Below are 115343 nucleotides of genomic sequence, written 5' to 3'. Positions count from 1 at the left end.
AATATTCCTATTCTCTGATCAAAAATAAGATTCTAACACAAGTGAGGATTTCGTCATGAACGACTTAGCCGTAAGCTATGAAAAAGATTACCACCAATGGATTGAACAACACATTCAGTTGTTAAAAACAGGCCAATGGCACGCATTAGACACCGTGCATTTAATCGAGGAATTGGAAGGCATGGCTAATCGGGATAAACATGAATTAGTCAGCCATTTGGTGATTCTGATGGCTCATTTATTGAGGTGGCAATTTCAATTGAAACACTTAACCGAACGTTGGGGAGAGTTTCAGGGCAACAGTTGGCGTGCTTCAATGATTGAGCAACGTTATCGAGTACAAGCGCAATTAGAACATATTCCCAGTTTAAAAAACGCGCTTAATGATTCCATTATTCGTGCCTATCCCAAAGCGGTATTATTAGCGGCAAAAGAGACGGGATTGGATAAAAACCATTTTCCAATCCATTGTCCTTATACTGTGGAGCAAATTTTAGACGATGATTTTTATCCGCAAGCCAATTGAGAAAGAATAAGCACGGAATTAAAAAATAATTCCATGCTTATTCTTTAAATAACACCCAATAAAAACAATAAAAATAACGCGCCAATTAAAGCCAATCCCCCCACAACAATGGCAGCCAACGGCGCAAGAAAAACTAAAAAACCCGCTAATACATCTTTAGGCGTGGTTTTTGTCTCTAAAGAGGAAGGAGAAGAATCATCAGGTGATTGGGTCATTATTTTATCCTATAAAGTAAGCATTAAACGTTTAATAATAAAAAATTGCGCTCCCATGAACTAATTACCCCTAAAAAAGTTTCATATTCTTTCCATTTAACGGCTTGATAGGCTTTGACAAAACGCTCGCCTAAAATCGCACGTAAAGCAGGCGCATCTTCGTCTTCATCTAAACGACGCAATGAATCTTCTAAATTACGGGGAATTTCATAAGGAAATTTATAACCACTGCCGACCACTGGATTTTGTGGCGTTAATTGTTGTTGAATCCCCAAATAACCACACGCCAACGAAGCCGCTAACGCTAAATAAGGATTGGCATCAGCACCAGCCACGCGATTTTCCACCCGACGAGCCGCTGGCGTGGCGTGTGGCACGCGCAGCCCCACCGTGCGATTGTCGTAACCCCACTGCACATTAATCGGCGCAGAATCATAACGCAAAAATCGCCGATATGAATTCACATTAGGCGCGAAAAAACATAAAGCCACCGGCAAATATTTTTGCAATCCCCCCAAGTAATGTAAAAATAATGGCGTAGGGTCTTGCTGAGTATTGGCGAATAAATTTTGTCCCGTTTTTCTATCGACCAAACTTTGATGAATGTGCATGGCACTACCGGGTTCTCTTTGCATGGGTTTTGCCATAAAAGTCGCATAAATATCCCGTCGCAATGCGGCTTCTCGCACGGTTCGCTTAAATAAAAACACTTGATCCGCGGCTTCTAAAGCATCACCATGTAAAAAATTAATTTCCATTTGTGCCGCGCCCGCTTCGTGAATCAGCGTGTCAATATTAATGCGTTGCGCCTCACAATAATCGTAAATATCTTCAAATAAAGGATCAAATTCATTCACCGCATCAATCCCATAAGATTGCCGTGCAGATTCAGGACGACCAGAGCGGCCAATCGGCGGTTCTAAAGGATAATCGGGATCAATATTTTTTTTCACTAAAAAAAATTCTAATTCAGGCGCAACCACAGGCAACCAGCCTTGCTGTTCGTATAAATTTAAAATGCGTCGCAACACCGTGCGCGGAGCTAAATCCACCGCTTCCCCATCCCGATAATAACAATCATGAATCACTTGGGCAGTGGGTTCATGCGCCCATGGCACAACGCGAATTGTGTTAGAATCTGGGTGCAATTGCATGTCAATTTCAGCGGGATTAATCACCGATTCATCGTCTGGATATTCTCCCGTTACGGTTTGCACAAAAATATTTTCAGGCAAACGCATTCCCTCATCGGCTGAGAATTTATTCGCAGGAATAATTTTACCCCGCGCAATGCCTGACATATCGGGTACTAAACACTCGATTTCAGTAATATTATGTTCTTTAATCCAGTTGAGGAGATAATCCATTTATCAATAACCTTTAACTTTTCTCTTAATTTTAAATCTGATCTATTTAAGGAGTTTAATATGCAAGGCAATAACCCTTATCAACCCCCTGAGTCTAGCTTAGAAACCACAGCAGATTTAAGCAATGTAGAATATGTGGGATTGTGGAAACGATTTGTGGCCAATTTTGTCGATGGTTTTTTAATGGCTATTGTGTTTGTTCCATTGGCCTTATTTATTGCGCCAGATACGGTGGAATTGGGTACAATGAACGAAACCAATTCAGGCTTTGATTATTTGTTTAGTCTTATGCAAATGCTGATTGTGATTATTTTTTGGATTTATAAATCAGCAACCCCCGGCAAAATGCTGATGTCTGCCTACATTGTCGATGCCAAAACTGGCGGCAAACCCAGCGCAGGGCAATTTGTTGTTCGTTACTTAATGTATTTTGTTTCTGCTGTGGTGTTATTTTTGGGTTTTATTTGGATTATTTTCGATTCGCGTAAGCAAGGTTGGCACGATAAAATTGCTGGAACAGTAGTGATACGTAAACAATAATCCGCCAAAATTAAGCCATTGACAACACTTTTCTGTCAGAATCAGAATTTACAGAATTTCAAGATTTTCAGAATTAAAGAATAAAAAATAGACTGAAAATAAATAATTGGCAAGAATAAATTTTGAAAATTCTTAAATTCTGTAAATTCTGATTCTGACAAATAAATCATCAAGGCAATTTTTCAGCCGGAATATGTCCTAAACTCTCTGCCATTTCGGGCAAACTCCACAATAAACTGTGCAATTGCAACACCGTTTCTCGATCTAATAATAACGCTCGCCGTTCGCTGGCTGATAAACTCGACAATCCTTCTTCTAATAACTGATACACTAAACCTTGTAAATAATGCCGATAACGCCGATTTAACGGTTTTTTAGGCATAGGCAATAAAGCGGCATGTAAAGCATTCACGGCGGGGTCTAATAAAGCCTGTATAAAACGATTAGCATGCGGGGCTACGGCTTGATGTTCCACATGTTGCCAATAACGCAAATCTTGCAATAAATGAGGCGGTTTCACTTCGGAAGGAATTAAGAATAATCCCCACCGCCGCGCCCCTTGTCCCAACGTAACATGACTTAACAACATCGACAACGGAATAGCCAACACCAAACCCGCTAATACAGGAGTCAACCACCAAAAAAATGACGGCGTATGATGATAAGCCAGAATGCCTGCCGTCACCCCCAATATCGTATGCCAGCCGTGTACCCATAACGCCTCACCCAGACCTGTCTGATGATCATCTCGATTTTGACTCATCCAATTGATATTGCGCCGTAATAAAATAGCCAACACAAATTGACTCTGAAATAACATCATAATAGGCGCAAGTAACATCGATGAAATCGTTTCTAATAGCACACTGAAAAAAACCGCTAATCCCCCCCCATGTTGCACCAAGCGGACGCGATCTTTTAACAGTAAAAGAAAAGCCAGCACTTTAGGTAAAAATAAAATCAGTAAAGTGACGATAAATACCGTCATCATTTCTATCCGATAATAAGCCGGCCAATCTGGAAATAAAGTTTCTCCGCCAAAATAAACAGGTACCATTCGCTCATAACCATAAGCATAAATCGCAGTCACAATCAGAAATAATAACCATAATGGCGAAGCCAAATAAGACATAATGCCCATGAGTAAATGCAGCCGATTAATGGGATGAAATCCACCCGCGAATAATAATCGACTGTGCTGCAAATTTCCCTGACACCAACGGCGATCTCGGCGCGCATAATCGATTAATGTGGGAGGAATTTCTTCATAACTTTCTCCCAAATCATAAGCCAACCACACCTGCCAACCCGCCCGACGCAATAAAGCCGCTTCGATAAAATCATGGCTAAAAATCTCTCCACCAAATGGCTCATGCCCAGACAATTTTGGCAGCCCACAATGCGCCATAAAAGCGGAGGTGCGAATAATGGCATTATGTCCCCAATAATTGCCTTCGCTTAATTGCCAGAAATTTAAGCCTGCGGTAAAAATCGGATTATACACACTCGCTGCAAACTGCTGTATTCGTGCAAACAGAGAAGCCCGATTGACCGGTTGCGGCGGCACTTGAATCAGGGCAACACTGGGATTGTATTGCATCAAGCGCACCATTTTGACCAGCGTTTGTCCGCTCATCAAGCTGTCCGCATCCAACACAATCATGTAATCGTAGTAACTGCCCCATTGCTGACAAAAGTCCTTTAAATTCCCAACCTTACGCTCAGTATTGTGCAAACGATTGCGATAAAAAACGTTAATTTTTCCCTGACAATACGCATGCAAAGCCTGCCAATGCAACTCTTCTTCGACCCAAGCCTCCGGAGATCGCGTGTCACTTAACACATAAATATCAAAGGCTTGTGCAGCTCCTGTCTGTTGTAACGAAGCCACCATTGCCCGCAATCCTGAAAAAATACGCTCCGGGTCTTCGTTATACACTGGCATAACCAAAGCCGTCCGGGTGGTTAATTCCGAAGGGGCATTTTGCAAACTGGCAGTAATAGCCGTGCGATCTTTACCAAAATAAAGAATTAAAAAACCAAATAAAGCTGTCCAAAATGAAAAGCAAATCCAACCAAATAAAATCGCATATAACAACAGTAATAACAACTCTAATTTACTCAAACCATCCGTTTGAAAAACACTGGTGAGTAAAGACAAAGCCGCTAAGGTGGTTAATAACACCAGACTGAAAAAAAGTAAACGTCGCCACCAGCGCGTTTGCCAGCACAATTGGAAATAAGTCGCTTGTTTACTCATAATTTACTCATAGGATTTTCGTAATCGCCGTGTGCGCCACCGCCGCCAATGGAGAAAATGGGCTATTTTTGTCATTTTAACGCCTATTTTATCCAAAAACTGAGAAAGCGAGAAAAAATCAAAAGAAGCCAAAGGCATGGCTTGCCATTTCGCGGGGGGCGTGGGTTGAGCAATGGCATTGGCTAATTCATCAATTTGCTGCAATAACGGTAAAGTGTGATCCAATGATAGCGTATTTTGCGTTAAACGCTCCAAACGATGCCAACACAATGACGCAATGTGTACAGCCAGTAAGGGGTGCATTTCTGCCATTTTTTCAGAATTAAACCATTGATTTAATTGCATTTGGCATTCTTGAACCGCCAAAGTAAAACTGATTTCTCCCTGTGTTTGCATCAGTCCATGCAACCGCACCAACACTCGTTCGTAAACAATATGCTGATCGTCTTCGGATAATTGGTAAACCTGCAAATAAGCACGAACCCGCTGTTTAATTGCAAAGGGAATGGCTGCATCCAAAGGTTGAGAGATTTCTACTGGATCAGATGCAGGACTTATTTGTTCGGTTGCCATTGATAACTCCATGTTTCTGTAAGTATATCATAGCCCGATTTTAAAAATGCGCGTAATTCTACAGGTTTATTATTTTCAGGTTCTAATTCAAAAAATAATCGCCAACCTTCTGTCACGTTGTTTTTCTGCACGACAATAGAGCTTAATTGACCACTGGAAGCAGAAACAATACCCTGTATGGGCGTGTCTACAGGCAATGTATTAAGTTTTTTGCCCGTAAACTCTAAAACAAACTTACGTTTGCTGGTGTCTAATTTATCTGTGCCACCGCCACCCGTTCGCGTGGCTATTGCGCGTCCACCGGGGTGAATTTCGCTGTCATCAGTAATAAAACGTAAACGATAAGAAAAATTATATTCCTTATTGATTTCTAAAGAATTTTTAGGCACCCAATAAGCGACAATATTGTCATGGCGTTCGGCATCCGTAGGAATTTCTACCAATTCAACCCGACCCGCTCCCCAATCATTTAATGGTTCTACCCAAACACTAGGACGCAGATGGTAAAAGGCCTCTAGGTCTTGATAATTGTTAAAATCACGGTCTCGTTGGAATAAACCAAAACCTTTGGGATTTTCGTCAAGAAAACTGTGGATTTGCAAATTGTGCGGATTGCTCAACGGCCGCCATAACCATTCTCCCTGTCCAGACACCATGAGCAAACCATCTGAATCATGAACTTCCGGCCGAAAATCATCCATGTAACGCTCTGTATTTTCCCCATGAAAAAACATACTGGTTAATGGCGCAATACCTAATTTCTGCACTTTATTACGGAAAAATAAGCTGGCTTTAACTTCAATATCTGTGCTTAAACCCGGCTTTAAAATAAAACGATAAGCACCCGTGACACTGGGGCTATCTAATAAGGCATAAAGCGTTAATTCGGTATCTTCTGCTTTAGGTTTTTTTACCCAAAATTCACGGAAAAAAGGAAATTCTTCCCCTCGCGGTAATCCCGTATCAATCGCTAATCCACGCACAGATAAACCATACCATTGACCACGGCCAACTGCACGAAAATAACTTGCACCCAAAAATACAGCAAATTCAAGATAATGCTTTTCAGAGGACAGAGGATATAACAATTGAAATCCCGCAAATCCTAAATCATCAGATAATTGTTCAGGCATTTGATTATCCCCATAATCAAATAATTCTGCTCGGTAAGGAACAGGAATAATTTCGCCCTCATCAATCACATGAATATTCACTGGCCGTTCAAATAAAAAACCACGATGAAAAAAGCGCATTAAAAACGGTAAATTTTCCCCATACCACAAGGCTTTTTCATGAATAAAGCGAATGTGACGATAACGATCATAATCCAGATTTTTAAAAGCCTCAGGCAATGGAGTAAATTGGTCTGAATAAGATTCACGCGCCAGTTCTTGGGCGCGACGATGAACATCAGGAAAATCAAAACGAGGAGGCGCGGCCACTTCTTCTGTCTGGGCTTCGACAGCACGAGCGTGGATGGGATCGGCCACCCCTCCAAAGACTCCCAAAAGGACTATGGATAAAATAAATAATTTCATGGTGTTATGAATTCATGGTGGTTAAATTTTTATTGTTTACACAATGATGTGAAAGCTAATACGCTAAAGCGATAGGGTCGGTTGATAGTGAGTGCAGTTGTAAGAAATATGAAAAAACAAGAATAGTCACCTTAATTTATTTTTTAAGGCGACCATTCCCAAAAACAAATTAAGATCGTTTATTACGCAATTGTGCTGCAATGCGCATTCTTAATGCGTTGAGTTTAATAAAACCTTCGGCATCTTTTTGATTGTACGCGCCTGCATCGTCTTCAAAAGTGGCAATTTTGGTGTCAAATAAGCTGTCACTGTCAGACTCGCGTCCGGTAATGATCACATTGCCTTTGTATAATTTGACCCGCACGCGACCATTCACGTTGGCTTGGGAAGCGTCGATCATCGTTTGCAACAATTGCCGCTCAGGACTCCACCAATAACCATTGTAAATCAAACTGGCATAACGCGGCATTAATTCGTCTTTCAAATGGGCGACTTCTCGATCCAAAGTCAACGATTCAATTGCCCGATGCGCCCGCAACATGACAGTGCCGCCGGGCGTTTCGTAGCAGCCGCGAGACTTCATGCCCACATAACGATTCTCGACCAAATCCAAACGCCCAATGCCATGCGCGCCTGCCACTTGGTTTAAATACGCTAACACTTCGGCTGGACTCATGTTCTGGCCATTGATCGCCACAATATCGCCTTGTTGATAACGTAATTCTAATTCAACGGGCTTATCCGGTGCGGCTTCGGGAGACACCGTCCAACGCCACATAGACTCTTCAGGAGCTTGCCAAGGGTCTTCTAACACCGCACCTTCGTAGGAAATGTGCAACAAATTGGCATCCATTGAATACGGAGATTGTTGGCCACTGCGTTTATATTCTACGGGAATACCGTGTTTTTCGGCGTAATCGAGCAGTTTTTCCCGTGAAGTCAAATCCCATTCGCGCCACGGTGCAATCACGCGCACTTCAGGTTTTAGCGCATAAGCCCCTAATTCAAAACGCACTTGATCATTGCCTTTACCCGTTGCACCGTGGGAAATGGCATCGGCTGAAGTACGATTGGCAATCTCCACCATGTATTTAGCAATCAACGGTCTGGCAATCGAAGTGCCTAATAAATATTCTCCCTCGTATATCGTATTGGCACGAAACATGGGAAACACAAAATCACGCACAAATTCTTCGCGTAAATCTTCAATATAAATTTCTTTAACGCCCAATGCTTTGGCTTTGGCGCGAGCCGGTTCTAACTCTTCACCTTGACCAATATCGGCCGTGAATGTCACCACCTCACAGTGGTAAACGTCCTGTAACCACTTGAGAATAATCGAAGTATCAAGACCACCAGAATAGGCAAGGACTACTTTTTTGATGTCGTTCATATTGGGTATTTAAGGCGTAATGGGTTGAGAAGAAAGGGTGAAAAAAAGACCATTGTAGAAGAGAGCGGTTGCCATGCGATTAGGCACAATATAGTAGCAATTTTACGCGCATTAGGAAACAAATTACAGAAGTTATACGATACATTTTGCCATGACGTGGCTCTATTTAATACAACCGATTGAGGGGATTTTATGATAGACTAGCCGGCTATTTCAGTTTGATATTCCTAGCATTAAGGACACCTAACACTTATGAAATCTGCCTTTTTCGCCTCATTATTACTGATGTTGAGCGGCGTTGTTTATGCTGATGCGCCTTATATTTGGAATGGGTGGCAGGACAGTAAATTAACTTTAGAACAATGTCTTAATCGCGCTGAATTGGCGATTCGTCAAGCCGAGTTTACCCAAGATGTGGCGATTACCACTTCTTCAGTATTCGGAGTCAATGGACAGTATCGTGCCACCATTCGCTGTGCGCCGGACAAGGAAGTGGTCTTTTTTGTCGTCGCCGGCCCCACCAGCGGCACAGCTAAACATTTTCTGGCGGCTTTACGCGCTCAATTTTAATTCATTATTCAAAATTTACGCTTAGATTGTAAGGATTCATCTGCTATGACACGAATCGCCATCACCGGTGCGGCCGGTCGTATGGGACGTATGCTGGTAGAAGCCGTCCATCAACACCCTGCCACCACGCTCACAGCGGCTTTAGAACATCCAGATAGCCCATCGTTATCGCTGGATGCCGGTCAATTGGCGGGAATTGGTACGGCTGGTGTGGTGATTGGTGCGGATTTAGCGGCGATTACGGATCAATTTGATGTTTTAATTGATTTTACCCGTCCAGCCGCTACGCTGGCCAACCTCGCCCACTGTCAAGCACATGGAAAACGCATGGTGATTGGGACGACGGGATTCACAGCAACAGAAAAACAAACCATTCACCACGCCGCACAAGATACCGCGGTGGTTTTCGCGCCGAACATGAGTGTGGCGGTGAATTTGAGTTTTAAATTGATAGAAATCGCCGCCAAAGTGTTAGAAGACAGTGTGGATGTGGAAATTATCGAAGCTCATCATCGTCATAAAGTCGATGCGCCCTCCGGGACGGCTCTGCGCATGGGTGAGATTGTCGCACAAACACTGGGACGTGATCTGGCCACTTGTGCGGTGTACGGCCGCGAAGGACAAACGGGAGAACGTGATCGTAAAACCATCGGTTTTGCCACCGTCCGTGCGGGCGATATTGTTGGAGAACACACGGTGCTATTTGCCGACAAAGGCGAACGCTTGGAAATTACCCATAAAGCCTCCAGTCGCATGACATTTGCCACCGGTGCCGTGCGCGCCGCACAGTGGTTAATGCAACATGAACGCGGCTTATTTGATATGCAAGACGTATTGGGTTTGCGCTAATTCAATGTTTTTCAATTTTTAATGAGGAGATAAAAGCCTTGCATTTTTCCATTCCAAGAAAAGAGTTATTGACTCCATTAAAAATGGCGGTCAGTGTGGTTGAACAACGTCAAGTCATCCCTATTTTATCCAACGTATTGGTATCCGTAGAGAATGATGTATTGTCGTTGATTGCGACGGATTCAGAAGTGGAAATTTTGTGTCGTGTGCCATTAGAAAGCCGCATTTCTACGGAAGATGATGGGGATATTACTATTCCTGCGAAAAAGTTTTTAGAAATTTGCCGTTCTCTGCCCGAACAAGCGATAGATGTGAATACCGACGGGGATCGGGTGGTGATTCGCGCAGGACGCAGTCGTTTTACATTAGCGACCTTGCCCGCGGAAGATTTTCCCAGCAGTTCGGAAAATCCCGACATGTTGACCATTAGCGTGCCACAACGGCAACTGCGCGAACTGATTGCGCAAACGGCATTTTGTGCGGCGGTGAATGATGTGCGTTATTATCTGAATGGTTTATTGTTTGATTTAATGCCCAATCAATTGGCGGTGGTCGCAACGGATGGACATCGTTTGGCATTGGCCACGACGGATTTTGAATTGGGAGATTCTGATCCTTTACAAGTGATTATTCCACGTAAAGCGATTCAAGAATTAAATCGCAATTTAGAAAATAGCGATGATGAAGTTAAAATTACTTTAGATCAAACGCATGTCCGTTTTGAAATTTCAGAAAATTTGACCATTACCAGTAAATTAATCGATGGTCGTTTCCCTGAATATCAAGGCGTGTTGCCGAGAAATCCCGATAAAGTCGTGGTGGCGTTATGCGATCCATTAAAACAGGCTTTAGCGCGTGTGGCGATTTTGTCTAATGAGAAACATAAAGGCGTGCGTTTAATGGTCAAACCCGGTACTTTATCTTTATCCGCTCGCAATCCAGAGCAGGAAGAGGCAGAGGAAGAACTGGAAATTGATTATGATGGCGAAGCTTTTGAAATTGGTTTTAATGTGACTTATTTAACCGATACGTTAAATGCCATTTCTACGGAAGAAGTGGAATTATGTTTTTCCGATCCCAACAGCAGTTGTTTAGTGAAACCTCGCCACACTGAACAACAACGTTATGTCATTATGCCCATGCGTTTATAGCGCGGTAAATTCGCAGGAAATTAGTGCAGTGTTAAAGCCGCATTAATTTCTTGTGCGGGTTTCACAATACAGGCTGCATTTATGGAATTTCCAGAATCTTTTCCTTCATCCACTATGGATTGGAAATTAATGATCCCGCTGCTGTTTATCTTGAGCGTTATTTGTTCAAGTGCGATCAGTTATTGGTTTTTTTCTACTGCGTTAGAAAATATGCAGCAACAACAGGATCAATTAAAACTGCAATTTGAACCCGTAAAAGTGCTATTAGACGCATTAGAAAATGACACTTTAACGGCGCAACAAGTGCATCAACAATTGGGACGAGTGCAAGAGCGGTTATTAGGAGAAATTCAAATTAGCCGCGTCAATGATACCTTATTAACGCAACAAATCGAAAACTTAAATAAATTAAACGATAAATTAATGGCTGATTTAAAAGCAGTATTGGCGCATAATGATGCCGTTACCGCGCAGTTAAATAACACCCACAGCATTATTAATGATTTAGTCAAATTAATAGATAATAAAAGCCAACTCATTGCCACGATGGCTCCGCCGGGGAGTGTGACAGCTTATGCGGGGATGATGGATGCGGAAACCCGTAAACATTTGGTGCAAGCGGGCTGGCTAGTGTGTGACGGAGCAAATTACAAAACTCAAGATTATCCCGCCCTTTATCAAGCCATTGGTACCGTTTACGGGGGGAATAGTAAAAAGGGTGAATTTAAAGTTCCTGATTTTCGCGGGGTATTTTTACGCGGTTTAGACTTGGGTCGTCAGATGGATGCCAAGCGACAATTGGGTCAATATCAAGGCGATATGAATCGCGGCCATTCGCATACGGCTGATATTCGTGCCGCGGGAGAACATGCTCATCTTGCCCGCACCGATGTGGCTGGGGAACATAATCATCGTTTACAAGCGCAAGGTTTTTGGTACACAATGAAAGACAAATTAGAACGTCGCTCGATGACGGGCGATGTCAATGATTTTCAAGAGTATTGGACAACCGACGCGGGCGCACACGGCCACAAAGTGACCATAGACGTGGCCGGATCACATCGCCATGAGCTTCGTATGGGTGACAGCGGTGGTGAAGAAAGCCGTCCTAAAAATTATCCGGTGACTTATTTAATTCGTTTTTAAGCTGTTTTTTACTGTTTCAATTCACTTTTTTTTGACCATAAAATCACCATGACTGTTAAAACTCGTTTCGCTCCCAGTCCCACAGGATATATGCACTTAGGTAATGCCAGAACGGCTTTATTTAATGCCTTATTTGCATGGCAAGAACAAGGCGTTTTTTTATTGCGCATTGAAGATACTGATCAAGAACGCAGCACGACTGAGTTTGCACAACAGTTAATGCAGGATTTACAGTGGTTAGGTTTATCGTGGCAAGAAGGGCCGAATGTCAATGAAATTAGCCCCCCTTATTATCAAGCGCAACGGGGTGAAATTTACGCCCGTTATTATCAGCAATTAATGGATAATGATCAGGCTTATCCATGTTTTTGTTCGGCGGCGGAATTGTCTTTATCGCGTAAATTGCAACGGGCTGCGGGACAGGCTCCGCGTTATGCGGGAACGTGTGCGCATTTAAGCCCCAGTGAAATTGAAGCGAAATTAGCCCAAGGTGTGCAGCCGACATTGCGGTTTCGCGTGCCGAAAAATGAGAAAATTATTTTTACGGACATGGTGCGCGGAGAACAGCAATTTATGAGTGATGATATTGGCGATTTTATTATTCGCCGCGCTGATGGTACGCCTGCTTTTTTCTTTTGCAACGCCATTGATGACGCATTAATGCAAGTCACTAAAGCCTTACGCGGAGAAGATCATTTGACCAATACGCCGCGTCAATTAATGATTTTATCGGCATTGAATTTACCCGCACCGCAATATGGTCATTTCTCATTAATTTTAGGTCACGATGGCGCGCCATTATCCAAACGCAATGGCAGCATGAGTATTAAAGAATTACGGGAAAAAGGCTGGTTGTCTTTAGCGGTAGTGAATTATTTGGCGCGATTAGGCCATTCTTATACGGAAGATACTTTATTATCTTTAGAAGAATTAGCCCGTCAAATTAATGATCAGCGTTTAGGTCATGCGCCTTCGCGTTTTGATCCGCAGCATTTAAAACATTGGCAACAATTAGCCTTGTCACAATTAGATGATGAACAATGGTGGCAATGGTTGACCCATAATATCACCTTAGAAATTCCTAGTGATTTATGTCATCTGTTTATTCATGCAGTTCGCCCCAATGTGTTATTTCCAGAAGATGCACAACAGTGGGCAGAAATGATTTTAACAGAAAATTTAGTGTGGAATGAAGAAGCCCATCTGGTCATTAAAGAAACGGACTCTGCATTTTTTAATCATGCCTTAATTGCGCTGCATAACAGTCAAGGCGATTATGCCAAATTGGTGGACGAATTAAAACAAACCAGCGGGTTAAAAGGGAAAAAATTATTTATGCCTTTGCGTGCCGCTTTAACGGGAGTGACGCATGGGCCTGAGATGGCTTATTTATTGCCGTTAATTGGCATTCATCGCGCTGAACAACGATTAAGTTCCGCTGCGGATCAAGACAGTCTTTAATTTTTCATCTCGCCTTATTAACAGTCACTCAATCGGGAGAATGAGCGATGGAAAAAATTTGGTTAAAATCTTACCCATCGGGTGTACCCGCAGAAATTAATCCTGACACTTATCATTCTGTTAAGGATTTATTTAATCAAAGTGTTAAAAAATTTCGTTATTTGCCTGCTTATAGTTGTTTAGATAAGACCATTACTTATGCGGAATTGGATGAATTAACGCATCATTTTGCAGCCTTTCTACAAAGTCATTTGCAATTAGAAAAAGGCACACGTATGGCGATTATGATGCCTAATGTGTTGCAATATCCTGTGGCTTTATTTGGGGCATTGCGGGCGGGAATGGTGATTGTCAATGTGAATCCTTTATATACGCCGCGTGAATTAGAACATCAATTAAATGATGCGGGTGTAGAAACCATTGTTATTTTAGCCCATTTTGCCCATACCTTAGAACAAGTCATTGCGCATACGGCTATTAAACATGTGATTGTGACGGAAGTGGGAGATTTATTAGGCTGGTTTAAAGGTAAATTGGTGAATTTCACACTTAAATATCTTAAAAAAGCGATTCCGCCTTATCAATTACCCCAAGCCATTACGTTTAATCGCGCCATTAATTTGGGTGCAAATGCGGATTATTTTCCGCCTTCTGTCACAGGGGATGATCTTGCTTTTTTACAATATACCGGTGGCACCACGGGCGTTTCTAAAGGCGCGATGTTGACACATCGCAATATGTTGGCTAATTTGCAGCAAGCCTCTGCATGGCTCAACGGCGTGGTGGAAGAGGGAAAAGAATTGGTCGTGACGGCATTACCGATGTACCATATTTTTGCTTTAACCGCAAATTGTCTGACTTTCTTAAAATTAGGCGCGCATAATTTATTAATCGTCAATCCACGAGATATGCAGGGTTTTATTAAAGAATTAGAAAAATATTCTTTTACGGCATTAACGGGAGTGAATACCTTATTTAACGGTTTACTTAATCAGCCTAATTTTGCCCAATTAGATTTTAGTTCGCTTAAAGTGACTTTAGGCGGCGGAATGCCCGTACAAAAGAAAGTGGCTGAACGTTGGCGTGAAATCACTAAAGTGCCTTTATTAGAAGCCTATGGCCTCACGGAATGTTCCCCCGCGGTGACCATTAATCCGCTTAATTTAATGAATTATAATGGTTCTATTGGTTTGCCGATTCCTTCGACCTTAATTGAGATTTTAGACGATGACGGTAAACCCGTCCCATTCGGGATGGCCGGGGAATTGGTGATTAAAGGGCCACAAGTGATGCGCGGTTATTGGCAGCGAGAGGAAGAAACGCGCCACGCCTTTACAGCCGATGGCTGGTTGCGCACGGGCGATATTGCTACTGTTGATGAGCAGGGTTTTGTGCGCATTGTGGATCGCAAAAAAGACATGATTTTAGTGTCTGGCTTTAATGTGTTTCCTAATGAAATTGAAGAAGTAGTGGCCGCACTAGAAGGCGTTGTAGAATCGGCGGCCATTGGCGTAGCAGATGAAAAATCGGGCGAAGCCATTAAGTTATTTGTGGTTAAAAAAGACCCGCGTTTAACACCCGAAGACATTATTGCCCATTGTCGTCAGCATTTGACCAGTTATAAAATTCCGCGTCAAATCGAATTTAGAGATGATTTACCTAAAAGTAATGTCGGTAAAATTTTGCGGCGGGCTTTGCGTTAATTGTCATTGTTACCCGATTAATTGCGATCTGAAACGTAAGGATTATAACGCCGTTCTTCACCAAAACTAGACATTTCTCCATGTCCCGGAATAAACTGCACATCGTCGCCTAATGGCCATAATTGTTCTTTGATAGAACGAATTAATGTTGCATAATCACCTTTAGGGAAATCAGTGCGTCCAATGGAGCCATTAAATAACACATCGCCCACTAAGGCTAATTTGTCCGCAGCATGAAAAAACACCACATGGCCGGGCGTGTGGCCGGGACAATGTAAAACTTGTAAAGTTTCTTTTCCAAATTCGATAATGTCCCCATGATTCAGCCATTGATCGGGAATAAAATTAGGGTGGTGAGGAAAACCAAATAATTTACATTGTTCTTCAATCTCGGCTAACCAAAATTTGTCGGCAATGTGTGGCCCTTTAATCGGAATATTCAGTTGTTTTGCTAGGGTAACGCTGGCACCCACATGATCTAAATGACCATGCGTTAATAAAATAGCCGCAGATTTTAATTGGTGGCGTTCGAGAAATTTTATAATTCGATCCGCTTCGCCACCCGGATCGACAATGACCGCTTCTTGCGTATTTTGACACCATAAAACAGTGCAGTTTTGGTAAAATGATGTCACAGGAATAATGGTATATTGCATGGTTGAAATAGCTATCTTAATCAATGTGGAATAAGCACCGGTTATTACTTCAATATTATCGCAAAACTAGGCAATGGTAAAATAAAATACATTTGCATTTCTGACTGTTTTTATCGCCCATTTGTCGAATTCTCAAAAACCCGTTTTTTTCTAAAGATACCCTCATGTCTTCTTTTTCTCCCAAAATCCACCCACAAGTGCAGTTACCGCACTATAAATTAGATCACGCTGGGGTCGAGTATCAGCCGCAATCCATTGATATTATTGTTTGCATTCATAATGCGCTGCCTGATGTGCAGCGGTGTCTGGCGAGTATTCGTGAACAGAGCAGTTTACCTTATCAATTGATTTTAGTTGACGATGGCAGTGGTGATGCGACCCGCGTTTATTTGGATGAATTATTGTCTGCACAGCCTGATATTTTACTGTTACGCAATGCCACTGCCAGAGGTTACACCTGCGCGGCGAATCAAGGTTTAGCGGTGAGTCACGGTGACGTGGTTATTTTGCTCAATAGTGATACAATAGTCACGCCTTTTTGGTTAGAGCGGTTATTGGCGTGTGCGCAATCGGATGCGCGAATTGGTTTGGTGGGACCGTTGAGCAATACCGCTTCTTGGCAGTCTATCCCTAAAATCGAAGAGCGCGGCGATTGGGCGAGTAATCCTCTGCCTTTAGACCTCACGCCCGCACAAATGGCTAACAGATTGGGCGCGACTGCGTTGCATTTGTATCCACGTTTGCCTTTTTTAAATGGCTTTTGTTTGTTGATTAAGCGAGCGGTGTTGTTGTCGGTGGGTTATTTTGATGAAGAACATTTTGCCCGCGGTTATGGTGAGGAGAATGATTACTGTTTGCGGGCGAGACAAGCGGGTTGGGAGTTGGCGGTGGCTGACGATGTTTACATTTATCACGCGCAATCCCGCAGTTATTCTCATGAAGCCCGTAAACAGTTGGCAGAAGCGGCCGGACAAACGCTAGTCGCCAAACATGGGCAGGAAATTATCGATCAAGGGGTGGCTTTTTGTCGAGAAAGTCGAGTTTTAGACAGTTTACGTTATCGCGCTCAACAGCTATTGACCCGTTGGGATTTTATCGCCCAAGCACAGTATCAATGGGCAGGAAAGCGGATGGTGTTTATTTTACCCGTGATGGAAGCGGGCGGCGGTGCGAATGTGGTCATCACGGAAATTCGCGCCTTGCGACGCATGGGAGTCGATGCGCAAATTTTGAATTTTGAACACCATCGCGTTGGTTTTGAGCGCAGTTATCCTGAATTAGACGTTCCCGTGATTTATTCTCCCACTGATTTTGGCATTCCTGATTTGTGTATGAATTTTGACGCGGTGATTGCGACGGCCAATAATTCAGTGTCTTGGATTGCGCCTTTAGCAAAACGCGCCAACGCGCCAATTTTAGGTTATTATATTCAGGACTTCGAGCCTTATTTTCATGTCGATAAAGCGGCACGACATCGTTGGTTTTGGCAGTCGGCATGGTTACGGCGGCGGTGGGCTTCTTACTATTTTCGTCGTCATCCTGATTTTCGTGCGGCTTGGTTGTCGTATTTGCAAATTCCTGATTTGGTTTGCTTTACCAAGACGGAATGGACGCGGCAGGAAGTTTTACGACAAGTAAAGCGAAATTGTCATGTTATTGGTGCGAGTTTTGATTTAGACTTGTTTTGTCCGCGTCGTGAGCGTTCAACGGATTCTCCGTTGGTTATCACGGCGATGGTGCGGCCTTCGAGTGTGCGCCGTGCCGCGTCGCGCACCATGCAGGTGTTGCGGGCGATTCAACACCGTTATGCTGATCACGTGCGTATTGTGATTTTTGGCGTAACGGATGAGGATTTAAAAGCAGTCGGCCTACCCCAAGATTTTGCGTATGAAAATTTGGGTATGTGTTCATCGGCACGGATTGCCGCGTTGTTTGGGGAAGCAGATATTTTTGTCGATTTCTCAACTTTTCAAGCGATGGGATTAACGGCAATGGAAGCCATGGCGTGCGGCATGGCAGTGATTGTGCCTCAGTTCGGTGGAACAGACAGTTTTGCGCGTCATGAAGAAAATGCACTGGTGATTGATACCACTTCGTACCAAAATTGTTATGATGCACTGGTGCAGTTGATCGAGTCGCCCCAACGGCGTGTGTCAATCATGACACAAGCCCACCAGCAAATCGTTCAGCATTCCCCTGAACGGTCGGCTTATGGGATGTTGCGCAGGTTGTTTGAAAAGAGTTGAGAGGTTTGGGAACAGTTATTGCTGGGACTCAGGCAAAGCGGGGTTTGTTGCTAAAATGCAACATTTTGTGTTCATCTGTGGTTTTTAAGAAAAATTGTTGCACTTACGTCCTAACCTTTGTATAGTAGTGGCCGGTCATTGTGTTGGTTTTTGTTTAGCATAGGTTCGCCGCTGGCTTGTGTGGCACAAGATCAACTCTATATTCTCATAAGGTTACTTGGGTTCGTATTTGTGGTCAACTTGTGTAGCAAACGCAAATTTTGTATACTTTTTTTCATGCCCAATAGCGATTAACAGCAAACTATTTTATCCATACTTGTTAAGGAGTGGAAATTTAATGAAGAACTTGAAGAAAAAACTTCTGCCTTCCGTAATGGCAGCAGCATTGGCGACTGGAGTAGGATTCAGCACTGGTGCGCAAGCCATCCATTTGGCTGAGGACGGAATTGGTCAGGTTTTAATGGGACCATTCTACATGGCCAATTATATGAGTACTGGCTATGACACCCACTTGACAGTTGTGAATACTCGCACTGACGTTGCTGTAAAAGCAAAAGTGGTTTTGAGAAGTGCCACGAATTCTACTGAAGTATTAGACTTTATTCTGTACTTAACCCCCGGTGACGTGTGGCGCGGCAGAATCTATCAAGATGGTTTCTACACCGCAACTGATCCCGAAGTAGTAAGAAATTCAGCTTTATTGGGTAAACCCAAAGTTGTTTTATATTCAAACGATGATTCTATCAAGAGTCCAGTAGTTTCTGGCGAAACTTATCCAACGATCTGCTCTTCGGGTTGTACCTATAGTTCACCCGATGGCGCACGTGCAACTTTCGGTTCCATTAAGCCTGTCAAAGTGAATCTGTTTACAGATCGCATCATCAATGGTTTGAATGCAGGCACTGAAACGCTGCAAATGGGTCACATTGAGGTGATCGGTGTGTATGGCGTTAAAGGAGTTGTCCGCGTTAGCACAACTGAAACTGTTGTGGTTGAGCGTACTATGTCTAAGTTTAACTTAGCCAAAATTCTTGACACCTCCCGCGAAAGATTAAACGAGTTAAACGGCCGTGAAGTTATTGCGGTTACCCGTGACGAAGCAGGCAACTTAATTGACGAAAATGGTGCTTTGTATCCTAACGTTAATTCAGGTAACATCCGTACTAGCGATCCAACTTGGGTTCGTTTAACGGGTGATGTGACGCTGCGCATTGGTGATGTGGACAGAATGGGCTATCCTTTCTACGCTCTGGCAGGTGAAGTGTGGGATAACGTTCCCGGTGGTGACACCATTCGCTACACCACAGGGGCTGAAAACAATGGTTTTGGTGCTATACGTCCTGGGTTCTTACGTGAACCGGAAGTGGTATCCCCATTCTTAGGCTTCTACGGTACGGCGACACGTCCTTACTTGTTTGATGGACGCGTGTTATCTAACCCCAATTTTGACGCGGTCGGTGGTTTGAATGCTCCTGAAACTGCTGTTGGCTTCCAATTCGGTTATGATTTAGTACGTGGTACAGAGATCGATAACCTGTTGGAAATTGAACATGCGTTGGCCTTGAGAAACGTTTACGGTTCTTATGAGAACACCGATGTTGAAAAAACATCTGTTGTTGTGACGTTCCCTACTCGTTACCGTCACCGTGTCAACGTGAATGCAGCTAACTTGGCAGTTAATGAGTTCAACAACCCTTGTGCTATTCCGATTGATGGTGAAGGCACGACCGTTGCAACAGAACGTGTTTACAGTCCGCCTTTCCGTTGGTCTGGTTTGATCTCTCCCTCGATTTCTTCTTATGACAATTCTGAGAACTTAGTCGTGACTAATGAGGGAACCGTGTTTTCAGGTGGAGCGTTACCGGAGCGCACTTTCATCAACTTGGTGGAGGTCAACTACGTTTCTGCACCTTGGGAGTTCAACTCTGGCTGGTTTGATATGTCATTCAACCCGATCAGTGGTATGAAGAACGACGGTTATGTTCCTGGCTGTAACTACAATGGGGTTCCTGCGTTAGCGATGTCTCATAAATTCTTCGCATTGACCAGTGGTATTGGTAGCTCGCTGTTGACCCCGCTGGCGCACAATCCAGACGTGGTTAACCGTCCTTGGCCATAACAGAAACCTATTGTTGATCGGTATTAGTTTAATCGGTCTCCTGTAGTTCGTAAAACGCTCCAAATTAAATTTGGGGCGTTTTTTATTTTGTTTATTGCAGACATCTTCAAGGACAGATTTTTTTATTCGCTCGTCCTTACCCATAATTGCATTAATCACATAGCCTTATCAAAACAGAGTACTAAAAATCTTTGTACCGGCCCATCTCATGCTTGTGTTTGATCAAAAATGGTCTAGTCTATAGGCAACTGTTCAGCCAGTTTTCTCGTTGGGACTCTGTGCTGCTTCACGTTTGACGGGCTGTTATTTGCTTTTCAGGTAACAACCATGACTATACTGCTCTTAAAAAAAATCCCTCTAATCTGAAATTGGGATATTTGTTACTGGTATTAAAGGATTTTCCATGATGAAGATTTTTAAATGTCTTATTAGACCTATGCTGGCTTTTTATCTATTGCTGCTGATAGCACCTTATGCGTCAGCACGGCTTCTGAGTTACGTCGAGTATGATTTCTTACCCGCAGAAAATTATACGGTAGCTCCAGAAAACACCACATTACATACACTACGGGTTTCTTATTCCTCCAGAACGCCGGGAAGTGCTGGTGTTCCCGTATCTAGTTTGGGAACAGGAAATGTAATGCGATTACGGATTTTCATGCCACCTGGTACGGATGCTATTACCATTTCAGGTGAATCTGGGGACTGGCAGGGGATTGCGGGCAGCGGTGGAGGCTTTGCGGAAGGAACTTATCCCGTGATGAACGGTTTTGCAGATGATCTGCCGTTTTGTAGCCAAAATCCCACTTCTGCCACACCCACTCCTTGTGGTGCAGGACAATTCATCTATCCCAATCAACTGGAAGCAGCGACAGGTGGACTCAATAAAAAGATATTTGGTGGCGTTGTACCTAATCCCATCACAACTCCTCGCTATTTTTACTTTATTGTTTATCAACAACCAAACGCATTAGGCTCATTTCGCTTTACCAGTCTTTCTATTTCCATGTCGATTGCGAATATCTCTCTTTACAATCAATGGTGGCAAAATAAAAATGGCGGAGGCTCAACACCTACAAATCCCACAGAACCTGTTCCTCCCACGGACAATTCCGTTACACTCAGTGTCACAGAACCTGCCAACGGTACATTAAGAACGGTTGATTCTAAGATTGATTGCAGTGCGGCATCAAAAGTTTGTGCCTCTCAGTACGTCGCTGGAACAACAGTAACGTTGAATGCGCTGGCAAATTCAGGGTATCAATTTGCTGGATGGACAGGTGGTTGTAGCAACTACGGCAGTGCTAATTACATCTTGACAATACTACTTCAAACGTCGCTGACCTGTGGTGCAAACTTTACCCAAATCACCACATCTGAACCTACCACTCCAACGGAGCCAACAGTTCCAACAACTCCCCAGCCCCCTGTCGTAACGGATACTTATCAAAGTATGCTATCGGTTTCTCCTATTGAATTGAAATTGGGCGATCAGACAGCGACTCCGGTGACTTCGGCTGAACTTTCCTTTTACGGTAACGTGGTGCGGAATGTATCCACAGAGACATTGGCATTAAAACGCATCAATTTATTGGAGAGTAATGATATTGTTAATCTTAGCGTTAAGATTAAACCCAATCCGCTACACAGTTTGATTGATCTTGTTGTTGTCTCCAGTTGGGGAGATTCTGGCGATCCGATGCGTAAAGTGTTTGAAAAAGTAGATTCGCAAGACTTTTTTGGTTTTTCGCAAACGGGCTGGTCGCAATGGGAAAGTATTTCTTCAGATCGGCTCAAAGGGTTAAAAGCCTATAAGAGTGCATTGGCTATTGATAATGGCCGTAGCTTTTTGGTTGATTTAGGAAATGGACTTATGCAGGCTCCTCTTGGTTTGGCGGCTAAAGGGCGCACTGTCGCTTTTTATGCGGGTTATCGCTATCTTGACCGTTTGACAGGGGCGATACACTTGGTTGTTAATGAATATCCTCTGATATTCCAACTGCCAGATGCTCCTGTTCCGACTTTGTTACAAGTAGGCGTTAATACCTGCGCTTATAGCGCAAAAGAAGGATCGTGTGATTATGTCCGTGCTTGTCGGGTGGAACCAGAGGAGTTTATGACTGTCAATCGGGTAGAGTTCGGTCCCGATATGGTAACGTGTCAACTCTACGCCAATCAGGCCGGGGACGCGACTCTTTATATTACTGATAATAAGGGTAATGAATCCAGTTATAAAATACGTGCTGAAGGCGAATTGGCACCTGAATAGCCGAGTTTACCTGCTGCATTAATAATAGTATAATACATAAGGCAATATCACTCTAAACTATTAGGGAGGTATTGCCCTCTTTCTTTTTATTCTCACTAAAGCTCATTTATTTCTTTATTTAGTAAGGGAACACCATGCTAGACAAAACCCTAAACGCACTAAAAGCCTACACTCCGCCTGAAGGTTGGGGGGGGCATATTTTTCTATTGCCTGAGCAGGCGATGCGGGATATTTACCACTTTATTTTAGATAATAAACTAACAAGTTGTATTGAATTAGGAACGGGATTTGGTGCGACGAGCTGTGTGATTCTTTCCGCGCTGGAAAAACAACAGGCAGGAAAATTACTGACGTTAGACAAAGCCATTCATCAACCAGTTAATGTTAATGTATTGCGTGAGCATGCGGGTTTGCCCGGCGAACGCTTGCACGCGGTGGGAGATGTGTTGGGATACAATTGGTATCTTGCTGAATTACTGCAACAACAGCGCACCGCACAAGGCTATGAACCGTTGTTTGATTTTTGCCTGTTGGATGGCGCGCACGAATGGGAGCCAGATGCGCTGGCTTTTCACCTGATCGCGCCGTTGATGAAGCCAAATAGTTGGATTTTAATTGATGATTTAAACTTCAATTTGCGCATGATCCCTAATTGGCGCGAAAGCCACGGCAGTCATACTGATAAAGAACTTGACGCATTCCAGATGAAAATGGTTTACGACCTTGTCGTGACACAACACCCTGATTTTACTGATTTTAAAATCACACACGACGATCGAATTGGCTGGGCGAGAAAGAAACCTGCCCCTTCTTTCTGGAAAAAATGGATGGGCTGCTCTTAAAGATTTTTTATTTAACCCTCATTTGTCCAATAAATAAAGTAATTACTAAAAATTAATTTTATTCATTTTGGAAATTGGGGGTTAAACATTCCCCACCCGCCGCCATTCCTGAAAAGAATAAGGATAAGGGTTTAATTCATCTGCTTGATGCGCTTTGGACTCAACCAATTGCCATTCTTTTTTATCCCAATAAGGAAAATAAGCATCGCCTGTCAATTCGGCTTGAATTTCGGTCACATATAAAGTGTGCAAATAAGGCAACGTGGCTTGATAAAGTTGCGCACCACCAATGATCATCATTTCGGGATAATTGGCGGCAAAAGTAGAAAGATGCGCTAATTCCCGTATTAAAGTCACCCGCGAATCCAGAGATTCTGAGCGTAAAGTACGACTTAATACAATGTGAATGCGTTCTGGTAAAACTCGCCCAATCGATTGCCACGTGTTTTTCCCCATCACAATGGGTTTCTGCCACGTTAATTCCCGAAAATGCTTTAAATCGGCAGGCAAACGCCATGGCAAGCCATTCTCTTTACCAATTAGCTGATTTTTATCGTAAGCAACAATCGCACTTAATCGTTCAATTCCAGCCCACATTCCCTTCCCCCTTCTTTTACGTTTTGACCGAAAATAAATTTAAACTATACCAGCGTTTCTCATCCGTCCATTGTCCTTTCCAATCTAAATTGGCTGAAGCGGCTAATTGCACAATGGCGGGTTCATCATATTTATAACTGGTGTGAATTAAAATGCGTTCATTTTTCGCAAAAGTAACGGATAAATTCAGCGCGTGAATAGCCACCATTTGATCCACTGTACTTTTCAAAAACAACTCCACACAACCCTTTTCTACTGAATAAGCTGCGTCATAAACAAATTGTGCTAAATTAAAATCGGCCTGTAATTGCGCATTAATACGACGCAAGGCGTTTTTAGCCAATTCCCCACTGTAATAATAAATGGGTTTAGTGTTATCTGTACCATAAGCCGCGTTAATAATATCGGGCGATTTTTTCAAATCAAGCCCTAATAAAAAATGGTCATTCGCACCTAATAATGGCACAATTTGTTCGCGTAAAAATGTCGCCGCTTCAACATAATCAAAATGCCCTAAATCAGAACCTAACCAAATCACCAATTTAGATGATTTAACTTCATGCTGCAAAAATTCTAAACCATCGTGATAATCCGCCGCCACACTGAATAATTGCAAATTCGGATATTTTTGTTTTAAACGCCCTGCTTGTTCTTATAAAAAATCCCCTGCAATATCAATAGGCGCGAATAACACCGAAGGATAATGTGCCAATAAAGCCTCAATTAAAATCTCAGTTTTTACCGCACTGCCACTGCCCAATTCTACTAATGCCGTATCTGAAAAACAATAACGATCAATATGTTGAGCAAAATCTCTTAATAACTCCGTCTCAATACGGGTTAAATAATACTCAGATTTTTGCGTGATTTGGGTGAATAACTCTGAACCAGTCACATCATAAACATACTTTACAGGAATAGATTTATGAATAGCCATTAATCCCGCTTTAATATCGGCGGCAAAACTATCGTCAATCTTCTCATGAAGAAGATTAATAAAGCTCAATTCGGCCACTCCTTTCTTATCCGAGAAATTTCCTTGATAAGAGGGATAATCAGACAAATATTGATACGCCACATTTTTAAAATAATTTTTCTTAAATAACGGTTGAGCCGCTTCGACAAAAGCACTTAATCGCTGCACAATCGCCACCACATAACAGCCATTGCTTGTTTTTACGCGATAACGCGGATGAGTGGTGTCAGGATGGTCGAAATTAGTCATTAAATCATGCGGCTTTAATGTCTCATTTAATGCTTTTGTGCCTGCCATTAAAGCCTCTGGCGTAATGCTGTCTTTATTGCACACCATCATCACCATTTCAAATTGATCATTCCATGTGTGCGCAATATCGGCTAAAGTCTCCAGTAAAAACTCACCTTCTCCACAGCGAATATCCACTTTATTTCTCAATAAAGCCGCTTTGCTATAAGGACAGGGGGGAAGATCATTAAAATGTACTGAAGGCACACTTAAATGATTTTCCACCCATTGATAAATATGCGTTGTTACTTCATTTAAATCAGGTTTCATTTACTTTTCTTTCTCCTTTCTTTGCTGATTTTGAATGGCAGAAAAAATATCTGCCATTCTCGATAAATTCAACAATCTATTTAAGCCGTAAATGTGGGAACAATAACACATCTCGAATAGAGGCTTGATTGGTCAATAACATCACTAAACGATCAATGCCAATGCCTTCGCCTGCGGTCGGTGGCAATCCATATTCTAAAGCACAAACATAATCCGCATCATAGTGCATGGCTTCATCATTTCCTGCTTTTTTAGCAAGGACTTGTTGGCGGAAACGTTCGGCTTGATCTTCGGCATCGTTTAATTCAGAAAAACCATTGGCAATTTCTCGGCCACCAATAAATAATTCAAACCGATCCGTAATTTCTGGATTAGCATCGTTACAACGCGCCAATGGCGAGGCTTCTTTAGGATAAGCGGTAATAAAAGTGGGATTTTTTAAATGATGTTCCACCGTTTCTTCAAACACCAATAATTGCAACATTCCTAAGCCTTCTTGTCCTGTTAATTTGCAATTTAATTGCTTGGCTTTTTGCCGCATGAATTCCATATTTTCTACGGCGGCTTGATCCAGATCAGCATTATATTGCAATAAGGCTTCTTTAACGGTTAAACGCGCAAATGGTTTTTCAAAATCATAACAATCTTCTTGATAAGGCACTTGCAAACTGCCCACAATGGACAAGGCTAATTCCCGCAATAACACTTCCGTTAAATCCATTAAATCGTGATAATCTGCATAAGCCTGATAAAATTCCAACATGGTAAATTCTGGATTATGTCGGGTTGAAATGCCTTCATTGCGAAAATTGCGATTCAGTTCAAATACTTTTTCAAAACCACCCACCACCAATCGCTTTAAATAAAGCTCTGGAGAAATGCGTAAAAACAAAGACATATCCAAGGCATTATGATGCGTCACGAATGGACGAGCCGACGCGCCACCGGGAATGGTTTGCATCATCGGCGTTTCGACTTCTAAAAAATCTCGTGCCACCAAAAATTGCCGAATTTCAGCAATAATTTTTGACCGCTTCATAAAAATATCGCGGCTACTTTCATTAGCAATTAAGTCTAAATAACGCTGGCGATAACGAATTTCTTGATCCGTTAAACCATGAAATTTCTCAGGCAAAGGCCGCAATGATTTGGTTAATAAATACAATTTTTCGGCATGAAGCGATAACTCTCCCGTTTGGGTTTTAAATACATAGCCTTCCACGCCCAAAATATCGCCCAAATCCCAATGTTTAAATTCGGCATAAATCCCTTCTGGTAAATCATCTCGCTTAATATAAACTTGCAAACGGCCTGACATGTCTTGTAAATGGGCAAAAGCGGCTTTTCCCATAATGCGACGGGTCATCATTCGCCCCGCAACTTTCACACGAATAGGGTTAGACATTAAGTCTTCATTACTGCGTCCATCATAAAGATCAATTAACTCTTTTGCGAGCGCATTTCTACGAAAATCATTAGGAAATGCCACACCTTTTTCACGTAAAACTTGTAATTTACTGCGACGTTGTGCAATAAATTCGTTTTCTTCTGATTCATTGATCATGGGTTAATTCAATCCATTGGGTTTAAAATTAAGGGATAATAAGACCGCTTCATATCGCTCTAAAGCTGTCCTAATAACAATTTTATTAAGGTATCGGGAAAACGTTGATCCGCCATTTCTTCAATTAACGGCTCAACCGCGTAAGGCAAGCAATAATAGCGAATCACTTGTTCTTGGCGATCATAAATGGCAAATTGCGCTCCCGGCTGACGATTGCGTGGTTGTCCCACAGAACCCGGACAAATAAGACCGTGTTCAAAATCGGCGAGTGACAGCAAAGGCTCAATATAGCGGTATTCTTTCCTTTTGCTTCTGAGATAAGCCCCCGGTTGATGGCTATGTCCATGAAAACAATGGGTAACTTTTTTCTCCGCCAACCAATTTAAATTATCGTGATAAGTCATTTCATAAACGTAAGCATTAAAAAAAGTCGGATCAATCGGCGCACCGTGTACGCCCATCCAGCCCTCGCCATGCCAAACCGACGGCAAATCATTCAGCCATTGTTTTTGCGCGTCGTCCACTCGCGTCATACTCCATTCCAACACCCAAGCGGCTGAACTTGAAAACCCTTTTTTAAAATGTCCCGTGGCTAAAGCATGATCATGATTGCCTTTGAGAATGATAAAAGGACTATTTTGCAAGCGAGATACACACGCCGCCGGATGTGGCCCATAGCCCACAACATCGCCTAATACAATGCCTTCTTCTACTTGTTGCTCGGCTAAAAAATTTAAAACGGTGTCCAAAGCGGGCAAATTCGCATGAATATCCGCTAATAAAGCAAAATAACGCCCGTTATTTTCTTTATTATTTTTATTGGCTGGAGAAGTGGGCGCGGTTTGTTCAGTCAAAGTTACCGCGGGAAAATGAATGGTTTTTGGTTTTAACGTATGAATAAAATCGCTTAATGCGGCTTGCGCTTCGGGTGCAGTTAAATAAATATTCCGCAATTGTTCTGCCAATACCATGAGATATTGGGGATCGTTAAAATGTTTAATCATCAAATCATGTAAAATATGTCCTAAATTAACCGCAATTTTTCCCCTTAACCACGGCAAAGCACGGAAATAAATCCCCAACATTTGCCCACACGTCACAAACCGATCCCACGCATAAATATCATCATCCACATAATAAAGTTGATCATTCGCCGTTAAAGCAAAATTAGACAAACCTTCATCTAAGCGAATATTCATTTCACTGGCAACACGAAAATAGAGATCAAATAATCTCTCTAAATGACGCAAACAATAGTCAAGGGGTTCAGTGGGATTAGCCACTTTAATTAAGGTATGTAATGGGCGCAAATGCGGGCAAATACTGCCAATTAAGGCCACGGATTGTTCCGTATCGGTTTGGACAAACCAGGTTTTATGGGGATGATGAATTTGGTAGCCTTGTTCTTTCGCCAACATTTGCACCGCCCATCGTTGGGCGGAATAGGCATCCAACTTGATTTCTTGACGAATTTTTACTAAATCAGTCTCATTCGTGTAAATTTGAGTGCAAACCCGACCTGTGAACACCTGACCATGCGCTAAGGCTTTGTTTTCTGAGGCTAATAATGGCTCAATATCTGCAATTTGATAAGGAGAATCCCCCCCAACAGCACCAATTAATTCAATTTTTTTAGACATAACACCACTTAATGAGTTAGGCAAAATAAGAACGCGGTTATCATTGGGGGGTAGTTATTAATAAGCAACTTTTAGATAACCGATCAATTTTATTTAAAATAATTCTGGATTGGCATAATAACGTAACCACGTAAATAAATCAGTAGCCAATAAACCCCGTTCCCCACTTTCTGCGGCTTTATCGGCAGCACGGGCGTGTAAACAAACACCTAAACGCGCCGCTTCGTTGATGGTATAGCCTTGTCCCAATAAGCTGACAATCACTCCCGTCAACACATCTCCCATTCCGCCCGTCGCCATGCCCGGATTGCCATTGGTACAGACACTAATTTTACCGTCTTCATCCGCGATCAATGTCCCCGCCCCCTTCAATACACATACACCGCCAAAGCGCAATTGTAACGATTTCACTGCATGAAAGCGATCCGATTGAATATATACCGTTGACATTTCTAATAAACGCGCTGCTTCGCCCGGATGCGGCGTTAGCACACTTTCAGGAAAACGGAATGGCGTTTGTGCCATTAAATTTAATGCGTCCGCATCGGCAACAACGGGTTTTTGCAAATCTTTGACCGCGTCTAATAACGCTCTAGCCCAAATTGACTGCCCCAAACCAGGGCCAATCGCCACCACATCAGCTTGATCCACCAGTGGCATTAATGCTTCCGTCGTTTCCACGCCATAACTCATAATCTCCGGACGATGCAAAGACACCAAAGCCGCATGAGAAGGATGTGTGGCGACAGTGACTTTTCCCGCACCCACCCGCGCCGCAGCTTCAGCCGCCATACACACCGCACCCAACATACCGGGCGCACCCCCAATCACCAACACATGCCCATAACTGCCTTTATGTGCAATACGAGAACGACGCACGAACATGGTTTTCACCACATCGTATTCAATACGTCCCACAATACTTTTCACATGTTTATAAGCTACGGCTGGAATTTGCAAGTCATTAAAATACACTTGTCCAGTAAACGCAGGGCCTTCTCCCGTAAATAAGCCTTGTTTTAAGCCCACAAAACTCATGGTGGCTGTGGCTTGAATGGCTACACCCAACACTGTTCCCGTGTCGGCATGTAATCCAGAGGGAATATCCAGCGATAAAATAGGGCGTTTTGAGCGATTAATGGCTTCAATGACTTGTCGCCATTGTCCGCTGACTTCTCGATCCAAGCCCGTCCCCAATAACGCATCAACAATTAAATCGACAATACTTAATTTTTTTTCCGCAAAAACTTGCGTGAATAAACCCACATCGGTCATGGCTTCATAAGCGGCAAGAGCTTCGCCTTTTAACTGAGTGGTATCGCCTAATTGTAAAACAGTGACATCGTAACCCGCCAAGTAGGCCAATCGCGCCACCACGTAACCATCGCCCCCATTATTTCCCACTCCACAGACAACAATAATACGTCTGGCTTTTAACCAACGTTGTTGTAACAGATTGAATGCAGCCGCGCCAGCGCGTTCCATGAGGCAAATGCCCGGAATGCCCATCTCTTCAATAGCCACGCGATCCAATTCGCGCACCTGACCAGAACGGTACAAAGCCAACGGTAAAGCGTTTGATAAGGTCATGCACCATCGTCCCTATTCGCATGAATAATTGGTTTATTTAAAAGTCTAGTTTAAGAAAACGTTCACGATAATATTTAAGTTCAGCAATGGATTCGTGAATATCTTTCATAGCCAAATGTTGAGAATCTTTGGAGAAATCAGGCAAACTCGGCCGCCAACGGCGTGCCAATTCCTTAATAGAACTGACATCAATTTGTCGATAATGAAAGTATTTTTCCAATTGCGGCATGTAACGATTTAAAAACAGCCGATCTTGACACACACTATTACCACACATGGGCGAGGTTTGTGGGGGAATGTGTTGTTGTAAGAACGCAATCGTATTTTTCTCGGCCGTGGCGACATCAATACGGCTGTCGCGGACACGCCGGATTAAACCCGATTGCCCGTGTTGTTTAGTATTCCATTCATCCATGCCGCTCAACACCGTATCGGGTTGATGAACCGCAATAACAGGGCCTTCAGCAATCAAATTCAAATGAACGTCAGTGACGACGGTAGCAATTTCAATAATGGTATCTCGCTGGGGATCGAGTCCCGTCATTTCGAGATCAATCCAAATGAGACGGGTGGCATCTTGCGACATGCGAATTCCTAAGTTGTTTATAACGGAGCTATTGTAACGCGATTGGGCGGTATTAAGGGTCTTTCACCGCAAAACTGTCCTAAAGACAGCAACAAGTTAGCATATTTTCGGAGAAAAAGGGTTGTTTCGGCAAGACGACACCCCCCAACGGCCGTATCATCTCGTTTCCAAGTGGCACTTGGCAACGAGATAAACAAGTAACTAATGGAAAGATGAACTATAAAAATAATCCATCCATCGGAGAAGAAGCATTTGCATAACGACGGCGGGGCATTCGACCCGCTAAAAAGGCTTCGCGTCCTGCCTCAATGGCTTTTTTCATCGCCGAAGCCATTAAAACAGGCTGTTTAGCGGCTGCAATCGCCGTATTCATCAACACCCCATCACAACCCAACTCCATCGCAATCGCCGCATCAGAAGCCGTGCCTACCCCCGCATCCACCAAAATGGGGACGTGAGCATTTTCAATAATCGTTAAAATATTCAAAGGGTTGCGAATCCCCAAACCCGAACCAATCGGCGCGGCCAACGGCATAACCGCCACACATCCCAATTCTTCAAAACGCTTTGCCACAATCGGATCATCATTGGTATAAACCATCACTTTAAAATTTTCTTTTACCAAAATTTTAGCGGCAATTAAAGTCTCCATAATATCGGGAAATAAAGTTTTCTCATCTCCCAATACTTCCAATTTAACCAAATCATGTCCGTCCAGTAATTCTCGCGCCAGCCGACACGTGCGCACCGCATCATCTGCGGTATAACAGCCCGCAGTATTCGGTAAAATGGTATACTGATCGGGCGGCAAGACATCTAACAAGTTAGGTTGTTTTGGGTCTTGCCCAATATTTGTACGACGAATGGCAACTGTCACGATGTCCGCCCCACTGGCAAGAATGGCTTGTTGGGTTTCTTCCAAATCCCGATATTTGCCCGTCCCCACCAGTAAACGAGAGCGGTAATCACGATTGGCAATGCGTAAAGGGGTATCTTGAATCATTGAACATCCTCATTTTAAAGAAAAAATATAAATCACAGGATAGGATTAAACCCTGATTTCCCACCCCGCTGAAGTTATCTTTTCATTAACGCAAAGGAAATTCAACCAATAAACGCAATCCCCATTTTAAAACCCATACTTAACCCAAATCATAGACAAAGAGGGAAAATTCTTTTAAGAATAGAATTGTATTCTTTTTCTATACTGGGTTAAATAACCAAATCATTCAAAATCTAAGGCAACTTTAATGATTGAAATTATGCCTGACATGAATCCTGAGATTTTTTCAGAGAAACCAGTTGCAATTTTAACATTGCACGTGGAGACGTTAGTTATTATTGACTGTAATGAAGCTGCATTAGCATTATGGAAATGTTACAAAAAAGAACAGCTATTGCATAAAAACTTAGCCGAACTTATGGAAATTCATGATCCGTTTTCATTGCATCAATTAAAGCAAGCCATTCAACAAGCCCAATTACATGGCGCATGGCGTTATTATGGACAATTAACGACTTTTTTTAATTATCCCATAGAACTGCTTATTTTAACGCATCAACATGAGCAAGCAAGGATTTATTGTCTCCCTAATCCTCATTTACCCATTGAGTCTCGTTATCGTATTTTACAACATCGTTACGAAAAATTAGCCAAAGCCACCCAATCGGGAATTTTAGATTGGCATTTGGAGGAAGATAGCTTTTATATTGACCCTCATTTAAAAAAACATTTGGGATATGATGAAAAAACATTACCTCATTCTCACTCAGCATGGTTAAAGCTCATTTATCATGAAGATTTATGGATATTTGAAGAACTCAGTTTTACTGATTTAACCGAATGGGTGCCTGCTTATAACGAGTTTCAATTTCGCATTTATCATGGTGATAATTCTCTGCGTTGGATGCTATTGCGCGGTTATAACGTGCGTAACGAATGCCACGAATTGGTGCGTATTATTGGCGTGGTGATTGACATTACGGTACAAAAACAAGCCGAGGAAGCTCTGCGTGAAAGTGAATCGCGTTTTCGGGATTTATTTCATTTTGCGCCTATTGGTATGGCTGAGGTTTCTATAGAAGGTAATTTTTTGGATGTAAATGCGTCTTTATGCAAATTTTTAGGCTATACCCGCAATGAATTAATGCACCTTAATTTTAAAAACATTACTTGGAATGATGACGCAGAATTAAATCGTTTACATTGGGAACATTTAATCAGTGGTAAAATTAAACGCCATCAAGAAGAAATTCGTTATATTCATAAATTAGGCTATGTGGTTTATGGTATTTTAAATTCTTACTTACGCCAAGATTCGCTAGGCAATCCGATTTCTATTATCAGCCAAATACAAGATATTAGTAATCGTAAAAAGACTGAATTAGAGCTGCAAAAAGCCAAAGAATTAGCCGAAAGTGCTAACCGTGCTAAAAGTCGTTTTTTAGCCAGTATGAGCCATGAATTGCGCACACCATTAAATGGAATTTTAGGCTATACCCAAATTTTAAAACGGGACTCTACTTTAAATAAGAATCAACAAGAAGGCATTGAAGTGATTCATCGCAGCGGAGAATATTTATTAACACTGATTAGTGATATTTTAGATTTATCCAAAATTGAAGCGGAAAGAATGGAATTATATCCCAGCGATTTTCATTTTGGTCGTTTTTTAACGGGGGTTGTGGATTTATTTAAAATGCGCGCCGAGCAAAAACAAATTAAATTTGAATTTAAACAATCAAATACTCTGCCCATTGCCATTCATGCCGATGAAAAACGTTTACGGCAAATTTTAATGAATTTGTTAAGCAATGCGATAAAGTTTACAGAACGCGGGGGGGTGGTTTTTTCTATTCGCAGCGACATGTCAGAAAATACAATAAACGACGCTGAAAACTCGCTTTATCTCTCTTTAGAAAATAAAATAAATACAACCCATTATAGGCAATTGTATTTTACCGTAGAAGACACGGGTATTGGTATTCCATCAGAGTTGCAAAAAGAAATTTTTCTTCCTTTTCAACAAATTAGCACCAGACAGCACCATGCCGAAGGCACAGGCTTGGGGTTAGCCATTACTAAGAAATTAGTGGAAATGATGGGTGGAAAACTGCACTTAGAAAGTCAATTGAATCTGGGCAGTCGCTTTAGTTTTTCGGTTAAATTTCCCATTATCCAACAATTTATTGAGAGTGATAATCATCAGCCTAAAATTATTGGTTATAATGGCAATAAAAAAACTATTTTAGTGGTGGATGATCAGCATTTTAATCAATTGGTGTGTAAACATTTATTAGAACCGTTACATTTTAATATTCTGGCCGCTTATACGGGGGCGGAAGCATTGACCATTGCACAAGCAAAATTACCCGATTTAATTATTATGGATTTAATTATGCCTGATATGGATGGCTTTATGACCACACAACAATTGCGCAGTAATCAACAACTCCAATTCATTAAAATTATTGCTGCCTCAGCCAGTGCTTTTGATTATCACCGTGAACGCAGTTTAAAAGCGGGCTGTGATGAATTTATTCCTAAACCCATTAATGCCGATCAATTGCTGGCTTGTTTACAAAGACAATTGGATTTAACTTGGCATTATGAAACGCCCACCAGCCCAGAAAAATTGACTCCCGATTCCGTCGCATTAACTTCAGAAATAACTCATGATTCCTCTTCTTTTTTACTCCCCAAATCTGCAGCTAAATTACACGAATTGGCCATGATGGGAGATATTGACAGTTTATTATTTTACTTAACTCAAATGGAAACAGAACAAAGTGCATCAGCCCATTTAATTCAACACATTCGCTACCATATTGAACATTATGATACGGATGCAATTTGTCGTTTAGTGACTCCTTTTTTATAAAAAAATTACGGCATTTGTCCGCAAGAAACCCGCTCATGTTGCGCATAATCTTTATGGGTTTGTACCTGTTGAAAACCCGCTTTAATTAATTCGTGACGTACCGCTTGTCCTTGTTGATAACCATGTTCTAATAATAGCCACCCTTGCGCATTTAAAAAAAAGGGCGCATGATGAATAATCGTGATTAAATCAGCTAATCCATTTTGTGGCGCAATTAAAGCAGATGGCGGTTCATAACGCAAATCACCTTGTTGTAAATGCGGATCATCAGGGGCTAAATAAGGTGGATTACTCACGATTAAATCAGCCTTTTTACCCATAAGCGCATCAAACCAATTTCCTTGTTGAAACTGGATATTCAATAATCGTAAAATAACCGCATTTTGTTGTGCAATGGTAAGGGCTTCTAGCGACAAATCAGTGGCAATAATTTGACAATTGGCGCGCTCATAAGCAATGGCTAAAGCAATCGCACCACTGCCTGTCCCTAAATCAAATAAACTGGTAGGTTTATCTTTCGGTAAATAACACAGTGCTAATTCAACCAATAATTCTGTATCAGAACGCGGAATTAAAGTGTTATTGGTGATGATTAAGGGCAATGACCAAAATTCACGTTGCCCTGTTAAATAAGCAATCGGAACACCCTCTGCACGAGCATGAATTAAATTGATAAATTGTTCATATTGGGCTGGGGTTAATGTTCGCTCTGGATAAGCTCTTAATTGACTGCGACTGCATTCTAAAATAAAACCTAATAGAATCTCACTTTCTAATGTCGCTGTTTCATAAGAATTCAGCAGAGAATAAGCTGTTTTCAATGCTTGTTGAATGTTAGAATGACGCATATTGATTGGTTGATTGTGTTATATTTAAAATGTTTCATGAATTGATTATTCAACAAATTCCCCTATCAACTAGGAGGATGTTTCACCTTGACTTCAAATATGTCGCACCCCCCGCAAGAAAATCCACAAGAAAATCATACTGTTGCCTCGCCTGCATTGCATCGTCATGCGTTGCCGCATGGTTTTTGGTTAAATGAATACCAAATTGAGTCTGTTTTGGGCAATCCCGGTGGTTTTGGTATCACGTATTTAGCCACAGACACCCATTTACAACAACGGGTGGCAATTAAGGAGTATTTGCCCAGTGAATTTGCGGTGCGCGAAGGAATTAGCACGGTGCAAATGCGTTCGGATTCTGATGCGCCTTCGTTTCGTTGGGGATTGGAGCGATTCGTGGCGGAAGCGCGGGCATTGGCGCGGTTTCATCATCCCAATGTGGTTCGTGTATTGCGTTATTTTGAGGCCAATGGCACAGCCTACATGGTTATGGAATACCAAAATGGGGAAAATTTAAGCCATTATATCAAACGCAAAGGCACGCTGACTGAGGAAGAATTTTTAGCCATTTTATTACCTTTATTAGATGGTTTAGAAAAAGTCCATGAGGCAGGTTTATTACACCGCGATATTAAGCCTAATAATATTTATATTCGCAGTGATAATTCTCCTGTGCTATTAGATTTTGGTTCGGCGCGTTATTCCATGAATCAAGAACGCAGTATTGTCACCAGTATTGTTACGCCGGGATATGCGCCATTAGAACAATATGATAATGAGCGAGAAGCACAAGGGCCTTGGACGGATATTTATGCGTTGGGGGCGGTTTCTTATTTTATGGTGAATGGTGAACCGCCAATGCCAGCTACGCGGCGTGTGATTAAAGACCCTTTAATTCCCGCTAAAGAAATCGGAGAAGGACGTTATTCAACGCAAATTCTAGCGGCTATTGATTGGGCATTGCAACCCACCGAAGAAAAACGTCCGCAATCGATTGCCGAATGGCGAGCGGCATTATTGGCTGATCGTCCGTCTTATCGGCTGTCTTCGCTGGCTCATGCGGCCTCGCCTGCTAAAAATGGCAATAGAAATAAAGCCTTCGGAAAATCAGAACATCCCCTTGTGCAACGCTGGCTGACTTCTTCGTTGGTTTTATTCATATTGGCATTGATGATGTCTGGCATTACGCTGTTTTTATATTTGGATGAAAAATGGAAAACTGAGCATCAATTACGCTTATCTTATGAGAATGAATTAGCCACTTTGCGCACTCAATTTGCCCAATTAGATGCAGAAAAGAAAAGAGTAGATGAAATGTTAAATTTACTCATGCGATTTTCGGATCAAGCTCTCGCTTTGGATAAAGAAAAATTTAAGAAAGAACAAGGAGAAGCGCATTTTATTAAATATTATAAAGTGGATAATGTGGCACCGGGAGATGTGTTAAATATTCGTCATTATCCCGGTGATTTAGGAAGTTTTGCTGGTAAAATTCCACGCGATGCTGATTGTATTCGTTATTTAGATCGTTCGCATTTTGTGTTTAATGCGCGTGGGCCTCAATTGTGGGTGATGATTAATTATGAAGGCACGGTGGGATGGGTACATTCTCGTTTTCTAATGCAGAATTTTGATTGTCAATCTCCATCCAATGAGGCGCAAATACAACCATGATGATGTTTTTTCTTCGCCTGTTATTATTAGGGGCTATTTTTTCATTTTCTTCAGGATTTGCGGCTGAAATTACGGCAGTTACTTTTGAACAATCGCGCATTGTTATTCGGCACACGGGCTGTCAAGCGCAATCGCTTGTGCGCGAAGAACAGCGTTTAATCTTATCTTTTACGGCGTGTCAGGCGACGGAAGGACGTTTGCTTTTGTTAGACAAAGCGATTACGAATTTACACTGGCTGTCTGACGATTCGCAACGGGCGCAAGTCATCATTCAATTTGCTTTGGCACAGGATTATGCTTTTGAAATTGATGAACAGGAAAATTTATATCAGATTTGTTTTCCTCGTTGCCACAATTTATTAAAGCAACAAAGCGAATTAAATTTAAACGCTTTAAATCAATTAGAAAAAATGACTTTGCCTACTTTATTTACTTTACAAAATAAAACTTTTTTAATGCCATTACCGAATATGCGCATTGAGGATTTTTTAGATCGTTCAATTGGTTATGTGCCGCAAGATGTGGTGCGCGATGGTTTGCCGCATTTTGGCTCTAAACGGGATGATTGGTTGGGTAAATCGCGGCCACATTTGGGTTACGATATTTATGTGGATAATGTGCCTGTTTTTGTGATGGCTGATGGCGTGGTGATTCGCGCCACGCATAGCCGTTTATCTGGTGCTTATGTTAAGGTACATCACGGCAATCAACTTTATACGGTTTATGTGCATTTAAAAGACATTGCGGTGCAAGAAGGACAAACTTTACAACAAGGGGATATTGTTGGTTATATTCGCGGCCCCGCGGGAAATGCAGTAGAAGCACAATTGCATTTAGAAGTTAAAATTAATGATATGAGTACTGATCCTTTACCTTTAATTAAAGATTATTATCAAAATCAAGCACAAATTCTGCAAAAAATCACCCATTATGAAAGCCTATTGCCACAGTTAATTCGAGGGCGAGAACAGAAAGTACGTGAGTTTTTAGAGCAGAATGGGGCGCGGTGAAATTAAATGTTGTAATATATGCTGACCGCTTAGTTTTAAATTTGAAATATTTTATTATTTTTCTAATTATTACAGAGATAAAAACACAATGAACTTTATTACGGCTGGAAATGCTGTGGGTTGTACGATTAATTCACATCGGCAAGGTTGGGATGGTAGCATTTGTCGCAATGCCGAAACATGGAATTGTTCAGCAAAACAACAATTTCGTATTGATTATTGTCAACAAGGAGACCCACGTTGTTATCACATTCATGTGTATGAAGAAGGAACGCCATATTGTTTAATTGATGACTTAGGAATTGGTTGGTTATTAGAACGTTATCCTGAAGCTTTAAATAATCAAATTATGTTATTTTGGGGTAAACAGTTTCAAGAACCGCGTGGCATCAGTAAAATTAATACCCATAGCAAAGATTATGTGTTTGGGGCGTATCGAGTACAATATGTGGAGTGCATTCACATTAATGATTTTAAAACGGTATGGAAAATTGTCCCTTACAGCGATGGTTGGGTGCGTTTTCAACAACCCCACGCATTAACAGTTTATTACCGTACCATTCAAGAAGGACGTTATCTCAAAGAAGTTGAGCGGGTCACGGTAGAAAATTTGTTTAAAGCCGCAGCACAGTTCATTGGCCCCAGTTCAACGTGGTTTGAACCCGAAGATGAAGCCCGTTTTGCCCATTTTCATCAGCACTTAGCAGATTGGTTTGAACAGGCACGAGTAGATATGCAAAGAGTCAAACAATCGAAACAAGATATTGAATTAGAAGAAATACTCAGTGGCGATCCATTCAATCCTGATGATATTTCTATTAAATCAAAAGTTATTGCAATGGAAACTATTTTGCGTCGATTGGTGCAAAACACAATCAATTTAAACCCTGATTTTCAGCGTAGAGAAGTCTGGGAAGAAGACAAAAAATCACAGTTAATAGAATCATTAATGCTTAAAATCCCACTACCTATGTTCTATGTTTCTGAAGATGAGAAAGGTTATTTAACAGTTATTGATGGACTACAACGATTAAGTACCTTGAGAGATTTTATTTTGGGTGGGCGTTTTTTAAAGGATAGAAAAGAGATAGACAAGGGAAATGGCTTTCCATTGTTTCGATTAGAGTTTTGGAAGGATTTTAATGGAAAAACATTTAATGAGCTACCTATTAATTTACAAAATCGAATTTTAGAAACCGAGTTTAACTTCACCATTATTGAACCCAATACTCCAGAAGAAGTTAAGCGTAATATTTTTAAGCGAATCAATACAGGCGGCGAGCCACTGAGCGCGCAAGAAATACGTAATGCTTTATATATCGGCTATTCTACAAAATTATTAAACGAACTGGCTGCATACTCTGAATTTGAGCAAGCCACTGGCTTTTCTGTGAAAACGGAAAGAATGGAGGATAAAGAACTTATTCTGCGTTTTTTGGCTTTTTGGGTGAGAGATTATACTGATTTTAAGAAAGCCATTTCTGTTGATACATTTCTAAGTAACACCATGATTATTATTAATGCCTATCCTGATTTTAATAATCGGGATTTTAAAAAACTGCTCAGAGAAAATAATCTTCCTTATTTAGAAAAAGTAGATAATTTAAAAAATCTAAATATTCAAATAGAAAATGTAGAAAACATCCGCTCTGCTTTTAAAAGTGCGATGGTTCGGGCTTATCGTTTATTTGACAAGCATACTTTCAGACGCAGCTACGGCGAAAATCCCAGAAAACCCATTAATAAAGCCTTATTTGAAATGTGGAGTGTGTCCTTATCAAAACTGACAGAACAACAGTTTTATCAACTGCTTGACCACAAGCAACAATTGCACAACGAATATAATTTACTTCTTGAAGATATAGACTTTCAATTTTATATCTCAAGAGATGCGCTGAAAGTGCCAGCAGTAAAAGAGCGATTTTCAAAAATTATTAATTTGATAGAGAAATTTATTCAATGATCAATCACCTTGAATTAGATGGTTTTAAATCTTTTGTGCTAGATAACATTGAATTTGGGACATTGACTTTGCTGACAGGTTTAAATAGCTGTGGCAAAAGCAGTGTTATTCAAGCCTTATTGATGTTAGAAAAAATGGCAAAACAACAGGAGTATTTATTAGATGGTCATGGTGATATACAGGAACTTAAAAACCCGTATTGTCAATACATGGAAGTTACCGCAGAAACAACAGAGGGTTGTGTGTTTAAAATTCCTTTATCAGAACCGAATAACAATCCCCGTGATTTCCCTAAATTAATTTATATCTCAGCCGACCGTTTTGGTTCTGAGTTATTTCTGCCTATTTTCTCAGGAAATAATTTTGATTTAGGTAGAAAAGGGGAGAATATTTTTAAATGTATAGATGAAAATAGTGAGCTAATTTTACCAGAATCAATGCAACATCCTTTTTCAAAAGGAGAGACTTTTGGTCACAACGTAGAAGCATGGTTAAAATTGGTTTCTCCTAATGTTAAATTTAATTATCAACTGCAAAGACTGAGTGACAGTTCTTTCGCCACTTTTAATGGCTTTAGAGCAAAAAATGTGGGATTTGGATTAAGCTATACTTTACCTGTAATTGTCACTTTATTATTGGCAAGCGTAAAGCCTAACTGTATGATTATGATAGAGAACCCTGAAGCGCATCTCCATCCGCGAGGGCAAACTGAAATTGCAAAACTTATTGCATTATCTGCTGAAGCAGCAAAAGAAATTAATACACAAATCCTCATTGAAACACACAGTGATCATTTGTTTGATGCCATTCGGATTTATGCTAAAAATAGCAAAAAAGATTTTCATAAACTGCTCAGAGTTTATTGGTTTGAATTGAATAATCAATCAAACACTGAAATTGAGAAAATCAACATTGATGAAAACGGCCGAATGGATAATTGTCCTCAAGGTTTTTTTGATCAATTTGAAATCAATGCACGTAAACTTCTTTAATTCTTAACGAGTAAAAATGCACACTTTTTTCTTTAATAGTGAATTATTGCCATATTGCGAAAATATCACTCTTTTTAATGCCTATTTTTCTCAAACTTTGATATACCAAAATTAAGTCATTCATAAAATTTTTTCTGTCAGAATCAGAATTTACAGAATTTCATGATTTTCAGAATTAAAGAATAAAAAATCTGTTTAAAATAAGCGACTTGCAAGAATAAATTTTGAAAATTCTTGTGTCTGTAAATTCTGATTCTGACAAAATAAGAATTCTACGAACCCTATCTTTTTGGTATAGCTTATAGCCGTTTACTTGACAATGAAAAACTCAAAATTGAGAAAGGTGTTATTATAGAGAAAATGCCTGAACAATTGTCATTGGGAAAATTTTCATTGGCAGAAGCCATTGATAAATTAGAAAATAAAGACCTGAAAAGGCTTGCTTATGCCTACTTTATCAAATATCCAATAGAAAAATTTTGTCTAATTGATGAAGAAAAACTATTAGAACAAGATTATTTTTTTCTTGCTGAAACTGGAGAAAAAAAAGTTTTATATTTGCTACAAATTGCTCGTCAAAATGGTTTATTATTGAGTGTGGCATTATCCGATGATTTAAAAATTAATCAATTAGAACTGGTTAATAGAGATCGGAGCGAAAAACTATTTATTAATAATCTATTTTGTGCAGAGAAAGAGTCAGAATTTAAATGCAATGTTTCTTTTATTGAAGACTATATCCAGAATCAAACATTTTGCAATGCTAATTTTTTAAGTAAAATTGAGCTATTACTAAATGCTAAATTTTCAAGTAAATTTGAAAAAGCATTTTCGTTGTTGTCTAATGATGAAAAGGAGTCTATTTTTAATTTATTTGAACGTGCTAAATGTGAAGGATTTCTTTTATATCCTAATAAACAAATGGTAAAAGATGTTAGTCCTGATGAAAAAACAAAAGTATATGAACTAAGGGTTTATACACCAGTCGCTTTACGAGTTTATTTTTATGCAACGGCTGAAAAAGTATTTATTGCTAGTTTAGAAAAAAAATCTAACCCTAATCAATCTGAAGACATAAAAAACGCAGCAAAACTTTTAGCAAAAATGGTCAGACAACACCGTTAATGGTTTAAATAAAACTATTTTCCCCACTAACCCTCTATCGATACGGTTCAATCAAACGACAAATCGCTTCTTCATCAAAGGCTTGTGCCAAAGCGCGCACTCGGTCGGCAAAATCTTGTAAGCGGCTGTCTCGTTGGGCGAGGGCTTCGATTTGGCTTAAAATTCCCGTAATATCGCCCATATTCACCGCGTCATAAAGCTGTTCGGCATCTTCACTGGTTAAAGGCAACGGCTCAGATTCCTCACGAGAATCAAGAGCAGGTTCGCTCATCGGCATTTTAGGCAAAGGCATCTCTTCCACATCATGCGCCACTGACGCAGCATCTAACGCTGGTTTTAGCGGCAAGGTGAAGTAAAAACGACTGCCCTGTGCCACCCTACTTTCCACTTGCAATTCTCCCCCCATCATTTGAATTAAGCGATAACTCATGGCTAAACCTAAACCCGTTCCCGCCGATTTATTGTTAATATCACTCATTTGTTGAAAAGGTTGTAAAATCGTCGCTATATCTTCGGCCGCAATGCCGATTCCCGTATCAATAATGTCAAAGCGAATGTGATAATTTTCTGCTTGCACGCGAAAATAAATCTCTCCTTCACTGGTAAATTTAACCGCATTGCTTAATAAATGACTTAAAATTTGCCGCAATCGCCGTTCATCACCAAAAACTGCTTGGGGTAATTGATCACTGATTTGATCGTGAAAAATTAAGCCTTTACTTTCTGCTCGGTCTTTAAATAAAACGGTTAAGTTTTTTAACACATTAGGCAAATTAAAATCTTGTTCTAATAATTGCAATCGTCCTGATTCGATTTTAGAAAAGTCTAAAATATCGCTGATCAAGGTTAATAAATAGCGTCCATTATGCAAAATGACTTCTAATCCATTGCGTTGTTGTTCGGTTAATTGCGGGTCTTTTAACAAGATTTGCGCATAACCTAATACGGCATTCAATGGTGTGCGCAATTCATGACTGACATTCGCTAAAAAAGTGCTTTTAGCCTGATTGGCGTGATTGGCGCGGGCAATGTTTTCTTCTAATTGCTCAAATAAAGTCTGAAGTTGCGTCACCATTTGATTAAAAGTATGTGCCAAAATGCCCATTTCATGCTTGGCATTGATGCGCACCCGAATATTTAAATTCCCATCGCTAATGCGAGAGGCCGCTTGGGTTAATGTATTTAACGGGCGAATTAAATGGCGAATAAAACGCAAACTTAATAATACCGCAAAAATGATGGCCACAATTAATGATAATAACATACTGATAAATAACGTATATAATTCTAATTGTACTTCTCGCTCTGGTAATTCTGTCACCACCTGCCACGCCATTAATGGCACTTCAGCAATCGCACCCACCACCTTATCTCCAGTTAAACCCCGATAACGCAATAAATCATGGCGAGTCGATTGTTTTAAATGAGGTAAAAAAGATTTATTTTCAAAAGAATCCAGTAGCTTAATATCTGCGATTTGTTCGGCTAAACGATCTTTATACGCAATTAAACGATGTTCACGGTCTAAAATATAAGCATAACCGTGTTGTCCAATATTCAGTTGCGACACAATGAAGTTTAAAAAATCTAAGTTAAAACGCACCACTAATAAACCATCTATTTTATTTAATGAATCATTAACTATCACCGCAAAATAACTGATTAATTGTGAAGTTTCTTGCTGCATTTCTATAGGTAAAAATAAACTATTTTTATTACTTTTTTCTCCATCCATTAAAAACTGATGTAACGTGGAATGAGGGACTAAATCTTTTGTTAAATAAGCATCAAAAGCCCCTACCGATAAAATAATTTCTCCTTGCCGATTAAATAACGCCACACTGTCGTAGGCTTCGTGATGTTGATACAAGGCGGTTAATAATGCAGTTTGGGTTTCTATGGGGAATTGTAGGAGGGATTGAATTTTTGCCACATATTTTAATTTAGCCGTTAAATCCACCGCATATAAACCAATTTGCCGCGCCACCGCTGCCGCTTGGGCATTTTGTAAACGGCCAGCTTGTTGTAATTGCTGTTGTTGGCTTAAATAAAGTAATAAACTACCACTCATCAGTAAACACAGCATGACCAATAATAAAATACCCCAGCGTAATTGGTTAGAAATGGACAGTTTGTCGAACATAATTTGACTCACAAGTAACAAGACAGTTTAATGGCTTTAGCTTATCATTGTGTTAAGAGAAGCGATGCAATAAACTTGCAAATTTTCTGTTAATACAGCCTACAATAGTGTGGCTTAGATGCGTTAAACTATGGCATACCAGCGATTGAGAATAAGACGCTCGTTTTTTGATAACAAAATTTTTGATTTTTTACAGGGAATAGATCATCTTGAAAGCAGAATTTCAACGTATTCAACGTTTACCGCCTTATGTGTTTAGCATTGTAACTGAGTTGAAAATGCAAGCGCGGGCGCGAGGTGAGGACATTATCGACTTTGGTATGGGTAATCCCGACCAGCCCACGCCAAAGCACATTGTGGATAAATTGGTGGAAGTGGCACAACGTCGGGATACGCACCGTTATTCTGCGTCTAAGGGCATTCCGCGCTTGCGTCGAGCGATTACTCGTTGGTATGCGCAGCGGTTTAATGTGGAGTTAAATCCCGATACGGAAGCCATTGTCACCATTGGTTCTAAAGAAGGGCTGGCACATTTGGCCTTGGCCACGACAGGGCCGGGGGATTCGGTGCTGGTGCCTAATCCAGCTTATCCGATTCATCCTTATGGTTTTGTGATTGCTGGGGCGGATATTCGGCATGTGCCGATGGTGCCGGAGGTGGATTTTTTTGTGGAATTAGAAAAGGCCATTAATGATTCTTGGCCGCGTCCTAAAATGTTGGTGTTAAATTTTCCCGGTAATCCCACCGCGCAATGTGTGGAATTAGACTTTTTTGAAAAAGTCGTCGCCATCGCCCGTGAACACAATATTTGGGTTGTGCATGACATTGCGTATGCCGATATTGTATTCGATGGTTATGTGGCACCGTCTATTTTACAAGTTCCCGGTGCCAAAGAAATCGCCGTGGAATTTTTCTCTTTATCTAAAAGTTATAATATGCCCGGTTGGCGTGTTGGATTTATGTGTGGCAATTCAACATTAGTCGCGGCATTAGCGCGTATGAAATCTTATCTCGATTATGGAACTTTTACGCCCATTCAAGTGGCTGCCATTACGGCATTAGAGGATTCGCAAGAATGTGTGCGTGAAATTCGGGATATGTATTGGGAGCGGCGCGATATATTGTGTGAGGGATTAAACCATTTAGGTTGGCATGTGGAAAGCCCTAAAGCCACTATGTTTGTTTGGGCTGCTATTCCAGAGCCTTATCGGGCAATGGGATCGTTAGAGTTTTCTAAAAAATTATTGCAAGAAGCCAAAGTTGCGGTGTCACCGGGCATTGGTTTTGGCAGTTATGGCGATACGCATGTGCGTTTTGCATTAATCGAAAATCCACATCGCACCCGTCAAGCCTTGCGTGGCATTCGAGATATGTTTAAAAAAGACAAAATTTTAGCCTAAAACTCTTAAAATAAAGACCTGCAATATGTCACAGGTCTTTATTTAAAAAATAGAAATTAGGCGATTTATCGATAGGCAAACTAAAAGGAAAAGGCAAACATGATGTCACCGGTTAAAGTTGGGATTTTAGGTTTAGGCACCGTGGGTTGTGGTACGCTTAATGTTTTACGAAGAAATGCCCATGAAATTGCACGTCGTGCTGGCCGTGAAATTATTGTGACACACGCCAGCGCACGCACCTTAGATAAACCTCGCCCTTGTGATACCCAATCTTTGCGTTTAACCAACCAACCGATGGAAGTGGTGAACGATCCAGAAGTGTCGATTATTGTAGAACTGATTGGGGGAACGTCATTAGCCCGCGATTTAGTTTTACAAGCGATCAACGACGGTAAACATGTGGTGACGGCCAATAAAGCCTTGATTGCACTGCATGGCAACGAAATTTTTAACGCCGCACAACAAAAAGGGGTCATGGTCGCGTTTGAAGCCGCCGTCGCCGGTGGTATTCCCGTGATCAAAGCGATCCGAGAAGGGTTAAGTGGTAATTCAATTCAATGGTTAGCCGGCATTATCAATGGCACCAGTAATTTTATTTTGACTGAAATGCGTGATAAAGGCCGTGATTTTGACAGCGTGTTGGCTGAAGCACAGCAATTGGGTTATGCTGAAGCGGATCCGCGTTTTGATGTGGAAGGCATTGATGCGGCGCATAAATTGACCATTTTGGCTTCGATTGCGTTTGGTATTCCTTTGCAATTTGACAAAGTGTATATTGAAGGTATTAGTAATATTACCGCAGAAGATGTCAGTTATGCGACGGAATTAGGCTATCGAATCAAGCACTTAGGTATTGCCAAACGGACGGCGGAAGGTGTTGAATTACGTGCGCATCCCACTTTAATCCCGTATCGTCGTTTATTGGCCAATGTGGATGGCGTGATGAATGGGGTGTTGATTCATGCGGATGCGGTGGGTTCGACTTTATATTACGGCGCGGGCGCGGGCGCAGAGCCGACGGCTTCCGCGGTGGTGGCTGACTTGGTTGATGTCGTACGGACATTGACGACAGACCCAGAAAATCGCGTTCCCCATTTGGCATTTCAACCTGATAGTATTTCAGAAATCCCCATTCTGCCGATTGAATCGGTGCAAACAGCGTATTATTTGCGCATGATGGCTTTGGATCGCGTTGGCGTATTGGCGCAAGTGGCTACGATTTTGGGTCAATGTGGCATTAGTATTGAAGCTTTGATTCAAAAAGAGCCTGTTGGCGGTGCGGATAAAGTTCCCGTGGTCATGTTGACGCATTCTGTGCAAGAAGCACAATTAAATCAAGCGATTAGCCAAATTGAAGCCTTAGAAGGTATCAGTGGATCGGTGATACGAATTCGCATGGATACGTTAGCGGGTTAAACAGATTATTTTTATTGGGATAAATTCTTTTATTCGGGAGAATTTATCCCGCAGAGTAATGAAAAAAATGGGGAAATAGAGATGTGTTATTATTTAAAAACCGCCAGTATTTTCTTAGCGATAACGGGATTATTTGCCTGCCAACAAACACCAAAAGACCTTCCAATTCAGGTGGCGTTATTAAATATTCCTCATTCAACCAGTCATTTGAATTCGTTACACCTGCAAAGTGATCGTCGAGATTTATTTTTATTAAACAGTCCTATTGTGCGAGAAGAAATTGATCCTTTAACGCGCTATATGGAGAAATATCAACATGATCCGGTCATGTTGCCTTATATTCATAAAGCCAATCAACAACGTGAGCAATTATGCGAACAAATGGGAAATTTTTACCGTTCTCAATTTCCATTAACCGAACAGCAATTAACCCAAATTGCAGGTGATTTTAGTTATTCTTGCCCTTATATAGTAGCCGATATTATGGCGAATCATTCAAATTAAATAAGACTGTTTTGCGCCAAAGAAAAAAACTGATTATCGCCTAATTAATCCCTCACAAAATTCCTCGAATTTCCCGCAATGCCACAGAAAGCATCGCGGAATTGGGTTTTTCAATTCGGCTTAAATCAGTGAGGATTTCTGTGACGCGAATCAAAGGGATTTGATGGGCGATAGTCCATTGCTCAATCCATTGCGGAATGTCCGTATTGGAATCGGCAAATTGTTGCAATAAATTCACCGTTAATTCCCGATGAATTCGATACAATTCATCCCGCAATGCGGCACGCGATAATGCCGTCCAACGATCATCACGTGGCAATTCTCCAATTTGATCGCGCAGCCAATGCAATTTTAACTGTGTTCCCAAATGAAAATGCACCGTAGCCACTTGAAATAAAGGAACATTTGCACAACTGGCCACTTCCACAATATCCAAAGCAGACACCCAAGAGGCCAATCCCACCACCCGCTGCGCCAAAGCCGCAGGCACATGTTGTGCTGTCCATTGCTGCATTTTTTCCGTTAATAATTGGCGATAATTAGGCTCTAATAATTGCCATAATTCATGCGCTAATTGCTGCACGCCTGCTTTTAACGTCGCAATATTATCTTTAATGCTGGATTGACGACGATTACGCAATAACCAGCGGGTTGTGCGTTCAATTAACTTGCGGCATTCTAACAACAATGTCAGTTGCAATTCGGCAGGAATTTGATTGTCTAATGCCTCAATATCCGACCATAATTGACTCATGTCAAAAATATCCCACGCGGCCATAAAATGCCGCGCAATTTCCGCAGCATGACAGCCCATTTCTTCTTGCAATAAAAACACAAAAGGACTGCCCGCATAATTCACGATTCTATTGGTTAATTCAGTGGCAATAATTTCGCGGCGCAATCGATGTTGCAACATGGCTTCAGGAAAACGTTGCGACAATAGCGGCGGGAAATAATCCGTTAATAAAGGCGTTAATTCAGGCGAATCAGGCAATTCCGAAGCAATTAATTGATCGTACAAATCAATTTTACTATAAGCCAATAACACACAAATTTCAGGGCGCGTTAAACCACATTGCAAAGCCCGCCGTTCCGTCAAAGCTTTTTCGCTGGGTAAAAATTCCAATTCGCGTACCAATTGCCCCTTTTGCTCTAATTTTTTAATTAAACGGGCATTCACATCTAATAATTGTGGCGCAATAAAATGAGACAGACTCACCGCTTGCGTTTGCAAATAATTATTACGAATGACCAAATGTGCCACATCTTGCGTCATTTCGGCTAATAATTCATCGCGTTGTTTTAACGTTAAATCGCCGTGATTTAATACGCCATTAAACAAAATTTTAATATTGACTTCATGATCTGAGCAATCGACTCCGCCCGAATTGTCCACTGCATCGGTGTTAATGCGTCCGCCGGCCAGTGCGAATTCGATGCGTCCCAATTGGGTAAAGCCTAAATTTCCGCCCTCTGCCACCACGCGACAGCGCAATTCACCGCCATTGACGCGCAAACCGTCGTTGGCACGGTCGCCAACGTCTTGATGCGATTCGTGGCGCGCTTTGACATAAGTGCCAATACCGCCATTCCATAATAAATCCACAGGCGCGCCTAATATCGCTTTAATTAATTCATTCGGAGTCAATGCAATGGCTTTAATATCCAAAGTTTCTCGCGCTTCGGGAGAGAGAACAATCGACTTACTTTGACGACTATAAATACCGCCGCCTTTAGACAGCCGCGTTTTATCATAATCATCCCAAGTAGAGCGCGGTAAATGAAATAAACGTTGTCGTTCTTTAAAAGAAATTTCAGGATCAGGATTAGGGTCTAAGAAAATATGTTGATGATTAAATGCGGCAATTAATTGAATATGATGTGATAATAATAAACCATTACCAAAAACATCACCCGACATATCGCCAATTCCAATGACGGTAAAATCTTCTGTTTGAATGTTTTTATTCAATTCTCGGAAATGTCGCTTAACCGATTCCCACGCGCCGCGTGCCGTAATGCCCATTTTTTTATGATCGTAACCCGCTGATCCGCCAGAGGCAAAAGCATCTCCCAACCAAAATTGATACTGCTGCGCCACGCGATTGGCGATGTCAGAAAAACTGGCCGTGCCTTTATCCGCTGCCACAACCAAATAAGGATCATCATCGTCATCACGAATTAAATCAGGTGGCGCAATAAGCTGATCATTCACTAAATTATCGGTTAAATCCAATAAGCCAGAAATAAATGTTTCATAGCAAGCAATCGCTTCTTGTTGCATGGCTTCTTTAGTGCTTTCATTCGGCAATTGTTTCGCCACAAATCCACCTTTAGAACCCACAGGCACAATCACCGCATTTTTCACTCTTTGCGCCTTGACTAAGCCCAATACTTCCGTGCGAAAATCCTCATAACGATCCGACCAACGCAATCCTCCCCGCGCCACTTTTCCTCCCCGCAAATGCACCCCTTCCATTCGCGGAGAATAAACAAAAATTTCAAACATCGGCCGCGGTTCAGGTAAATCAGGCACTTTAGCGGGATCAAATTTAAAAGATAAATAAGGTTTAAATTCGTTTTCTTTATTTTTTTGAAAATAATTTGTGCGTAATGTGGCCATCATTAACGCATAAAAACGCTGCAAAATGCGGTCTTCATCTAAACTGCTCACTGTATCTAATAATTCGCGCATTCGCTCTACTAATGTATTTAAAACTTGGGCGCGAGTTTCTTTATCGACTGTTTTATCAGGATTACAACGAATATGGAAAATATCAAGTAAAAGACGCGCAATATTCGGGTGATTGGCTAGGGCTTGTTCGATATAAACTTGACTGAAATTAAACCCAGTTTGTTTTAAATAACGATAATAAGCGCGAAACACCACAATTTCCCGCCATTTCATGCGCCCACGCAGCACCAAGCGATTAAAACCGTCATTTTCAATTTGCCGTTGCCACACCCGTAAAAATAACGCATGGAAATCTTCTTGTAATTGTTTAATATCTAATTCGCGTTTTTCATCGTGTAATAAACCGAATTCTTGTATCCATACGCAGGCGCGATTTTTGGCTTGAATATGATAACTGCGTTCGCTTAATACCCGCACGCCCATATTTTCTAACATCGGCAAAACTTCGGATAAAGATAAGTGAGAATGCGCGTGGAATGTTTTTAAACGCAACGAATTATCTAAGGTGGTAATGGGACGGTATAAACTGAGATTTAAATCACGTTGTGCGGATAAAGTTTCCATGCGTTCAATGTCATAAACCGCATAACGGGCGTTAAAATCCTCACAATATGCCACAGGAAATGCGTCTTCATAAGCGCGAAATAAGCGCGTTCCTTGCTCTTCTCCACGATATTCGATGAGGGCATCAAATAAATCATCTTTCCACGTTCTGGTGATTAAAAACAATTCCTTTTCTAATTGCTTAATATCATAATCAGAATAAAGATTTCCATTTGTGGTATGAATCACAAAATGCACTTGTGCCAATACTGATTCCGATAACAGCACATTAAATTCAACATTATCACCATGAAAAACCGTCATCAATTTTTGTTGCATGGCTTTACGAATTTGGCTGTCATAACGATCCCGCGGCACGAAAACAATACAGGAAACAAAACGCCCATAAGTATCTGGCCGCACAAATAAACGAATGCGCTGCCGTTCTTGTAATTGTAAAATGCCTAAAACCGTTTTTAATAAATCATTTTCACTGATTTGAAACAGCTCATCTCGTGGATAAGTTTCTAAAATATTTAATAGGGTTTTACCGCGATGCGTTTGGTGGCGATAACCTGTTTTATTAAACACATTCATGACTTTTTGCCGCACCACGGGAATTTGCCGCGTGCTGCAATGATAAACCACCGAAGTATAAAGTCCTAAAAAGCGTTTCTCACCAATGACTTGTCCGTTATCGTCAAATAAACGAATCCCCACATAATCCATGTAACTGGGACGGTGAATAATAGATCGCGTGGTGGCTTTGGTGAGCAATAATAATTGCGGTTGATAGGCTAATTGGCGCAATGTTTTAGGCAATTGCATAAAGCCCGTAGAAGGACGCGCTTCACTGTTTTTACGCAAAATTCCTAAGCCACTATTCGCCACAATCATTAATTGATCTTCACCGTCTTCATTTTGTGTTAAACGATATTCACGATAACCTAAAAAAGTAAAATGATTATCCGATAACCAATGCAAAAATTCATAAATTTCATGAATATTTTGCTGCTCGACAATAACAGGTGGATTGCGTTTTAATTCATGTAAAATCGTGCGCAATTGCTCGCGCATGGCCTGCCAATCAGAAACCGCTATTTTTAAATCGGCTAAAGTGGTTTCAATTTCATGAACAATCGCCGTTAATTGTGCGGCTTCGGTTTGGTGATCGATTTCAACATGAATAATCGCTTCATGAGATAAATCAGTGAGTTGATTCGCATCATAATCCTGATCTTCCGCGCCACATAATTCTATTAAATAACCTTTATCATTCCGCCGCACTTGCACCACAGGATGAATAATTAAATACATGGTAAAACCCAGCCGATTAATCGCCATGCGAATAGAATCGACTAAAAACGGCATATCCTGCACCATTAAGCTAATAATCGTGTGTGGCGATTGCCAGCCGTCTTGTTCAAATTGCGGATTATAAACGCGAATTTTATGGCTTTGGGCATCAAATTGACGACAAAAATTCCAATAACTAATCACTGCCCCGTAAAGGTCAGTGGCATTGTCCCGTTCTAAAATATCTTCTGCGGCCACATAATGAAAAAATAGCCGCGCAAATCCTGTAATTTGCTCGGCTTCTATCTCAGGAAAATTGTTTTGAATTAAAGTAATTAATTGTGATAGCAATTCTTTGACTTTATCGTCTGTGCTTAATGACATTGATGTCGCTCCTTTGGATTATTTTCGTTTAGGTACTTAATAAAACTTTTCATTATAGCAGTACTAAAGTGTTTTTAAATAATTTTTATTTTCAAGCGGATTGATGACATTTATGCGGGAGAGATGTAGCAGACATATTTCTTGAGTTTTTTATTTTGATGAATGTAGACTTGCTATAAATCTAGTTCTCCATTATAGTAAATACTGCGAAAGAAATAGAGATTCTATACCAAAAATCATTAAGGTATATTTAAATGACTTATAAAGAGCAAGCCTCACAGTGGCATTTGGCACTGCCTTCTACTGTAGAAAGAACAGAACCTATCTTGCCTGTTGTGGTTAATAATATTACTTTTGGAATTCCATTGGAACAAGTACAGTATGTTGATCATGCCAGTACGTTGACAGCATTGCCTCTCACTTCCCCGCCCATTGAAGGATTAATTCAGTTTAATCATTTGCCATTAATACAATTTAATTTGGCGCAAGTGTTGGGATTCGAGGGTAAAAACGAAGGTAAAGTGGTCATCGTTAAACTCACATCTGGCTACTTGGCGTTGCGGGTAGATGAGGTGCTTGGATTTATACATTTTCAAGACGGAGATAATAAAGTTGATGCCGATTCTCAAATACCATTACTTAAATTTGATGAAATATTTCCTTGGATAAAAAGTTACGATACGGCTTATATTCCACCACAAAAAGAAGATATTGCTACACTTTCTCAATTACAAAGTAATCTTAACCTTAATAATTATATTCTACTCGTTTCTTCTAACCATCATACCATCGGTTTATTGGCAGATAGTGTGGATCGCATTGAAGGAATTGATGAGTTATTTGCTGTGCGAAAATTTGATACTGATGCGGATTGGGCAGTTCGTATTGAGGATGTGTTATTACCTGCGCGTTCTTTAGCCACTTTATTGGGTATAAAAACGGATCATCAAGAAGGCCAAGCTATTTTAATACGAGGTTTAGATGAACCTTCAGTGTTGGCTGTAGAGCATGTGTCGCGTTTAGAAAAAGTAAATCAGTTTCATTTGACCACTTCCCCTACAGGTCAAAAAAGTTTATGGCATTTGACTGAAAATGGAGAAATTATTGAAGTCGTCAACGCCAGAGAATTCTTCGCCAAACCAGAAACCTACTCTACGTTATCCTTGGTCAATCCACAATCTCGTTGGGACAATTTACCACAGTTAGCCACCAAATTGAGTAGTGAAGGTGTCCGTATTCAATGCGGTGACGTGATTTGTGTTTTACCTTTGGTTATGGTTGATCGCATTTTAAGCAGCGCGGAAAAAGAGGAGTTGATATTAACGGACGTAGAAAAAGCAGAATTGGACGATCACACACTCACCAAAAAAAATATTAAAAATAAAATACCTGTTATTGATTGTACGATATTTTTTGAACAACAAGATCATACGAAAACCGCTGATAGTTACTTTACCAAAAAGATAGGGTTCGTAGAATCCTTATTTTGTCAGAATCAGAATTTACAGACACAAGAATTTTCAAAATTTATTCTTGCAAATCGTTTATTTTAAACAGATTTTTTATTTTTTAATTCTGAAAATCCTAAAATTCTGTAAATTCTGATTCTGACAGAAAAATTTTATGAATGACTTAATTTTGGTATTATTACTTTCTTTTAAATGTGGTTATGTATTAATTGCAGTCCATCGTGCTGAATTGCAGCCTACCTTAGCTGACAATCAATGGCATCCGCTTATTTTTATGCCCGCTATGGCTAATTTACTTTTCGATGCCGCAGCTTTTTGTACGATAGAAAATAAATGGGTATTGCGTGTGAAACCTGATCTCGATTTCGTTGACTTTCCATGGAAGATAAAACGAGCCTTAGTATCCTCTTTAACAAAATGGGTACATTTTTCAAGTGAAACTTCTGATTAAATAACGGAGAATGATTATCATGCAGTCTGCTGCGACGCTTATTAAAATACGTTTGGCCTTTTTAGGTATTATCGCCTTGTTTATCATGGTGAGTATATTCTCTTATAACCGTATGTTTGTACTTAACCAAAAGTCCACTGAAATGGAAACTAATTGGTTACCCAGCATTGTACGAATTAACGCCATTGCGGCAAAAATCAGCGATTATCGAATGGCTGAGTTGTTACATGTCTTGTCTCTCGTTCCAGAAGAAATCGCACAACAAGAGAAAGATATTGAGCGTATCATGCGAGAACTTTCTTCATTAAAGCAGGAATATCAAGCATTGATTTCCTCAGACAATGAATTGAAAATTTACCAAAATACGCTTGAAAAACACGAAGAGTATTTTCGAGCAAGCCAAGAAGCATTGGACTACTCAAAAAGAAACCAAAAAGAAGAAGCAACTAAGCAGTTGAGAAAGAGTAGTATTTTATTTAATTCACTGCAAATCGAACTTCAAAAATTAGTCCAATTAAACCAAGAAGGTGGCGAAAAAACCAGTCGGGGTGGTGACGAAATTTTTGCACAAGTGAAAACGATGCTGGTTGCCATTAATATCGTTGTTGCCCTTATTCTTTTCATTTTCATGCTGTTAATAGAAGGGTGGTCGTCTCGTATTGCGAATGAAGCTCAGTTTGATGCACAGGATGCCGAAAAAGCCGCAGCCAGTTTTATTAATCGTATCACTATTAAAGGTAAATTACGTTTTGCTTTTCTAGGATTATCTGTTTTATTTATAATATTTACTGCGTTATCCTTGAATCGCATGAATTTAATCAACCAAAAATCAACGGAGATATACCAAAATTAAGTCATTCATAAAATTTTTCTGTCAGAATCAGAATTTACAGAATTTTAGGATTTTCAGAATTAAATAATAAAAAACATGTTTAAAATAAATGACTTGCAAGAATAAATTTTGAAAATTCTTGTGTCTGTAAATTCTGATTCTGACAAAATAAGGATTCTACGAACCCTATCTTTTTGGTATAGAAAAAACTTGGCTACCTGCTGTCATCGCAATTAACGCAGCAAATACTGGCACTAGCGATTTACATACTGCTTTGTTCAGATTCATTGCCGCAACAGACTCAAATGAGGCGATGAAACAAGAAAAAGCCATTCAAACTCAACGTAACTTTATTGCTGAACAATTGGGAAAATATGAACCCACCGTTGATACCGAAGAAGAACGGGTTATCCAACAAGAATTTTCCAAATTGTACAACGAATACTTAACCGCTGTTGAAAAGGTCATTTTGCTTGCAGAACAAAAAGCTAAAAAAACTTCTACAACGACTGACGCACAAGAAAATGCAACAATGGCTACTCAGTTAGAGCGGGCATTGGATCGGGCAGATGTATTATTTAACGACATGTCTATTAATTTATTGAAATTAGTTGACTTTAATAACGCAGGTGCTAGAGAGGCAAGTCATGAAGGTGATAGCATCTATGAATTGAGTTTCTCCATGCTGGTTGGCACCAGTGCTTGCGTCTTTGTATTAGCCATATTACTCATGATTTGGTTTGAAAAAATTGTTTCTTCTCCACTCAATCGACTGACCGCTATTGTGAGACAAGTTGCAGATGGCAATGTCGTCATTACCAAAGAATATTATGATCGGTATGATGAAGTGGGTTACATTGCCAAAGCCATAGGAGACATTACCCAAATTCTAAATGCGCTAATTAAAGATTCTTCAGAATTGATCAGTGCTGCTCAACAAGGGGCTTTATCAACGCGAGTAGATGCCACTCGCCATCCGGGTGAGTTTGGGACACTTATTGTTGGCATGAACCAATTATTAGATGTTTTAAGTAAACCGTTGACAGAAGTGGCTGAAGTCATGCAGCAATTGGCTTTAGGTAATCTTAACAAAAGAATTGACGGGGCTTATGAAGGAGATTTACGCGCTTTAAAAGCCAATGTCAATCGCAGCTTAGACTCACTCATTACCTTACTCACAGAACTGGGAGAAGTCACCAAAAATATGTCTGTGGGTGATTTGACGCATCATGTTGAAGGGAGCTATCAAGGCGAGTTTGCTTCATTAAAAACAAACACCAATCAATCTCTTAAACAGATGAAAGAGATTTTAACTGTCGTCGTGAGCAACACCGAACACATTGCCTCCGCTTCTGTCCAAACACTCGCGGCTGCTGAACATGTTTCAAGCCAATCTTCCCAACAGATGGCTGCGTTAGATGAAGTGGCTACTGCGGTCGTTCAAAGTTCAGCCGCTATTGGTCAAGTTGCTGAAAATACGACAAAGAGTGGGAAATTGGCTTCTGCGACGGCAGAATTGGCCGCCAGCGGCCGAGATCAACTTATCAAACTCATTGAAATTATTGAACAAATTTCAGAAGAGTATAAACGCATTGAGCAAATTACCACTAAAATCAATCGTATTGCTGATAAAACCCATTTACTTTCACTCAATGCGGGTTTAGAAGCGGTACGTGCTGGGGAGCATGGTTTAGGGTTTGGTTTTGTCGCGCAACAAATCGGCAAGTTGGCAGAAGAGGCTTCTCTTTCAGCGCGTGACATTGGCACGCTAATTACCAGTTCCTCACAAAGCGTTACGTTAAGTGTTAATACCGCACAACAAACGAGAATCGCCGTTGAAGACATTGCCAAAGCGGCGCAGGAAAGTGGCAGTGCGGTCGAATTTATTTCCAGCGCAATCACCCAACAATCTGCCTCGATTGAATGGATTTCAGAACAAGTGAGCAAAATTCAATCAGGCGGTCAAGAAAATGCGGCAGCCGCTGAAGAGATTAGTGCTACCATGCTAAAATTAGCCGATGTCATTAGAGAAACTCATACTCAAGTACAGCGTTTTAAATTAGCTTAACAATAGATTGATATATATGGAAAATTCTCTGCCAAAAAATAAGAAAGTCTTTAAAGAACTTTTTTTTCCACTGATACTTGTTGCTTTATTTGGCAGTCTTATTTTTTATGGCGGAGAAGCCTACCAAGCCATTGGTTTAGCGGGTATTGGTATGGCTCACCTTGTGTTGGGCTATTTACTGGGAATTAGCACATTCCTTGCGCTTGCGGTATTTGTTAGGCGTGTGGTTCAATATATTTTCTTAGATTGGCTTATTGCCTCCGCTATTGGTTCACAACCGCCGCGTCTATTGAACCAATTAGCGGCTTTCTTGGTTTATCTGCTTGCTTTTACTGCGATTGTTGGGATTGTCTTTAAACAAGATTTAACTGTAGTTCTTGCCGCTTCTGGGGCAATGGGTATTGTTGTTGGTTTAGCGTTACAAAACTTAATTCTCGATATTTTTGCAGGATTAGCTCTGAATTTAGATCGTATTGTCAAATTAGGCGATGACGTTCAATTACATAAAATTGGGGATCAAACCATTGAAGGAAGAATTGTAGAAATCAGTTGGCGAACAATGCAAATTCTTGATACTAATAATAATACTGTTATTATCCCTAATCGTTCCGTATCAGCAGCCGTCATTACCAATTTTTCAAGCCCCAATCCCCAATTAGCCACTTCAATTCCTATTATTTTGGATGGCAAAGTGCCGGTTGAGCGTGCTATTCGTATTCTAAAAGCCGCATCCATTGAAGCCTTGAGTGTCGTTTTTCCGGATACTCCAGTGATAGAACCCATTATTTCCGTCACTGAAATTATTCATGTTCCACGTTCAGTCAAATACAATATTTATGTACATACGCCTTTTGAAAAGCGGGCGCGCACTCGAAATATGATTCAACAGCATGTGCTTAAACATTTAAGTTTTGCAGGCGTAAGACCCGCACAACACGCATTACCTGATATTGCTCATTTAACAATACTGATTACCATGACCGAATTATTTCATGGTGTAGAGGAATCAGATGCCCGTTGGATAGCCACTTATGCGCGTTTAAAAGTGGTTGAAGCGAACCAAACCGTGACCCAACGGGGTGAAATAGCAGAAGTTATTTTTTTGGTATTAGAAGGGTTATTAACCGCGGAATCACGTCATACTATAGGTACAAAATCCCGACAACTTCAGCTTCTCTCGCCCGGCAGTATGATTGGTGGGACAGCGATGTTGATGAATGATGTTTACGAAGCCACTGTCTCCAGCAAAACGATTTGTTTATTACTAGAAATAAATTATCAATTATTAGAAAAAATATTGGCACAATGCCCCAAACTGATTGATATTATTATACATAATGTGACTCAATTGGTTGTTCGCAAAGGAGTCGCAGAAAAGTCACAATGGCAAATGCAAGAAGCGGATGTTGCCGCAGAAATATTGAGAAATCTAAAACGTCACCTCAGTATTTAATTTTCCCCCTATTTCCCATCACCCCATTGTTCTTGTACTTGCGCATAATGTAAAGCCAACCATTGTAATGCAGTAATGGCCGATAATGAACGAATTTTGCCTTCTGCTAACCAAGATAATGCGGTGGTGCGCGAAATTAAATGGGCGCGAATGTCTTCTTGTTCCTCAGCTTTGCCGTGCAATGGGCTAAAACAATTCGCTTGAATTCGCCCGCAAAATAAAGCCACTGTTTCTGTCGTGCCACCGGGACTGACAAAGGCTTGATACATAGGAATTAATTCCAAAGTTTCACAGCCTATTTCTTCTTGCATTTCTCGATAAGCCACCGATTCGATTTTCTCGCCTGTTTCAATAATTCCTGCGACAATTTCCATTAACCACGGATATTCATTCACCGCGGCGGGCGCAATGCGAAATTGTTCAATTAAAATCACCTGATCCGTCTGCGGATCATAAGGCAAAACCGCCACGGCATGACCGCGTTCAAACACCTCTCGCACCACATTATCGTGCCAATCGCCCGCAAAACAACGATAACGCACGCGATAACGCAGTATTTTAAAATAACCATCGTAAGCCAGTTGTTTTTCTATAATAGAATAATCTTGTTCAGACATCAGAAATTAGCCTATGAATTAAAGGTTAAATTAAGAAGAACCCGCAGAAAACTTACCGCGTAATAATTCACGACGAGATAAGGTTTTTTTCTCATTATCTTTAGGTTTAATTTGCTTTTCTGGAGCTTGCCACAATAAAGTTAAAATATGTTGTGCGGTTTGCTGTGCCAATTCTTGACTATTAAAGTCAAACATAGGTGAAAACAAGGAGCAACTGTGATATAATCCCAACGATTCTTCATGACAGACTAAAAATTCATAATGCCCCGATGGAAATTGATAATGATATTTTTCATCCGCATGAGGCAATGAAACCTTTTCCGTAGGCTGTTCAAATAACACGATTAAATTCATAAACCACGGGGTAATTAAAATACCCACACAGCGTTGTTGCCACGTGCGAAAACCTATCACATCAACAGATAAAGCAGGATTCACCATAGGCATATCTTGCATTCGGGTTTGATAAATGTGTTGAAAACAACGCACTAATTCACTGACACGTTCACAGGGTTCTTGTTGGCGCATTTCGATGGTACTTTGGGCAAATAAAATGGCAAAATAATCACCCCATTATAAAATCGGTAAGCGATCATCTTTGGGTTCAGTATTGGGTTGGGGGCGATCTCGAATTTCAACGGCAATATCGCCACTAATATGACTCAATAATTGGTTTTCATCAAAAAATAAACTAATGCGATGTTGTTCATCATTTTTATGTCCCGCTTTAAAGCGATATAAATAATCCCAACGGTTTTCATTAAACACGTCAATTAATAAAGGCGTTCCCATAATAAAACGCACTCTTTGTGCGGGCATTCCAGCGGTTAATTGATCCAATTGGGCTTGTGTGATCACGTTACCTTGTTGAATATCGATTTTGTACACCGCACAGCCTGATAATAACAAACTTAATAATGCGGTGATGGTGAAAAATTTTTGCATTATGATTTCTAAACCCCAATAATAATAACCTCACTATCATAGCCGATTGCGCGTTAAAATACACAATTTGGTTGACTATGGAGATTTTGATGGAAAGTCACGACCTTAAAAAAGCAGGATTAAAAGCAACACTGCCACGGGTGCGGGTGCTTGAGTTGTTAGAGCGCAGTCAGCAACGGCATTTGAGCGCGGAAGATGTCTATAAAGCCTTGTTGGATTCGGGCGATGATGTCGGCTTGGCAACGGTATATCGCGTGTTGACGCAGTTTGAAACGGCGGGTTTGGTCATTCGTCATCATTTTGAGGGCGGATTGTCCGTTTTTGAACTGAATGAAGGTAAACATCACGATCATATTGTGTGCGTCGTTTGCGGACATATTGAAGAATTTACCGACGAGGTGATTGAACAACGTCAAGAATCCATTGCCAAGAAAAAAGGCTTCCGCATTAAGGATCATTGTCTTTATATTTACGGCAGTTGTCAAGACCCTAATACTTGCCCTTTTTATGATCAAAATAACTGAAAATGACGGAATTTAGCGATTGGATTATTCGTCATGAAGCGATTATTCGATTATCAGGTTTCTTTAGCGTATTGTTACTCATGGCAAGCTGGGAAATTATCGCACCAAAACGAGTTTTAATCGCTTCTAAATTAACCCGTTGGTTTAATAATTTTGCCTTAGTTATTTTTAACACCTTATTACTGCGTTTATTATTCCCCATGGCGGCGGTGGGATTTGCGTTGTGGATAGAACAACAGCATTGGGGATTGTTTAATATGATCCCTATCCCTGAAATTATCGCGGTCATTATTGCCGTGATTATGTTAGATATGGTGATTTATGGGCAGCATGTTTTATTTCATCACGTGCCGTTATTATGGCGACTGCACCGAATGCACCATGCCGATGTGGATATTGATGTCACGACGGGCGCACGTTTTCATCCGATTGAAATTTTATTATCAATGGGGATTAAATTCGCGGCTATTCTTATTTTAGGTGCGCCTGCATTAGCAGTGTTTATTTTTGAAATGATTTTAAATTTAATGGCCATGTTTAATCATGCCAATATTCGTTTAAATGCCACTTGGGATAAATGGATGCGTTTATTCGTGGTTACGCCCGACATGCACCGCGTACATCATTCGGTCATTAATCGAGAAACGGACAGTAATTTTGGTTTTAATTTATCGTGTTGGGATCGTTGGTTTGGCACGTATCAGGCGCAGCCCGCTTTAGGACACGAGAAAATGCAAATTGGTTTGCTGGAATTTCGAGAGCCGCATTATCTTTATTTGCATCATTTATTACAAATTCCTTTCTTGTCTTATTCTTCTGATAACCGCGATCATTCCAATCATTCTAATGGAAAATGATAAATTTTCTCTGCGTCGCCATTATTCCCAATTACGCGCTGCATTAACACCACAGGAAATCCAACATAAAAGCGAAAAAATCGCTTTTCAATTTGTCCATTTACCCGATTTACGCGCCGAAGATACCGTGCATTTATTTTTACCCATTAAGGCAAAAAATGAAATTAATACGTGGTATTTAGTGGAACAATTGCGTTTGCATTATCCCTCTATTCGTCTCATGATTTCGCGCAGCGATTTTACTCATAAAACCTTAACGCATTATTATTTAGAAACGGACACGGTATTGGTAGAAAATCAATATGGCATTCCTGAACCTATTGCGGCAAAAGTGGCTGATAGTCAAGCAATAGATTGGGTAATTGTGCCGTTATTGTGTTTTGATCAAGAAGGGTTTCGTGTGGGGTATGGGCAGGGATTTTATGACCGTTTTTTAAGCACTTGTCGCCCCGACACGAAAAAGGTGGGCTTGTCTTTATTTCCCCCGATTATTAAAATTGCAGATCGTCATTTATTCGACGTGCGTTTAAATCGGGTATTAGATGGGGATTTTATCTGGACATTTACTGATTCATTATTCTTGTAAAGGCTTAACCCGCAATAAATGAATGCGGCGGCTATTAGAACGTATCACTTCAAAATAAAAGCCTGCCAATTGCAAACTTTCTCCGCGTTTTGGCATGTGGCCAAAAGCCTGTAAAATTAATCCGCCTACCGTGTCAAATTCTTCATCACTAAAATCAGTTTTAAAGAATTCATTAAACTCTTCAATCGGCGTTAAAGCCAACACCGAATATAAATTATCGCCGCGTTGTTTAATGAAAATTTGATCGTCAAAATCGTGTTCATCATCAATATCGCCCACAATTTGTTCAATCACATCTTCAATCGTCACCAATCCTGCCACGCCACCGTATTCATCTACCACAATGGCAATGTGATTACGACTGCTGCGAAAATCTCGGAGTAACACATTTAACCGCTTGCTTTCTGGAATAAAAATCGCGGGGCGCATCGCTTCACGCATATTAAAATGCTCTACAGTACCATTGGCATAGTAATCCAATAAGTCTTTCGCCAAAAAAATACCTTGTACATCATCTCGACTGTCTCCAATGACGGGAAAACGAGAATGTCCTGATTCAACAATGGTTTGGATGAGTTTATCGGTGGGAGCGGACAGTTCTAAAGTCACCATTTGCGCCCGCGGAATCATGATGTCTCTGACGTGCATTTCGGATACTTGTAATGCACCTTCAATCATGCCTAACGTATCAGGCGTAAATAAACCGCGTTGTTGGGCATCACGCAACAAATTTAAGATACCTTCTCTATCCAAAGGGTCGCGCTTAATGACCTGCAAAATGCGTTCAAACCAAGATAAAGCCGAGGACGGAGGATTCATTGTAGTCGTATTAGTACGGGTTGGGGTAGTGGAGGGTCGTTAAAATGTCAATCTCTAGGCGTTCCATGTCTTGGGCTTCGGCTTCAGTTGTATGATCGAAACCTAATAAATGTAAAACACCATGAATCACTAAATGCGCCCAATGGGCTGTGATCGGTTTTTTTTGTGTTTCAGCTTCTTCCGCCACCACCGGCGCACAAATCACAATATCACCGAGTAGTGGTAAATTGAGGCCGGGCGGATTTTCAAATGGAAACGATAACACATTGGTTGCGCCTGTTTTTTGTCGCCACGTTTGATTTAGGCGTGCGCCTTCAGCGCGATCCACAATGCGCAGACTTAATTCTGTCGGCTGAACATGTCCTACCGCATGTAAAGTAGCCAGCACCCATTGTTGCAATTGGCGACGACTTGGTAATTCATTGGCTTTACTTTCGTACTGCACATCAAGTTGAAGGGGGACTTGTCGGCTCATCATGTGTCAAGACAGATCGGCCGCGTCTTCAGCGGCTTGGTAGGCTTCAATAATACGTGCAACCAGCGGATGTCTCACCACATCTTTAGAATCGAAAAAGGTAAAACTGATCCCTTGTACTTCTTGTAAGATATTCAGAATATGTTTAAGCCCTGATGGAGTGCTACGCGGCAAGTCGATTTGGGTCACATCTCCCGTAATCACAGCCGTAGAACCAAATCCAATACGGGTTAAAAACATTTTCATTTGTTCTACCGTGGTGTTTTGTGCTTCATCCATAATAATAAAAGAATCGTTTAATGTTCGACCCCGCATATAGGCTAATGGCGCAATTTCTATCACGCTGCGTTCAATTAATTTATTGACTTTCTCAAAACCCAACATTTCATATAACGCATCGTAAAGCGGCCGTAAATAAGGGTCAACTTTTTGCGCTAAATCGCCCGGTAAAAAGCCTAATTTTTCACCCGCCTCAACGGCAGGGCGCACCAAAATTAAACGGCGTACACGTTCTTCTTCTAAGGCTTCGACGGCACTGGCGACGGCTAAATACGTTTTGCCTGTTCCTGCGGGGCCGATGCCAAAATTAATATCATGGCGAGCAATATTATTGAGATAGCAGCGTTGGTTCAAGCTGCGACCGCGCACGACACCATGACGAGTGCGAATAACGACATCCGCGCCTTCAACAGGCAAAGCAGAGGTGAGTTGCATCATTTCTACATCAGCAGCTTGGGAAAAAAGGTGAATTCGTTGGGGGTCTAGTTGTTCATGCGAGGTGGCATGGTACAAATTTTGTATCACTTGACTGGCTTCTTGCACGCCTGTGTTTTCTCCCATCACGCGAAACTGGTGGCCGCGGTGGTGAATAGTGACACGAAAGCGGGTTTCGATTTGTTTTAAGTGTTGGTTAAATTGTCCACACAAGTTGGCAAGTCGCTGATTATCAAGCGGTTCTAATTCAAAATCATGACTGACAGTGGCCGTGGCCGTTATTTTCTGGGGCAATGGCGCGGATCGCATGTATTTCCAAAGATAGGGGTAATAAACAAGGAGATAGAGGGATTATAGAGTATTTCGTTGGAATAATAAACAGGTCTTTCGGAATATAGCAAAATTAAGTCATTTGTAAAAATATCTTTTTTTCTGAACCCGAATTAACAGATTTTTGTTAACTTATTATTTTTATAATAGGTTCTTTTACAGCCTCCAAGCACTGGAAACGAGATTTAGATGCTGATTCAAACAAAAGTTCTACGAATCATCCCATTCTGGCATATCGGGAAGCAGGTCTTCTAGCACCACCAACACCGCTTTTTCTTCAGAAATTCTAATTGTCGCAACAGCGCCACTATTAAACTTTAAAAAATCGCTTTCAATACCGTCGCTAAAAATAATGCCATTGGTAGGCATTAAAGATTTAATGATTAAATGTCTCCCTTCTTCAATTAATCCCGTCACCACATTGCTTTGCGTGCTTACACTTTTAAAAGGTTCTCTTACCACAAATAACAATTGTTTATCACTTAATTGTGGTGGTTGTTTGGCTTGTAAATTTTCCTCCAAAGAACCCACAACACCATAAGCCATATTAAAAACCGCACTTAACCAGCCCGTTGCACCAATCGCCGTGGAGACAATAATACCGCTAGATGATTGCACTTCAATCTGATGCTCAAAGTTAATTTCATAACGTGCCGAAGCGTGGGAATTAATGCCGATAAATAAGTCATTAAAAGCTAATAATTCCTGTCCATCATTCAACGTGACTTTAGCAAAATGTACCGTTTTAAAATCTATTAAATCCCATCCGAAATCTGACGTAATCAGTGAGAAAGTCTCTACATCAAAAGGTAAGAGTACGCCATCATAATTTTCAGGATCGGGATTAACAGCGATAATAGGGCAGTTTTTAGAATATTTAGCCGTATTAGCCACCAAACCATCACGCCCCACAACCACAATTAAGTATTTTTCAGAAAAAATAAACGAAGGCAAATAGGCTTTATCAATAATTTTATTTTTAAGAACGGTAGATAAATCCTTTTGCACACAGTTTAACGCCTCATAAAAAGTATCATGCTCGCGTTCATATTCAGAAAAATCTCCGCCCAGATTCTCAATATAAAACTTGGCTTGTCCTTTGGTATTAAAACGCTCTATTAATAGCTCAAGCCGAGTTTTACTTTTAACAATAATGGCGTAATCAAATTTAGTGTCCATGCCCACGATGGAATCCTTCATTGTTTTGTTGCAAAATACTTTGCAACAAATCGGGAGTGATATTTAATTGCCCAATTGTGTCCGCACGTTCGGCTAATTCTCTAAATGCCAACGCAATATTTAACCCTGGCGATCCCTCACGACTTAACGCCATTAATACTTTCCAATCCATCTCCTTATAAGGTTTTAATAACATCTCATTCACGTAGCTCTTGCTATCCGCTTCTTTGCGGTTATTTGCCGCTTTTTGTTCGATCAATTGGGCGCGTTGATTCTCAATGGCAATTTCAGCAGCCAATTCAATCTCTTTCAATTTGCGATCATTTTCGGCTTGTTCAAACTGGGATTGCATCTTTTTATCCGCAATCTGTTTCAGTTTTTCTTCGACCAAAATTTCCGTGTTCAATTCGGATTCTTTAATTCTCCGTTCTTGTTCCACAGCAAAATTTCGGCGTTCGTAAATAGCATGGTCAGCTTCTTGTTGCAATTGCTCTCGCGTTTCGGTTTCTAAAGCGCGGCTCATTTCAGGCGTGGCACTCACCGCCAAAATGTTCACACCTAAAATATCAATCCCCAGCATCTTAATGAGTGGCGACACTTTCAATACGTCAATTATTTTCGCCTCAATTATTTTTGCCGAGCGAATGGCTTGCTTGAGTTTCATCTCATGAATCAGCGAAGCAATAGAGGTTTGGGCTTCGTTAATAATGCGTTGATTCAAGTTTTCAATATCGTTTTTCTTATATTCTCCTTTATGGTTCACCACAAAATCTAAAACGTCCGCTAATAATTTCGGATTAGCGATTTTATAACTGACTTGACCTTGTATACTCACCATTTGATAATCAAAAGTGGGTTCGCTAAAAATAAACGGCAAATCATTACTGCCCATTGGAATCGCCATAATAGAACTATTAGGCGAAAAATAAAAAAACGCTAAACCTCGTCCTTCTCGTTTGATCTGCCCATTGACATAATGCAAAACATAGGTCATTGAATCAAAACGAATGTGTCTTATTCCCAACATGGTATCTTCCTCGTGGTATGAAACGCAGATAAACTTCAGTCAATTATAGATGACAAAAAAAACCGTCAAATTCATCTGATTTGACGGTTTGGTTGGAATGAAATCACACATTTTTTTACGGGGTCAACGTGAGGCTGTCTACCACTAACAATTCACAAGTCAAGACTGCGCCCATTGGCACAACAGGACGTTGCTCTAACATGGGTTCATCACTGGACTCAGAGGCAGTGGGCAAAATTTTCGTTTCAAAAACGCCTTGAATCGACACTTTTTGATCCACAAACTCCTGCCACGTTGAGACATCTTCTGGCGTAGCCAAAACAATTTCCTGCCCATCTGCTTGCTGCAATACAAAATACTCGCTCCCGCCCGCACAATAGCTGTCTGAACCTTTTTGCCAAGGGTTCATACGCAGAACACCTTCAAAAGATTCTACAGGAGGCGTTTCAACCGTCATTGCAGTTGTATTCACAGCGATAAACAGCACACTTGACAACATCCAATACGGTAATTTAGGCATTTTTCACGCTCCACAACAGTAAAAATCCCCCTAAACAGCCTTGCCATTAGGGGGATATTAAAAATTACTGTCCTTCGTCAAGTCCACTGCTGCTTGCAGAAGAACGCGACGAGCCAGACGAACCACTGGAGTAACCAGCGCGATCAGCATGGCGACCCTCTTCTTCGCTGCTGCCACCAAAAAGACGAATACGATATTCCCCTGTTTCTCCTGTAAACAAACCAGGTCCATCAGGAATACGATCCGCAGTAACAGAGCCTTCAATCGGTTTAGCGTTGGCACATCCCAATACGGCTACAACCGCCGCAGACAGGAATGATAAACGCATTCCCTTCCACATTATCACGGCAGTTTTGTTACTCATTAGAATTTAACCCGTGCGCCGCCCATGACAATGAAAATGTCTTCGGGGTTTACGCCGTTGTCACGATCTAACTCAAAACCTTGATAGTGCAGGAATAATTCCGTGCTGGCTGCATCAATATTTTGTACCAATGACGCACCATAGGTTTTGTAAGTATCGCCTTGTGCGGCTAAATCTAAAGTTTCACCGTATTCAACAGATACCGCTGTCTTACCCAATGGCAACGCACTGAATTGATAGCCTAATTTACCCCAGTAATTCACTGGCTCATCACGCTCTCTGTCGTCTTCTAACGTGTCTTTCAACGTATCGGTTAAGTCGCTCAACTTTTTGAAATCGGTTGTGCCAGCACTCAATGTCAGGTTCAAACCAAAATCAAACAACGCAGAAATTGAGCCGTTAAATTGACTTTCGGCACCTGGCAACTTACTGGGTGGCGCGTCAGCAAAATCTGCATACGCTACCGCGCCTGCTAACTTCATGAAACCAAAGTCATTGTCATAACGCAATGCCACGTCATACTGTTCCGCAGTCACTGCTGAAGCCGATAACATGAAACCTGCTAATTTAGGTGTGTCATAACGGACACGGTCATTACGTCCTAAACCGTCAAAATAGGTTGTAACACTACCGATAGTAAACTTATCACCCAACTTGCTGCCATCTGCCGCACGCCAATGTAACGCGCCACCAGTGCCGCTTGTGTCAGCGTAAGAAGCCACCGCAGTCCCTGATAAATCCACTTCTGAGGTGGCTTTAGAGGCGGTGTCCCCTTGACCTAACCACAATGTCCCCATTTTCTTACTCATAAAGTAAGTTTCTAATTTACGTTCTCTAAAAGCATTGTGATTGGGATAAGTACCCATTGATACTTCATTACTGGCTTGAGATTGTTGTTCAACCTCGAATTGCGCGCCGACGGTGACATCGTCGTTTAAGGGATGACGCGCATCAATAATAATACGGGTAGAAGAATTGTCGTTGTCAACAAAGAAAGTTTCGCTGTCTACGCCATCATCGGCATACATGATCGCACGGTTGACATGACCTTTTAATGTCACATCCGCCGCCACCCAAGGGGAAACCGCTATCAGTACGGAGGCACAAGCGATTGATAAAGTTGTTTTTTGAAACATGTTGGTTCCTCATTGCTACAGGTTTTATGTTCACTGAAGGGAGCCGCATGTACTGCGGTCAAGCCATTAAAATCGTTTTAGAATGCCTAGTGTGCCTGAATACCACAGAAGATGCAATTAATACAACACCTTTTTATACGCATAATACTTATTTTTTGCACAAAAACCAGTAATATCATCTGAATAATAAAAACAACGTCACCAACACTCAAGTAATAATTAAGTAATTACAAATAATTATAAAGCATGAGAGAAAAAATATTTTTACGTTTCATTTAGAAAAAAATGATGGCTTCTCTCGTATCAAATGGGCTTGTTCTGCGGCTTTATTCGTGTAACATGGCGATTTTTTCCTGTTCTGACGGAGCAGAGCGGGAAATTTTAGAACACGTTAGGCAATCATATCGAAAAACCAGAGAGTATGTAAACATGGCCAATTTTCAAGCCCATTTATCCGCCGCGGCCGCACTGAGCGGCTTGGCTTCGATGACTTGTTTAAGCATGGAATTGGTATCACCAAATGAGGTTTTTTTCTTATGGGGGGTGGGAGTCATTGGTGGTATTTTACCTGATGTAGATTCAAATCATTCGACTTCATTACAACTTATTTTTACCCTACTAGCGACGATCATTGCTTTTGCGGCTTCTGTGCATCACATTCATTATTTTTCGATAGTGGAATTATGGATAATTTGGGGAATCGTTTACGCGCTGGTGCGGTATGTGGTGATTATTTTTATTAAAAAATTAACATTACATCGCGGCACATTTCATTCTTTGGGTATGGCCTTATTATTTGGTTTTATCATTACTGTATTTAGTTTTCGTCTGCTCAATGCCAATGCGGTTTTTGCTTGGTTATTGGGATTATTCGCGGCTTTTGGGTTTACGATTCATTTGCTTTTAGACGAGGCTAACAGCATTGAACTCAAAGATAAAATTAGAGTAAAACGCTCATTGGGTACTGCCATTAAACTGCTAGATTGGAAAGATAAAACCGCTTCTGTGATCATGATCATTTCCATTATTCTCATGTTCTCTTTAACACCAGAAATTAACGCATTAAAACAATTATTTAATCAAAACCAATGGCATACATTTAGCCAAAATATTTTACCCAAAGAACGTTGGTTTCAACCACACCCAATAAAATAAGTCCACCGTCCTTGTCTACAAAAAAGAAAGAACGGTAGAACAATGAATCACCCATTGTGATTCCTATTTTGCAAAAGACAAGAAATACTACGGCACATTTTTACACAAATTGGTATTGTGCTGCTGGGGATGTTGGCGACTGAGTGGCGTTAAAATCTTGTTTAAGGCGTTTAAATAAGCCTTTGCCGAAGCCACTAAAATATCCGTGTCCGATCCTTGACCGTTCACAATACGCCCTTCTTTTTCCAAACGCACGCCCACTTCACCTTGTGCATCTGTGCCGTCGGTGACATTATTCACCGAATAAACCAACAACGAAGCCCCACTGTTGACTAAAGCTTCAATCGCCTTAAAGGTCGCATCAACAGGGCCACTGCCTTTGGCAGACACCGTTTTTTCCTCGCCGCCGATAAATAACGTCACTTGTGCCGTTGGCAATTCTCCCGTCTCAGAAATCACCCGCAAATAAAGCAATTTGTAAGTCTCATGTTCTGATGACAAGGTGTCGGTGACTAAGGCTTGTAAGTCGTCATCGTAAATTTCGTGTTTCTTATCAGCCAATTCCTTGAAACGCGCAAACGCGGCGTTCAATTCTTCTTCTGTAGTAAACTCGATATTAAGCCGTTTTAAATGGGCTTTAAACGCATTGCGTCCCGAATGTTTACCCAATACCATCCGATTGGCCGTCCAACCCACATCTTCAGCCCGCATGATTTCGTAAGTTTGGCGATGTTTAAGTACGCCATCTTGATGAATACCTGATTCATGCGCAAACGCATTTGCACCCACAATGGCCTTATTCGGTTGTACAGGAAAGCCCGTAATGTTAGACACCAAACGAGAACAATTGATAATTTGTGTCGTATCAATCGTGGTCTGACAAGTAAATACATCACCACGAGTACGAATGGCCATCACAATTTCTTCTAACGCCGCATTGCCCGCACGCTCACCTAAGCCATTGATAGTACACTCCACTTGACGCGCCCCGTTTAACACGGCCGACAAAGAATTAGCCACCGCTAATCCCAAATCATTGTGACAATGTACGGAAAAAATCGCTTTATCTGCATTAGGAACGCGGGTGATAAGATTGTGAATTAAATTCCCAAACCGTTCAGGCACTTTATAACCCACCGTGTCAGGAATATTAATTGTCGTCGCACCCGCTTTAATCACCGCTTCAATCATTCGGCAGAGAAAATCTAACTCCGAACGCCCCGCATCTTCAGCAGAAAATTCAACATTATCCGTGTATTGGCGCGCACGTTTTACTGCCCGCACCGCTTGTTCCACCACAGAATCCGGCTGCATTCGCAATTTCATTTCCATGTGAATGGGAGAAGTGGCAATAAAGGTATGAATTCGCGGAGAAACTGCACCTTTTAACGCAGCCGCCGCTTGATCAATATCATGATCCAAAGCACGTGATAAACCACACACACTACAATCATTAATCACATTGGCTACGGCATGAACGGCCTCAAAATCACCGGGACTGGCCGCAGGAAAACCCGCTTCAATCACATCGACGCGTAATTTTTCCAACGCACGAGCAATACGAATTTTTTCATCTTTAGTCATAGATGCGCCGGGGCTTTGTTCGCCGTCGCGCAAGGTGGTGTCGAAAATAAAAAGTTTATCCGTCATTTTGTAAAACTCCGTTAAAAAGCGCGCAGCAAGCAACCGCATCGCACAAAAACGCGCTTGTAGGTTAAAAAAAGCGTAGTTAGGAGGTAAAAAAACGTGTTAGAGGCGGCCTCTAGTGAGGCAAGTTTGAATGATTTGCCCCGCGGGGCAGCAGCAGCGACAGGAGAGCAAGGTACGACACTTTTATCATTCCACGAACAACGCTACCATCACTAAAGATAGTGCAGTAAGTCGTTGATAAGAAAGAAAAAGTGTTCATGATGTGTTTTTTGGAAAGACTCGCAACATAAATAATAACTGGATCATAAGATCAATGCTAAAAAAGTTCAATAGGCCAATCTATTCATTTTTATCCTCGATTACAATAAAGTGCAGACAGTATTCAAACGCGACTCGTGCGGCAATTTTTTCCTATGGCGCGGGAGAATAACAACAAGTTGTTTTTAATGTTAAAATAACAAAAATAATTGATCTGCTCTCAAAACAGCCGCGTAATTCCATGCAAACGCTCTTTACTCTTAAACAGCTCCGTTTTTGCTATCAAAAGCGACTTATTTTAGATATTTCTCAACTTCCGATTCCTGCGGCGGGCTGTGTGTGGTTGCAAGGGAAAAATGGCAGTGGTAAAATGACATTACTGAAAATAATTGCGGGTTTAATTCAAGCCCAATCATTAGAATTAATTCTCACCGATCACACCAAAATAACCACTCCTCACATCAAAACATGGTTGCGCAAAAACGTCGTACATTTACACCAACAACCTTATCTATTTGACACCACCGTATTTAACAATGTAGCCTATGGTCTGCATTGTCAGGGCAAAAATAAAGCTGACATTACATCCCTAGTGACACAATCTTTAGCTTGGGCTAATTTAAGTCATTTAAGCCAACGTCATGCACGCCAATTGTCTGGCGGAGAACAACAACGAGTGGCATTAATTCGGGCTTGGATATTGTCACCGCGTTTGCTGTTATTAGACGAACCAACCGCTAATATGGACAAAGAAGCCCATGATCAAACCTATGATTTATTAGCCCAATTACAACAAGACAATTTGACCATTATTCTAACCAGTCACCAATTAAATACCGAATCTAACATTAGCCAATTTTTATGGCAATTAAAAGATGGAAAATTAATTTTTAATTAAACAACTGATTATTCATTCACAAAGTTGAGTTTTTACATCACATGCCTTTTATTCAATTACCAGAACTCAATGTACATTACGAACAGGCAGGACATGGGCGAATGACTGTGGTTTTACTGCACGGTAATTTTGCTTCGTGGCGATGGTGGTTGCCGTTGTTGCGTGACTCTTCCTTAGAACATTATACTTTTTACGCGCCTGAATTAAGAGGTTGTGGCGACACGGATCATCCTGAATCGGGTTATTCGGTGGAACAATTAGCGATAGATTTATACCAATTTGTGAAGGGATTAAAATTATCTCGATTTCATTTAATTGGGCATTCTTTGGGGGGTGCGGTGAGTTTGCAATTTGCGCTAAACTATCCGCAATATTTACAGAGTTTATTTTTAATTGCGCCTGCACCTGCGGAGGGAATGCCACAATTAAAACGCACATTATTTGGTATTGGTGCGGCGGAATTAAATCATTTGGTGCGATCTTTAGATTTAAGTCGTCCGATATTAAAGCGAGCGATTAAAAAAATGATTCCCAGTTTGCATCAAGACAGTGCCATGTTAAACGCTCTGGTGGATGATGCGGTGCGGATGTCACCTGAAGCGTTAGACGGTTTTGTTGAGAGTTTATCCACATGGAATGTATTGGAACAATGCGGGCAACTGACTGTTTCTACTCTAATTTTATGGGGAGAGCAAGATGAAATTGTGTCGTATGATGCTTTAGTGCGTATGCAAGAAAAAATGCCCCACGCCCAATTGGTGGTGTGGACAGATGTAGGGCATGCGCCACAATTAGAACGAATTGATGAATTTAAACAATTGGTATTAACTTTTATTCATCATCATCCGATTGTTCAAACCACTAAACCAGACAATCATCAACCGTTAAAAAGCCGCTATGCTTTTCTCAATTGGTGGAGAAGAATCCGCCACAATTGGAAAAAGAAATAAACAGAGAAATTAAATTATGTTTCATTTACAATCAGTGCAATATCGCTATCAAGATCGAGAGGTATTGAACATTAATGAATGGCAAAGCAATGCAGGCAGTCAATGGTTAATTAAAGGACGTTCTGGCAGTGGAAAAACAACTTTATTGCATTTAATGGCGGGTTTATTGCGCCCCCAATCAGGACAAATCATTGTGGGGGGATGTGCGTTGCAAGAGCTGTCAGAACGGCAACGCGATGCTTTTCGCGCTCGCCAGATAGGGATTGTTTTGCAGCGATTGCATTTAGTTAAGCCATTGACTGTATTGGAAAATTTAAAACTGGCGCAGCAGTGCGCAGGATTACGACCAGACTTAAATCGTATTCAAAATTTACTGGCCACACTGGAATTATCCGCGTGGCAACACGCTCTGCCCCATCGTTTAAGTCAAGGTCAAGCGCAAAGAGTTGCCATTATACGCGCAATTTTGCACCGTCCACCTTTACTGCTCGCTGATGAACCCACGTCCAGTTTGGATGACGTAAATTGCCAGCAGGTTTTACATTTGTTGCAGTCGCAAGCAAAAGAATACGGCGCGACGCTGGTGATAGCCAGTCATGATTCTCGACTACAGAATGTATTCACGCAACAATTGGCTTTGGAAATGAATTAACGATGAATCAATTGCAAATCATTTGGGCTTATTTTCGTTATCGTCCTTTGATGGTTTCATTAAACTTATTATTAATGACCATAGGTATGATGTTAATTACGGCTCTATTCATGATCAGTGAACAATTAGAACAACGCCTTAGTCGCAATGCTGAAGGCATTGATTTAGTTATTGGTGCAAAGGGAAGTCCATTACAACTTATTTTAGCTTCTATTTACCATTCTGATATGCCCACAGGAAATATTCCTTTATCGGAAGTAAAACCGTTATTAAAATCACCCTTGATTGAGACAGCTATTCCCTTAGCATTAGGGGATAGTTATCATGGTTTTCGCATTGTGGGAACGAGTTTAAATTACCCTACTCATTACCATGCTCAATTAAGTGCGGGACATTGGTGGGATGAGCCTTTACAAGTGGTTTTAGGCGCAACGGTTGCGCGGCAATTAAATTTATCATTGGGACAGCATTTTGTTGGCTCTCATGGTTTGGGCGAAACAGGCGATGTTCATGATGCGCATCCCTATGTAGTGGTTGGCATTTTGGCAAAAACGGGCTTAATTATAGATGAATTAATTTTAACTTCCGTCGTCAGTGTGTGGCAGGTTCACAGCGAGCATGGGACAGAGGCGCATCATGCTGATGCTCAACCCAATCACGAACATGATCACGAGCCTCATTCTGCAATCCATAGCGAATCTATAAATACCCATTTAGGTGTTGATTTAGGGATTGATTTAAGCTCGATTGATGAAAAAATGGAACTCACTGCGGTATTGGTTCGTTATCGTTCGGCATTAGCCGCCGTGACCTTGCCGCGTTTGGTGAATCGTCAAAGTACATTACAAGCGGCTGTGCCTGCTTTTGAAATCAGTCGATTATTAAAAATAATGGGATTTGGTATGGAGGGTTTAAAAGGCTTTGGCATTCTGTTGATGCTCATTTCTGCATTAAGCATTTTAATTAGTTTATATTATGCTTTACAAGAGCGTTATCAGGATTTAGCATTGATGCGTTTATTGGGGGCAAGTCGAAATGTTTTATTAAGCCAACTTTTATTAGAAGGAATGATCATTGCTTTAATAGGTGCTGTATTAGGCATTATATTTGGGCATGGTTTAGTGATAAGTTTGGCGTATTGGTTTTCTATTAGTGATTCGGTAATGATGCTTAATATAACACTGTTATTGGGATTGTTATTATTTGCTTTATTACTGGGTTTATTAGCAGCAATAATTCCTGCATGGCGGGCTTATCATACTGAGGTGGCGACGGCGTTGCAGTAGCGGTAAGCGATTTTATCGCACTCAAATCAACGCCCATTTCCACCCCTTGTTAATCAGGAAGCCGTTTTTATTCCCGATTGATTAAACGATTAAATAGTGCCAAATCAACGCAATTACTCCCTCCCATTGATCCTGCAATGGCTTGACAAGGCGCATCAGGCTCACCCAATTGATTCACCACCAAAGCGGCACCGGTAAAATTTTCATTAGCGGTATAATCATTAAGCGTAATGAGTGTTGTCAATTCTGCTTGCAATGCCGCTTGCAATCCATTGGCAGAATCTTCGATAGCTACGCATTCATTAGCGGGCAATTGCAACTTTTCTAAGGCGTAAAAATAAATGTCAGGGGCAGGTTTTTTAGCAGCCACCACGTCTCCCGCGGCAATCACGTCAAACCAGTTTATGGCATCGGAAGAAAGGGTGCAGCTTAATAAGTGATGTACATTTTCTAATGTGGTGGTGGTGGCAATGGCTAATTTTACGCCCGAATTTCTGGCTGCATTAAGCAAACGCAACACGCCAGGGCGCAAAGGAATTTTACCCGCTTGTAAAATTTGCAGATAACGCTTATTTTTCTCTTGATGTAAGGTATTAATAAGCGTTTCTATAGGCATTCCATTAGGCATATCGGGTTGGTAATGTTCAATAAAATGGGCAAGGCGTTCTTTACCGCCTGTAATTTTCAACAATTCGCCATATAATCCATCAGACCAAAACCAATTCAGCGAATGCGCCATAAAGCTCTCGTTAAATGCCACGCGATGCCCATCACGTTCTGTTTCTGCCAAAGTGCCATCGACATCAAAAATTAAAGCGGATAAACGATGTGTCATTAAAAAAAATCCTCCCTTCATTGTTTTATAAAAATGTGGTTAAATAATAGCAATATTTTTTGTTTTAAGCACCTATACCAAAATTAAGCCATTCATAAAAATTTTTGTCTGAATCGGAATGGATGGAGTTTTTTTTAATTTTCAGACAAATTATTTTTGTTCATGGCTTAATTTTGGTACAGAACACTAAATTAACCACTATTTTCCCATCCCCCATAAACTGTGCATTGAGAGGGCGAGATGTGTCGCACAAACTCAATTCACTTATTTCAAATGGCATCATTTTTGCTCAACCATTAAATTATTTCAGTTATAGAAAATAACAATTTAAAGGTGATAATGATGGCCATTTCAGAATTAATTTTATTTTCTGAACCTTGGATGCACGCATTTGGTGAATGTTGGCTTCATGATTCAGAAATTAATCGACTGTTATTCAATCAAGAATTTACAGCTTCAATTGCTTATGGTTTTATTGATAACACACAACCGAGAGGCGTGGTTATTATCAATAACAGTTGTTTGCAAGAAGCGCGCTTATATCAAGGAGAGCCGCTGGATTGGGACTTGCGGGCGCGTCCTGATACGTGGAAACGGTGGTTGTCTGAAGGTTTTCGTTTAGAGCGAATGGGTTATATTTTAGCGAATAAAGAATTAATTTTTGAGCAAGGCGATTATCGTAAAATGCTGCATGTTCCGCGTTTAGCCAGCGCATTTTTTCGCAGTTTTGAATTAATGCAAAAAATCCCTACCCAAGTGCCACAATCACTTTATTATGCGGCATAAATAAAGTTTTACGATTGCTATAATTGCCCACTGCGTTTAATTTCTAAATAACGGTTGACCATGCGAATGGGTAGCTGTGTGGGTGTCGTATCGACATACAATACTCCTTTTTGTGCCAACTGCTCATGCGCATGATGGCGTTGTTGCAAATAATCATGAGTTGCCGCATAACGAATGGCATCTGAAAAACGTTGAATGGGTTTTTCTAATACTTCCGTTAAAATTTGCTCTTGCAAAGACGCTAATAACACCAAATGTTTTTGCCGTAATAAAGCTAATGTAGGTTCTAAATCACTGCTGTCTTCATCGCGTAAATTAGAAATTAATACCACCAAAGCGCGGCGTTGTTGTCGCTGCATTAAAGATTGCGCCGCGGCCACATAATCACTGGCTTGTATTGAGGGTTGTAAATCATAAACCGTATTTAAAATTAAATTAATAGTGTTCATTCCTTTTCGCGGTGCAAACCAGCGAGAAGTACCGCTAAATGTCATTAATCCTAAGGCATCGCCTTGACGTAATGCCACATAAGATAATAACAAAATAGCATTTAAAGTATGATCGAAATGAGACAATTCATCATCCTGCGCCAACATCCGCCGTCCACAATCAATTAAAAACACAATCTGCTGATCCCGTTCTTCCTGATATTCGCGTGAAATTAAACGCCGATAACGCGCGGTGGCTTTCCAATCAATTTGTCTTAATGCGTCGCCTTCTTGATATTCGCGTAATTGATGAAAATCAAGCCCTTCCCCGCGTCGTTGACGCTTGCGGATACCCAATTGTCCCAAACGATTTTCCGTTGCCAATAAAGCATATTTACTAATCAGGCTAAAATTAGGATAAATGCGAATAGTTTTATTCAGCGTAATAAAGCGTCGATGTTCCCAGCAATGCCATTTAGAATGCACACGCAAATGCACGCCTTTAAATGCGCTTTCCCCGCGGCGATAAGGTTTTAAACGATAACGTAAAGCAAGCGTTGATTTGGCAGGTAATTGACCGCGATAAGGCAGGCCTTGAGTGGTGCTATATAATGGATAATCATCAAAGACAGTAAAATAATAAGGTATTTTCGTAGAATTACTTAATTGTAACTCCACGTCATTCCATACATTTAAAGCCAAAGAATTAGCCACTTCTCGCGTAATGTGGGGGTTAATGCAGCGATAAACCTGCCACGCATCAATAATTGCAATAACCGCTAATACTCCGCCACTCACTGTCCATAATGGCAATAAAAAAGGTTGGAATGCCACCAATAAAGCCAGCAGCGACCATATTATTAATAAATAAAGTAAAGTGTTTGCAGGACGTAACGTCAATTTTTTGTCACCTGTTAAAAGTCGCTTGTCATCATGGGGTAAAAAAAATCTGTTGCAATGATTTGCAGAAAAGGTTTAATTCCATCTAAAATTCTTAATAAGCGTCGAATCATAACAACTTATCAGGGGATCAACAATGTTAGCGGTAAGAAAACCCATACATTTGCTTTATGTACCCACTATTTTTTGCAATATGGGATGTCACTATTGCTATTTGGGACAATTAACCGAGCAGCCCATTGATAGCGCACAAGTATTAAACATATTAGATGTCGCATTAGAAAAATTATTAACCAATGGCTATTTACCTTTTAATTTATCTTTTCACGGTGGCGAAGTCACTACTTTACCCAGTACAATTTTAGATCAATTATTCAGTATTGCCGCTGGACATTATGAAAAATATCGCGCTGATATTCAACAATTAGGTTTTAAAATAAGTCCTGTTCATGTAAAAACTAATTTATTACAATTTGATAAACATTACGATATTTTTTTAAAGCATCAAGTTTCTATCAGTGGCAGTGTAGATTTGCCCTTGCAATTACATGAACAATACCGTCGTGATAAGAAAAATCGCAGCACATTACCTCAGATATTAATGCAATTAAAACGATTGGCACAATATCCCTATCGTAAAAAGATTTCTTGCGTAGTAACTCAAGCACATTTCCATGCAATAGACGCATTTATTGCGGATATTCATTATCTTCATGATGAAATTGGTTTAGACATGAGCCGATTTAATGTTATGTTTGGTTTTGATTCTGCGCAAAATAAAGATAAATTTGCCGCGAAAATAGCAGGGACAGAAATGCTAACGCCCGCGCAACAAGTGGAATTTTATCAAGCCATTAAAAAGGCTTTTCTTCACACGCCATTAGAACAGGCTTTTTATCAAGAATGGTTTAAAGAATTCACACCCGAATATTGTTGTTCCGCGCCTAATTGTGGCAATAAATTCTTTTTGTTACAAGCCAATGGTGATGTTTATTCTTGCCCTAGGGGGCAATCTTCGCTTCACTATCGTTATGGCAATATTTTTACTGATGATATTGAAGATATTATTAACAATGGTTGGAAAGTCATTGAACGCAACGAAAACCGTTTAGATATTGATGCAGAATGCCAACAATGCGCTTATATTGCTTACTGCCATTCAGGTTGTACTTTTGTGCGAGATGAAACCCAATTAAAGAAAAGTTACACCTGCGAATTGCAAAAAGTCATGTATCAAGATGCAGCCGATAAATACCCACCGTGGCCAGCGGATCGAGTGGCGATTTATGTGCAGCGTTTTTTATTGCGAAATAATTTAAAACAATTATCAGTGATTCATCGCAAGAAAACCCAAGTTTTTACGCCAGAAATTATTGCGCCTGAAAACAGTTTAGCCGCATTAATTGATAACGATCCGATTCTGCGAGATTTATACCGTGATGATTTATTCTTTTTGCAGATTGATCATAGCCGTTATTATTTGCAATCGGCTATTTTAAAAACGGAATATGACATGGAGTTTTTAGATGTCAATAGCGAAATTTATTTAGGCATTCATCAAGACACGTTTACTCTTGCGACAGATGATATAATCAATAACCATTTACATCTTATGTTATTGAGAAACACCACAGTCATTTATGGCGATGAAAAACGACAAAAACAAGAGCATATTTTTGATTATCTTTTACATTATTCATCGTGCATTAAACATGCAACAGTGGAAGGTAATTATTGGATTATTGATATTGCGCCTATTTTAAAATTACACGCTCATTTTTATTTACCAGACATTAAGAATAACTTGTTTATTACCACCAAAGCCCTGCGTGATTACCATTATCTTAAACACAAGAAAAATGCGTTTTATCATATTCAGGCAATTAATTTACCTTTTCAAAACCTTGAGTTTTTTTGGCAGGAGACTTCTCATGACACAAGCAATTGAATATTCTGTTTTAGAAAAGAAAACGGATTTATTTTTAGGATTGTTGGCTTTAAAAACGGCACGTGATGTGTTAAAAGACAAGATTATTCGCCATTTAAGCGAAAATGGACAATTGGCTTATGTGCTGTTTAGACATTCTTCGCTGTATTTTTTTATTGCCGACCAAGTCAGCACCATAGAAAACACGGCGGATCAATATGCTAAAGCGGATTATTTGCGTTTTGATGGGCGCAAAATCAGTACCTTAGACCCAGAATATTATCTGGGCGCAGCCAGAACGCCTGCGGCGGTGGCTGGCACATTTTCGCCAGTCGCAACAGGGGTTGCTGCAACAGTGGGTTTTTCTTTCTTTTTTGGAGTTGAGGCAGACAGCAGTAATAATAATAACAACAACAATAATAACGGTAATAATAACAATGGATAGTTATTCATTTGCCGTTGTTGCGCCGTCTGTTATAATAATATCCGTTATTGCCCTCATTTATTTGAGGGCGATAACAAAGAATTATCGGGTTATTAAAACGCATCATTTTATTTTAACCCATTTAAAAAACGCTCCCATTGCCAGCCCTGAATATGTTGATTGTTATGTGCTGTTTTCTGGGCGATTAAGCGGTAAAAATACATTATCTACTTCACCTTTATTTGGTATGAATGGTCTTTTTTTTCAATCCCAAGTCATTGCACAATGGGAAAGTAAAGAGAAGAAACCAAATAAGGGAATGAAAACCCATAAAAAAACTATTTTTGAAGCGCAATCTGCTCCTGTTATTTACTTAAAAAGTAAGGACAATGATCTTGAATTAGAAATTGACCTGAGTTCTTTTTATAAAGAAGGTCATGTGTCTGTTTATCTTGAGCATAAGGAACAAGAAAAATGTCCTGAATATTGTCAAGAAAAAGCGGATGCTCGTTATAGCAAATATCACTTGATAGAAGCTATTTTTAACGCAGAAACAACTTTAACGGTTTACGGGCAATTGATACAGAAAGAAACCCGTAAATTTTGCCTTACTCCCACGCATGCGCTTTATTATCCCTCCCTCATCTTCGATCCCAATACGAAAGAATTAGATACGGAAATCATTCAGCTTTGCCATAAAGAGAAAAAAATATCAGTAGTATATATAGTGCTTTGGTCATTCATTTCTTTGTTTTTCTTTTATTGGCCTGTGATGGCAATCGTGCAGCATTATTTTGAATGAATAAAATAAACAATCCAATCAAAGCGCGCCCAAAAAAGCGCGCTTTTCGCCTTATCAATGACAATCACTAATCTCCAAATATTTCTCTGAAGATTATCATCAATTCGTGAAATAATTTCAATATTCACATCGGCTGTACCCTTCTCCCACAACATATCAAACCCCAGGCCGCCCCAAAAAGCACAGCCTGAGTTTTAAAACCAATTACGCAATGGTCACAGATTTAGACAAATACACGTCTTGAATCGCGTTTAGAATCGCTACACCGTCTTTCATTGGGCGTTGGAAGGCTTTGCGGCCGGAAATCAGACCCATACCGCCTGCACGCTTATTAATCACCGCAGTGCGCACGGCTTGGGCTAAATCGCCACTGCCTTTTGACTCGCCGCCAGAATTAATCATGCCCACTCGCCCCATATAACAATTCGCCACTTGATAACGCACCAAATCAATGGGATGATCCGTCGTTAATTCGCTATAGACTTTGGGGTGAGTTTTGCCAAAATTAATCGCGTTATAACCGCCATTATTTTCAGCCATCTTTTGCTTGACAATATCCGCTTCAATGGTCACGGCAATATGATTGGCTTGACCCGTTAAATCGGCAGAAACATGATAATCTACGCCGTCCTTTTTAAAAGCATTATTACGAGTATAAGCCCATAATACTGTCACCATCCCCAAATCATGCGCCCGCTTAAACGCTTCCATCACTTCAGTGATTTGTCGCCGCGATTCGGGAGAACCAAAATAAATCGTCGCCCCCACCGCCACCGCACCCATATCAAAGGCTTGTTCTACGGTAGCATAGAAGGTTTGATCATAAGTTGTGGGATACGATAAAATTTCATTGTGATTTAACTTGACCAAAAACGGGATTTTATGGGCATAACGACGCGACACCGAACTTAACCCGCCCAACGTCGAAGCCACCGCATTACATCCCCCCTCTATCGCCAACTTCACAATGTTTTCAGGATCAAAATAAATCGGATTGGGCGCAAAAGATGCCCCTGCTGAGTGTTCAATCCCCTGATCCACAGGTAAAATGGACAAATAACCCGTTCCCGCTAAACGACCGTGATTAAATAAGGTTTGCAAATTACGTAAAACGGTGGGTTTACGGTTATGACTGCTGAAGGTTTGATCCACAAAATGAGGATTAGGTAAATGAAGCTGCTCTTTGGGAATGGCTTTACATTGATAATCTAACAATGATTCCGCTTCTTGACCCAGCAGTTGCATAATATCCGTCATAAAAAAGACTCCTTTGTTGGAATTTGCAATAATCGCGTCATAATAAAACGCACGCATGAATTTTTTTAATCTTCATTCAAGATTTGACCTTAAAAACAGGTCTAGTGTAAAGCGAATCAGGCTTTTTTTCACCTGATTTTCATGGCCGCCTCGACGGATTAATGGTGTCTTATGCGACATTGTCAAGGGTTGGGCTTTTTTTAATATTACAAACCGAAGGAACTATGAAGAATGACTTTTCGCCAACGTTATACGGGATTAATTGATCGGTATCGAGATCGTTTACCGATTCACGACGATACTCGTATTATTAGTTTAGGAGAAGGCAACACGCCGCTGATTCGCTTGCACCACATTCCCAAAATGTTGGGCAAAGAAGTAGATATTTACGTGAAATATGAAGGACTCAACCCCACGGGATCGTTTAAAGATCGCGGTATGACAATGGCGGTCACCAAAGCGGTGGAAGAAGGCAGTCGTGCCATTATTTGTGCTTCAACTGGAAATACTTCAGCCGCGGCGGCTGCTTATGCGGCACGAGCAGGAATCACGGCTTTTGTCTTGATTCCAGAAGGAAAAATCGCACAAGGCAAATTGGCACAAGCCATGATGCACGGTTCTATTGTTTTACAAGTGCAAGGCAATTTTGATGCGGGTATGAAATTGGTTAAAGAAGTGGCCGAAGAAGCTCCTGTTACTATTGTGAATTCGATTAATCCTTATCGTTTACAAGGACAAAAAACGGCCGCGTTTGAAATTGTAGAAGAGTTAGGGCGTGCGCCAGATTACCATTGTTTGCCTGTGGGGAATGCAGGAAATATTACAGCACATTGGATTGGGTATTGCGAATACTCTCGTCGGGATGACGAAATTGTTACACACGCCTGTGCTTTTTGTGAAGGTCATTGTCGTTTTGGTGGTGGAATCACGGGCAACCGTCCCAAAATGGTAGGGTATCAAGCCAGCGGTTCTGCGCCATTTTTGCGCGGTGCAATGGTGGATAATCCAGAAACTGTGGCTACGGCCATTCGCATCGGCCACCCCCAAAGTTGGGGACAAGCATGGCGTGTACAAGAAGAGTCTAACGGTTGGTTTGACGAGTGTAGCGATGCTGAAATTTTAGCCGCACAAAAATTATTGGCCGAAAAAGAAGGGATTTTTTGTGAACCCGCCTCGGCCACATCGGTTTCTGGTGCGCTACGCGACATCGAACGCGGACGCATTCCCGAAGGCAGCACCGTCGTGTGTACGCTCACAGGACACGGTTTGAAAGACCCCGACACCGCCATCAAACAAAGCACTCGTCCTGTTTTAACCATTCCTGCTGAATTAGATGCGGTGAAACGGGCTATTTTAGGCAATTTATAATTTTTTAGGAATTGGGAATAACCAGTTTTATACTCAGGTTATTCCCAAATTAATACGGATTTTTTTTATGCCTTCATTTGACATTGTTTCTGAATTAGATCAACATGAATTGAGCAATGCTCTGGATCAAGCCAATCGAGAAATTGACAGCCGTTTTGATTTTAAAGGGGCGGATGCACGAGTGGAACGCCAAGAGTCCGACCTTTGTTTACATGCCCAAAGTGCGTTTCAATTGGAGCAGATGCTAGATATTCTGTACAAAAAAGTCACAAAACGCGGGATTGATCTGCGGGCTTTGTCGCCTGAAACGCCAGTGGTTCAGAATTTACGCGCTTCGCAAGCCGTGAAAGTCAAACAAGGAATTGACAGTGATGTGGCCAAAATATTGGTAAAACACATCAAAGAGAGTAAGCTAAAAGTACAAGCCACCATTCAAGGCGATCAAGTGCGTGTCACGGGTAAAAAACGTGATGATTTGCAAGAGGCTATTGCGCTCTTGAAAGCCCATGATTTTGGCTTGCCTTTGCAATTTACGAATTTTCGAGATTAACAAAATTATTTGAGGTTTAATGTTATGTCTATTCGTCATCGATTAGCGATGTGGGGAATGTTGTCATTGCTGCCTTTTTCGGGTGTGATTTACGCCCAAACTGCGCCCACCGAAACGGCGGAAACACCAGAAGCGGTGGAAACAGTAGCCACCGAAACCACAGAAAAACAAGCGGTAGAAGCCGCAGAAGCGGTTGATCCTGTTGTCGAAGAAGTAAAAACGGCAGAAACCGCCCCAGCCGTTCCTGTCCCCACACTGACACCCACGACAGCCCCCACGGCTTCAGCCTTTCCTGAAGCGGTTAAAGAGGCTTTATTTCGCACCTTTCAAGCCGATTTAACGCCAAAAGCACAGATTTCTGCTGAGAAAGTGGCAGGTTTTTATGAGATTATTTTGGGTTCAGACGTGTTTTATGTCAGTGAAGACGGTCATCATTTGTTTATCGGTGAGGTTCGGGACACTTTAACGGGCGAAAATTTAACCGACAATACCCGTAATGGTTTGCGTAAAACGGCAATGGCCACTGCAAAAGAAGCTGAAATGGTGGTTTTTGCGCCAGAAGGTGACGTAAAGCATACGATTAACATTTTTACGGATGTGGATTGTCCTTATTGCGCGAAATTACACGACGAAGTGCCTAAATTGAATGCAGGCGGGGTAAAAGTGCGTTATTTGGCTTATCCGCGGGCGGGCAAGGGTTCAAAAACCTACAACACAATGGAATCCGTCTGGTGCGCTGATAATACACAACAAGCCATGACCGATGCCAAAGCACGTAAACCTGTACCAGAGAAAAAGTGCGACAATCCATTGGAGGCGCATTTGGCTTTGGGACAGCAAGTCGGGGTGACGGGAACGCCTGCGATGGTTTTGGAAAGTGGCGAATTGGTGCCGGGTTATGTTCCCGCCGAGCGATTGTTGGGCTATTTGGAACAAAAACCGATGGCTGATAACGCTGAAATAGCCAAATAGTTTTATTGTACTTTGTAAAGCACATTAAGTGTTAAATATCATTTTTATTTGGTGCTTAATGTGTGTTATAAAAGGCAGAATATTAAAAAAATATTTGCGGAGATTTTATGGCAAATATCACTTGAACCACAAGGACGTATAATATGCTTAAAGAAATCACAGTACATCGACAAGATGAATCTGACCGCATTAAACGTTGGTTTCAAAACAGTTATTTTGATTTATTTACTTGGCAAGATTTAAACGGCGACATATTAAGTTTTCAACTTTGCTATGACAGGAGAGGTCGGGAGCGGGTGATTTCTTGGGATGCGCGTCATGGTTTTGAGCATTCTTGTATAGACGACGGCGAATCGATGCCTAATCGTAATATGACTCCTGTTTTTGGTCAAGATGCGTTATTTTCGGATCAACATGTGGTGCAAGCCTTTGAAAATGCCAGTTGTGGTATTGATCCTGAAATTGGTCAATTTGTGTTGAAACAATTAAGAGCGTTTCAGCATCATTCTCAAGTTAATACCTCTTCTTCATTATAAATTTTTATCAAATTCTCATGTCAAGTTCTTATCTTTATTTACACGGTTGGGCATCGAGTCCTGATTCTCATAAAGCGCGTTTTTTTCGGCAAAAATTTGCTGAAAAAGGTTTAATTTGCCACGTGCCTGATTTAAATCAACCTGATTTTTATCATTTAACGTTGTCACGACAAATTAAGCAAGCGGCCGAATATTTACATCCAAATGCAGAAAATATTGTGATTGGTTCTAGTTTAGGTGGATTAACGGCGTTGTGGTTAGCGGCGCAATATCCTGTGGTGACTCGTTTAATTTTGTTTGCGCCGGCGTTGCAATTTTTTTCGCGTTGTCAGCAATTAATTGGCGCGGAACAAATGCGAATTTGGCGAGAAAAAGGTGAATTGCCCATTTATCATTATGGCTATGAGCGGTTAGAAACATTAAGTTATGAATTTATCACGGATATGGCAAATTATTGCGATGATGAATTAACTCGTCCAATTCCCACTTTAATTCTGCATGGAATTCAGGATGAAGTCGTGCCTTTTGCCCATTCTCAAGCCTTTGCAGCCACTCGTCCATGGGTGCAATGTCGCGCTTTGGACAGTGATCATGGTTTGAATAATGTGCATGAGGAATTGTGGGGGGCGGTGGAGGGGGTTAGCCTTTTATTTCAAAAAAATAACCAAACAAATTCACCAGAATTTAAATCTTAATTTCTGACAAATTCAAAGCTGCCCATTATTCTACAATCGGGACGCGATAATATTCAGCCGCTAAAACCGTCTGGCAACGGCTTGTCTGTGGAGAAAGTGCAGGGAATTTCGGTGATTTTAGAAATCAGGTGCGCCAATTCTTCCACTTCATGACGCTGAGATTCTTTAGCCTGACTCCACAACAAAAGCCACGTGGCGGCGGTAGTCGAGATAAATTTGTGTTTTGCCTTCAGATTAAGCGTATAAGTAAAATATTCTTCGTAGTTATCATCTGTATGGAGTTCTTCCTTAAATTCAATTTTCTCTAATTGCACGAAAGGAATTTTTTCAACAGGCTGCTTTCCGAAAATGGACTGGGGATAAAGGTTTAATTTTTTTATAGTCTGATCAAAATGTAAAATGCAAGCATGATGACCAGGAAACAATATCCAACGTATTGTCAACGCACTAATCACAGTAAAAAATAGGCTTAAAGAACCTATTAAAATAGACCATTTTTCTCCAAAATGCACAACCGATAGAAATAACATGACACCACTGATTAAGAAAATAAAAAGAATAAAAATCAATAAAATTGAAAGTCCTAGTAGATTAGAAGAACGTAATTTCAAGCTGTGCGGCATGTTTTCAAGAATTTGAATGCTCATTTCATTTTATTAGAACCAAGTTTGGAAAGAATGGCTTGGCTCAAGCAAGATGCTTTGAGTCAAACCATGCTTTGTGAATTAAGAATTTATCGCTAAATATTTAGCGATAAAAACAGCCTAACCCATTATTCCACTACATATTTATCCTCTAACAATTTCGCATGAGCCGCGGCTAAACGCGCAATGGGGACGCGGTGGGGAGAACAAGACACGTAATCTAAATCAATGTGATGGCAGAATCGAATCGAGGCGGGATGTCCACCTTGTTCGCCGCAAATGCCGACTTTTAAGCCTGCGCGGTTTTTGCGTCCCCATTCTACCGTCATGGCCATGAGTTGGCCGACTCCGTTTACATCTAACACTTCAAAAGGATTGTCGCGTAACAACCCATGTTCGATATACAAGGGTAAAAACTTGTTCTCAGCGTCTTCACGAGAAAATGAGAAAGTGGCTTGTGTTAAGTCATTGGTGCCAAAGGAGAAAAATTCTGCAATTTCTGCCAATTGTCCTGCACGCATACACGCCCGCACCACTTCGATCATCGTTCCGAATTTGAAGTTTAACTTCACACCGCGTTGTTGTTCGACTTCGGTTTGTGTATCATTGACAATTTGTTTTACGTGACGTAATTCTTGTAATGTCACCACTTGTGGTACCATCACTTCTACGTTTGCAGGGACATTGTCACGCATACAATCCGCAGCCGCTTCTAAAATCGCCCGCACTTGCATGGCGTAAATTTCAGGATAAGTGATACCTAAACGCACTCCCCGATGTCCCAACATCGGATTAACTTCGTATAATTCCCGCACTTTACGCAGCATTTGTTCCCGTTTCATCAAGCCTTGCTTGATCAAATCTTCCCCGCTCAAGTCGAACGGCGCAGGCAAATTCTGCGGCACAGTGACATCTGACATCAAACGTAAGGTACTCATTAAATTAGACATTCCCTGCACCGTGGTTTGTAAATGGCGCAGGTGTTCCAATTGTTCTACCAGCTCACTTTCAGTAGGTAAAAATTCGTGCATCGGTGGGTCTAACAAACGAATCGTGACAGGACGCGGTGCCATTGCCTTAAATAATTCATAAAAATCAGCACGTTGAATGGGCAACAAGCGATCTAAAGCCACTTGGCGTTCTTTCGGCGTATTGGCCAAAATCATTTCAACCACAATCGGTAAACGATCACTGGCGTTAAACATGCGTTCAGTACGACATAAACCGATGCCCATTGCACCGTATTCAACTGCTTTGGCGGCCGCTTCGGGCGTGTCAGCGTTGGACATGACTTTTAATTGGGCGACACTATCGGCCCAAGACAGTAACGTCTTTAATTCTTCAGAGAATTTAGGCGGGATCGTGGGAATGGCACCGAGGTAAACATGACCCAAACTGCCATCAATCGTGACAATATCACCTTCGTGTAAAACAGTATCACCGATAATCGCTTCTCGCGCCCGCGTGTCCACATGAATACCTTCCGCACCCGCTACGCACGGTTTACCCATGCTTCGTGCGACAACTGCGGCATGTGATGTTTTACCGCCGCGACTGGTTAAAATACCTTGTGCGGCGAAAAAGCCATGAATATCTTCTGGTTTGGTCTCTTCACGCACTAAAATCACTTTTTCGCCCGCTCGGCCGAGAATTTCCGCATGATCGGCATCAAATACACATTTACCGGAAGCCGCGCCCGGTGATGCAGGTAAACCTTGTGCCAAAGGTGCAGCGGTGCGTTCAGGGTCTAAACGCGGGTGTAACAGTTGCTCTAAATGCTCTGGATTCACACGCAAAAGGGCTTGATGTTGCGTAATCAGACCTTCTTGCACCATTTCTACCGACGTGCGCACCATCGCTGTGGCGTTCATTTTGGCGTTACGGGTTTGCAAGCAATACAAAACACCTTTTTCAATAGTGTATTCATAATCTTGCACTTCTCGATAATGTTGTTCTAACTTATTACGCAGTTCCACCAATTGCTGGTACATGCTGGGCATTTCTGCTTCCATGTCCTGCACCGGTTTGGGCGTGCGAATTCCTGCGACTACGTCTTCCCCTTGCGCATTCACAAGGTATTCGCCATACATTTGATTTTCACCGGTGCCGGGATTGCGCGTAAAACCTACGCCCGTCGCACTGTCATTGCCCATATTACCAAACACCATTGTGACAATATTCACCGCTGTCCCGTTGGCCATGTCTGGAGTAATATGGAATTCGCGGCGATAATCCACCGCACGCCGTCCCGACCACGAATTAAATACCGCTTGAATGGCAATTTCTAATTGTTCAAAAACATCTTCGGGAAATGGGCGACCCGTGCGCTCCCGCACCACTTGTAAAAATAAGTCGCAAATTTCCTTCAATTCTGGCACACCTAAAGCGACATCGTATTTAGCCCACACTCGCTTTTTCACGGCTTCAAAATGTTCATCAAAAGCCTCGTCCGGTACGCCTAAGGCAACTTTGCCAAATAATTGGATAAAACGACGATAAGAATCATAGCCAAATCGCTCGTTATTGGTGTGCTTAATGAGACCTTGCAAAGTTTGGGAATTTAAGCCCAAATTCAACACCGTATCCATCATGCCCGGCATTGAAATGGCAGAACCTGAACGCACTGAAACCAATAAGGGATTGTTGGCATCGCCAAATCCTTTATTGGTGGCTTTTTCTAGGGCTTGAATGTGTTGGCGCACGTCGGCCATTAATTCGCTGGGCAAAGCCTTATCGTCAAGGTAGCGCAAACAGGCTTCAGTACTAATCACAAACCCCGGCGGGACGTTTAATCCCATTTGGGTCATTTCGCATAAATTCGCACCTTTACCACCGAGTAATTTTTTATTTTTGCCATCGCCTTCTTGAAACGAATAGACATATTTTGTGGCCATGAGAATCTCCTCCTAATGGTGATCTATTTTTTTAGTGTTATGGCGAATGAAAAAACAAATAAATTCGCAAAAACACTTTATTCATCTCGCTCCCAAGTGCCACTTGGGAATACCGTCTTTTGGATACGTTGCATCCTTGCTGTTTGAGTCCCGTATTGACCGCGAGGCGGCCAAGATCGCTCCCCAAGTGGCACTTGGGGACGAGATTATATAGTAGAATGGTGGGATTTAGGGCGCAATTCAATATCAGCTTTTCTGCTGTCCCGCAACCCTTAGATTTTAACAAAAAAACAATCTATTGATCCCATATCTGCACCTAAGATGCGTATAGGTTTGTGGGGAAATTTCGTATTTTTCGCGTCACGGTTGAAAAAGGGGGGCGTTTTTAATTTCTATGGTTTTTGGTAAATAATAAAGCCCAATATTTTGCTTTCACACTAAAATATTGGGCTTTGAAAAAAAGAATTAAAAAATTAACTCTTTCCAATTTCTTAAACAACTGACTCACACAAAGTCTTCTCACTATTTACTTCTGCTGATTGCAACGCTCTTAAAACTGCTTTTGGTTCTTTTGCCACGATATTCAATAAAACCAATGCGGCCCCACGAGGTGTCCGATCTCCGCGTTCCCAATGGCGTAATGTGCTGACACTTATACCGAATGCTGATGCGAATTCGCTTTGAGACATGCCAACTTTAACTCGAATATTCTTAACATCAATAGGAGTAAATTCATGCACTATTGCTTTTTCTTTGTTACCCTTTGCAAATTCTATTGCTTCAGTAAGTCCTTGTCTAATACTTTCAAATGCCTTAGTCATTTTAATCTCCATAATTTTCAAGAAGGACTAATACAAATTTAGCCAAAGCATTACGCTCGCTTTTAGTAAGGTTAGCTTTTTCACTTTTACCAAATATGGTCAACAAAAATAAGGGTACGGATTTACCATGGTAGTAATAGATGACTCGCACACCACCGCTTTTCCCTTTACCCTGAGCAGACCACCTTAATTTACGAACACCACCAGTACCCTGCATCATGTCGCCTGACGCTGGATGAAAGGCCAGATAATCTATAACATATTGCTTTTCTGAGTCACTGAGCAACATATCTGATTTTCTGAGGAATTCTGGAAGTTCTACTATGGTTTGCATAGTATAAAGCATAATCCAATGGATTATAGCCGTCAATCTTTTCCCAATTCTGCGTCTCAAGAGATCATTAAGAAATCCCACCCCCCTCCCCCGGCCAAAAAACCCCGAAAGAGGAGGAAGAAAACCCCACCCCAATTTAGCAGGCTTGAATTTGCAGAATATTCTCTTCTCCATCGGCATCGTGCAGATGAATCGCGCAGGCAATGCAAGGATCGAAACTGTGAATGGTACGTAGAATTTCTAAGGGCTGCTTGGCATCGTGCAAGGGATGACCTTGTAATGCGGCTTCATAGGCACCGGGAACACCTTGCGCGTCGCGGGGGCCTGAATTCCACGTGCTGGGAACAACCGCTTGATAATTCGAGATTTTCCCATCTTCAATCACAATCCAATGTCCCAAACCGCCCCGCGGAGCTTCCATAAAACCCACCCCTTTAGCCGTTTTCGGCCACGTGGACGGATCCCACAAGCGATCATTAAACGTTTTTGTGTCGCCATTCTTAATATTAGTGGAAAGCTGGCGAAACCACGCTTGCATCATATCGGCGATTAACTTCGTTTCCAACGTGCGGGCGGCCGTGCGTCCCATTGTTGAATACAGAGCATCTACAGGTAATTCCAAACGGCTCAAGGTACTGTTGACCAACTCCTTAGCCGCTTCGTTGCCCGTCGCCACCAACATCAGCATCCGCGCCAATGGCCCGACTTCTACCGAATGATTACGCCAACGCGGCGATTTACACCAAGAATATTCCTTTTCCACCTCTAACTGCTTGTAAGGCGGCGTTGGCCCGGTGTAATTTAGGTTGGTTTCGCCATCGTAGGGATGCAAACCTTGATCTTTACCCACACTGTAATCGTACCACGCATGAGCCACAAATTCCTGCACTTGCTCTGGATCATTTAAATCCAAAGGATGCACCGTGGATAAATCCCGATTTAAAATCACGCCCGCAGGAATTAACAAATCATTTTGACCATTTAAACCACTGATCGGGAAATCGCCATAAGTCATGAAATTCCCCAAACCTTCGCCTTTTTTAAACCAATCTTTATAAAAACTGGCAATGGCTAACGTATCAGGAACATAAACATGTTCCACAAAGGTTTGCATCAGATCAATTAATTTACTGACTTCTGACAATTTCTTACTGTTCAATGCCGAGTCAGAATTCAGATCAATAGGACAAGGCACACCGCCCACAACAAAATTAGGATGAGGATTTTTACCGCCGAAAATCGCGTGTAATTTCGCCACTTCTCTTTGCCACGCTAAGGCTTCTAAATAATGCGAAACCGCTAATAAATTCGCCTCGGCAGGCAAACGATATTCAGGATGTCCCCAATAGCCTTGAGAAAAAATACCCAATTGACCACTTTCTACGAATTTCTTTAGCTTATTTTGCGTGTCGCTAAAATAACCCGGAGAAGAGTTCGGATGGGAACTGATCGATTGTGCCAATTCCGCCGTGGCTTTAGGGTCAGCATTTAACGCAGACACCACATCCACCCAATCTAACGCATGAAGATGATAAAAGTGCATCACATGGTCGTGAATATATTGCGCACCAATCATCAAATTACGAATCAATTGCGCATTCGGTGGAATGTCATAATCCAACGCATCTTCTACGGCACGCACAGAAGCCATACCATGCACCAACGTACATACGCCACAAATCCGTTGCGCAAAAACCCACGCATCACGCGGATCACGCCCGCGCAAAATCAATTCTAAACCGCGTACTGAAGTTCCCGAAGAATAAGCGGATTGGATAGTATTGTCTTCTCCCATTTGGGCTTCAATTCTTAAATGCCCTTCAATGCGAGTAATGGGATCAACGACGACACGCTGATTCATGCGCTTTCTCCTTTCGTTTCAACTAAATGTTCGGCTAACATTTCCGTCAAACCGATCACGGGTAAATCCTCCATTTGATAGGCTTCTAAGCCTTCTTCAAAAATAATGCGACAATTCGCGCACGCCGTCACCAATTTATCCACTTTTAATGGCTTAATTTGATCGACTTTAATCTTAAAAGCTTTAGTGCGCAATTCTTCAGCATCTTCATTAGAAGAAACGCCGCCGCCTCCACCACAACACCAGTTCCATTTGCCCGCGTCAGGCATTTCCACAAAGTCTTTTACCACCATGTTCATTAAACGCCGTGGCGGTTCTTCTACCCCGCCGCGCCGCACCAATTGACACGGATCATGGAATGTCATGCGCCCTTCGGCAAAACCTTCTGTTTTTAACAAACCTTGCTCACGCAAATCGTCCAATACTTCTAAAATATGTTGGACTTTAAATTTAAACGGCCGCCCCATTAAATTAGGTCCTTCCCAACGAATTGCCGTATAAGCATGGCCGCATTCTGGACTAATCACCGTTTTCACGCGCAATTCTTCGGCCGCATTCACCACTCTTGACACCAATTCTTTGGCAATATCGAAAGAACCAATTTGAATGCCGCTATTCGTCGCTTCAAAGGCTTTACTGCTCAATGTCCAAGATTTTCCTGCATGGCGCATAATGCGGGCAATCGCTTCTAAATACTCAGGGAAATTCATAATTTCCATTGATGACAATAACACCAAATAATCCACATCTGATTTATCCATATTAATCTTCAGATCAGTGGATTTTTCTAAGCGTTTAATTTGCGCTTCCAAAGCAGGCAAACGCACCCCCATCGGGCTGCCAATCGTCACCGCACGTTTCGACGCGCCGATCAAGCCTTCAGGCGCGTGACCCGCGGCCACCATGCCTTCCCGAATGCGTCGCACCATGTACACAATGTCATTGCCCACCGGACACACCAGCGAACAACGTCCACATAAGGTACAAGAGTTATAAATCAATTCCTGCCACTCGGCTAATTCGTCATCAGTCAGTTTCTTACGCAAACCAACCGCCGACATTAAACGTCCCCATAAGGTATATTCTTGCTCCCATACTTTACGCATCGGTTCTAATTTATGAATGGGAGTATATTTAGGGTCTTTCGTCTCTTCATAAAATAAACAAGCCGACGCACAAATGCCACAATGCACACAACTTTGGAAATAACTGGCAATGGGCGCATCAATTTGGGCTTTTAACGCATTATAACCCCGTTCAAAACTGGCCGCGCTCATACTTTTACTCCTTTTCTGGCGTTCATATAACCGTTGTAATAACGGGCTATAAATAACGTAACCGCGTGCATTAATTTAGTAAAAGGAAACGCAATCATCAGCAACTGCACGCTTAATAAATGAATCGCTAACATCGTGATATAAGGCAAAGCCAAATGATGATATGCCATATAACCCGTTAAAATCGGCAGAAACGTTAAAAACCATACCAGATAATCTTGCGGAGTCGATAAAAAGCGCAATAACGGATCCGTTACCCGACGAATTAACACCCACAATAAAGCCAATAAAGTCATTACCGTAATGGCATCCACTATCGGCGACGGTAAACCCGGCCACGAAAAACCTAAAACGCTCTCAAAAAACAAAATATGAGGAATATAAAGCAATAGGATAATAAAAAATCCAATATGAAAAACATAACCCAATACCACCGTTAAAAGGGCTTTATCAAAAGTTCCTTTTGCCGACACGGTGCGGGTAAAAACAGTGGTTAATCCACCCAGAACAGGATTACCGGGACGCGGTTCGGAATAATCTGGCTTTCTCCCCATTAAAACAATTTCTAACACGCGCCATAACATGCCCATCGCAAAAATAATAAAGGCAATCTCAAATCCTGTGCCACGAACCCATATCAAGAAGTCAACGTTACTCATTTCTCCTCCCGTTCTAAGTCATTGATCGTGACGACTTCACGTTGTGAGACGGCTTTGGCTTTTTTCTGGGCATTTAATGCCGCCGCACCCAAACCAATCGCCGCCCCCGCCGCCGCACCATAAGCCACTGTGCGCGGAATATCGGAGATTGGCACGGATAAGGCTTTGTAAAAACTGCCCGCATCCCAGAAATTCGGCTCAGAACAACCCAAACAACCATGTCCCGCTTCAATCGGAAAGCTCACGCCCCCATTCCACTTTGTTGTCGCACAAGCGTTGTACGTGGTGGGGCCTTTACAACCCACTTTGTATAAACACCACCCCCGTTTCGCGCCCTCATCGTCAAACGTTTCCGCAAATAAACCTTTATCGTAAAACGGACGACGATAACAACGATCATGAATATTCTGCCCAAAAAACGACAACGGACGCTTCAAATGATCCAATTCCATTGCAGGTAATCCAAAAGCAACCAACTGCACAATTGTCGCTGTCATCACAACGGGAATCGGAGGACAACCGGGAATATTAATAATCGGCTTGTCTTTAATAATATCTTCGACAGAAACCGCACCAGTGGGATTAGGGTTGGCTTTGGGAATGCCGCCATAGGCCGCACACGTCCCAATCGCAATAATCGCCGCCGCATCTTTTGCCACGTGTTTCAATATGTCCAGATTGCTCTCGCCCGCAACAGTAGAATAACCCGGATTTCCCAACGGAATTGAACCATCCACGATCAATAAATATTCGCCTTTATGCTTTTGCATGGCTTCTTCACGCGCATGTTCCGCGCCATCACCAGAAGCAGCAAATAAGGTGTGATGATAATCAAGAGAAATGCTATCAAAAATTAGACTTTCTAAGGTGGGACTTGCAGAACGAGTAATAGATTCCGTACAGCCTGTACATTCTTGAAAAGATAACCAGATCACTGAAGGTCTGGGCGTGTTTTCCATTGCTTGTACGATTCTCGGCACCATTGACGGCGGTAACGCCATCATCGATGCCATGCCCGTACAGAATTTCAAGAAACCTCGGCGGCTAATTCCTTGACTTCGCAAGTGTTCCCCGATGGTTTTTGTGACCATAGTTCCTCCTATGAAATAATGAGTTGACGGTCAGGGTTAGGGTTTAAAATAAAGATAAATCACAATGTCCTAATTATTATTATTTAATAGTTTTTCTTGCAAACGCATTAAGCCCTCTTCAACATCTTCAGGAGGAGCTTGAATAATGGCAGGTATCCAGTTTATTTCTAAATAACGCCCCATCAGTTCATTGTGATCATTAAAGTGTTCAATCCACCATACCGCAGGAAATTGCGTTTCCCAAATTTCACTTTTTCCTAAACTGTCTAATTGCACCGTAATTTCGCCCACACCTAAATGTTGGCGTAATTGTTCATCATCAGCCGGGGATAACGGTAAACTACGCAAATCCAGCACGGTCGGCTCATTTTCTCGCAACAGGCGGGCTAAAGCGTGACTGATTTCATGCAACAACGGCAGGGTGTTACCCGTAGAAAAATAAGCGGGAGAGATTGAACGTTCTACACTAACAGGGATGTCTTCCAGAGACATAAAAGCTCCTTATTGACAGATAGAATAATTATTTTCTAACATTCCAAAATACTAATATTTACCTCTGATCATAGCCTTATTTTGGAAAAATAAGAAATTTTTATTGTTTAAACGGTGGGTTAAGGGGATGCCAAGCAGAACCTTACAGTTCAATGACTCCTTCAAATACGGTCACTGCGGGGCCTGTCATCCAAATAGGGCTGTTGATGTCTCCTGACCATCGAATACGTAATTCTCCGCCACGGAGTTGTACCGTTACGGTGTCTGACAATTTTGACCATAAACGCCCAATGATCACCGCCGCACACGCGCCACTGCCACACGCTAACGTTTCGCCCACGCCGCGCTCAAATACCCGTAAACGAATGTCTGACGCAGATATTACCTCCATAAAACCCACATTGACCCGTTCGGGAAAAAAACGATGTGATTCTAACAAACGTCCTAAACTGTCCACAGGCGCGGTGTCTACGGAATCCACTTGTAACACTGCATGAGGATTACCCAAAGACACGGCACCAAATTCTACCGTTTCTCCCGCGACATCCAATTGGTAGCGGGTGGCTTGTTCTGAAGTGCGCAGGGGAATTTGGGCGGGTAAAAAACGCGCTTGTCCCATTTCTACGGTCACTAAACCATCTGGCTCTAATACAGGACGCATAATACCCGCTTTAGTTTGTACTACACAATTTGTTTTTGTGGTGAAGCCTTTGTCAAACACGTAACGCGCAAAACAACGTACACCATTGCCACATTGAAATACTTCTCCACCGTCGGCATTAAAAATACGATACGTAAAATCCACGCCTTCCTGTTCACTCGCGCCCACCCACAAGACCTGATCGCAACCCACGCCAAAATGACGATTGGCTAGGAAACGAATTTGTTCTGGTGTGAGTTCTCGCGGAGTGGTCAATGATTCGATCACGACAAAGTCATTGCCTAATCCTTGCATTTTGGTAAATGGTAATTTCATCATTCATTCCTTAATCCAGTGATAAGTCGTTAAGCAAAAATATTCGGCCACTAAAATTATTTAGATTTTTCACATTTCTACTGCTCTCTCTTGCTATACCAAAATTAAGTCATTCATAAAATTTTTCTGTCAGAATCAGAATTTACAGAATTTTAAGATTTTCAGAATTAAAGAATAAAAAATCTGTTTAAAATAAACGACTTACAAGAATAAATTTTGAAAATTTTTGTGTCTGTAAATTCTGATTCTGACAAATTAAGGATTCTATGAATCATATCTTTTTGGTATATCTAGTTGCGGATGATCATAAGGATTTTCTTTTAGCAACTCAAATTTTTTGCCTATTTCTTGTTGTTGTTTTTCTTGACATTTTTGAATAAATTTAGTCACTGTTTTATGAAGTAGCAAACGATAACTCATTTGACCATTTCCCATTCATCAAATTGACTATAATCGCCTTGTGCAATTTCGGCGCGGCAATTGTTAATATGAGTGATTTCTTCTTCTGTTAAATCATCATTTTCTTCTTCAATAACTCTACAACGTTGGGGAGGGAGAAGTTTGATAAACGCTAAAATTGTTTCATAGGCTTGTTCATCCACTTCTAAGTAAATATTTTTCATGTTTATTTCCTTTTGGCAAAGAATTTTCAAAGCAGATTTTTTATTCTTTAATTCTGATTCAGACAAAAAGATGTTGTTCTGTTTTTAAAAATTCACTTAAAATCATTTTTTTAAACCGTTCTTCAATGAGGGGAAAACTATTTAAAACATGTTGCAATTCGTGTTCTGTCAGGCCGTATAAATGGGCGATAATGGCATCTAATTCGGCGCGGAGTTGTAGGCGAGTGTCGGGATCAATAGCGGCTGTAATAGCTTTAATTGATTGTTGGTTTAGGGTGTTTTTTAAGTCGTCAAATTCCGTCGTGGTGCAAATTAAACACGCCGCACGATAAACGATTTCTTTAAAAATAGCATCGTTTGCAGTTAGGCGAGGAACGGGCATTTGATAAACATAAAACATATTTAAATTTGCAGAAATTTTTTGTCTCAGAAAGTAGTCAAAAACAAAACTATTAAATACAGAAACTAAAAATAGCAATTCTGAATTTTCTAAAAATTGCCCCTCAGAAAGATTAAAAGATTCTGAAGCAAAGTTATTTTTAGGTAGAATGGTTGCGATCATTGCTCGTTCGTTTGTACTGCTTGCAATTCGTCGAAATCCTAAACGATAATTTTGATAATCCAATAACTGCCCATTATCTGGTTTTTTACCCAATAAAGTTTGTCTTGTTTCTTGTTCATCAAGCCAATATTTTGCATTTCCCCATAAATGCGTGAATTGGTGAATCATTTTACCTTCATAAAGCGGCAAGCGTCCCGCGCCTGATTCAGTTTTAAATAAATGACTGTCGTTAGTCATATCAAATTCACGAGTTAATTTTAAATTCCAAGTGTTATCTAACGATTCTCCTAATAGCGGAAAACGCAACATTTTCTCGGCAATTCGCACATCTAATATTGATTTAAACTCCATAATGGAGTGAGAATCTGGAGATAATTTTTTAACTAAATCAACAGATAATTTAACATGCTCATTTCTATCATGTAGAAAATCAAGCAATTTATCAATTTTAATTGCTTCTCTTGGATTTATCCGAAAAGCTGAATAAAAATCAGTGGTTTTTAAACCTTTTTCAAAAGTTAATAAACAAAATTTAAAAGAATGATGAATGCCATCAAAAATAAATTTTTCATTGCTTAATCCAAATAAATCATTAATTTTTGTCTCTTCAAACAACAAATGCCGTAAACCTGTCGCGCCTAAATCGGTATAAATTCCACTGGGAATCACAATTCCGCACACGCCGCCTTTTTGCAATAAATTAAAACTTTGCTCAACAAATAATTTATACAAATTCAAATCACTGCCTGTTTTCTTTCCATTAACGAGCGCGGATTGAAACTTAAATTGTGATGTTTTGCGTAAAAACTCACTGATATATGGAAATTGACTTAAATAATCCAACCATGCTTTTTTAAGCGCGGAATCTTGTAACAATTTGCTTTGTTCTTTCTCAAAATCCTTAATAGACATTTTATTTTTACTAATCGATTCTGCATGAGAACTAAAAAATTCCTTACCATTCGGCTTAAAAGTATCCCAAGGCGGATTAGCGATAATGGCATCAAAGCCGCCTTGTGCAAAAACCTCGCTAAATTCATAGCCCCAATGAAATGGCCGTAACCGCTCAATATCTGCAAGAGTTAATATTCTTTTTATGGGCTTACCTTCCTTATTTTTCGCCTCATCCCAAGTGGCTTGTTCAAATTTAATTTTTAAAGCATTAAACTCATTTAACAATAACTGATTTAACACCAATTGCGCTTTTTCTCTGGCTTGTTCAATTGATTCGCGTAATTGCCGTAAATCTTTACTAAACAAAGTTGCTTCTCGATATAAAGCAATCATGCGATTTTTTTCAGTTAATAATTGCGAATAAGACAATACTTTATCTTTTTCAAGCAAAGAAAACTGATCAAATTCTTTACCATCCACCGAAAGTAAACCGATTAAAGAATGCCCCGCCATAATATTAAAATCCACATTAGGCAAAGGCTCTAAATCATCTGCTTTTTCCACCGACGCAACCAAGGCCAAAAACAAGCGTAATTTAGCGATTTCGGTGGCTTCATCCATAATATCCACACCGAATAAATTATGCGTAATAATTTGCTTTTTAATTTCGTACAATTCATGTGTAGAAAGATGCGTGGCATAAGCGGCTTGATAAATATCCACTAAAGTTTTCATTGCCGCGACCAAAAACGCGCCCGATCCGCACGCGGGATCGAGTAATTTTAACGTAGGCAATACTTGAGACAATAAGCGATTTTTTAAAGAACCATCAAGATGCGTCAATAATTCATCTATTCCATCAAAAGCAATCGCCTCACACACATCAGGAATTTCAGGTGAATTAAGCCGATTTAAAATTAAACGGTGAATCGTTTGTTGAGACAAATATTCAGTGATTTCTCGTCGCGTATAATAAGCACCGAAGGCTTTTTGATTAATATATTTCTCAAAAATATAACCTAAGACATCAGGATTAATTTCATTATCATTTCCCGTCGGCGAATCATCTAAACTCCACGAATAATTATCAAACAATTTAAACAACCGTAAAAAAGCCTGATCAGGAATTATTAACGTATCTCGATAACGCACTTCTAAAACATGCTCTAAAAACAATCCGCCATTCAAATAAGGAATATGCCCCAAACATGCGGCTTTTTCGGAGCGTTCTGCGGCGGGTTTAGCGAAGCCTTCAAAAAACAAAATTCGTAGGAATTGAGGATAAAAAATATCAGTTTGTTTTTCTTGAAACAAATTTAAATAACAGGGTAAATAATCACGATTACCATGGTCTAAAAAGCCTTTTTTCTGCAAAAACCAAATAAACATAATGCGATTCACCAAAACCGACGCATACCAACGTTTATCATGTTCATGAGGAATGCCGTGAATATGCGCCACAAATTCATCTAATAAATTAGCGAATTCGGCATAGAATTTTTTAGTAACGGGTTCAATATCCAAAGCCTTTTTAAGTCGTTTTAAAACTTCTAATAAAGACAAATCACCCTCATGATTTAACTCTGAATAATCGACCCAAAGCGAAGCCAATTTACTCATTAAAGCATCGCCAGATTGGCCGCAAAAATAAACATGTTCACGTGGTGCGGGATTTTTCTCTGTTTGTTTCAACCAAAAAAAGACAGCTTTAGTTTTTTTATCCGTAAAAATTAACACATTTTCCGCGCTATAAAATTCCGTAATTTGCCGTGCAATTTGGGCGCGTTGTTTAGCGTGAGGAAACGCATTATTTTTTGCCTGAATAACAAAAACCTGAACCCGTCCTAATTCCGCAATCGCCTGACACAAAAAATCAGATTCATCAAGCGACAAAGAAAACGGTCTTTTTTTCTCAGCCCGATTCCAGCCTAATTCATCGAACAATAACTGAAAATTAAAAGACTGAATGGCATCGCGTAAAGCAGATAAATTTAACATGTGTGGCATGGTGGTGGGGTTTAATGGGGGTTGGGGTGGGTGTTATAATAGCACTTGAGCATTTATAATTCAAAAAACATATCGTATTTAACAGGAGGAATTTTATGCCAAAGCGATCTATTATCATTACTGATCTTACAAAATTTAAACGCGACAATCCCGCAATTTGTCTCGCGGGAATTGACGTTATTACAGGTGAATGTGTTAGACCTTTGCCTTATTTAACACAAGATTTTTGTAAAGAACACGGCATAAAGCCACGTGTTATTTTATCGGGTGAATTTCTACCTGTTTCTAATCGCCAAAAGCCTCATTTAGAGGACGAAAATTATCGGCTAGATACCTTAAAAATTCAAGGTACTTTGTCAGCCATTCAGTTTAAACAACTGCTAGATAAATCCTTATCTAAAAATATTATTAGCGGATTTAATATGGAAAAATTGCCCAATGAACAAAAAGAAGCAAAAAAAATTGCACCGCACCCCGATTTAGACAAGTCAATTATCACTATTAAACCCATAAAAATTAAAATTATCAAAAGTGATTATGAAGAAAAATATAAATTACATTTGACAGATTCAACAGGAATAAACTATCCTTTTCTTCCAATAGTGGATTATTATTTTACGCGAGACATCAATAATTGTGAAGAATTTAATGCCGCCCTGACAGACAAAGAAATTTATTTAAGAGTGGGTTTAGGCAGAATTTACAATGATTTTTACTGGATTCAAATAAACGGAATATATATTTTTTAACCCTAAATAATAAGGTATTTATAATGAACAATATACTCTATAGCATAGGTCATTCTAACCATGATATTACTGCATTTATTGATTTATTAAAAATAAATGCGATTACTGCAATTGCTGATGTGCGTTCTCAGCCTTACAGCCGTTATGCGTCACAATACAATATGGAATCACTAAAAACATTCCTTTTGCAAGCGGATATATCTTATGTTTTCTTAGGTAAAGAATTGGGGGCGCGTTCAAGCGATATTTCTTGTTATCAACATGGTAAATTACAGTTTTCCAAATTAGCACAACAGTCACAATTTATTCAAGGATTAGAAAGACTCAAAAAAGGAATGAAAAGCTATTCTATAGCGTTATTATGTGCTGAAAAAGACCCTATTGAGTGCCATCGTGCCATCTTAGTTGCTCGCCAGCTTCACAATGAAAATATTTTGGTGAAACATATCCATGCTGATGGTTCAACCGAAACGCAGAATAACATGGAAGATCGTCTTTTACATTTATGCAAATTACCTGAATCTGATATGTTCAATACACGAGAACAATTACTTAATAAAGCCTATGAAATTCAAGCAGAACGAATTGCTTATGCTGACAACACCATGAAAGAAGTTGCAGCATGATTAAAATATTCACTATTGGATTTACTAAAAAAACAGCCAAACAGTTTTTTTTAAATCTTAAAAAAGCGGGCGTAAAATGCGTTATTGATGCCCGTTTAAATAACACATCACAACTTGCAGGATTTACCAAAAAAGAAGATTTAAAATTTTTCTTGCAAGAAATTTGCAATATTGACTATTTGCATCTTCCCAATCTCGCACCCACTAAAATCATATTAGAAACTTATAAAAATACAAAAAATTGGAAATTATATGAAGAGCAATTCATAAACTTAATGACTTCTCGCCAAATTGAAACTTTAGACCCAAAAATAATAAATAACTCCTGTTTATTATGCAGTGAAGAAACGCCTGAATTTTGTCATCGCAGATTAGTGGCGGAATATCTTTATGCAAAATGGGAACAAGTAGAAATTCAACATCTTTAAGCCCGCAATCCCAAGCTACAAATCACTCTAAATTCATTACTTTCTGCATTCTCATGCACCACACATAAACGTTTTTCTTGAAAAAGTGACATCACCGATTCTAACAAAGATTCATCACTGCAATTCTGCTTTAATTTAACACGCAATAACTCTAAAGCATCAATACACAAAGGATATTTTAATAACAATTCTAAAGCCTGTGACATATTCGGATACAATAATAAGCCACCTCTAAAATCACTTAAACGACGATAAACTTGTCCTTTAACCGATCTCTTAAAATGAAAACCTGAGAATGATTGCGCGTCATCTAGCGACAATTTAGCCAATACTTTTATCCGTTCAAAATGATCAGAATCTCGCGGCAATGCGGGCGTATCAGGCGTGCAAAAAGCCGCTTGCAATATCGCTTCTGGCGAATCAGTGATTATCTGCTCTTGAGCATCAATTAAGGCCACCATATCGCTGCCATTGGGCATACTGAAATAGACAATAGTGCCTGTTTGTTCAGCCGCTTTATTGGCATAAATATGATTAGGTAAATTCATAATTCTTTTTTCTAATGATGGATTTTCCTTAATCGCTTTTGACCAAATATTATGCGCCTCAGAAACTAAATCAATTTCCTGTTCTTTTTCATGTTCTAATACGTTAGATTTCTCATGATATAAGTCCAATAAAACTGTTTTATTCATATCATCTTCAAAAAAAGCCTCATCCGTTCCAATCACTTCTGCATTTTGCTGCAAACGCTGTTTTAAACGTTGTCGCAAACGAATTAATTTTTCCACGCCATCATCAGGTAAAAAGGAATAACATAAAATCGTATCAGCTTGTTGTCCAATTCGATCCACACGCCCCACGCGCTGAATTAAACGAATAATTGCCCATGGTAAATCATAATTCACCACAATCGCCGCATCTTGCAAATTTTGCCCTTCTGATAAAACATCGGTCGTAATTAAAATGCGTAATGGAGTTAATTGCGCGACAGCATCAGGAATTTTCTCATAACTCTTTGGACTAAATCGCATCGCAAATTCACTGGGAGATTCGCTTTGTCCTGTCACTGCGGCTAATTCAACAATACCTTGTGCCAATAAAGATTGTTCTAAATAAATAGCGGTATCTGCAAATTGAGTAAAGATTAAAATTTTTTCCGTAGGATGAACCTGTTGAATTAAATGCGCTAATACTTGCAATTTACTGTCTTGCGCTGGAGTAAATTGTGAAAACTCCTTGAATAAAGAAAACAACACATTAACATCATCTTGTAAATGCGTTATTAACAATGGTGAAAATTGACGCGCTGATAACCAACGAAATTGACCTTGTCCAGAGCGCGCTAACTCATATAATTCTTTGGCATGGCGACGTAAATGATCCAACGATATGGAAGTGTCTAATAATTCGCTATCAGAAGCCAAATTAGATTGAAATTCATCTTTATCTTTTTGTTCTAATGTACTTAAAACACGATTAATTTCGATAAGTTCGGTGCCGAGAGGAACAGACAAATCATTTTCTAAAGCATAAAGCATGACCAAATTACGCAACAGATGCCGTTTTAACGAATAAAAAAAGGCTTTCTCACTGCTTTCTAAACGCTTAAATAAATTAATCCGATAAAACCCCATTAAACGCCGTCCACTGCGTCTTAAATCGCTAATAATTTGCTGTTCTTCTTTGCTTAAATCCACTGTGGGCGTGACGTAACTCCCCAAACCATAACGCGGTAAATGCAGATTATTTAATAACTCAATAGTGTCCTCATTAATTAACCGTGCATAAACCGTATTTTTTATCACAGGAAAACGCAATGTTTTAGGTTGACGTTTTGGAAAAAAACTTTTATTATTATCCTCTAATAATAAATAATAACGCTGTTTTTCGACATCAAATTCACTGTAATTTTTCTGAATAAAACTACGGGTACGGCGCACCATATAAAGCCGCATTAAATCGCGCCAATCTTCAGGATGTTGACTGATGGCAAAAGCCTTTAACGAATATTCACTGCAATGACGCAATAAATCACGTTCCTCTTTAGTCGGATTAGCGAGTAATTTTCTGGGTTTAATCTCTAAATGATCTTCCATATCAATAAATAAACCCAATTGTCCCACTAAATCAGAATAATCTTTATTATAAGGCGTTGCCGATAATAAAATAACTTTGCTTTCATTTTTAACCAAATAACTGCGAATGGCTTTATAACGTTTGCCTTCTTGATGACGTAAATGATGACTTTCATCAATAATCACCAAATGATAACGCTTTAATTCGGGTAATTCTTTCTCTACTTGACTGATAGAAAGTACCCGCACCATTTTTAAATACTGATCGCAATAATGACTCCACATGGTGACCAAATTTTTAGGGCAAATAATTAATGTTTCTAAGCGATGAATTTCTTCAAAGATTTTTGCCAATACCGTTGCCATTAATGTTTTTCCCAAACCGACCACATCAGCTAATAACACGCCATTACGTTTTTCTAAATGACGCGCTGCCAATTGAATCGCATTTTCTTGATAAGTAAATAATTTTTTCCGAAATTGTCGCGGAATAAAAAATTCTTTCATTCCCATTCGTGCATCCGCAGAAAGATGATAAGCGATTTTTAAATAAACCTCGTAAGGTGTCACCGTCTGTTCCACCCAACTTTGTTCGATGGCGTGAATTAATGCGTCTGATATATCCACTGTTTTATTATCATTCCAGCGGGCATTAAACCAATCTGTTAATTTTTCCCCTGCTTCCTTTGTTTCTACATTTACATTTAACTCCCCTTGATTGGATAAACCCGATAAAGTTAAATTGCTACTGCCTAAATAACTAATTAGCGGATTAAAATCATCGTTTCTATAGGTTAAGTATAACTTGGCATGTAAGGGATGTCGTAAATATAATCTAATTTTGACTTTAGCTGATTTTAACTGCTGCAATAACTGCTTTAATTCCCGCTCAATATGATTTGTTGGCAGCATCCGCACCAATTGTAAACGGAACTCTTCAGCCGTTTTTAATTCTAAGGCGCGCATTGTTTTTGAATCAGGAATTTCTTCCTCTACCAAATCAAAATCCACTTTCCAATCATGATAAGTTTGTGCCATGCCAATTAAAACACGACAACAATGATTTTCTCCCCCTTGAAAATGATCCAGATCATTTGCTATATTTTTCCAACCTTTTACACTAAAATAACCAATACAAAAATCGGCACGATAAGCCACTTGCAAACTTTTTTGCAATGCAGGTAAAAATTTCTGTTCAATATTGTCAAAAATAGTAGGCATAATGTGAACCGATTAAAAAGTTAAAATAAATTGAGCGTCATTGATAGGGCGATTTTTTTATTGTTTTAATTGTTTTAATTCTGATAAAACAGGTGTCATGATATGATTTTAAGCGACAATGCCTTATTTAAACAACAGGCTTATGTCAACGGACAATGGTGTGAAGCCCGCGACCAACGTACCCTCACCGTAGTCAATCCCGCCACAGCAGCCGTTATCGCCACCGTCCCTCGTTTGGGTGCGGTCGAAACACAAACCGCCATCCGTGCGGCTTACGATGCAGGGTCTGCATGGCGGGCTTTAACCGCAAAAGAACGGTCGAATGTTTTACGTCAATGGTATGACCTGATTATCGCCCATCAAGCCGACCTCGCCCAACTGCTCACCGCAGAACAAGGTAAACCTTTGGCCGAAGCCCGTAGTGAAATTATTTACGGTGCATCGTATGTCGAATGGTATGCGGAAGAAGCCAAACGGGTGTACGGCGACACCCTTCCCAGTCCCAAAACCAGTCAACGCTTAGTCGTCATTAAACAAGCCGTTGGCGTGGCAGCGGCCATCACGCCGTGGAATTTTCCCAGTGCCATGATTACCCGCAAATGCGCGCCTGCACTGGCAGCAGGCTGTACGGTGGTGATTAAACCCGCCTCAAGTACCCCATTATCGGCGTTGGCTTTGGCGGAATTGGCACACCGCGCTGGCATTCCCGCTGGTGTATTCAATGTAGTCACTGGCGATGCCCGCGTCATCGGAGAAGAACTCACTCGTAATCCATTAGTACGCAAATTGTCCTTCACAGGTTCTACAGAAATCGGCCAACAATTGATGGCGCAATGTGCCACGACGGTGAAAAAAGTCTCTTTGGAATTGGGAGGGAATGCGCCTTTTATTGTATTTGATGATGCTGATGTAGAACAGGCTGTCGCGGGCGCGTTGGCTTCCAAATACCGTAACAGCGGGCAAACTTGTATTTGTGCCAATCGTTTTCTCATTCAATCAGGAATTTATCCCCGTTTTGCCGCAGCCTTAGCGGCCGAAGTTAGCCGTTTACAAGTCGGCGACGGCGCAAAAGCCGGCACACAACAAGGTCCCTTGATCAACCAAGCCGCTTTAGAAAAAGTTGAAGAATATGTCGCGGACGCAGTCGGAAAAGGCGCAAATGTATTGTGTGGAGGCAAACGCCACGAATTGGGCGGGTATTTTTTTCAACCCACTGTTTTAACGAATATTACGCCAGACATGCGCGTGGCAAAAGAAGAAATATTTGGCCCCGTCGCGCCTTTGTTCACTTTCGACACCGAAGCCCAAGCCATCGCCTTAGCCAATGAGACGGAATTTGGTTTAGCAGCTTATTTTTACAGCCGAGATATTGGCCGCGTATGGCGTGTGGCTGAAGCGTTAGAATACGGAATGATTGGCATTAATGACGGCATGATTTCCAGCGAAGCCGCTCCCTTTGGCGGCATGAAAGCCTCTGGTATCGGACGCGAAGGCGGATATTACGGTATCGAAGAATTTTTAGAAACCAAATATTTGTGTTTGGGCGGATTGTCACCCGTAGCAACAGCCCATGCCCATTCACAACCCTCTTAACCCGTGGATTTAACTCATCATGACCTTTCCAAGCCATTCGATGGTGAGCCTTTTATGCTACAGCTTATTCGCCCTGTTATTAACAGGATGTTTGGGTGGTGGCGGGGGCAGCGGAGACACCACCCCTCAAGAAAATAACACCGTCCGATTAATTAACAATCAAGTCCCTGCGGATGGCCGTACAGAAATTCAACTCACTGTAATTTCTCGACATCCAGACGGTACACTACGCGCAGGTGCGGCTGTTGCCCTCGCGCCGCAATCGGATAATGCGGTATTCAGTGCGTTGTCTGGAGTCAGCGATGCCAATGGTCGTTTTACGGTGACAGTGACCAATACGGTGGCCGAAACGTTTACTGTCAATGCGTTCATTGAGGGCAATCTTGTTGGCAATGCCAGTTTAACCTTCACACCAGTACAACAATTGGTTTCCATCACCGTCACAAACGATGAACAGCCCGCCGATGGCAGTAGTCCAATTCAATTCTCTGTCACCGTACGCGACGACAAGCGTTTAGGCGTGTCGGGGGCTGAGATTCAGTTGGCGGCTGATTCTGATACGGTACGATTCAGCGAGGTGTCTGGTGTCACGGATGCCGCGGGGCATTTCACCACCCGTATAATAAATACGGTCGCCGAAACAGTCGAAGTTGTGGTGCGGGTGAATGATCAAGAATACGAACGCCGTCATGTGACGTTTATCAGTTCAAGTCAGCGGGTGGCCTTGAGCGTATCTCCCGAACAAGTGTTGGCCAATGATCGAGATGAAGCCACTTTAACCATGATTGCGCGTCAAGAAAATAATACACCATTAGCCAATGTTCCCATTACTTTAGCCACTGAATCAAATACGGCTTCATTCAGTACATTATCGGGTGTAACGGATCAAAATGGTCGCTTACAGATCACCGTGCGCAATCGCGTGGCAGAGACGGTAGTGGTTAATGCGTTTATTGGAAAAGAACCTGTGGGCAGTGCGCGTGTAACGTTTGTGGCTGAAAAATCAGGACAATTCAGTGTGGATGTCAATCCAAGTAATCCAATTGCCAATGGTCAAAGTGCCACTACTTTAACAGTCATTGTCCGCAAAACAGACGGCACGGCTTCAGCCAATACGCCCATTGAATTTAGCACCCCTTCAAACACATTACGCTTATCCCAAATGTCTGGCCGTACCGATGCCAACGGCCGCTTGGCCATCACCGCCACCAATACGGTGGCGGAAACGGCGACGGTTCGTGTATTATCAAATGGAGTGGAAGTGAGTACGGCGCGTTTAACTTTTGTCAATGCAGAACAGCGTGTTGTTTTACATGTTACGGATAATCAGCAAGCCGCAAACGGTCAAGCGGCTATCACTATTGCGGCTATTGCGCGCAAAACAGATGGATCGGCTTTATCTGGATTACAAATAGAATTGGCAGCGGGGTCTAATTCGGCTTTGTTCAGCGCATTAAGTGGCGTAACGGATAACAACGGCCGTTTCACCGTAACCGTGACCAATCGCCAAGAAGAAACCTTTTCTGTCAAAGCCTTAGTAAACGGTCAAACCGCAGCAGAAGCCCAATTGATCTTTCTCAATCCCACTGCCAGCCGACGAGTACAGCAAGTGGATTTGGTGGTGACAGATAATTTTCGCCCTGCCAATGGTGTATCTCAAATTACACTCACCGTATCTGCTCGCGGTGCGAATAATGAGCCATTAAGCGATATTCCTGTCAGTTTGGAAAGTGATTCTACCTCTGCTTTATTTCGTGCGCTTTCAGGAACTACAGATAAAGAGGGGATTTTTCGTACCACAGTAGTCAACAGCCAAGCGGAAACGTTTAAAGTGACTGCCATTGCCGACGGCGTGCGCAGTCAGACGGTAGAAATCTCTTTTGCCGCATTAACTACAGTTATTGATTTAACCGCAGATCGAACTTTGGTGGGATTGGGTGGCACGATTCAAGTGACTGCAACATTAAGAGGCGAACCATTTGAAAAATTAGAAAATGGCGTTTTTGTCACCAGATACCGACTCCTTCCCAATACACCTGCGAGTGTCAGCGTTTCAGGTTCAGCCACTTTGGGACAAGTACCTACGGTTTCGGACATCAATGGACAAGTTATTTTTACTGTCAGCAGTCAAGCTCCAGAGCGGGTATTAGTGCGGGTCAATAGCGGATCAATTAGCCAAACCATTGAGTTATTTTTTGGCGCATTATTATCGCTTATTCCCCAGTCTATTAACACAATTGTGGAAACTGAATTAACCGCGTTACTTAAAGATGGCAATAACGCGCCATTAGCGGATCAGAATATTGAATTTAGTTTTGTGAATAGTAATCATGAAAGCCTGTCCAGTCGCCAAGTCAAAACAGCCGCCGATGGTACGGCTAAAATTAAAGTCACTGATGTGGCTAATGATGGCGGTCAAGCGATAGTACGCGCCAGTGCGGGCGGTTTGACTGCGGATGCTGAAGTGTTTTTTCAAGCAAATTTCCAAGAAGGTCGTCGTCGTTTAGCCATTTCCAGTACTGCTACGGTTTTAACTGTACAACAAACAGCGACCATTACCGCTAAAATTACCGATGACAAAGGCTTGCCGATCAGTGGGCAAGACATTGAAATCAAATTGTCCGATCTAAATGGTCAACCTTCTCCCGCACAATTGAGTGCTTCACGTGGAGTTAGCGATGCGCAGGGCGAATGGAGTGTGCGTGTCAACAGTCCTCGCGGTGCGAATGTGCGTGTGACGGTACAAGCCGCCACCGCACAACAAACTTTACCCTTATATTTTGGCGCGTCAGTGCGTTTAACCCCCCCCGCAGAACGCGCCTCTGTTGCAAGTTTAGTGAGATTAACCGCTTATTTGTCTGATTTTGAAAATGTAGGGATTGCCGGTGTTCCCTTAAATTTCCGCTTAGGCAGCGGTGAGGCATTGTTAGACCCTTTTCGTGTGAATACTGATCGCAGCGGTCAAGCCATGATTGAGGCTAGACAATATACAATGGGTGATTCGGAAGTTTTAGCCAGTGCCGATGCGTTACCGGCGGCGCGTTCTCAACTGACTTTTTTCTCGAATCAAACTGAAACCATAGAATTAAGCCGTGATGTCACTGAAGTCGCCATTAACGGTAAAGCCACCATCACCGCGATTGCCCGCGATGCCCAAAATAATCCCATGCCCGCAGGCACACCCCTGCGCTTTTTTACTGATGGGATGGGAACAATTACGCCAGAAGTCATCACCGACCAAGCAGGACAAGCTCAAGCTGTATTCACTGCTGATACGCGAGCAGGAACAGTCACTATTTCTGTAGAGCATTCAGGCACTGTCGCCCGCACGACGATCAATGTACTGCCTACCAGTGCGGGTTTAATTGAAGTGGCCAGCATAGAACCTGCTACCATTGGTATTGCAGACAGTGGCGCGCCTGAAACCAGCTTGATCACTTTTCGAGTAAAAGACGGTTTGGGCAATCAAGTCAGCGATGGCACGGCAGTGCGCTTTTCTTTGAGTAAAACCCGATTAAACGGCGGTGAAGCCTTATCTGTTGGCCAAGAATTTAGTCAATCGGAATTAACCGCTTACACCAATCATCAAGCTCTAGTGGCTGTGACCTTGCGCAGTGGTTCGGTGGCGGGCGGCGTGGATGTCATCGCCCAAGTGGAAAAGGTTAGCACGACTGCACGTGTATTGGTCGTTGGTGGATTACCTGATGGAGATCGCTTGTCTTTAGCCGCGGAACGATTAAACATTGCGGGCGGAGTGCGTTTTGGCATACAAAACAAAGTGACTGCCTATGTGTCGGATCGTTTTGGTAATATTGTTCCTGATGGGACGCGAGTGAGTTTTGTCACTGAAGGTGGAACGATTGGGACAAGTATTGGCACGGGCGCATTCTCTGAAACGACGCAATGGGGACAAGCTACTGCTGTTTTACAAACAGCGAATCCTGCGCCACCGTTGTTGGGTGGATTACCCACGTCGCGCCATATCGGACAAAGTATTTTAGGAGCAAGTTATGAATGTAGCGGTCGCTTTGCTTTGGTGAGTAATCCCACCGTAGGTAGTTCACTGTGTGGCAATCCCGGACTCTCTACCGTAGTGGCTTATACCACAGGCAGCGAAAGTTTTATCGATGCCAATGGTAATGGTGTATTCGATTTTGATGTAGATAGACACACAGAATTAGGCTACACCGATGCCAATGGCAATCGACGCTGGGATTTTGGTGAAATCATAACGGGGCGCGGTGATTTAAGCGAGCCTTACATTGAGGCGAATGATAATGGCACTTATGACGACGGAGAATTTTACATTGATGTCAATGGTAACGGGCGTTTTGACGGCCCTGATGGCGTGTATCAAAATAGCACAGTGATTTGGCGGGCGATGCGAATACTATTTTCCGACCGTCCCAGTCAGTTAATCGTGACTTTAGCCGATGGACAAGACCCCAATCATTTCTCTATTCCTGTGGGGGGCAGTTTGCGTTTTGTCGTGCAATCTGTCGCGGATCAATGGGGAAATCGCTTAGTGGGTGGAACTCGTTTTACTGTTTCTACCACAGCGGGAATATTGGGTGGTACGACAGAATTGGTTTTTGAAGACGGTATCGGACGCGGACATCAAAACTTGGTTTTCACGTTAGCCAGCGAAGTACAAACCAGCACGGAAGCCCCGCCCCCAGAACCCCGCAGTGCAACCATAACTGTGCGCATCGCGGGAGCAGAAGACAGTGGGGGGTCTGTTGAAGTGAGTTTTTCGGGAGGAATTAATGGACAGTAATGTTTATTTTTAACAGTATTTTAAACGCTCTGTTCCATTTGCTGATAGGCCGCTTCATTTTCGCCGCCAAAGACGACAATGAGGCGTTGTATTAAAGCGGTTAATTCGGCTGTTAATAAAATAAAATCCGCTTCTAATTGTTGCGCATCATTGATAGCGTGAGGCAGTGTTTCTTGAACACTGACCTCACTTGATTGATCTGCGTCTGTGTCGATTTCTTCCATTTGCAGGCGTTTAATGACGCATTCTTCATCAATGACAAAAGACAAGCGATCAGCCCATATTAACGCCAAACGATTCACCGCTTTACCTGCTTTCAAATGCCCATGAACTTCCTCTGCGGACAAATCCTGATGACGACAACTCACCGTTGCGCCCTCCGTTCCCGTATCCACCAATTGGCAGGCATCGGCTAAGGCAAAATCAGACGGATAATCTTGAGTGGCTAACCATTGCGTTAAAACCGTTGCTGGAGGATGCTTAAATTGTGGCACAACCACAGGCAAAGTTCCCAACGTTTGCCGCAATAATTGAATCATATCTTGGGCTTTTTTACGATTGCTGGTGTTTAGAATAAGCCAGCCATTTTTCGTATCAATATAAGCCTGCATTTTTTGAGAACGGGTAAAGGCTTGGGGAATTAATTCGCGGATAATTTCTTCTTGCAAGGCTTTTTTTTCTTTACCGCGAACCCTGCGTTGTTCTCGCATTTCAATGGCTTCAATTCGCTCTGCCAATACCTCTTGCACCACTGAAGCGGGTAACAATCGTTCTTGTCGTTTTGCCGTCACCAGAAAACAACCTTGATACGCCAGCGTGAATGCCTCTGATTCCCGTCCAAATGGAGACACCCACCCCGTACTTTCCATCTCCAATTGACCACAAGGACGAAATAACGCCGTTTTTAAACGATCTTGTAAAATCTGTTCTGTTAATGTGATGGGTTTTAAGAAACGGTAAAAGTGAACATTTTTAAACCACATTTTTGTTATCCTATAAAAAAATTATCGCACGCTAATAAATAAGGGATAATGCTTTATTAAAAAGCATTATCCCAATCCCACCATTCTCCCAACGATTAAGGGCATAATGGCGCGAGTTTACCCAACGAACGGCGTAACGATGCCCAACCCATGCCTAAATTGGCTTTACGACTGGTAATTAATACCACTAATGCGTCGGGTTTATCTGGGATAATGGTCATAAAATGATAGGTATTGTCTGTGGTCATTTGC

At 41.2% G+C, this 115343-nt stretch carries 95 protein-coding genes and 1 pseudogene (1 of these 96 cut by a window edge); 48 read left to right on the top strand and 48 right to left on the bottom strand.

Going from position 1 to position 115343, the window contains the following annotated elements; all coding sequences use genetic code 11:
* The first annotated feature begins 55 nt into the window (after positions 1–55).
* Positions 56–526 carry a DUF29 domain-containing protein gene (locus tag TPSD3_RS06385; protein WP_086487749.1) on the top strand — a complete coding sequence of 157 codons (471 nt, stop codon included), beginning with the start codon at positions 56–58 and terminating at the stop codon, positions 524–526.
* Positions 527–570: 44 nt separating this feature from the next.
* Here the strand turns inward: TPSD3_RS06385 and TPSD3_RS17490 are convergent, their stop codons facing one another.
* Both TPSD3_RS17490 and TPSD3_RS06380 read right to left on the bottom strand, forming a co-directional pair.
* Positions 571–741 carry a hypothetical protein gene (locus tag TPSD3_RS17490; protein ID WP_176329761.1) on the bottom strand — a complete coding sequence of 57 codons (171 nt, stop codon included), beginning with the start codon at positions 739–741 and terminating at the stop codon, positions 571–573.
* A gap of 23 nt (positions 742–764) precedes the next feature.
* A complete protein-coding gene (locus tag TPSD3_RS06380) occupies positions 765–2108 on the bottom strand; it encodes a glutamine synthetase family protein (protein WP_086487748.1) in 1344 nt (447 codons plus the stop codon).
* Positions 2109–2168: 60 nt separating this feature from the next.
* On the opposite strand from TPSD3_RS06380, the gene TPSD3_RS06375 reads away from it, so the two are divergent.
* On the top strand, positions 2169–2648 hold the full coding sequence (locus tag TPSD3_RS06375) for an RDD family protein (RefSeq protein ID WP_086487747.1): 480 nt from the start codon (positions 2169–2171) through the stop codon (positions 2646–2648).
* Positions 2649–2817: 169 nt separating this feature from the next.
* Here TPSD3_RS06375 and mdoH read toward each other — a convergent pair whose 3' ends face one another.
* The 4 genes from mdoH to TPSD3_RS06355 form a co-directional block, all read right to left on the bottom strand.
* A complete protein-coding gene (gene mdoH, locus TPSD3_RS06370) occupies positions 2818–4908 on the bottom strand; it encodes a glucans biosynthesis glucosyltransferase MdoH (RefSeq protein ID WP_086487746.1) in 2091 nt (696 codons plus the stop codon).
* A 3-nt stretch (positions 4909–4911) separates the two neighbouring features.
* Positions 4912–5481: a hypothetical protein gene (locus tag TPSD3_RS06365; protein ID WP_086487745.1), complete on the bottom strand. Its 570-nt coding sequence runs from the start codon at positions 5479–5481 to the stop codon at positions 4912–4914.
* The gene (locus TPSD3_RS06360) at positions 5463–7019 is read right to left on the bottom strand and encodes an OpgD/OpgG family glucan biosynthesis protein (protein ID WP_086487744.1); all 1557 of its coding nucleotides are present in this window, start codon (positions 7017–7019) and stop codon (positions 5463–5465) included. Before TPSD3_RS06360 ends, TPSD3_RS06365 begins: the two co-directional genes overlap by 19 nt.
* Positions 7020–7188: 169 nt before the next feature.
* Entirely contained in the window at positions 7189–8412 is a 1224-nt protein-coding gene (locus tag TPSD3_RS06355; RefSeq protein ID WP_086487743.1) for an argininosuccinate synthase, read from the bottom strand.
* A gap of 252 nt (positions 8413–8664) precedes the next feature.
* Between TPSD3_RS06355 and TPSD3_RS06350 the strand changes: the two genes are divergently transcribed.
* The 6 genes from TPSD3_RS06350 to fadD all read left to right on the top strand — a co-directional run bounded on the left by TPSD3_RS06350 (position 8665) and on the right by fadD (position 15292).
* Positions 8665–8982: a hypothetical protein gene (locus tag TPSD3_RS06350; protein WP_086487742.1), complete on the top strand. Its 318-nt coding sequence runs from the start codon at positions 8665–8667 to the stop codon at positions 8980–8982.
* A gap of 45 nt (positions 8983–9027) precedes the next feature.
* Positions 9028–9831 carry a 4-hydroxy-tetrahydrodipicolinate reductase gene (gene dapB / locus TPSD3_RS06345; protein WP_086487741.1) on the top strand — a complete coding sequence of 268 codons (804 nt, stop codon included), beginning with the start codon at positions 9028–9030 and terminating at the stop codon, positions 9829–9831.
* 38 nt (positions 9832–9869) lie between these two features.
* Positions 9870–10982: a DNA polymerase III subunit beta gene (gene dnaN, locus TPSD3_RS06340; protein WP_086487740.1), complete on the top strand. Its 1113-nt coding sequence runs from the start codon at positions 9870–9872 to the stop codon at positions 10980–10982.
* 81 nt (positions 10983–11063) lie between these two features.
* Complete coding sequence (locus TPSD3_RS06335; protein WP_086487739.1) at positions 11064–12128, top strand: phage tail protein; 1065 nt, start codon at positions 11064–11066, stop codon at positions 12126–12128.
* A 48-nt stretch (positions 12129–12176) separates the two neighbouring features.
* Positions 12177–13589 carry a glutamate--tRNA ligase gene (gene gltX, locus TPSD3_RS06330; RefSeq protein WP_086487738.1) on the top strand — a complete coding sequence of 471 codons (1413 nt, stop codon included), beginning with the start codon at positions 12177–12179 and terminating at the stop codon, positions 13587–13589.
* Between the two features lie 47 nt (positions 13590–13636).
* The gene (gene fadD / locus TPSD3_RS06325) at positions 13637–15292 is read left to right on the top strand and encodes a long-chain-fatty-acid--CoA ligase FadD (protein ID WP_086487737.1); all 1656 of its coding nucleotides are present in this window, start codon (positions 13637–13639) and stop codon (positions 15290–15292) included.
* Positions 15293–15309: 17 nt separating this feature from the next.
* Here the strand turns inward: fadD and TPSD3_RS06320 are convergent, their stop codons facing one another.
* Positions 15310–15948: an MBL fold metallo-hydrolase gene (locus tag TPSD3_RS06320; RefSeq protein ID WP_086487736.1), complete on the bottom strand. Its 639-nt coding sequence runs from the start codon at positions 15946–15948 to the stop codon at positions 15310–15312.
* 164 nt (positions 15949–16112) lie between these two features.
* Between TPSD3_RS06320 and TPSD3_RS06315 the strand changes: the two genes are divergently transcribed.
* The 4 genes from TPSD3_RS06315 to TPSD3_RS06300 all read left to right on the top strand — a co-directional run bounded on the left by TPSD3_RS06315 (position 16113) and on the right by TPSD3_RS06300 (position 23424).
* A complete protein-coding gene (locus TPSD3_RS06315; RefSeq protein WP_086487735.1) occupies positions 16113–18194 on the top strand; it encodes a glycosyltransferase in 2082 nt (693 codons plus the stop codon).
* Between the two features lie 337 nt (positions 18195–18531).
* Positions 18532–20313 (top strand): hypothetical protein, encoded by a 1782-nt coding sequence (locus TPSD3_RS06310; protein WP_086487734.1) that lies wholly within the window; start codon positions 18532–18534, stop codon positions 20311–20313.
* Positions 20314–20767: 454 nt separating this feature from the next.
* Complete coding sequence (locus TPSD3_RS06305) at positions 20768–22582, top strand: InlB B-repeat-containing protein (RefSeq protein ID WP_140048502.1); 1815 nt, start codon at positions 20768–20770, stop codon at positions 22580–22582.
* Between the two features lie 134 nt (positions 22583–22716).
* Complete coding sequence (locus TPSD3_RS06300) at positions 22717–23424, top strand: class I SAM-dependent methyltransferase (RefSeq protein ID WP_086487732.1); 708 nt, start codon at positions 22717–22719, stop codon at positions 23422–23424.
* Positions 23425–23505: 81 nt separating this feature from the next.
* Here the strand turns inward: TPSD3_RS06300 and TPSD3_RS06295 are convergent, their stop codons facing one another.
* The 7 genes and pseudogenes from TPSD3_RS06295 to TPSD3_RS06260 all read right to left on the bottom strand — a co-directional run bounded on the left by TPSD3_RS06295 (position 23506) and on the right by TPSD3_RS06260 (position 31938).
* Positions 23506–24021 (bottom strand): dihydrofolate reductase, encoded by a 516-nt coding sequence (locus TPSD3_RS06295; RefSeq protein WP_086487731.1) that lies wholly within the window; start codon positions 24019–24021, stop codon positions 23506–23508.
* Positions 24022–24037: 16 nt separating this feature from the next.
* Positions 24038–25246, bottom strand: a pseudogene (locus TPSD3_RS06290) (L-histidine N(alpha)-methyltransferase).
* 385 nt (positions 25247–25631) lie between these two features.
* A complete protein-coding gene (gene lysS, locus TPSD3_RS06280) occupies positions 25632–27119 on the bottom strand; it encodes a lysine--tRNA ligase (protein ID WP_086487728.1) in 1488 nt (495 codons plus the stop codon).
* Between the two features lie 59 nt (positions 27120–27178).
* Positions 27179–28759: a metallophosphoesterase family protein gene (locus TPSD3_RS06275; RefSeq protein ID WP_086487727.1), complete on the bottom strand. Its 1581-nt coding sequence runs from the start codon at positions 28757–28759 to the stop codon at positions 27179–27181.
* Positions 28760–28852: 93 nt separating this feature from the next.
* The gene (locus tag TPSD3_RS06270) at positions 28853–30349 is read right to left on the bottom strand and encodes an NAD(P)H-hydrate dehydratase (protein ID WP_086487726.1); all 1497 of its coding nucleotides are present in this window, start codon (positions 30347–30349) and stop codon (positions 28853–28855) included.
* Between the two features lie 37 nt (positions 30350–30386).
* On the bottom strand, positions 30387–30935 hold the full coding sequence (gene orn / locus TPSD3_RS06265; protein WP_086487725.1) for an oligoribonuclease: 549 nt from the start codon (positions 30933–30935) through the stop codon (positions 30387–30389).
* Between the two features lie 217 nt (positions 30936–31152).
* Positions 31153–31938, bottom strand: coding sequence for a thiazole synthase (locus tag TPSD3_RS06260; RefSeq protein WP_086487724.1), 786 nt, complete (start codon positions 31936–31938; stop codon positions 31153–31155).
* A 247-nt stretch (positions 31939–32185) separates the two neighbouring features.
* Here TPSD3_RS06260 and TPSD3_RS06255 point away from each other — a divergent pair, with 247 nt between their 5' ends.
* Positions 32186–34816, top strand: coding sequence for a PAS domain-containing hybrid sensor histidine kinase/response regulator (locus tag TPSD3_RS06255; RefSeq protein ID WP_086487723.1), 2631 nt, complete (start codon positions 32186–32188; stop codon positions 34814–34816).
* A gap of 5 nt (positions 34817–34821) precedes the next feature.
* Here TPSD3_RS06255 and prmC read toward each other — a convergent pair whose 3' ends face one another.
* On the bottom strand, positions 34822–35664 hold the full coding sequence (gene prmC / locus TPSD3_RS06250) for a peptide chain release factor N(5)-glutamine methyltransferase (protein ID WP_086487722.1): 843 nt from the start codon (positions 35662–35664) through the stop codon (positions 34822–34824).
* Between the two features lie 87 nt (positions 35665–35751).
* Between prmC and TPSD3_RS06245 the strand changes: the two genes are divergently transcribed.
* The 5 genes from TPSD3_RS06245 (at position 35752) to TPSD3_RS06225 (ending at position 42425) form a co-directional block, all read left to right on the top strand.
* The gene (locus TPSD3_RS06245) at positions 35752–37335 is read left to right on the top strand and encodes a serine/threonine protein kinase (RefSeq protein ID WP_140048501.1); all 1584 of its coding nucleotides are present in this window, start codon (positions 35752–35754) and stop codon (positions 37333–37335) included.
* Positions 37332–38345 carry a M23 family metallopeptidase gene (locus tag TPSD3_RS06240; protein ID WP_086487720.1) on the top strand — a complete coding sequence of 338 codons (1014 nt, stop codon included), beginning with the start codon at positions 37332–37334 and terminating at the stop codon, positions 38343–38345. Before TPSD3_RS06245 ends, TPSD3_RS06240 begins: the two co-directional genes overlap by 4 nt.
* An 88-nt stretch (positions 38346–38433) precedes the next feature.
* Positions 38434–40308, top strand: a complete 1875-nt coding sequence (locus TPSD3_RS06235) for a GmrSD restriction endonuclease domain-containing protein (protein ID WP_086487719.1) — start codon at positions 38434–38436, stop codon at positions 40306–40308.
* Entirely contained in the window at positions 40305–41300 is a 996-nt protein-coding gene (locus TPSD3_RS06230; RefSeq protein WP_086487718.1) for an AAA family ATPase, read from the top strand. The genes TPSD3_RS06235 and TPSD3_RS06230 overlap by 4 nt, the downstream gene beginning before the upstream one ends.
* Before the next feature lie 360 nt (positions 41301–41660).
* Positions 41661–42425, top strand: coding sequence for a hypothetical protein (locus TPSD3_RS06225; protein ID WP_086487717.1), 765 nt, complete (start codon positions 41661–41663; stop codon positions 42423–42425).
* Positions 42426–42459: 34 nt separating this feature from the next.
* Here the strand turns inward: TPSD3_RS06225 and TPSD3_RS06220 are convergent, their stop codons facing one another.
* On the bottom strand, positions 42460–44568 hold the full coding sequence (locus tag TPSD3_RS06220) for a sensor histidine kinase (RefSeq protein ID WP_086487716.1): 2109 nt from the start codon (positions 44566–44568) through the stop codon (positions 42460–42462).
* Positions 44569–44777: 209 nt separating this feature from the next.
* Between TPSD3_RS06220 and alaC the strand changes: the two genes are divergently transcribed.
* From alaC to TPSD3_RS06205, 3 genes are all read left to right on the top strand, one after another.
* The gene (alaC, locus tag TPSD3_RS06215) at positions 44778–45968 is read left to right on the top strand and encodes an alanine transaminase (protein WP_086487715.1); all 1191 of its coding nucleotides are present in this window, start codon (positions 44778–44780) and stop codon (positions 45966–45968) included.
* Between the two features lie 102 nt (positions 45969–46070).
* On the top strand, positions 46071–47384 hold the full coding sequence (locus TPSD3_RS06210) for a homoserine dehydrogenase (protein ID WP_086488409.1): 1314 nt from the start codon (positions 46071–46073) through the stop codon (positions 47382–47384).
* Between the two features lie 81 nt (positions 47385–47465).
* Positions 47466–47888, top strand: a complete 423-nt coding sequence (locus tag TPSD3_RS06205) for a hypothetical protein (protein ID WP_086487714.1) — start codon at positions 47466–47468, stop codon at positions 47886–47888.
* A 52-nt stretch (positions 47889–47940) separates the two neighbouring features.
* On the opposite strand, the gene TPSD3_RS06200 is transcribed toward TPSD3_RS06205, so the two are convergent.
* Positions 47941–52806, bottom strand: coding sequence for an NAD-glutamate dehydrogenase (locus tag TPSD3_RS06200; RefSeq protein ID WP_086487713.1), 4866 nt, complete (start codon positions 52804–52806; stop codon positions 47941–47943).
* Positions 52807–53060: 254 nt separating this feature from the next.
* On the opposite strand from TPSD3_RS06200, the gene TPSD3_RS06195 reads away from it, so the two are divergent.
* The 5 genes from TPSD3_RS06195 (at position 53061) to TPSD3_RS06175 (ending at position 59079) form a co-directional block, all read left to right on the top strand.
* Positions 53061–54359, top strand: a complete 1299-nt coding sequence (locus TPSD3_RS06195) for a chemotaxis protein CheW (RefSeq protein WP_086487712.1) — start codon at positions 53061–53063, stop codon at positions 54357–54359.
* A 70-nt stretch (positions 54360–54429) separates the two neighbouring features.
* On the top strand, positions 54430–54726 hold the full coding sequence (locus TPSD3_RS06190) for a hypothetical protein (RefSeq protein WP_086487711.1): 297 nt from the start codon (positions 54430–54432) through the stop codon (positions 54724–54726).
* A 19-nt stretch (positions 54727–54745) separates the two neighbouring features.
* Positions 54746–55579, top strand: coding sequence for an MCP four helix bundle domain-containing protein (locus TPSD3_RS06185; RefSeq protein ID WP_176329760.1), 834 nt, complete (start codon positions 54746–54748; stop codon positions 55577–55579).
* Between the two features lie 178 nt (positions 55580–55757).
* Complete coding sequence (locus TPSD3_RS06180) at positions 55758–57626, top strand: HAMP domain-containing methyl-accepting chemotaxis protein (RefSeq protein WP_280938413.1); 1869 nt, start codon at positions 55758–55760, stop codon at positions 57624–57626.
* Positions 57627–57642: 16 nt separating this feature from the next.
* Positions 57643–59079 (top strand): mechanosensitive ion channel family protein, encoded by a 1437-nt coding sequence (locus TPSD3_RS06175; RefSeq protein WP_086487708.1) that lies wholly within the window; start codon positions 57643–57645, stop codon positions 59077–59079.
* 8 nt (positions 59080–59087) lie between these two features.
* Here TPSD3_RS06175 and TPSD3_RS06170 read toward each other — a convergent pair whose 3' ends face one another.
* From TPSD3_RS06170 to TPSD3_RS06160, 3 genes are read right to left on the bottom strand one after another with little or no spacing between them, the layout of a single operon-like run.
* Positions 59088–59696 (bottom strand): NUDIX domain-containing protein, encoded by a 609-nt coding sequence (locus tag TPSD3_RS06170; protein ID WP_086487707.1) that lies wholly within the window; start codon positions 59694–59696, stop codon positions 59088–59090.
* A 30-nt stretch (positions 59697–59726) separates the two neighbouring features.
* Positions 59727–60224: a [NiFe]-hydrogenase assembly chaperone HybE gene (gene hybE, locus TPSD3_RS06165; protein WP_086487706.1), complete on the bottom strand. Its 498-nt coding sequence runs from the start codon at positions 60222–60224 to the stop codon at positions 59727–59729.
* Between the two features lie 45 nt (positions 60225–60269).
* Entirely contained in the window at positions 60270–60641 is a 372-nt protein-coding gene (locus tag TPSD3_RS06160) for an outer membrane protein assembly factor BamE (RefSeq protein ID WP_086487705.1), read from the bottom strand.
* An 89-nt stretch (positions 60642–60730) separates the two neighbouring features.
* Between TPSD3_RS06160 and fur the strand changes: the two genes are divergently transcribed.
* The 3 genes from fur to TPSD3_RS06145 are packed head-to-tail and all read left to right on the top strand — an operon-like array spanning position 60731 to position 62608.
* Positions 60731–61165 (top strand): ferric iron uptake transcriptional regulator, encoded by a 435-nt coding sequence (gene fur / locus TPSD3_RS06155; RefSeq protein WP_086487704.1) that lies wholly within the window; start codon positions 60731–60733, stop codon positions 61163–61165.
* Positions 61166–61191: 26 nt separating this feature from the next.
* Positions 61192–62022: a sterol desaturase family protein gene (locus tag TPSD3_RS06150; RefSeq protein ID WP_217884428.1), complete on the top strand. Its 831-nt coding sequence runs from the start codon at positions 61192–61194 to the stop codon at positions 62020–62022.
* Positions 62012–62608, top strand: coding sequence for a 5-formyltetrahydrofolate cyclo-ligase (locus tag TPSD3_RS06145; protein WP_086487702.1), 597 nt, complete (start codon positions 62012–62014; stop codon positions 62606–62608). Before TPSD3_RS06150 ends, TPSD3_RS06145 begins: the two co-directional genes overlap by 11 nt.
* On the opposite strand, the gene TPSD3_RS06140 is transcribed toward TPSD3_RS06145, so the two are convergent.
* From TPSD3_RS06140 to TPSD3_RS06105, 8 genes are all read right to left on the bottom strand, one after another.
* Entirely contained in the window at positions 62597–63427 is an 831-nt protein-coding gene (locus TPSD3_RS06140) for a CorC family transporter (RefSeq protein ID WP_086487701.1), read from the bottom strand. The genes TPSD3_RS06145 and TPSD3_RS06140 overlap by 12 nt on opposite strands.
* 10 nt (positions 63428–63437) lie before the next feature.
* A complete protein-coding gene (gene ybeY, locus TPSD3_RS06135; protein WP_086487700.1) occupies positions 63438–63905 on the bottom strand; it encodes an rRNA maturation RNase YbeY in 468 nt (155 codons plus the stop codon).
* Between the two features lie 3 nt (positions 63906–63908).
* A complete protein-coding gene (locus tag TPSD3_RS06130) occupies positions 63909–64925 on the bottom strand; it encodes a PhoH family protein (protein WP_086487699.1) in 1017 nt (338 codons plus the stop codon).
* A gap of 231 nt (positions 64926–65156) precedes the next feature.
* A complete protein-coding gene (locus TPSD3_RS06125; RefSeq protein WP_086487698.1) occupies positions 65157–66125 on the bottom strand; it encodes an NAD(+)/NADH kinase in 969 nt (322 codons plus the stop codon).
* Positions 66115–67152, bottom strand: coding sequence for an SPFH domain-containing protein (locus tag TPSD3_RS06120; RefSeq protein ID WP_086487697.1), 1038 nt, complete (start codon positions 67150–67152; stop codon positions 66115–66117). The genes TPSD3_RS06125 and TPSD3_RS06120 overlap by 11 nt, the downstream gene beginning before the upstream one ends.
* Before the next feature lie 115 nt (positions 67153–67267).
* Positions 67268–67672 (bottom strand): hypothetical protein, encoded by a 405-nt coding sequence (locus TPSD3_RS06115; protein ID WP_086487696.1) that lies wholly within the window; start codon positions 67670–67672, stop codon positions 67268–67270.
* A gap of 64 nt (positions 67673–67736) precedes the next feature.
* Positions 67737–68036 carry a hypothetical protein gene (locus TPSD3_RS06110; RefSeq protein ID WP_086487695.1) on the bottom strand — a complete coding sequence of 100 codons (300 nt, stop codon included), beginning with the start codon at positions 68034–68036 and terminating at the stop codon, positions 67737–67739.
* Positions 68036–69172, bottom strand: a complete 1137-nt coding sequence (locus TPSD3_RS06105) for a porin (RefSeq protein ID WP_086487694.1) — start codon at positions 69170–69172, stop codon at positions 68036–68038. The genes TPSD3_RS06110 and TPSD3_RS06105 overlap by 1 nt, the downstream gene beginning before the upstream one ends.
* A 429-nt stretch (positions 69173–69601) precedes the next feature.
* Here TPSD3_RS06105 and TPSD3_RS06100 point away from each other — a divergent pair, with 429 nt between their 5' ends.
* Positions 69602–70327: a metal-dependent hydrolase gene (locus TPSD3_RS06100; RefSeq protein ID WP_176329759.1), complete on the top strand. Its 726-nt coding sequence runs from the start codon at positions 69602–69604 to the stop codon at positions 70325–70327.
* A gap of 87 nt (positions 70328–70414) precedes the next feature.
* Here the strand turns inward: TPSD3_RS06100 and TPSD3_RS06095 are convergent, their stop codons facing one another.
* Positions 70415–71977: a 2-isopropylmalate synthase gene (locus TPSD3_RS06095; RefSeq protein ID WP_086487692.1), complete on the bottom strand. Its 1563-nt coding sequence runs from the start codon at positions 71975–71977 to the stop codon at positions 70415–70417.
* 499 nt (positions 71978–72476) lie between these two features.
* Between TPSD3_RS06095 and TPSD3_RS06090 the strand changes: the two genes are divergently transcribed.
* The 4 genes from TPSD3_RS06090 to TPSD3_RS06075 are packed head-to-tail and all read left to right on the top strand — an operon-like array spanning position 72477 to position 76021.
* Complete coding sequence (locus TPSD3_RS06090; protein ID WP_086487691.1) at positions 72477–73133, top strand: energy-coupling factor ABC transporter ATP-binding protein; 657 nt, start codon at positions 72477–72479, stop codon at positions 73131–73133.
* 41 nt (positions 73134–73174) lie between these two features.
* The gene (locus TPSD3_RS06085; RefSeq protein WP_086487690.1) at positions 73175–74083 is read left to right on the top strand and encodes an alpha/beta fold hydrolase; all 909 of its coding nucleotides are present in this window, start codon (positions 73175–73177) and stop codon (positions 74081–74083) included.
* A 16-nt stretch (positions 74084–74099) separates the two neighbouring features.
* The gene (locus TPSD3_RS06080) at positions 74100–74735 is read left to right on the top strand and encodes an ABC transporter ATP-binding protein (RefSeq protein ID WP_086487689.1); all 636 of its coding nucleotides are present in this window, start codon (positions 74100–74102) and stop codon (positions 74733–74735) included.
* A gap of 2 nt (positions 74736–74737) precedes the next feature.
* Positions 74738–76021 carry an ABC transporter permease gene (locus TPSD3_RS06075; RefSeq protein WP_086487688.1) on the top strand — a complete coding sequence of 428 codons (1284 nt, stop codon included), beginning with the start codon at positions 74738–74740 and terminating at the stop codon, positions 76019–76021.
* Between the two features lie 67 nt (positions 76022–76088).
* Here TPSD3_RS06075 and TPSD3_RS06070 read toward each other — a convergent pair whose 3' ends face one another.
* Entirely contained in the window at positions 76089–76856 is a 768-nt protein-coding gene (locus tag TPSD3_RS06070; protein WP_086487687.1) for an HAD family hydrolase, read from the bottom strand.
* 339 nt (positions 76857–77195) lie between these two features.
* Here TPSD3_RS06070 and TPSD3_RS06065 point away from each other — a divergent pair, with 339 nt between their 5' ends.
* Positions 77196–77642: an SCP-2 sterol transfer family protein gene (locus TPSD3_RS06065; RefSeq protein ID WP_140048499.1), complete on the top strand. Its 447-nt coding sequence runs from the start codon at positions 77196–77198 to the stop codon at positions 77640–77642.
* Between the two features lie 17 nt (positions 77643–77659).
* Here the strand turns inward: TPSD3_RS06065 and TPSD3_RS06060 are convergent, their stop codons facing one another.
* Complete coding sequence (locus tag TPSD3_RS06060) at positions 77660–78970, bottom strand: DUF58 domain-containing protein (RefSeq protein WP_086487685.1); 1311 nt, start codon at positions 78968–78970, stop codon at positions 77660–77662.
* Between the two features lie 136 nt (positions 78971–79106).
* Between TPSD3_RS06060 and TPSD3_RS06055 the strand changes: the two genes are divergently transcribed.
* The 3 genes from TPSD3_RS06055 to TPSD3_RS06045 are packed head-to-tail and all read left to right on the top strand — an operon-like array spanning position 79107 to position 82123.
* Positions 79107–80918, top strand: a complete 1812-nt coding sequence (locus TPSD3_RS06055) for a radical SAM protein (protein WP_086487684.1) — start codon at positions 79107–79109, stop codon at positions 80916–80918.
* Positions 80902–81342, top strand: coding sequence for a hypothetical protein (locus tag TPSD3_RS06050; RefSeq protein ID WP_086487683.1), 441 nt, complete (start codon positions 80902–80904; stop codon positions 81340–81342). The genes TPSD3_RS06055 and TPSD3_RS06050 overlap by 17 nt, the downstream gene beginning before the upstream one ends.
* Positions 81335–82123: a hypothetical protein gene (locus tag TPSD3_RS06045; protein ID WP_086487682.1), complete on the top strand. Its 789-nt coding sequence runs from the start codon at positions 81335–81337 to the stop codon at positions 82121–82123. The genes TPSD3_RS06050 and TPSD3_RS06045 overlap by 8 nt, the downstream gene beginning before the upstream one ends.
* 204 nt (positions 82124–82327) lie before the next feature.
* On the opposite strand, the gene TPSD3_RS06040 is transcribed toward TPSD3_RS06045, so the two are convergent.
* On the bottom strand, positions 82328–83380 hold the full coding sequence (locus tag TPSD3_RS06040) for a class I fructose-bisphosphate aldolase (RefSeq protein WP_086487681.1): 1053 nt from the start codon (positions 83378–83380) through the stop codon (positions 82328–82330).
* A gap of 231 nt (positions 83381–83611) precedes the next feature.
* Here TPSD3_RS06040 and thrC point away from each other — a divergent pair, with 231 nt between their 5' ends.
* The 5 genes from thrC to TPSD3_RS06015 all read left to right on the top strand — a co-directional run bounded on the left by thrC (position 83612) and on the right by TPSD3_RS06015 (position 87501).
* Complete coding sequence (gene thrC / locus TPSD3_RS06035) at positions 83612–84748, top strand: threonine synthase (RefSeq protein WP_086487680.1); 1137 nt, start codon at positions 83612–83614, stop codon at positions 84746–84748.
* A 67-nt stretch (positions 84749–84815) separates the two neighbouring features.
* Positions 84816–85298, top strand: a complete 483-nt coding sequence (locus tag TPSD3_RS06030; protein ID WP_086487679.1) for a YajQ family cyclic di-GMP-binding protein — start codon at positions 84816–84818, stop codon at positions 85296–85298.
* A 24-nt stretch (positions 85299–85322) separates the two neighbouring features.
* The gene (locus TPSD3_RS06025; protein WP_086487678.1) at positions 85323–86270 is read left to right on the top strand and encodes a DsbC family protein; all 948 of its coding nucleotides are present in this window, start codon (positions 85323–85325) and stop codon (positions 86268–86270) included.
* Positions 86271–86413: 143 nt separating this feature from the next.
* Positions 86414–86806, top strand: a complete 393-nt coding sequence (locus TPSD3_RS06020; RefSeq protein WP_086487677.1) for a hypothetical protein — start codon at positions 86414–86416, stop codon at positions 86804–86806.
* Positions 86807–86823: 17 nt separating this feature from the next.
* Complete coding sequence (locus tag TPSD3_RS06015; protein WP_086487676.1) at positions 86824–87501, top strand: YqiA/YcfP family alpha/beta fold hydrolase; 678 nt, start codon at positions 86824–86826, stop codon at positions 87499–87501.
* A gap of 53 nt (positions 87502–87554) precedes the next feature.
* Here TPSD3_RS06015 and TPSD3_RS06010 read toward each other — a convergent pair whose 3' ends face one another.
* From TPSD3_RS06010 to TPSD3_RS05955, 13 genes are all read right to left on the bottom strand, one after another.
* Entirely contained in the window at positions 87555–88148 is a 594-nt protein-coding gene (locus TPSD3_RS06010; RefSeq protein ID WP_176329758.1) for a hypothetical protein, read from the bottom strand.
* Positions 88149–88273: 125 nt separating this feature from the next.
* Positions 88274–91039 (bottom strand): pyruvate, phosphate dikinase, encoded by a 2766-nt coding sequence (gene ppdK, locus TPSD3_RS06005; RefSeq protein ID WP_086487674.1) that lies wholly within the window; start codon positions 91037–91039, stop codon positions 88274–88276.
* Between the two features lie 491 nt (positions 91040–91530).
* On the bottom strand, positions 91531–91860 hold the full coding sequence (gene nadS, locus TPSD3_RS06000) for a NadS family protein (RefSeq protein WP_086487673.1): 330 nt from the start codon (positions 91858–91860) through the stop codon (positions 91531–91533).
* Between the two features lies 1 nt (position 91861).
* A complete protein-coding gene (locus TPSD3_RS05995; RefSeq protein ID WP_086488408.1) occupies positions 91862–92194 on the bottom strand; it encodes a type II toxin-antitoxin system RelE/ParE family toxin in 333 nt (110 codons plus the stop codon).
* 136 nt (positions 92195–92330) lie between these two features.
* Complete coding sequence (locus TPSD3_RS05990; protein WP_086487672.1) at positions 92331–94055, bottom strand: nickel-dependent hydrogenase large subunit; 1725 nt, start codon at positions 94053–94055, stop codon at positions 92331–92333.
* On the bottom strand, positions 94052–95332 hold the full coding sequence (locus TPSD3_RS05985) for a (Fe-S)-binding protein (protein WP_086487671.1): 1281 nt from the start codon (positions 95330–95332) through the stop codon (positions 94052–94054). The genes TPSD3_RS05990 and TPSD3_RS05985 overlap by 4 nt, the downstream gene beginning before the upstream one ends.
* Positions 95329–95991, bottom strand: a complete 663-nt coding sequence (locus TPSD3_RS05980; RefSeq protein ID WP_086487670.1) for a hypothetical protein — start codon at positions 95989–95991, stop codon at positions 95329–95331. Before TPSD3_RS05980 ends, TPSD3_RS05985 begins: the two co-directional genes overlap by 4 nt.
* Entirely contained in the window at positions 95988–97082 is a 1095-nt protein-coding gene (locus TPSD3_RS05975; RefSeq protein ID WP_086487669.1) for a hydrogenase small subunit, read from the bottom strand. Before TPSD3_RS05975 ends, TPSD3_RS05980 begins: the two co-directional genes overlap by 4 nt.
* A gap of 69 nt (positions 97083–97151) precedes the next feature.
* Positions 97152–97574 (bottom strand): hydrogenase expression/formation C-terminal domain-containing protein, encoded by a 423-nt coding sequence (locus tag TPSD3_RS05970; protein ID WP_086487668.1) that lies wholly within the window; start codon positions 97572–97574, stop codon positions 97152–97154.
* A 142-nt stretch (positions 97575–97716) separates the two neighbouring features.
* The gene (gene dapF, locus TPSD3_RS05965) at positions 97717–98553 is read right to left on the bottom strand and encodes a diaminopimelate epimerase (RefSeq protein ID WP_342587066.1); all 837 of its coding nucleotides are present in this window, start codon (positions 98551–98553) and stop codon (positions 97717–97719) included.
* 261 nt (positions 98554–98814) lie between these two features.
* Positions 98815–98970 (bottom strand): hypothetical protein, encoded by a 156-nt coding sequence (locus tag TPSD3_RS17485; RefSeq protein WP_176329757.1) that lies wholly within the window; start codon positions 98968–98970, stop codon positions 98815–98817.
* Positions 98967–99173, bottom strand: a complete 207-nt coding sequence (locus tag TPSD3_RS05960; RefSeq protein ID WP_086487666.1) for a hypothetical protein — start codon at positions 99171–99173, stop codon at positions 98967–98969. The genes TPSD3_RS17485 and TPSD3_RS05960 overlap by 4 nt, the downstream gene beginning before the upstream one ends.
* A 58-nt stretch (positions 99174–99231) precedes the next feature.
* Complete coding sequence (locus TPSD3_RS05955) at positions 99232–102636, bottom strand: Eco57I restriction-modification methylase domain-containing protein (RefSeq protein WP_245391535.1); 3405 nt, start codon at positions 102634–102636, stop codon at positions 99232–99234.
* Positions 102637–102731: 95 nt separating this feature from the next.
* Here TPSD3_RS05955 and TPSD3_RS05950 point away from each other — a divergent pair, with 95 nt between their 5' ends.
* Genes TPSD3_RS05950 through TPSD3_RS05940 form a run of 3 tightly spaced genes read left to right on the top strand, consistent with a single transcriptional unit; the run spans position 102732 to position 104439 of the window.
* Positions 102732–103385, top strand: a complete 654-nt coding sequence (locus tag TPSD3_RS05950) for a dual OB domain-containing protein (protein ID WP_086487664.1) — start codon at positions 102732–102734, stop codon at positions 103383–103385.
* A 23-nt stretch (positions 103386–103408) separates the two neighbouring features.
* A complete protein-coding gene (locus TPSD3_RS05945) occupies positions 103409–104011 on the top strand; it encodes a DUF488 domain-containing protein (protein ID WP_086487663.1) in 603 nt (200 codons plus the stop codon).
* Entirely contained in the window at positions 104008–104439 is a 432-nt protein-coding gene (locus TPSD3_RS05940; RefSeq protein ID WP_176329756.1) for a DUF488 domain-containing protein, read from the top strand. Before TPSD3_RS05945 ends, TPSD3_RS05940 begins: the two co-directional genes overlap by 4 nt.
* Here TPSD3_RS05940 and TPSD3_RS05935 read toward each other — a convergent pair.
* Complete coding sequence (locus TPSD3_RS05935; RefSeq protein ID WP_086487662.1) at positions 104436–107738, bottom strand: helicase-related protein; 3303 nt, start codon at positions 107736–107738, stop codon at positions 104436–104438. The two genes, TPSD3_RS05940 and TPSD3_RS05935, sit on opposite strands and share 4 nt — an antisense overlap.
* Before the next feature lie 102 nt (positions 107739–107840).
* On the opposite strand from TPSD3_RS05935, the gene TPSD3_RS05930 reads away from it, so the two are divergent.
* Both TPSD3_RS05930 and TPSD3_RS05925 read left to right on the top strand, forming a co-directional pair.
* Complete coding sequence (locus TPSD3_RS05930; protein WP_086487661.1) at positions 107841–109331, top strand: NAD-dependent succinate-semialdehyde dehydrogenase; 1491 nt, start codon at positions 107841–107843, stop codon at positions 109329–109331.
* Between the two features lie 19 nt (positions 109332–109350).
* The gene (locus tag TPSD3_RS05925; RefSeq protein ID WP_086487660.1) at positions 109351–114108 is read left to right on the top strand and encodes an Ig-like domain-containing protein; all 4758 of its coding nucleotides are present in this window, start codon (positions 109351–109353) and stop codon (positions 114106–114108) included.
* Between the two features lie 20 nt (positions 114109–114128).
* Here the strand turns inward: TPSD3_RS05925 and TPSD3_RS05920 are convergent, their stop codons facing one another.
* A complete protein-coding gene (locus tag TPSD3_RS05920) occupies positions 114129–115091 on the bottom strand; it encodes a recombination-associated protein RdgC (protein WP_086487659.1) in 963 nt (320 codons plus the stop codon).
* Positions 115092–115186: 95 nt separating this feature from the next.
* Positions 115187–115343, bottom strand: the 3' portion of a protein-coding gene (locus tag TPSD3_RS05915; protein WP_245391534.1) for a hypothetical protein. It continues 248 nt past the right edge of the window; only the last 157 of its 405 coding nucleotides appear in the window; its start codon lies beyond the right edge, outside the window — the gene reads right to left on this strand; the stop codon is at positions 115187–115189.

This window comes from Thioflexithrix psekupsensis (assembly GCF_002149925.1).
Lineage (GTDB): Bacteria > Pseudomonadota > Gammaproteobacteria > Beggiatoales > Beggiatoaceae > Thioflexithrix > Thioflexithrix psekupsensis.
This window is presented reverse-complemented; position numbering and strand designations above follow the sequence as displayed.

Bases quoted from the DNA above. Each gene is read 5' to 3' on its own strand.
- TPSD3_RS06240 (WP_086487720.1), top strand. From the start codon at position 37,332: ATGATGATGTTTTTTCTTCGCCTGTTATTATTAGGGGCTATTTTTTCA.
- TPSD3_RS06095 (WP_086487692.1), bottom strand. From the start codon at position 71,977: ATGACGGATAAACTTTTTATTTTCGACACCACCTTGCGCGACGGCGAA.
- TPSD3_RS05950 (WP_086487664.1), top strand. From the start codon at position 102,732: ATGCCAAAGCGATCTATTATCATTACTGATCTTACAAAATTTAAACGC.
- TPSD3_RS17485 (WP_176329757.1), bottom strand. From the start codon at position 98,970: ATGAGTTATCGTTTGCTACTTCATAAAACAGTGACTAAATTTATTCAA.
- TPSD3_RS06170 (WP_086487707.1), bottom strand. From the start codon at position 59,696: ATGTCTGAACAAGATTATTCTATTATAGAAAAACAACTGGCTTACGAT.
- TPSD3_RS06025 (WP_086487678.1), top strand. From the start codon at position 85,323: ATGTCTATTCGTCATCGATTAGCGATGTGGGGAATGTTGTCATTGCTG.
- TPSD3_RS06210 (WP_086488409.1), top strand. From the start codon at position 46,071: ATGTCACCGGTTAAAGTTGGGATTTTAGGTTTAGGCACCGTGGGTTGT.
- TPSD3_RS06335 (WP_086487739.1), top strand. From the start codon at position 11,064: ATGGAATTTCCAGAATCTTTTCCTTCATCCACTATGGATTGGAAATTA.
- TPSD3_RS06120 (WP_086487697.1), bottom strand. From the start codon at position 67,152: ATGTTGGGAATAAGACACATTCGTTTTGATTCAATGACCTATGTTTTG.
- TPSD3_RS06010 (WP_176329758.1), bottom strand. From the start codon at position 88,148: ATGAGCATTCAAATTCTTGAAAACATGCCGCACAGCTTGAAATTACGT.
- TPSD3_RS06100 (WP_176329759.1), top strand. From the start codon at position 69,602: ATGGCCAATTTTCAAGCCCATTTATCCGCCGCGGCCGCACTGAGCGGC.
- TPSD3_RS05925 (WP_086487660.1), top strand. From the start codon at position 109,351: ATGACCTTTCCAAGCCATTCGATGGTGAGCCTTTTATGCTACAGCTTA.
- TPSD3_RS06065 (WP_140048499.1), top strand. From the start codon at position 77,196: ATGATGGCCATTTCAGAATTAATTTTATTTTCTGAACCTTGGATGCAC.
- TPSD3_RS06310 (WP_086487734.1), top strand. From the start codon at position 18,532: ATGAAGAACTTGAAGAAAAAACTTCTGCCTTCCGTAATGGCAGCAGCA.
- TPSD3_RS06045 (WP_086487682.1), top strand. From the start codon at position 81,335: ATGGATAGTTATTCATTTGCCGTTGTTGCGCCGTCTGTTATAATAATA.
- TPSD3_RS05990 (WP_086487672.1), bottom strand. From the start codon at position 94,055: ATGAATCAGCGTGTCGTCGTTGATCCCATTACTCGCATTGAAGGGCAT.
- nadS (WP_086487673.1), bottom strand. From the start codon at position 91,860: ATGACTAAGGCATTTGAAAGTATTAGACAAGGACTTACTGAAGCAATA.
- fur (WP_086487704.1), top strand. From the start codon at position 60,731: ATGGAAAGTCACGACCTTAAAAAAGCAGGATTAAAAGCAACACTGCCA.
- TPSD3_RS05955 (WP_245391535.1), bottom strand. From the start codon at position 102,636: ATGCCACACATGTTAAATTTATCTGCTTTACGCGATGCCATTCAGTCT.
- TPSD3_RS06190 (WP_086487711.1), top strand. From the start codon at position 54,430: ATGAATGACTTAATTTTGGTATTATTACTTTCTTTTAAATGTGGTTAT.
- TPSD3_RS06020 (WP_086487677.1), top strand. From the start codon at position 86,414: ATGCTTAAAGAAATCACAGTACATCGACAAGATGAATCTGACCGCATT.
- TPSD3_RS06225 (WP_086487717.1), top strand. From the start codon at position 41,661: ATGCCTGAACAATTGTCATTGGGAAAATTTTCATTGGCAGAAGCCATT.
- TPSD3_RS06070 (WP_086487687.1), bottom strand. From the start codon at position 76,856: ATGACACATCGTTTATCCGCTTTAATTTTTGATGTCGATGGCACTTTG.
- TPSD3_RS06275 (WP_086487727.1), bottom strand. From the start codon at position 28,759: ATGTCTAAAAAAATTGAATTAATTGGTGCTGTTGGGGGGGATTCTCCT.
- TPSD3_RS05975 (WP_086487669.1), bottom strand. From the start codon at position 97,082: ATGGTCACAAAAACCATCGGGGAACACTTGCGAAGTCAAGGAATTAGC.
- TPSD3_RS05935 (WP_086487662.1), bottom strand. From the start codon at position 107,738: ATGCCTACTATTTTTGACAATATTGAACAGAAATTTTTACCTGCATTG.
- TPSD3_RS05940 (WP_176329756.1), top strand. From the start codon at position 104,008: ATGATTAAAATATTCACTATTGGATTTACTAAAAAAACAGCCAAACAG.
- TPSD3_RS06080 (WP_086487689.1), top strand. From the start codon at position 74,100: ATGTTTCATTTACAATCAGTGCAATATCGCTATCAAGATCGAGAGGTA.
- mdoH (WP_086487746.1), bottom strand. From the start codon at position 4,908: ATGAGTAAACAAGCGACTTATTTCCAATTGTGCTGGCAAACGCGCTGG.
- TPSD3_RS06110 (WP_086487695.1), bottom strand. From the start codon at position 68,036: ATGAGTAACAAAACTGCCGTGATAATGTGGAAGGGAATGCGTTTATCA.
- TPSD3_RS06090 (WP_086487691.1), top strand. From the start codon at position 72,477: ATGCAAACGCTCTTTACTCTTAAACAGCTCCGTTTTTGCTATCAAAAG.
- gltX (WP_086487738.1), top strand. From the start codon at position 12,177: ATGACTGTTAAAACTCGTTTCGCTCCCAGTCCCACAGGATATATGCAC.
- TPSD3_RS06040 (WP_086487681.1), bottom strand. From the start codon at position 83,380: ATGACGGATATTATGCAACTGCTGGGTCAAGAAGCGGAATCATTGTTA.
- TPSD3_RS06365 (WP_086487745.1), bottom strand. From the start codon at position 5,481: ATGGCAACCGAACAAATAAGTCCTGCATCTGATCCAGTAGAAATCTCT.
- TPSD3_RS06130 (WP_086487699.1), bottom strand. From the start codon at position 64,925: ATGCGATCCGCGCCATTGCCCCAGAAAATAACGGCCACGGCCACTGTC.
- TPSD3_RS06140 (WP_086487701.1), bottom strand. From the start codon at position 63,427: ATGAATCCTCCGTCCTCGGCTTTATCTTGGTTTGAACGCATTTTGCAG.
- TPSD3_RS06350 (WP_086487742.1), top strand. From the start codon at position 8,665: ATGAAATCTGCCTTTTTCGCCTCATTATTACTGATGTTGAGCGGCGTT.
- TPSD3_RS06055 (WP_086487684.1), top strand. From the start codon at position 79,107: ATGTTAGCGGTAAGAAAACCCATACATTTGCTTTATGTACCCACTATT.
- TPSD3_RS06030 (WP_086487679.1), top strand. From the start codon at position 84,816: ATGCCTTCATTTGACATTGTTTCTGAATTAGATCAACATGAATTGAGC.
- TPSD3_RS06115 (WP_086487696.1), bottom strand. From the start codon at position 67,672: ATGCCTAAATTACCGTATTGGATGTTGTCAAGTGTGCTGTTTATCGCT.
- TPSD3_RS05985 (WP_086487671.1), bottom strand. From the start codon at position 95,332: ATGAGCGCGGCCAGTTTTGAACGGGGTTATAATGCGTTAAAAGCCCAA.
- TPSD3_RS17490 (WP_176329761.1), bottom strand. From the start codon at position 741: ATGACCCAATCACCTGATGATTCTTCTCCTTCCTCTTTAGAGACAAAA.
- TPSD3_RS06255 (WP_086487723.1), top strand. From the start codon at position 32,186: ATGATTGAAATTATGCCTGACATGAATCCTGAGATTTTTTCAGAGAAA.
- hybE (WP_086487706.1), bottom strand. From the start codon at position 60,224: ATGCGCCAACAAGAACCCTGTGAACGTGTCAGTGAATTAGTGCGTTGT.
- TPSD3_RS05960 (WP_086487666.1), bottom strand. From the start codon at position 99,173: ATGAAAAATATTTACTTAGAAGTGGATGAACAAGCCTATGAAACAATT.
- TPSD3_RS06315 (WP_086487735.1), top strand. From the start codon at position 16,113: ATGTCTTCTTTTTCTCCCAAAATCCACCCACAAGTGCAGTTACCGCAC.
- TPSD3_RS06295 (WP_086487731.1), bottom strand. From the start codon at position 24,021: ATGTGGGCTGGAATTGAACGATTAAGTGCGATTGTTGCTTACGATAAA.
- fadD (WP_086487737.1), top strand. From the start codon at position 13,637: ATGGAAAAAATTTGGTTAAAATCTTACCCATCGGGTGTACCCGCAGAA.
- TPSD3_RS06220 (WP_086487716.1), bottom strand. From the start codon at position 44,568: ATGTTCGACAAACTGTCCATTTCTAACCAATTACGCTGGGGTATTTTA.
- dapB (WP_086487741.1), top strand. From the start codon at position 9,028: ATGACACGAATCGCCATCACCGGTGCGGCCGGTCGTATGGGACGTATG.
- TPSD3_RS06105 (WP_086487694.1), bottom strand. From the start codon at position 69,172: ATGTTTCAAAAAACAACTTTATCAATCGCTTGTGCCTCCGTACTGATA.
- TPSD3_RS06050 (WP_086487683.1), top strand. From the start codon at position 80,902: ATGACACAAGCAATTGAATATTCTGTTTTAGAAAAGAAAACGGATTTA.
- TPSD3_RS06355 (WP_086487743.1), bottom strand. From the start codon at position 8,412: ATGAACGACATCAAAAAAGTAGTCCTTGCCTATTCTGGTGGTCTTGAT.
- TPSD3_RS06385 (WP_086487749.1), top strand. From the start codon at position 56: ATGAACGACTTAGCCGTAAGCTATGAAAAAGATTACCACCAATGGATT.
- TPSD3_RS06195 (WP_086487712.1), top strand. From the start codon at position 53,061: ATGACTTATAAAGAGCAAGCCTCACAGTGGCATTTGGCACTGCCTTCT.
- TPSD3_RS05945 (WP_086487663.1), top strand. From the start codon at position 103,409: ATGAACAATATACTCTATAGCATAGGTCATTCTAACCATGATATTACT.
- TPSD3_RS06260 (WP_086487724.1), bottom strand. From the start codon at position 31,938: ATGATTCAAGATACCCCTTTACGCATTGCCAATCGTGATTACCGCTCT.
- TPSD3_RS06175 (WP_086487708.1), top strand. From the start codon at position 57,643: ATGGAAAATTCTCTGCCAAAAAATAAGAAAGTCTTTAAAGAACTTTTT.
- TPSD3_RS06125 (WP_086487698.1), bottom strand. From the start codon at position 66,125: ATGGACACTAAATTTGATTACGCCATTATTGTTAAAAGTAAAACTCGG.
- TPSD3_RS06380 (WP_086487748.1), bottom strand. From the start codon at position 2,108: ATGGATTATCTCCTCAACTGGATTAAAGAACATAATATTACTGAAATC.
- TPSD3_RS06360 (WP_086487744.1), bottom strand. From the start codon at position 7,019: ATGAAATTATTTATTTTATCCATAGTCCTTTTGGGAGTCTTTGGAGGG.
- dapF (WP_342587066.1), bottom strand. From the start codon at position 98,553: ATGATGAAATTACCATTTACCAAAATGCAAGGATTAGGCAATGACTTT.
- TPSD3_RS06075 (WP_086487688.1), top strand. From the start codon at position 74,738: ATGAATCAATTGCAAATCATTTGGGCTTATTTTCGTTATCGTCCTTTG.
- TPSD3_RS05970 (WP_086487668.1), bottom strand. From the start codon at position 97,574: ATGTCTCTGGAAGACATCCCTGTTAGTGTAGAACGTTCAATCTCTCCC.
- ppdK (WP_086487674.1), bottom strand. From the start codon at position 91,039: ATGGCCACAAAATATGTCTATTCGTTTCAAGAAGGCGATGGCAAAAAT.
- TPSD3_RS06085 (WP_086487690.1), top strand. From the start codon at position 73,175: ATGCCTTTTATTCAATTACCAGAACTCAATGTACATTACGAACAGGCA.
- orn (WP_086487725.1), bottom strand. From the start codon at position 30,935: ATGTCGCAAGATGCCACCCGTCTCATTTGGATTGATCTCGAAATGACG.
- TPSD3_RS06160 (WP_086487705.1), bottom strand. From the start codon at position 60,641: ATGCAAAAATTTTTCACCATCACCGCATTATTAAGTTTGTTATTATCA.
- TPSD3_RS05930 (WP_086487661.1), top strand. From the start codon at position 107,841: ATGATTTTAAGCGACAATGCCTTATTTAAACAACAGGCTTATGTCAAC.
- TPSD3_RS06145 (WP_086487702.1), top strand. From the start codon at position 62,012: ATGGAAAATGATAAATTTTCTCTGCGTCGCCATTATTCCCAATTACGC.
- TPSD3_RS06235 (WP_086487719.1), top strand. From the start codon at position 38,434: ATGAACTTTATTACGGCTGGAAATGCTGTGGGTTGTACGATTAATTCA.
- TPSD3_RS06200 (WP_086487713.1), bottom strand. From the start codon at position 52,806: ATGTCATTAAGCACAGACGATAAAGTCAAAGAATTGCTATCACAATTA.
- TPSD3_RS06375 (WP_086487747.1), top strand. From the start codon at position 2,169: ATGCAAGGCAATAACCCTTATCAACCCCCTGAGTCTAGCTTAGAAACC.
- prmC (WP_086487722.1), bottom strand. From the start codon at position 35,664: ATGCGTCATTCTAACATTCAACAAGCATTGAAAACAGCTTATTCTCTG.
- TPSD3_RS06320 (WP_086487736.1), bottom strand. From the start codon at position 15,948: ATGCAATATACCATTATTCCTGTGACATCATTTTACCAAAACTGCACT.
- TPSD3_RS05920 (WP_086487659.1), bottom strand. From the start codon at position 115,091: ATGTGGTTTAAAAATGTTCACTTTTACCGTTTCTTAAAACCCATCACA.
- TPSD3_RS05980 (WP_086487670.1), bottom strand. From the start codon at position 95,991: ATGAGTAACGTTGACTTCTTGATATGGGTTCGTGGCACAGGATTTGAG.
- TPSD3_RS06205 (WP_086487714.1), top strand. From the start codon at position 47,466: ATGTGTTATTATTTAAAAACCGCCAGTATTTTCTTAGCGATAACGGGA.
- TPSD3_RS06230 (WP_086487718.1), top strand. From the start codon at position 40,305: ATGATCAATCACCTTGAATTAGATGGTTTTAAATCTTTTGTGCTAGAT.
- ybeY (WP_086487700.1), bottom strand. From the start codon at position 63,905: ATGATGAGCCGACAAGTCCCCCTTCAACTTGATGTGCAGTACGAAAGT.
- TPSD3_RS06270 (WP_086487726.1), bottom strand. From the start codon at position 30,349: ATGACCTTATCAAACGCTTTACCGTTGGCTTTGTACCGTTCTGGTCAG.
- TPSD3_RS06300 (WP_086487732.1), top strand. From the start codon at position 22,717: ATGCTAGACAAAACCCTAAACGCACTAAAAGCCTACACTCCGCCTGAA.
- thrC (WP_086487680.1), top strand. From the start codon at position 83,612: ATGACTTTTCGCCAACGTTATACGGGATTAATTGATCGGTATCGAGAT.
- TPSD3_RS05995 (WP_086488408.1), bottom strand. From the start codon at position 92,194: ATGCAAACCATAGTAGAACTTCCAGAATTCCTCAGAAAATCAGATATG.
- lysS (WP_086487728.1), bottom strand. From the start codon at position 27,119: ATGATCAATGAATCAGAAGAAAACGAATTTATTGCACAACGTCGCAGT.
- TPSD3_RS06185 (WP_176329760.1), top strand. From the start codon at position 54,746: ATGCAGTCTGCTGCGACGCTTATTAAAATACGTTTGGCCTTTTTAGGT.
- TPSD3_RS06015 (WP_086487676.1), top strand. From the start codon at position 86,824: ATGTCAAGTTCTTATCTTTATTTACACGGTTGGGCATCGAGTCCTGAT.